We start from the raw sequence: 115343 nt of genomic DNA on the forward strand, positions 1-115343 counted from the left end.
CGCTATTCGTTGGCTTGGATTTGGAGATATTAATCGTATACCCAAACAGGTGAGAGATGCTGTCGATATTGCCACGTGTCCATGCTACCTCGATAGCATGGCGAATAGCGCGTTCCACGCGAGATGCCGTCGTTTTGAATTTTTCGGCGATTGCCGGATATAATGTTTTGGTGATGGCACCCAAAATTTCGATATTATTGTATACCATCGTAATGGCTTCGCGTAAATATTGATAGCCCTTAATATGAGCTGGCACACCGATTTCATGGATAATGGCCGTAATACTGGCATCCAGATTTTTCGTTTTACCCATTGGCACCACATTAGACCGCATGGAAGAAATGGTCACCGGACTGCTGCTAACTAACTGTGGTCCCACCAATTGGCGAACGCGGTTCGCAAGCACTTCCATATCAAACGGCTTCAAAATATAATAAGATGCCCCGAGCTGTACAGCCCTTTGCGTAATATTTTCTTGCCCAAATGCAGTCAGCATAATGATTTTCGGTTGTGGAGACAGGTTCATTTCTCTCAGGCGCTCCAGTACGCCGAGGCCGTCCAGATGAGGCATGATAATATCTAAAATAAGTACATCAGGTACGTTACGGGATTCTGCAATGTGTTGGAGCACTTCTTCACCATTATAGGCGATTCCTGTAACTTCCATATCCTCCTGATCGGAAATATATTCGGCAAGCAAATTCGTAAATTCCCGGTTGTCATCAGCCAACAATACCTCAATTTTTTGCAATGTACTTCCTCCTTATTGAGTGTTATTCAGTTGGGATATCAGTTTACAGCAAATAAATATTTCTTGTCGGAGTATATGATTTCGACATCGAATTATGAATTCCTTCTGTCGAAAATTATTTTTATTTATTTTTTTTATGGTTTCCATTATAATTAATTCTTTAACTTGCTATTACGAGTTTATTCTTTGCCTTTCGACAAAAAAATCTTAAGGCCACTAGCTGGCCTTAAGATTAGAGGATGATTTCAAGCTTACGTTATTCTTTATGATTCCTGCATCACGCAGCATCCATTCGATAAAGCAGCCGTAGCCTGATTTAGGATCGTTAACAAATACATGCGTCACAGCCCCGATGAGCTTGCCGTTCTGAATAATTGGGCTTCCGCTCATCCCTTGTACAATTCCCCCAGTCTTATCCAGCAACTTTGGATCTACGATACGAATAACAAGTCCTTTGGTTGCCGGTTTATCCTGTTGAGAAATGTGTACGACCTCTGCCTTAAACCGCTGAATCTGCTGACCTTCCAATACAGTCAAAATTTCTGCGGGTCCTTCTTTTACTTCATTCGCAAGTGCCACAGGAATTGGCTTGGAATACAAACCATATTGCGGCTCATCTGACATCTTCCCAAAAATCCCAAAGTTTGTGTTTCGTTCAATATTACCTAATACCCGATGATCCTTGAGAAAATGTGCGCGTTTTTCCCCTGGTTCACCACTTTGACTTTTCGCAATTGACGTCACATTGGATTGCACTATTTCCCCGCTCCCCACAACAATGGGGGTCTGGGTATTCATGTCGGTAATAACGTGCCCCAAGGCCCCATATACCCCCTGATCCGGTGCGTAAAAGGTCAAGGTGCCTACACCCGCAGCTGAGTCCCTAATATACAGTCCAAGCCGCCATGCCTTATCATCAAGATCATAAGCTGGTGTTAGCTTGGTGGAAATCGTCTGCTCCCCCCGGCAAAGCGTGATGTCGAGCGGCTTTTTGTTCTTGCCCGCTTCCTCTACAGCCTCCGCTACCCTTGTCAGGCTATCCAAAGGTTTGCCATTCATATGGGTGATCCGATCACCGAGACGAATCCCGGCAGCCTCTCCAGGTGACACCTTGCGATCCATACTTTCCTGAATGACATGATGACCAACAACAAGCACTCCTGAAGATTTTACTTTAACCCCGATCGTCTGACCCCCTGGATATACCCTCAAGTCGGGAATCATGTTCTCTTGAGGCGTCTTCACTGCATGGGAACCGAATAATTCCAGAGAAGCTTGTGAAGGTAGCGCTGCATGCACATGCTTGGCGTTACCGATACAACAAATAAGAAAAACAAGCAAAAGACCGAGCAATTTGATCCTGGAGTAAAAATTCAATGGCTGTCACGCTCCCTTTGCTTCTTTCGCTTGACGAGTAAAGGTGGTCGCCAATTGCGTACCTTTAAGGTAACCTTGCCCCCAGGCTTTTATAACTGTTAATCATTACGCCAGCCGCTCTTTTCAGGTTTTCTTTCCTTCCGCCAAATTCAGCATTTCCTGTGCGTGATGCAAAGTTTTTTCGGTAATTTCCACGCCGCCCAGCATACGTGCCAATTCCTTTATACGTCCGTCCTCATTTAACGCTTCAATTTGCGTCATTGTACGTTCGTCATGAACATTCTTCTCAATTAGGTACTGGTGATCCGCCATACATGCCACCTGCGGCAAATGAGTAATCGAGAACACCTGGCAGACAGAAGACAAACGATACAGTTTTTCGGCAATGGATTGAGCCGCGCGACCGCTTACCCCAGTATCCACCTCGTCAAAAATGAGTACCGGAATTTGATCATGACGTGCAAAAATACTTTTCATCGCCAACATGATACGGGACAGTTCACCACCCGAAGCAATCTTGCCCAGCGGACGAAGCGGCTCCCCCGGATTCGGGGAAATCAGAAATTCCGCATTATCGATGCCCTGCTTGGTTGGTCGTACCCGCCGACCTTTATATTCATATCCGCGTGGATCTTCAATCGGATCAATACGAACCTTGAGTGACGTTCTTTCCATTTGCAGATCCTTTAGCTCCTGCTCTACCTGCTCGGCCAGCTCTTCAGCACAAATTTCACGCGCTTCTGTAAGCTCTTCTGCAATCTGTAGCAAATCCGAAAGCAACTCATCCCGCCTTGCAATTAATTGCTCCAGCCGTTCATCCTTATTTTCCAGCATATCGGTTTCCTGCTCAATACGGCTATAGTATTCCAAAATCTGCTCAATACTATCACCATATTTTCGCTGTAACCCGGTAATTTGATTCAGACGTTGCTCCACTTCATGCAGCTTGCCCGGATTAAATTCAATATCCTCACGGTATGAACGTAATTGGAACGCCGCATCCTCCAGTTGGTAAAAAGCAGATTGAATCTGCTCCGCAATAGGCTGAAGGCTTTTGCTGTCGTAGCTTTGGACATCATTCAGTCTGGACAACACGTTATTGATCATATCCAGTCCACCTCTGCCGCTTAGCAGATCGTAGGCTCCTGATATCCCATCCATCATTTTCTCACTATGGGATAGCTTGACCCGTTCTTCTGCCAATAATTCATCCTCTCCCAATTTAAGCTCGGCAGCAGCAATTTCCTCCAACTGAAACCGATACATGTCCAATAACTGATAGGCCTTTTGGCTGGAACTTTGCAGCTCTCGTACTTCTTTTTCCGCTTTGACAAAAGCATTGTAGCGCTCTCTGTAAAGTGTTTTGACCGGACCGATGACCGAATCACCGAACGTATCCAGCAACGCCAAATGGCGGTCTGCACGTAGCAAACTTTGATGCTCATGCTGACCGTGAATATTGACGAGCTGCTCACCCACCTCACGCAGCATCGTTAAATTGACCATTTGACCATTAATCCGCGATGAACTTTTGCCTTGAACGGTCAGTTCCCTCCGAATCAATAGATGTTCTTCTGCATTTGCCTTGATTCCTTGCTCTTCTAACGTTACCCAAACCGGATGCTTAATCGGCAGTTCAAACAGTGCCTCCATCTCTGCTTTATCACACCCATAACGGACCAGATCGGCCGAACCTCTACCTCCAGCAATCAGACCGAGGGCATCAATAATGATGGATTTACCCGCGCCTGTTTCCCCGGTCAATACGTGGAACCCTTTATAAAAATGAACATCGACAGCCTCTACAACTGCCAAATTTCGTATAGATAAAGTGACCAGCATCGTTCTTTCACCTCTATGATGTACAAATTCAAACGTCTAAATGGGCTAAGAAATAATATTTAGGAAATGTAGCCCATAAGACGATTCACAATGGCCTCGCTGTTCTCTTCTGATCGGCAAATAATCAAAATGGTGTCATCCCCGCTTATGGTACCCATAATTTCAGGCCATTCAATATTGTCCAATAATGCAGCAATCGAGTTCGCCGTTCCCGGAAGGCACTTCATTACGATCAGATTGGTCGTATAGTCAATATGTAGAAAGTTGTCGACCAATGTACGTTTCAGTTTCTGCGCCGGATTATATCGCTGATCTGAAGGCATCGAATATTTGTACCTGCCATCATCCATCGGGACTTTAATAAGCAGCAGTTCCTTGATGTCCCGAGATACAGTGGCTTGAGTGACCTGAAAACCTGCCTTGCGTAAAGCTTCGACCAGATCGTCCTGCGTTTCAATTTCCCGTTGTGAAATAATTTCCCTGATTTTAATATGTCGTTGACCCTTCATAAAATCCTCCTATGGATTAATCCTTATATTCCTCTTCTTCAATGTCTTCCGCTAATGTAATAAGGCGGATATTCCGTTCGTCAATATCAACGTACAATACGCCCGCACAGCCCGGATAAAGCAGCAGATAAGGCATAAGCCTGTCCCGCAAATCAGGACCATTCCACTCCATCGGTCTCTTGCGGCGTGACGTTTTGACCATATATGTTGAACCATTTCGCACAGCCACGTAGTCTATAAACAAACGGCTATACACGGTATGTCCATTCACTTTAAAAGCAAGCGGTATTTTCATTTTTCCGCCCACCAGTTCATAACCCGCGTCTTCCAGCAAGTCCACAGCAGGCCCTTCGTCCAACTCTTCGTTAATTGGTATGGTCTTTAATACAAGCGGTCCCGGCTCCTTTAACCAGGTGCGTAAACCGTAAAAAGCCCATACCGCTAATATTACGCCGATCACAACAATGATAACCGTATCATATCGCGTGTCCATGAATCGATCACCTCATGGACATATTCTAGAACAGGAGGTGAAATCCCTTTTCTCCTGTATACCTCATTATAGGCGAACGTAAGTTCGTTAATCAATCCCTCACACCAAAAAGAGGTTCCCTTAAGTTCACAGAACTCTTGAGAACCCCTGAATGTTACTTACGCGACGGATCATTATTGAAGGTCTGCCCTGCTTCCTGAACAGTAAGGTCAATTAGCGAGCGGAAATCAACGTTTTCCTGTTGCAAGTCTGCATTAGCAGACTTATCCAAACGCCAATGCGCCAAAAATTCAATATTGCCTTCTCCACCGGTAATAGGAGAATAAGCCAATCCTTGCAGCGAAAGTCCAAGCTCGTGTGAGAACGTCAGGATGGTTTGCAATACTTCTTTGTGTGTTGCGGGATCGCGGACAACGCCGGATTTCCCCACCTTTTCACGTCCGGCTTCAAATTGCGGCTTAATCAGAGCCACAATGTCAGCAGGCTGATGCAGCAACGCAAGCAATGGCGGCAAAATAATGCGCAGCGAAATAAAAGAAACATCGATACTTGCGAAATTCGGTATAGGACCGTTTAAATCCGCAGGTGTCGTATACCTGAAATTCGTTTTCTCCATTACGCATACCCGTTCGTCATTACGAAGCGACCAGTCCAGCTGATTATATCCCACGTCAATGGCATATACATACTCCGCTCCATGCTGGAGGGCACAATCCGTAAAACCTCCGGTGGATGAGCCGATATCCAGCATCGTCTTGCCCTTCATGTCCAGCTCGAATTGACGGATAGCCTTTTCCAGCTTCAACCCTCCACGGCCTACATACGGATGCACTGCACCCTTTACTTTAAGCTCACTGTCGCGTGGTACCTTCATACCCGCCTTCTCGATCCGTTCACTGTCCGCCAGTACCAGCCCTGCCATAATTGCAGCTTTGGCTTTTTCACGGCTTTCAAAAAAGCCTTGCTCTACAAGTAATACATCAATGCGTTCCTTCGGAACAGACATGTTAATCTCCCTTTAAGGCAGCTACGCTGCTCTTGTCATACTTTTTCATTAATATCATCGTTGTCACAAATTCTACTATACCGATTGACCCATGCCATACACTGGCTCGGAAACCCATTTGCGAAGCTTCAGGCACACGGCTTCAACGGTAAGACCTACCTCGGCGCGTTGCTCCTTGATCGAGCCATGCTCGACGAACAGATCAGGAATCCCCATCAGACGCACCTGTGCATTTTGCATTTCTTCTTTGGCGTAAAATTCCAGCACGGCACTACCCAAGCTTCCCGCTTCAGAAGCTTCTTCCAAAATGATCAGCTTCGTATGCTGTTGGGCCAGCTCACGCAGCATATCTTCATCCAACGGCTTAAGGAAACGCGCATTGACGACACCCACCTGCAAACCTTCCCGCTTCATGGCCTCCGCAGCCTCTGTCGCCACCTGAAGCATCGGACCTGAAGCGATTACAGCGTAGCCCTCACCCTTGCGGAGAAGCTCCCAACTACCGATGGGTATGGCCTTCAGTTCTGTGTCCAACGGCACACCAACCACATTAACACGCGGATAGCGATAAGCAATCGGACCATCGTCGTAATCAAGCGCTGTTTTCATCATATGGCGCAGCTCGTTTTCATCCTTAGGCATCATAAGCACCAGATTGGGGATATGACGTAAAAATGCTACGTCGAACACGCCATGGTGCGTTTCTCCGTCGGCCCCGACAAAACCGGCACGGTCAATCGCAAACATCACATTCGCATTATGACGACATATATCATGTACAATTTGATCATAAGCACGCTGCATAAAAGTGGAGTAGACCGCAAATATCGGCTTCATCCCTTCCATTGCCAACGCAGCACACATAGTAGCAGCATGTTGCTCAGCAATACCAACGTCAATCATACGTGCAGGAAATTCCTTGCTGAACGGCACCAGTCCGGAACCACTAGGCATGGCAGGCGTAACCGCTATAATACGTTCGTCCTGTTCAGCCATCTCAATCAGGGTCCGTCCAAAAATTTCCGTATACATGGGGTTGCCCACTGCCTTGAGTACCTGACCGGATTCCATTTTGTACGGACTGATTCCGTGCCATTTGTGTGAATCTGCCTCCGCAGGCTTGTAACCCTTGCCCTTAGTGGTAACGACATGCACCAGCACAGGGCCAGTGACGTTATCAGCCTGCTTGAAGGTTTCGATCAGCTTCGGCAAATCATGTCCGTCGACCGGACCGAGATACGTAAGCCCCAACTCCTCAAACAGCACGCCCGGCACCATCATATATTTAAGACTGTCCTTAACACGGCCAGCCGATTTGGCAAGTTTACCGCCGATAGCAGGTATTTTTTTCAGCAAAACTTCCAGCTCATCCTTAGCCCGCAAATAATGACGGTCCGAGCGGATTTTGCTCAAATAATTATGCATGGCCCCTACATTCGGCGCTATGGACATTTCATTGTCATTCAGAATGACCATCAAGTTTTTACGTTCGTGTCCGATATGATTCAAGGCTTCGAAGGCCATGCCTCCAGTCAACGCTCCATCCCCGATCATAGCAATGACTTTATTGTCCTCGCCTTTCAAATCACGAGCCAAGGCCATCCCCATCGCAGCCGACAAAGAAGTGCTACTATGTCCAGCTTCCCAAACATCATGCTCGCTCTCGCTTCTTTTTACAAAACCGCAAAGTCCATCACGTTGGCGGAGGGTATCAAACCGGTCCATTCGCCCTGTCAATATTTTGTGCACGTAGGCCTGATGCCCAACGTCATAAATCATTTTGTCCTTCGGACTGTTATAGCAGTAATGCAGGGCGATTGTGAGCTCAACCACTCCCAGATTCGATGCCAGGTGCCCCCCAGTCACGGACAGCTTCTCAATCAAAAAGCTCCTGATTTCCTCGGCTAGAGAATCCAACTCCTCAACCGACAGTGATTTCAGATCGCCTGGTTGCTTTATGTGTGGAAGCAGCACGCATATCTCCCCGCTTTCCTTCAAGTTTGTGTGTAAAGTTAACAAATATTATATCACACTCTGTGACCTTGCTTAAACTCTAGACAAGCCAAAGATACTTTAACCGCACTAGTGATCACGCTTCATCAGGTAATCCGCAATCTCTAGCAAACGCGAAGAATCCGGTATATTGCCTTCTATTAACGCTTTTTTGGCAGATGCCGTGAGTTTCTCTACTTGCTGCTGGGATGCCTCCATACCGATAAAAAACGGATAAGTTACCTTTTCCTGTTCAACATCACTTTGCGTTTTTTTACCCATTTTGCTCTCATCGCCTATAAGATCCAGTATATCGTCCTGAATTTGAAAAGCCAAACCAAGGTCTCGTCCAAATTGGCGAAGCGCTTCTAATTGATTCTTGTCCGCTCCGCCAATCCGTCCACCTGCCAAGAGGGAGAAAATGATCAAATCTGCGGTTTTATGGAGATGGATGTACTCCAGTTCCTCGATCCCTGTCATCCCCTGCTCGCCGGACATATCCGCGACCTGACCGCCTACCATGCCCCGTGCCCCGCTCATTTCGGACAACTCCTCCACGATGGACAGTAGCGCATCGGAGGAAATCCCGTGCCGCCGACCTGTCTGTACGACACTGTAAAAAGCGTGGGTCAGCAATGCATCCCCTGCAAGTACAGCAACCGCCTCACCGTATACCTTATGATTCGTCAGTTTGCCCCGGCGATAATCATCATCATCCATGGCTGGTAAGTCGTCGTGAATCAGGGAGTACGTATGTACCATTTCTACCGCACATGCTACGGGTAACGCTGCCTCCCGGCTTCCGCCGAATGCTTCGGCAGCTGCGATCACAAGCAGAGGCCGCAGGCGTTTTCCACCTGCGGTGAGTGAATAATTCATGGATTCACGAAGAACGGCCGGAATACTCCAATGAGCTGGGAATTGCTCGGTCAATGCAGACGAAACCTCGTCCACCGTCCCGGTCAAATATTCCTTGAACGACGGTTTATTCAACGCCTTCACCACCGTTTTCATCCAATCCGCCGCCGAAAGGCTTCTTGCGCAAATCTCCGTCCTCTTCCACAATCATTTCAATTTTACGCTCAACTTGCTCCAGCTTCTGACTGCAAAGCTGAGACAGCTTCATACCACGCTGGAACAAATCAATGGCTTGCTCCAGAGGAACGTCTCCATGCTCCAGTTGTCCGACAATTTCTTCAAGAGCGGCCATAGCCGCTTCAAAATTCAATTCCGTTTCATTCGCCACCGTGCTTCGCGTCCTCCTTCATTCCCCATACTTGGCAGTCCAACTGCCCGTCACTCACTTTAATCTTGATGGAATCCCCCGGCTGTATGTCTTTTAACGACTTGATTAGCCGTTTCTCCTGCTCATCATACACAAGGCTGTAGCCTCGCGACATGACCTTAAGCGGGCTAAGCGCATCCAACTGACGAATACCCGCGTGCAACTGCTGGCGTCCCGTCTTGGTAACGGCACGCATCGCAGACTCCAACTGACGTTGTGCCACATCCGTCTGTTTGCGGGCCGAACGGATTTGTTCACGCGGGTTAAACCGCTCCAGTACCTGACGCATACGCGCGTTCTTTTCCGCGTTCAGACGCGAACGATTGCCTGCTGCACGGATGAGCCGTTGATGCAGCATGTCCATGCGCTCCGCATGCTGTAGCATATAGCGGCGCGGGTGCAGCAGCACCGGTGAGCGCCGAAGCCGGGTCAACCGCTCACGGCTGGTTTCCAGCCGCTGTCGGAGTGCGTTACGTAATCGCTTTTCCCGCTGGAGTAGCTGATCTCGCAACTCTTGCTGATGAGGCACAGCCAGCTCGGCGGCTGCAGTCGGCGTAGCCGCACGCAAATCGGCTACAAAATCGGCAATCGTAAAATCCGTTTCATGACCGACGGCTGAAATGACCGGAATCCCCGATGCAAAAATGGCACGCGCAACCGCTTCCTCGTTAAACGCCCATAACTCCTCAAGCGAGCCACCGCCCCGCCCGACGATCATCACCTGAACCTCCTGCATACGGTTCATAGCTTCAATCGCTTTAACGATAGCGGGCGCAGCACCTTTTCCCTGCACAAGCACAGGATATAGCACAATTCCAGCCTGAGGGTATCTCCGTTGAAGCGTCGTGATAATATCGCGTACGGCAGCTCCGGTTGGTGAAGTAATGACACCGATTGTCGACGGGTGAGCAGGCAATTTGCGCTTGCGGGCGCTGTCGAACAGCCCTTCAACATCCAGCTTTTGCTTGAGCTGCTCATATGCAAGATAGAGACTTCCGACGCCATCAGGCTGCATCTGGGTCGCATAAAATTGATACTGTCCATCTCTTTCGTACACAGATACGTTTCCCCGGGCAATAACACGCGTACCTTCCTTTGGCACAAAGGGGAGCCGCTGATTATGGGTCGCAAACATAATCGAACGGATGCGGCTACCCTCATCCTTGAGCGTAAAGTACATATGACCACTCGAATGATGCGTAAAGTTAGAAATTTCCCCGCGTATCCATACGTCGGACAGCACCTGATCCGATTCCAGCTTCATCCGGATATAGCGATTCAGGTCCTTAATAGAGTAAATACGCTGTTCAGCCACAGACAACCGCCCTTATGCCAAACCGTGCGACCGCTTGGCCGCTACGAGTGTATTTTGCATCAGCATGGTAATCGTCATTGGACCTACACCGCCGGGAACAGGGGTAATCGGACCGGATACTTGCTTCACGCTCTCAAAATCAACGTCACCCGCCAGTTTTCCGCTCTCCAGACGATTCATGCCTACATCAATGACCACCGCTCCGGGCTTCACGAAAGAAGCATCAATAAAGTTGGCTTTGCCAATGGCAACCACCAAAATATCCGCTTGCCGACTCAGCTCGGCGATATTCGCCGTACGAGAGTGGCACATGGTCACCGTAGCATTTTCGCGCTGCAACAACAGCGATACCGGCTTGCCCACGATATTACTGCGACCAATGACCACCGCATGCTTGCCTGCAATTTCTACCCCGGCACGCTTGATCAGCTCAATGACACCAGCAGGAGTACAGGGCAGTAGACTATCATCACCGATGACCAGATTCCCTACGTTCACCGGATGGAATCCATCCACATCCTTCTCGACTTCAATAGCGTCAATGACTGCTTTTTCATGAATGTGTTTTGGCAACGGAAGCTGTACCAGAATCCCGTGAATATTACTTTGGTGATTCAGTTTGTCCACCAGTTTCAGCAATGCTTCCTGCGAAGTATCCGCTGCCAGCCGATGTACCTCGGAATAATAACCGAGATCATGACATGCTTTTTCCTTGTTTCTAACATATACCTGAGAAGCAGGGTCTTCACCTACCAGTACGACAGCCAGTCCAGGCTGAAAGTTGTGCTCCTTCAGACGGACGACCTCCTGCTGAATGCTTGCTCGAATATCTTTAGAGATTTGTTTGCCATCAATGATCGGTGCTGACATATTCAACCACTCTCCAACCTGAGTAAAATAATCTCAACTTAAAACCGTGCTTTCAATTGCTCCAGCTCTTGTATAATTCGTCCCAGAACACCGTTGACAAATTTACCGGACTCCTCGGTGCCAAAATGCTTGGACAATTCAATCGCTTCATTGACTGCAACTTTAGCTGGAACATCCTCACGAAAAATCATTTCATATGCCGCCAGTCTCAAAATCTGGCGATCCACGCGTGAAAGTCTGCTGATCTGCCAACCTTTAAGATAATCCACCAGAAGTTTGTCAATCGCTTCCTTGTGCTCCCAGGTACCTCGCACATGCTCCAATACGTAAGTCCTTAATACTGCTGCATTTTTGATGACTACTTCCGCTTCGTTTTCCTCTGCGGCTTCCTGTAGCAGCATATCCACAGCTGCTGCCGCATCCACTTCATTCATTTCCATATGGTACATGCTTTGTACCGCTATTTCCCTCGCCAGACGTCTTTTCATGCCCTGCCTCCTACGCTTGCCTGTATCTATTTTTTCATTTTAACCAATTCCACAAAAAAACCTGTGAACGCATCCTCCAAAACGTTGGGCGCAAAGAAGCTACAGCTCTATTTTGGAGAAAGCGTATCACAGGGTTCATTTAAAAGGACGCCAACGCTGCGACAGCCAGTCGCTCCATTCCTTCCAAGGGAGGAGGGAACCAAGCGCTGCGTCGCTACGTCTTCCTAACGTATATCCGATGAACACCATCAATGCAAAGAACAACATATTCCAAAAGCCTGCCCACAAATAAATAAACCCGAAAAAAATGCCGGCCGTAATCCCCATGATCCGACCCTTGTAACTTCCCCATATTTCTTTCCAGGGCATCAGGGAAAATCACCTCTATTCCACACGACTCTTAAAGCTTGGTGACTGAGAAACATTGGCGATGTACACAGACACATTGGACACAGGAATTCCCGTAATTTCTTCCACATGGTCGTGTACCCCCTTTTGTACCTCGGAGGTTAACACCGGAATCGAACTTTCCCCGTCCACAACCGCCCGAATCGTAATATCAAGTCCCGATTCCAGCACGCGAATACGTGCTTTCAAATCCTGTATCCCACGAAATCTGGAGGCCGCTTTGAGACACAGATTTTCGATGGTATCCACTGAAATCTGAATGTCGCCGTACTCCGTTCGTTGATCTATAGAATGCTGTACCGTTTGGTTCCGGCGAATGGAGATATAGAAAACCCGGAGACTCAAAAGCAGCAGCACTCCTGCAATAATCAGGCTGGTAAACCACACAATCCGCTCATCCTGAATGCTTAAGGCATACGGAATGGCCCCGCTCAGGAGGAGGATGGCGAGAATGGAAATAATTCCAATACTTAAGCTGTACAAGAACAGCAGAAGTCTGTCCATAACTTTAGCCACGAAACGCACAGCCTCCTTAAATTAGAGTAAACCCTCGACCCTTAAGGGTCGGGGGTTTGTACAAAGTATCGCTCTATTTAACCCGTCCGGCGCCCAGAACTTCCGGCTCTTCTACTTTTTCGGCACTTTTGAATTGAACATCATGAATTTGCACGTTCACTTCAACAACATTAAGACCTGTCATAGTTTCAATGGAACGCTTAACATTGTGCTGAATAGCAGCAGCCACCTCAGGCAGACGGTTACCGTACTCGATAATGACGGAGACGTCTACAGCTGCTTCACGCTGTCCGACTTCCACTTTTACACCTTTGGACAAATTTTTGCGGCCCAGCAGTTCGGCAAACCCGCCTGCAAATCCCCCACTCATTCCCGCTACGCCCGGCACCTCAACGGTTGCCAGTCCGGCAATGACTTCAATAACCTCCGGGGCAATCTGAATCTCCCCAATTTCTGTACGCTCGAATTCGGTTGGCACTGTGCTCATACCTTCAACACCTTTCGGTCAAAATAAGTTTCACTTCAGCTTTGGATTTCAAAGCAGACATGCTCACTTATTATCCATACTATATCATTTGGCGTTCATTATGACAAACTGAGGAAATATACCGATTAAACTTCGTTTTCCTCCAAAAATTTAATATCAAAATCGCCCTTGACGAAGGTCGGATGCTCCAACAATCGTTGATGAAAAGAAATCGTTGTCGGTATGCCTTCAATAGCAAATTCAGACAGAGCCCGCTTCATTTTGGCAATCGCTTCCTGACGTGTAGGCGCCCACACAATCAATTTGGCGATCATGGAGTCATAATAAGGAGGAATGCTGTAACCCGGATAAGCTGCGCTGTCCACGCGTACCCCAGGACCGCCTGGAGGCAAATAAAATCCGATTTTACCGGGTGCAGGCATAAAATTGCGATCCGGGTCCTCGGCGTTAATACGACACTCCATCGCCCACCCATTGATGGTGACTTCTTCCTGTGTAAAAGAAAGCGGATGCCCTTCAGCGACCAAAATCATTTCCTTAATCAAATCCACACCGGTGATCATCTCTGTTACGGGATGTTCAACCTGTATACGTGTATTCATTTCCATAAAATAAAATTGATTATCCGGTCCAAGCAAAAATTCCAGCGTTCCTGCACCGGAGTATTGTACAGCCAAAGCAGCACGAACAGCTGCCTGCCCCATTTCTTCACGCACATCCTGCGAAAGCACAGGACACGGCGCTTCCTCCAGCAGCTTCTGACGACGACGCTGCACAGAACAGTCCCGTTCGCCCAGATGCGCAACATTGCCGTGCTTGTCCGCTATGATCTGAATTTCCACGTGCTTCATACCGGTCAAATATTTTTCAAGATACACACCTGCGTTGCCAAACGCTTTTTGCGCTTCCTGCTGGGCGGTTGTAATTTGTTGAATAAGATTATCCTCATCCTCAGCGATACGGATACCTTTACCGCCGCCACCTGCGGTGGCCTTGATGATTACCGGATAGCCAATATCGCGAGCTATGGTAATGGCATCCTGCAAATCCTCCACCAGCCCGTCCGAACCCGGAATGACCGGAACCCCGGCATCCTTCATCGTCTGCTTGGCGACAGCCTTATCCCCCATTTTGTTAATCGCTTCTGGAGAAGGACCAATAAACGTAATATTGCAAGATTCGCAAATTTCAGCGAAGTCGGCGTTTTCAGCCAAAAATCCGTAACCTGGATGGATCGCATCACATTCAGTCAATGTCGCAACGCTCATCAGGTTCGTAAAATTCAGGTAGCTGTCCTTGGACAGGGTCGGTCCGATACAGTAAGCCTCGTCTGCGAGACGCACATGTAACGAATCCTTGTCGGCTTCCGAATACACGGCAACCGTCGAAATATTCATTTCGCGGCAAGCGCGAATGATACGAACCGCAATTTCTCCACGATTCGCAATCAATACTTTTTGAAATGTCATGACTTTATCCTCCCTGGGAGCAGCCTTGCTGAACCCTCAAACAGAGGGTTCAAGCGAGCGTCTTACTCCGGTTTCACAAGGAACAATGGCTGGCCATACTCGACCAACTGTCCGTTTTCGGCCAAAATTTCCACAATTTCGCCCTTCACTTCAGCTTCCAGCTCGTTCATCAGCTTCATCGCTTCAATAATACATACCGTTGTTTTCTCGCCTACTTTACTGCCGATACTCACATACGGAGCCGTATCCGGGGATGAAGAACTATAGAAAGTCCCTACCATCGGAGATACGATTTTATGTAGATTGCTTGCATATTCCTTGGTTTCCCCAACTGATGCATGTCCTGCATCGGATTGTGCTTGTGGATTCGGAATAGCAGTTTGTGGTGCCGCTGTATAAACAGGTGCTGCCACAGGGGCCTGTACAGTAACGATCTCGCTTTTGCCCGGTTTACGGATCAACAGCCGAGTTCCTTCATTTTCAATTTCAAGCTCATGTACAGACGTTTCATCCACCAGCTTGATCAATTCCTTAATCTCGCTTAATTTGAACATCTCTATTAATCACTCCTTCAGCATTTTGCCGGTTGCTGATTACATTGTTGAAACAGCTTTATGTATTATATCACAATCATTAAAAATAGAAAGAGCCCGGAAATGTGCAGAAATCCGGGCTTTTTCTCGATTATTGTCTTATTGTGTAACATACTGGACACTGATCTTATCCTGTGTTACGTTCAATTCTTTCATGACTTTATCGACGATCGTTACCGCTTGTTTGGCATCCAGTTTTTCACTCAGAACTACTACCTTGTATTTATCAGCATCTTCTTCGCGGACCACCGCATTGGCGAACTGCTGCTGAAGCTCTTCCTCAATTCCGGTGATTTTCGCCTGTTTGTCTTCCAGTACATGTAGTTCTTTTTGTGCTTCAGCGGCTTTTTTGGCAGTGCTATCGTTCATTGCAGTCGTCAGCTCGTCATTTTTCTTTTGATTTGCCACATCCCGCTCCAGCAAGTAGTTGTCGATAACAGCAGCGGCCGTAGGCTTCGCGGCTTGTTCCGTTGCCACCTGATCGAGTACCTGCTGGTCTGTTTTCGCGGTGGACGCTGTTTTGTCCTCACTTTTTGCCGTCGTATCTGGCGTGGCAGCAGTAGTGTTTTGATCTGATTTAGCAGACTCAGTAGTCTGGGTGGCGGCCGTATCTTTATTTTCGCCTGTAGTAGATTCGGTAGCAGGATCCGTTGCAGCAGCCTTGTCTGTCTTTGCGGAAGAGACAGTTCCTTCTCCGGTCACCTCTCCATTAGTCACCACTTCATTTACTTTCAGCTCGTTCAGTTGCTCTTCTGCCTTGCCTGTCGCTTCCTGGGCGGTATCCTGCTTAACCTTGCTCACTTGCTCACTATCCGCCACAGGCGGGTTAGCCGGGCTGGAGTCCTCTGTAAACAGATAGTACGCAGACAACACGACCATTAAACTCAGCATGGACACCAGCCAAACGGTTTGTCTTTTATTATTCATGTTCCGTCCTCCAATATCATTAAATTAGGATTTTCATTTATCCCTGCTTATGATTTCAATTATCCCTGCTTGCGCGGGACGACTGAAATTTTATAGGAAGGCACATTGAGGCCTTTCTGTACGGCATCCACAATCAACTGCTTCACGGTGGGGTTTTCTGCTCCCATCGCTACCACCAGCACTCCCCTCACCTGCGGCTTTACTTTTTTTGTAACAATCGGGGTGTGTTGACCTCCTGACGATTCATAGGTGACAATCTCTCCATCGCGTGTATATTGAGTGGTATGTCGCTGGCCGCCATTGGCATCCGTCTCGTTATTTTCTTCCTGCATATCCTTCACATTACGCTGAACGATGACTTCCTCAGTGGAGTCAACCGTAACCATGACATCGACCGTCCCTACACCAACAATCTGCTCCAGCATCTGCTTCATATTATCTTCGAACACTTTCTCAATCCCGGCAAAGGAACTTTCCTCCCCCCCCGTTGTCTGAAGTGAAGGTTCATTTTTCATCACGCCAGGCGGCTCTCGCCCCACGTTTTCAGGATCCACCTTTTTCACATTCACGAACGAATTAAAAAGCATGATCGCGACCCCGATAAGACCGAGAATAAGCAGCCAGCGAAATGAATTGAACCTTTTGGGTCCGTCTGCCCCCCCGCCCATCCATTGCTCCAACTTTTTCATCCATTTGCCCATTTCTGCTCACCTCCTGTTACCATTCATGTGTACCGTCCTGTGAAGAAAGCACCTGCACATTTTTGCTGTCGATCCCCCATTTTTCGTACAACAGTCTCGTAATTAAGCCGAAAGTTTGCGTATCTGCTGTCTTTTCACCATCAGAGCCTTCCGCATGGTTGTTGGCACCCTCTAACGTCCCCTTCTCTTGGTCCGATGCTTTTACAGGTGTTGGCTCTATGCGGATATTTACTGCTTTTTCAGCGACAGGCTCTACCATAATCGGCTTGGAGTCCGAACCTGGCGGGATATTCGTGCTTTTCTCCTTACGCCCAGCCTGCTGCTCCGCCAACTTAACCACGACCGACTGAATCCCCGTTCCAGCCTCCAGATCGGATGCTCCCTGCTTCATCTGAGCAAGCGTAACCTGAACTGATTGAACCGCAAGCCCGGTACTCTGCTCCAGTTGTCCCTTCATTTCCTTGGCGACCTCTTGGCCAGCCCATTGCATGGAGCTTTGCTCCTGTTGCCGCTTCAGCTTGTTGCCTTTTGCCAATATTTCCTCCAATGTCGGTTCGCCCTTGCCCGTCTCTGCCTGACGTTGAAGATCAAACGCGCGCCCCAGAAGCTCAGAAGGATTAGTACTCAGCAAACGCACGACCGGAGAAAGCAGCGTCAGTAGAATAAGCAGGCTGAGTACGAGCTTGACATATCTTTCCATGGAACGGCTTGGCAAAATCATATCGATAAAAGAAGCCAGCAGCACAATCAGCACCAGTTCCTTAAGCCAGCCTCCCAGCCAGGTCACGTCACTCCCCTCCCCCCGTTTGATTTCCGATCATTTACTCACCTCATCATGACTGTCATATTGCCTGCCGCGAGCATGACCGTAATCGCAAGAAAGGACATTAAACCCACTGCCGCCAGCGCTGCGAAAACATAAATCATGCTTTTACCGATTGCGTCCAGGCATTCCACAATAGGCGTATCTCCCAAAGGCTGCATAATCGCTGCTGTAACTTTATAGATCAGGGCCAGCGTTAGAATCTTGAGGGCAGGAAAGGCGCAGAGGAACAGGATAATGATGACTCCCACCAGACCAATGGCATTTTTCACGAGCAACGAAGCCGAAATGACCGTATCTGTCGCATCTGCCAGCGCCTTGCCAACCACCGGAACAAAACTGCCTGTAACATACTTGGCCGTGCGGATCGTTAATCCGTCAGTTACAGACGATGTCAAGCCCTGTACGGAAATGACACCCAGAAAAATGGTCAGCAGCACCCCCAGCACCCCTACTCCGGCGTTACGCAGCAGATCGGCTAACTGGGTCAGCTTGTATTTGCCTGTCAGTGAGTTGACCAGATACAACACCGCCGAGAAGAACAGCAGCGGGAACACCAGCGTATGAATGACCGTCCCGACCGTGTTGATCATAAATACAATCAGCGGGTGGGTGACCGAAACGGTTACGACGTTACCCATCGAAGCCAACATGGTAAACAGCAGGGGCAGCATCGCCATCATAAACTGAATCATGCTGTCAATGGCTTCCTTTGCATAACCGATCGCTACACTAAAGCTGTTAATCGCCAGGATGATAATGACCATGTAGACAATGGCGTAGGCGACTTTGCTGACCTGATTACTTTCAAAAGCGCTTTGCAGAGTTTCCAGCACCATACTCATAATGCTGAGCATGACAATGGTGACGAGCAACTTGGCATTCACCCGAATTTCGTGGATGAAAAAATCGGCTATGGCGCTCAATACACCTTTAATGCTGAACCCTTCACCGCCCGGAAGCAGCATATCCATGAAGGAAGGCGTTTTTTGATCAGGGAAAAATCCGCCATATTGCTGCATCAGCCCGTCCCAATAATGCTCTACCTCATCTTTGGGCATCTGCTCCGCCTGTTGTCTGATCCATTCATTCGCAGGTGTATCTGCAAACATGACCACAGCCGAGGCACACCAGAGACATAGCAGCAAAATGGCAACCACTTTGAGATTCGGCATGCCCTCCAGCCTTTTCATGGCATCACCCCCTCAGGCGGGCATCAGCTTCAGAATCGTGTCAATGATAATGCTGATAATCGGGATGGCCAGCACCATAATGAGCACCTTTCCTGTAAGCTCAATTTTGGAGGCAATCCCGTCTTGTCCCGCATCCCGAACCACCTGCGCTCCAAATTCGGCAATATAAGCGATACCGATAATTTTCAGCACGGTTTTAAAATAAATCATATCCATGCCCGATGACCTTGCCAGACGCTCCAGCACAGCAACCACGGACCCAATCTTGCCAATCAACAGTAAAAAAATGACGATTCCCGCAGCTGTCGCAATCAGAAAAGCAAACATCGGCTTCTGTTCCTTAATGACCAAAATAAGAACTGTGGCAATCAGGGCGAAGCCGACCACCTGAATGATTTCCATGTGTCCACCTACTGAAAAAGAAAGATAGATTTGATCTCTTGCAGAAGGTCATCCAGCATTCGTACCACCATGAATAGCACCACCACAAAGCCAATGACCGTTACCCAGTGGGCCATGTCTTCTTTGCCCATTTGCTTGAGTACGGTATGAATCATGGCAATAATAATGCCAATTCCGGCAATCTGAAAAATAGCGTTCACTTCTAAATTCATTCGAGCACCCCGCTAATAGATCAAAATGACGATCAATGCTCCGATCAGCAGTCCCAGGCTTCTGCTCATGCGCTCGTATCTCACCTGATCCGCCTGCGCCTGCGCTTCCTCATGGGATAGCTGCTGGATGGTTAGCGCAATGTGCTTGATCTGGTCTTCACGGTCGCTGGTTCCGAGACTGTAAGCTAGCTGCCGCATCGCTTCTTTCTCGGCCTGCTGCATACTGGAGCGGCTCCACGAGGCTTCAATCGCTTTATGCAGGCTTTCTCTGGCGGTCAGCCCAAAGGAGGGGTGCATCCAGTGTGAGGCTTGCTTGAACAAGGTTCGCAGCGGCTCCCGCAACGGCTCTCCCGTCTTGGCAAAAGCATCCGGTAGCGGCGACACCCCGTAGGAAACCTCGGTGGTCAGCCTTTGCAGCGCGAGAATCAGCTCTCTGATCTGCCTCGGCCTCAGCGCAAACTGCCTTGCCCGCTGCCAGCCAGCCAGCGTAGCGGCGAGTATAACCAACGTGGCACCCAGTAGCTTAAGCATAGAATATGCCTCCGTTCTGCCCTTCCGCAGACAGTGTCAGCCTGCGCTGTTTGGCATCTGCCAGCCGGAAGGAGACGCCCCGGCTCGTCCGCTCCAGCATGACGTAGAGCTGAAACAGCTCCTGTCCTGTAGTCAATCCGGCAAAAGCAGGCCGGGTCGCCATTTCAGCCACATCACGTCCATGCGCGGAAGCAATGACTGCGATCCCCGCATGAAGCGCTTCACGCACCGCTTCGGCATCCTCAGGTCGGCCGATTTCATCGACGATCAGCACATCTGGCGACATGGAACGAATCATCATCATCATGCCTTCTGCTTTCGGACATCCATCCAATACGTCGGTTCGAGGTCCAACATCAAAACCGGGAATGCCCTTGTGACTGCCGGCAATCTCCGAACGTTCATCTATAATGCCTACCTTAAGCCCGCTTCGACGCCCCCCATTGCTTTCCATCCCCCCGTAGCTTAGTTGCCGGGCCAAGTCCCTAAGCAGTGTTGTTTTACCATGCTGAGGCGGGGACAAGATGAGGGTATGAAGGATTTTACCGGATTTTCGATCCGCTACATAAGGCAATATGCGATCAGCTATACCGGGAATCGCTCGGGCAATTCTTACATTAAAGCTGCTTATATCCCTCAAATGCTCCACTCGCCCTCTGCTCAGCACCGTTCTCCCCGCCAACCCGATCCGGTGACCCCCGGGAATGGTAATAAACCCTTTGCGAAGCTCCTCCTCCATGGTGTACAGGGAATGATTGCTGATAAAATCCAGCAAACGGTGGGCATCCTCCCGGTCCGGCTTATAGGCTTCCATATGGTTCACAGTCAGCCGACCGGCGGACGTTACAAAATGATGTTCACCATTTGTATTAATTTCCAGCGGTCTTCCTTCCCGGACCCGAATTTCCTCCAGTTGCTTGAATACCGTTTCCGGAAGCTTTCCGAGTATACCGTGCAACGGTTCGGGAAATAACTCCAGCCATTCCATACCGATGCCGCCCCCTCACAGTTGTCCTCTTTCTTTAAGACAAGTCTATGGCCGACTCTCGCTTTTTATGCCGAAAATATATCGAAAACCTAGTCGTTGATTTCAAAGCTCCTATCCGCCTTTAACAAACATATTTCACGCCACCTAAAGCTCCTTCATGGAATCTGCGAAAATTAAAAAAGGCACCCCGAAGCCTTGACGGCTAAGGGATACCCTGGAACAAAAACAATAGATTCACAATAAAAGAGGCTGCCCTTCAGCCCATCACTCGCTGAAAAACAACCTCTTAACCTACCGTTATATTCTATGATTATAAAACTATAAATAGGAGGCGTACAATGCATCTGCCGTTATACTTGATTGCTTTCGTTCAAGCAACTTCATATGCTGCATCTTAGTGGTGCACACTTTCGGTCAGTAAATTACCGACGGTCCTGCGGTCCACCTACAAATGCTTGCTCCTCAGTATCCAGATTGTACGCTGTATGCAACGCCTGAATAACCCCATGGAGTTTGCCAGCCTCGATCACACACGACACCTTGATTTCAGATGTGCTTACCATTTTAATGCTCACGCCTTGTTCTGCCAACACAGCAAACATTTGCGCTGCAACGCCTGGATGGCTGACCATGCCTGCACCTACGATGGATACTTTGACGAGGTTTTCTTCAGACGTCACTTCACGGTATGGAAGCTCTGTGCGAATGCCTTCCAACGTCTTCAAGGCTGCTTCGCGATCCGTTAGAGCCACTGTAAAGGAAAAGTCTGCTTTGCCAGCCTCAACACCACTTTGCACAATAATGTCTACATCAATTTTGGCTCCCGCCAGCGTTCCGAATACTTTCGCCAGTACACCAGGAGTATCGACTACGCCCAAAATACTGATTCTTGCTACATTTTTATCATATGCAATCCCACTGACTACTACGCCCTGCTCCATTACTGCATCCTCCTTTACGACCGTTCCTTCATTATGGTTAAAACTGGACCGCACAATCAGCGGTACCCGGTTATGTTTCGCATATTCTACCGCACGTGGATGCAACACTGCCGCACCCAGATTGGCTAATTCCAGCATTTCATCATAGGAAATTTCTTTCAGCTTGCGGGCAACCTTCACGATCCGTGGATCTGTAGAATATATGCCATCCACATCCGTGTAAATTTCACAAGCATCTGCCTGGATCGCCGCCGCCAGTGCAACCGCCGTCGTGTCAGAGCCACCACGTCCCAGCGTCGTAATATCTCCTTCAGCAGACATCCCCTGGAAACCCGCAACCACGACAATCTTATTGCTGCTTAGTGCATCCAGTACCCGCTGAGGCTGGATGTCCGTAATTCTCGCCCGACCATGCTCGGATTCCGTACGGAAACCAGCCTGCCATCCTGTAAACGATACCGCCTCATGTCCCAACTGCTGAATAGCCATCGACAACAATGCAATCGAAATTTGCTCGCCAGTCGTCATCAGCATATCCAACTCACGTGCAGGCAACTGCTCATTCAGCAATTTGGCCTGGTCGATCAGTTCGTCTGTTGTGTCCCCCATCGCAGAAACAACAACTACACATTGATGCCCTTCACTCTGTTTCTCAACAACGCGTTTTGCCACGCGTTTCATGCGCTCCGTATCACCGACGGAACTGCCTCCGAATTTCATGACATACAAAGACAACGATATTCACTCCCTCAGACTCAACAGTATGTAACCTTGAGATGGCACAACCGACTTTGAACGTGACATCCTACGGCATAACTTTAGTACAGTATAATACGAAAGTGCTATGCGGAGCCAATGTTTTTTAATAACAGTTATTCATAACAAATAATCCTCTGTCCTTGACAAGGACAGAGGATATGAAGAAGCTAGACCATTTTATGCGCGGGAAATATATTTACCATCGCGTGTATCAATCAGCAATACATCATCCTGGTTGATGAACAAAGGAACCTGAACGTTCAGTCCTGTTTCAACTTTAGCATTTTTGGTAGCACCTGTAGCCGTGTTGCCTTTAATACCCGGCTCCGTGTCAATAACCTTCAGTTCTACGCTGTTAGGAAGGTTAATCCCGAGAATTTCACCATTATAGCTAATGATGTTTACATTCATGTTTTCTTGCAGGAAGTTAAGTTCCCATTTCAGTTGATCACTGGAAAGGTTGAATTGATCGTATGTTTCGTTGTCCATAAATGTATGCTCGTCAGCGCTCGCATAGAGGTAAGACACACCACGGTTTTCAATTTGCGCACGACCAATCGTTTCACCTGCACGGAATGTACGTTCAACCGTGTTACCGTTACGCAGGTTTTTCAGCTTGGAGCGCACGAATGCCGCACCTTTACCTGGTTTTACGTGTTGGAAGTCCAGTACTGTAAAAATATCTCCGTCTACCTCGACGGTCAAGCCTGTTTTGAAATCATTTACGTTAATCACTAAAATACCCCTCCTACAGGACTGTTATCGTATTAAACGACTGTAAATTCTTTGCTTGAATGTGTTAATACCTTGATGCCGCTATCTGTAATAACGATATCATCCTCGATCCGTACGCCGCCCAATCCAGGTACATAAATACCTGGTTCAACCGTTACAACCATGCCAGGCTCCAGAATGTCATCACTTGCCTTCGACAGACGCGTGGATTCATGGACTTCCAGACCCAGACCATGACCTGTGCTGTGTCCGAAATTGTCTCCATAGCCATGGCTTGCAATAATATCACGTGTCAGCGCATCCGCTTCACGGCCTGTCATGCCTGGCTTAATATGTTCCAGCGCGTGAAGCTGCGCCTTGAGCACAATATCGTAGATCTCACGTAGCTGCGGCGACAAATCCCCTTGTGTAGCTACTGTGCGTGTTACATCGGAGCAGTAGCCATCCAGCAACGCACCGAAATCAAACGTAATCAGTTCGCCCGCTTGTACCAACTTGGAGCTAGCTACACCGTGAGGCAGTGCCGAACGAACCCCGGATGCCACAATCGTGTCAAAGGAGGAAGACGTAGCTCCCTGCTTGCGCATGAAGAATTCCATTTCCAGATCCAACTCACGCTCGCTGACACCCGGTTTGATGTAAGGCAAAATGTGTGCAAATGTAGCATCTGCCAAATCCGCCGCCCGCTGCATCACTTCCAGCTCTTCCGCATCCTTGTATACCCGTAGCTTTTCTACAATTCCCGATACCGGAATCAATGTAACAGGGGACAAATCTTCACTGTAAGCTTTATGCGTCGCAACAGATACATGATCCTGCTCAAAGCCTGTTTCGCCGATCTGATGGGAGGACAACAGCTCTTTCACCGTTTCCATGACTTGCGCAGCGTGCTGCACCACCGTAAAGCCTGCCGCTTGCTCGGTCGCCTGTGTCATATAACGAAAGTCGGTCAGCAGATAGCTGTGAGATTCCGTAATCAGCACATAACCCGACGAACCAGTGAATCCTGTCAAATATCGGCGGTTGACAGGGCTTGTAATCAATATAGCCCGCAGATCATGCTCGCCCAGCGCCTGCCGCAGCTTTAACACCCGGTCATTCTTCATCTTTCATCCCGCTCCCCTCTGTCAAATAACCAAATGCTATTTTAACACAGGCGATAGCCGCTTGAGAAGTTTTTGTTGCGCTCAGTCCCCAGCTTCCTCAGGCTCGCGCTTTCTCTCGTCCGTATACTCAACAGCAACGGTGTATCCGATAAATAACCCCCACAGTATAAACACACAAATTTCCGTATATATGGAATCCCAGGTCAAACGATGAAGCGGATTCATCATCCCGAGCTTGGGACCTGTCAACACGAATAAAATAACCCACCAGACCAGACCGTAAACGATGCCAGGCAAGGGACCCTTATACCTACGAAACATAAATGTGTACACTAGCGAAGCTACAACTGATAATGCTATAAAAAACAGTAGACCCACCAGATGCCCTGCCGTCGTTTTCATGAACGAATGCTTGAAAAAAGGCTCTGCCAAAAATCCCGGTGCGACTACCGTAAAATGCAATGTATAAAACAACCAGCGCAGCAATCCCCAGAGCAAGCCCGCAAAAAAGCCCAGTTCGAGTGCAAAAGGAATAAGGGGCGTATGTATTTTGCCCGACTGCTGCCTGCCTCTACGGGTGTTATTATTGTTATGGTCGCGTTGATCCTGAGATTCGCGAGTCTGGTCCTGATCATGGCCTGCCTTGGGTATGGAGTAGGTTTCACTCATGTGTTTGATCCCCTTTCAAGATCCAAAACTTTTTCCATGCTAATAAGGATGACTTTATTGGCGCATGAAGAAGGCGCATTGCCGATGATTCGTGCATATCCATTTTGCTAGTAGTATGCTCCGAAGGGGATTAGTTTAACACTGAACTTGATGAGTGGTGTTTAGATATGGGAAAATAGAAGTAAAAGCACACTTCAAACTAACTAATAATGTGCCTTTTTAGCATTTGAAGTCCAACTCCCCTCCCCCAACTAGATATTCCCTTCCAAATTCGATACAATATACAAAAAGCACGTGTAAAGAGAGGTGAGACGGTTGTCACAAGCATCCAAGCCTGTAAGCTACGGTGGTCAGGCTGTCATTGAAGGTGTCATGTTCGGCGGCAAGCGTGTCAATGTCACGGCAGTTCGCCGCAAAACTGGCGAAATCACATATTTGGAAGTACCGCGCAAGGAGCAATCCTGGGTGACCAAATTTCGCAGAATTCCGTTATTGCGGGGAATTGTAAGCATCATCGACTCCAGCGCCAAGGGTACAAAACATTTGAACTATTCAGCCGATGCGTATGCTGATGATGAAATTGACCCAGAAGAACGCGCTGAACAAAAGAAAAAAGAAGAATCCCGCTGGAGCCTGAGTATGATCATCGGTGTGGCCGCGGTCGGGATTTTATCCTTTTTATTCGGCAAAATTGTGTTAACCCTCGTTCCGGTTGTTGTAGAGGACTTCCTGTTTAAAAATTTATTTCACGAGCAGATTTTGCATAATCTGGCGGAAGGAGCAATTAAGCTGATTCTGCTGTTGGCCTATTTATGGGGAATTTCCCAAACTCCGTTGATCAAACGACTTTTCCAGTATCACGGAGCAGAACATAAGGTGATTACCGCATATGAAGCGGGTGAAGAACTAACCCCTGCTAATGTGCAAAAATACAGTCGTCTGCATTACCGTTGTGGTAGCAGCTTTATCATGCTCACAGTGATCATCGGGGTACTTGTATATTCCCTGTTTACGTATGATAATCTGTGGGAGCGTATGGGACAGCGGCTTTTGCTGCTTCCAATCGTGTTGGGGCTTTCTTTTGAATTTCTCAAGCTAACAAATGCCCTGCGGGAAATTCCGGTACTCCGTTATTTGGGATACCCCGGCCTGTGGCTGCAACTACTTACCACCAAAGAACCGACCGATGATCAAGTAGAGGTATCCATTGCTTCGTTCAAGCGTATGCTGGAATTGGATGCCGAGTTGGAAAATGTACCTGTAAAGGAGAACTTCAACAGCTCGGTCCTTGATCCTGTGAAAGGATGAGTGAAAGATGAACAGACATGCGGTTATTTTCTGGCTTACCCTTGCCTTGGGCGCATATGGGATTGTGGATATGGTATGGAGAGGAAGCTGGGGCTTTCTTATAAGTTTATTGATTCCTGTCCTTGTTTTTGCAGTTATATTTCTGCTGTACAAATACCTGCCAGGACGACGCACCCGTACGCCCAAGATTAAACCCTCTGCACGCACGATGGCCAAAACAGCCAGCACACGCAAGCAGCAGACTACAAGCAAGCGCAAAGCGTATCCTTTTCATGTTATTGAAGGTTCTAAGGGCAAAAACGAAGAAGAACAGCCTAAGTATCATTAGTCGATCACACTCTAACATGGTACGCAAAGGAGCCATCACCCGCGTAATGAAAAATCACCGGGAAATGGCTCCTTTTTTAACCTCTTGACTCCAGTTCCAACTAACAAATGATTATTTCATGGCGTACATCGTATCCTTCATTAATTGATACTTGTTATACTGCTGTTGATAAGAAGCGATGCTCCATTTGTGGAAAAAAGCGTCTCCTGCCTGCACACCAGATTCATACAACAAATTGCTTTGCTCAGGAGAAATGTTGAACTGTGCTGTGCGAATGCCCAGCGTCGGGATTTTAATCGTCCGATATCGATTCTCCTGCTCAATATAACGCTCATCATGCGCTGATAGCATCGTATCAAAAATAGCTTGCAGCATCGTCAATGGCCCCCGTATATACGAAACCTTCGTTTCGGCTCCCGTTTTGCCCACCATCTGAAAGCCTACTGTTGGAATGGTTTTGGCCTTTCGTTCATTTACAGGCTCATCAAAAAGCCATAAAGGCAGATTACTTAGCAATGCCCCATCGACAACAAACACAAATTGCTGTGAAAATTTTTTTCCTTTCGTGTGCAAAGGATCAAGTCTTAGCATAACGGGGTCGAAAAAATATGGGATGCTTGTGCTCATCCGAATGGCCTTGGCCACCTCCAGTGAAGAGGAGCTCATACCGAAACGTTTGATATCCTCAGGAAGCACCAGAATGCGTCCGTTCGTTATGTCTGAAGCAATAATGCGCAGCTTGCCTGGAGGCAGATCCGCGAACGTACGCACTCCCTTGGCAAGCAACAGCTCCCGCACCCAATGCTCCAATGCTTCTCCAGAGTACAGCCCTTTTTTAAGAAAAATACGAGCTGCCGGTCCAACCCATTTGATGTTAAACACCGGAGAACGCCGTAACAAGCTGACCAAGGGGGTTTTCTCGATCACGGCTTTCATTTCATCTGCTGAATATCCTGCCGCCAACAAAGCAGCTACAATAGCACCTGATGATGTACCCGCTACGCGGTTGAATACAATTTCATGCTCCTCCGCAGCCTTAACTGCACCCGCCAGCGATATACCCTTAACCCCTCCACCCTGGAACACAGCATTGATCAGCATAGATCAAAAAACCTCCGTTCTCTTGGGAGTAAGCAGTTCTACTGCTTATGTATGAGAACGGAGGTTTATTTAGAACCTATATGAACGAATTTACATCATTATTGATAATAATTTTGAAGAAGCTGAATAAGTCCGTTCGGATTTTTCCTTAAATGCTGGGCACTAAAGTAAATATCTCCTTTGATCTGGTTATAATTTTCGTTCAGCTTGAGTTGCTTAATCAACTCTTCGGCAGATTGCCAGCCCTTTTCAGGAGTGCCGATTTTATAAGGAGAATGTCCAATGTACAGCTTAACATCTGAATTTTTGACCTCATTGGACCACCATGCCACAAGCTTGTCATAGCCAGCGGCCGGGAAACCGATACTCCAATAAATCTGTGGAGCTACATAATCAATCCAGCCTTTGTTAATCCAGGTACGTACATCGGCAAATGTCGTATCATACGCTGTAACGCCTGCCTTCGTATCTGATCCGGTTAAGTCCTGAGACTTGTTGCGCCACACTCCAAAAGGACTAATACCGAATTGCACTTTGGACTTGCTTGCATGAATGCTTTTGCCCAAATCACGGACAAAGCTGTTCACATTATCTCTCCGCCAGTCGTCTTTGTTAGAAATTTTGTTGGCATTATAAGCTTGAAAAGTCGCATCATCATCAAAAGTACCGCTGTATGGATAGAAATAGTCATCCAAATGAACGCCGTCAATATCGTATCCGTCCACAACCTCCATAATCGCATCAATGACATGCTGGCGAGCGGCGGGAATACCCGGATTGATGTAAAGCTGGCTGCCATTCTTAACAATCCAATCCGGATGTTGGTTAGCGACATGGTTTGCAGCTAAACCATTGGTGGTCCCTGTAGAATTGGCGCGGAAAGGGTTAAACCAGGCATGGAACTCCATCCCCCGCTTGTGCGATTCACTAATCATAAATTTTAAAGGATCATAGCCCGGATTTTTACCTTGGGTATTCGTCAGGTACTTGCTCCATGGCACAAGATTGGACGGATACAGCGCATCCCCACTGGCCCGGACCTGAACAAAAACCGCATTAATACCCATCCCCTGCAAATCATCAAGCATTTTGGTAAATTCCTGCTTTTGCTTCTCGGTGCTGCTTCGGGCGGCGGAAGAAGGCCAATCCCCGTTAATCGTAGAAATCCAAGCCCCACGCATGGAAGTAGAAGCTTTCACTTGCACGACCTGTCCCTGCGAAGAATTGGAGCTGCCCTCATTGGTTGATGTAGACGGTGAAGTGACACTCGCCTGCTCGTCATCATTAATTCCCTGATTCGTATCTACACTTCCCGGATTGTCAGATGTAGACATATTGGAGCTGGAGCCGCCACCGGAGGATGTTGTTCCGCCTGTGGCGGCACCCACTTTACCACTATTTAACGTAATGACTCGCTCTGAAGCTCGCCAGTCCACTTTTAATCCCAACTCTTCCCCAACAAAACGCAGCGGCACCATGACTCTTCCGCTCGTCATACGCGCAGATGCGTCCAATCGAACTGACTTGCCATTCACTATAGCACTCTGTCCGCCGTTTTCCATAGAAATGTTCTTGTCTTGTGCTGCAATGGTTACCGTACCGGACGATGCTGACCAGTTAACCTGAGCGCCTAATCCCTCACTGATCACCCGCAAGGGTACCATCGTTACGTTGGCTCCCTGTACAATGTATGGCGAAGCATCACTTTTCAGTGGTTGCCCGTCCAATATAATTTCAATCTCTCCGTTTGGAGCCGCTTGCACTCCTGGCACAACTGCCGTCTGCACCGCCAGCAGTAAACCCGCAGCCAGTGCCCATGTTTTCTTCCAATTCATATGATTACAATCCCCCGCTAACCCCGTTAATTTTTAACCCTGTCTTGTCCTGCTATATAATGGATAGACGCTAATACCCGGGTATTTGTTGCGGTAGGGACAAATAAAAAAAGCATCTGTCCTTACGGACGATGCCTGTCAGGAATCACCACTCAATTCCTTGTGTATATCGTGAAGCTGGCGCAAACGATCTTCATCCTGGCGGAAATATTCGACCAATGTCTCAATGCGGGTGATGGAATCCCAGCTTAAATGGTGCTCAATACCTTCCACATCTTTATAGATCAGGTCCTTGTCGACCCCAATCATATCCAGAAATTGCTCTAGTAACTGGTGGCGATCAACCAGCCGTTTGCCGACCTTTTTCCCTTTGGGTGTTAAAATTAATCCCCGATATTTCTCATATACGAGATAGTCGTCCTTATCCAGCTTCTGGATCATCTTGGTAACGGACGAAGGATGGACCTCCAGACCCTCAGCGATATCCGAGACACGGGCGTATCCCTTCTCATCAATCAGCTGGTAAATGCGCTCCAAATAATCTTCCATGCTTGGCGTTGGCACTTGTTTCCCTCTTTTCTGTTATTGAACGGGCGCTTACCGCCTTCATTTCCTGCGTTGAACCTACATATGTAATGATACATGTTATCATTGCCTATTGGCAAGTCTCATCCCTCTGCTCACAGCTATTGCCACGATTTGTTCAATTTAAGCAGGGTACACTAATAACGTCCCTGTATCATTCTCCTATGGCATGAGTTAGAGTTGGACATCCAAGCTACTACTGGATATTTATTCCTGAAAGGAGCGTTACCCATGTCCACGCTTGAGCGTACTCCTGTCAAAACCAAAGGAACCAAACCGTTCGTGCCTGATCTGGTGTTTTTCGAGCCAGACGCACTGAATTATCCTAAGGGTCAGCGTATTATGGATTGGGTCAAAGCAAAAGGCATTCCGTATCGTATGACCACATCTCATAACCGGATTACCAATTTACCGGGCGAAACCGAAGTTGAAAAGTATCGAATGGCGAAAAAGACGTTGGTCGTCGGTATTCGCAAAACGCTAACTTTCGACCAGTCGAAGCCCTCTGCTGAATACGCCATTCCCATTTCGACCGGATGCATGGGACACTGCCACTATTGTTATTTGCAAACGACATTAGGGGCAAAGCCGTATATACGTGTCTATGTCAATACGGACGATATCTTATCGGCAGCGAAAGGCTATATCGAGGAACGTGCGCCCGAAATTACTCGTTTTGAAGCAGCCTGTACCTCCGATCCTGTTGGTTTGGAGCATATCACCGGATCGCTCGGGGAATTGATTCGTTTTATGGCAGATGAAGAATTTGGTCGTCTGCGTTTTGTTACCAAATATCATCATGTCGATCCACTGCTGGATATTCAGCATAATGGCCATACCCGCATTCGTTTTAGCATTAATTCCGATTATGTTATTAAACAGTTTGAGCCTGCGACTTCACGCTTCGAAGAACGTATTGAAGCAGCGGGTAAAATCGCCCGAGCCGGTTATCCGCTAGGCTTTATTATCGCCCCGATCATCTGGTATGACGGTTGGGAAGAAGGATACGGTGAACTGCTGCGCAAACTGGGGGAAACCTTGCCTCATGATGCCACAAAAGATCTGACGTTCGAATTGATCCAGCATCGTTTTACCAAAACGTCCAAGGCTGTAATTGAGAAGCGTTATCCCAAAACCAAGCTGGAAATGGACATGGAGAAACGCAAGAAAAAATGGGGCCGTTGGGGACAAAATAAATACGTTTACCCTGATGAACAGCAAAACGCCCTGCGAGAATTTATCACTGAGCGCATTTTTGAACATTTTCCATTAAGTCGTATTGAGTATTTCACATAACCAGCATCCAATCCGGGGTAATCCGTTGTAAAAACAATGTTACATCTGTCATATGATCGGTTACCAGCAAAATACCGGTGATAACAAGCAGTATACCGCCTGTTTTAACGATAATCGACGTGTAACGCGAGGATAAACGAACAGAGCCAGCCAGTAAAGCCAATGCAAAAAATGGAATCGCAAAACCAAGCGCGTAGCCTGTGACCAGCTTGAACCAGGTATGATGCTCTACTGCCGCTAAAGCGATAATAGCCGTCAGCATGGGACCGATACAGGGAGACCAGCCTGCCGCAAATCCAATTCCGATCACAAAGGAACCGGCATAACCGGCAGGCTTCCATGTCCAGCGAAGCTTATGCTCCCGCATTAAAATCAAAGGCCGTATCACACCAATAGATACCAGCCCCATCGCCAAGATCAGTATCCCCGCAACCACTCTTAGCGTATCCTTATAATTGCCAAACCATTCTCCCAGCAACCCTACGCTTGCACCCAAGGAATAAAACACAAGGGAAAAGCCCAGTACAAAAGCTAGGGTATGTCCCATCGTACGGTAACGCACCTCAGCCTTATGCCGTCCTTCGGCCAGTTCACGTGCCGACATCCCCGTCATATAAGATAAATAAGAGGGGTACAGTGGCAAACAGCAAGGTGAGAAAAAAGAAACCATTCCTGCTATGATCGCCAACCCGGCGTTAACATCCGTCATCATCATTTCCTCCCGCCTGTCTTAAGTAAACGCGAGCAAAACAAGCTCTATTACTAAAACATACGTGAGGAAGCAGCCAAATATGTTGCAACCCAAAAAGCGTATGCCCTGGCATGTGAGCCGAAAGACATACGCTATTACAACCTTTATTTATTTCACAATCGCGCCGTTAGGCATGCTTTCCGGTACTGTAGCCAGCGTGAGCTGATCCCCGTGCGATGCTGCCAAAATCATTCCTTGTGACAACTCACCACGCAGCTTCACAGGCTTAAGATTGGTCACACAAATCACCTTGCGTCCAACCATATCCTCCGGCGTGTAAAACTTGGCAATGCCCGATACCACCTGACGCTGCTCATAACCAAGATCAAGTTGGAGCTTCAACAGCTTATCGGCCTTCTTCACAGGCTCACAGGCGATAACCTGAGCGACGCGCAGTTCTACCTTGGCAAAATCCTCAATACCAATCTCTTCCTTTGCCTCTGGCGCCTTCTGGCCTTCCTCAGCCGCATTTTGTGGTTGAACTTGAGCCTCAGCTTCCTCCGGCTTCTTGCCCCCCGTCATCGCTTCCACGATGAAAGCAACCTCCTGCTCAGAATCCAGACGTGGGAAGATAGGATTGCCTTTGATCAGTTGCGTTCCTTCCGACATGCGACCAAACTGCTTACCGCTATCCCATGTCGTCAATTCACCTTCTTTAATGCCAAGTTGTTCCCAAATTTTATGCGGAGCGCGGGTCAAGAACGGTTGGAGCAAAATGGACGCGATGCGCAAGCTTTCTACCAAATGCACCATAACAGATGCCAGCTCACGGCGTTTGTCCTCATCCTTGGCCAGGTTCCATGGTTGTGTTTCGTCAATATACTTGTTGCTACGGCTAATAAATTGACTGATCGCCGTCAAAGCCACAGAAAACTCCATATTTTCCATCGCTTCTTCTACTTTACTGTAAGTCGCTGTTGCCATTTCCTCCACAGCCCCGTCGAATGCTGTTACATTCGCTTCATAAGCCGGAACCTTACCTTCAAAGTATTTGTCTACCATTGCTACGGTACGGTTCAACAAATTGCCTAGATCATTCGCCAAATCAGAATTGACCCGATCAACGAAGCTTTCCGGTGTAAAAGTTCCATCAGCGCCGAAAGGCACCTCACGCAGCAAGTAATACCGAAGTTGATCCAGACCATAGCGGTCAATCAGTGTTACAGGGTCAACGACGTTGCCTTTGGATTTGGACATTTTACCGTCCTTCATGAGCAGCCAGCCGTGCGCAAATACTTTTTTAGGCAGCGGAAGATCCAGCGCCATTAGCATGATCGGCCAATATATCGTATGGAATCGTACAATTTCCTTCCCAACGATATGCACATTTGCAGGCCAAAATTTATCATACAGCTCGGTATTGGAGGAACCATAGCCCAGGGCTGTAATATAGTTGGAGAGCGCATCAATCCACACATATACGACATGCTTCGGATCACCTTTCACCTTAACGCCCCAGTCAAAGGTTGTGCGGGATACAGCCAAATCCTCCAGACCCGGCTTGATAAAATTGTTAATCATCTCTTTTTTACGGGATTCCGGCTGGATAAACTGCGGGTTCTCCTCATAAAATTTCAACAAACGATCAGCATACTTGCTCATACGGAAAAAGTAACACTCTTCCTTGACTAATTCTACAGGGTGCCCACTGTCCGGGCTTTTACCTCCAGCCACATTGCCTTCTGCATCCTTCACCACGTCAACCAATTGAGTCTCCGTGTAATAAGTTTCGTCAGGTATGCTGTACCAGCCTTCGTATTCGCCCTTATAAATGTCTCCTTGCTTTAGCAAACGATCAAAAATTTCCTGCACAACGCTCTTGTGGCGTTCTTCCGTTGTACGAATAAAATCGTCATTGGAAATGTCGAGCTTCCGCCATAAATCCTGAATCCCTGCCACAATATCGTCAACGAAACGTTGCGGTGTTTTGCCAGCCGCACTCGCCTTCTGCTCAATCTTCTGTCCATGCTCATCCGTTCCTGTCAAATAGCGCACCTCGTAGCCGCGCAGCCGCTTGTAGCGCGCCATCGCATCTCCGGCTACCGTAGTGTACGCATGACCAATATGTAGCTTGTCGCTTGGATAATAAATCGGTGTCGTAATGTAAAATGTTTTCTCATTGGACATGTGTATTGCCTCCTGTTTTGTTCATGGCAGCAAAATAAGGCATGCTCCCCTGAATTCGGTACTCCAATTCATGTTTTTCACACCAATTGGGCACAAAAAAGACCCCCGTCCCTATGGGACGAGAGTCACCTCACGCGTTACCACCCAAATTCCCCGTATCCTCGCAGACTACAGGCTTCACCAGTCATTTCTGACCGCCCATTAACGCTGGATCACGCCTTTCCCTTACGGTCGCCCCTATAAAACATTGAACGGTGGCAAGCACGCTCGAAAAAGGTTCCTCCAGGACCATATTCAGGCTTCGTCCAGACCGGTTTGCAGCTAACCCCGGCTCTCTGTACTGGACGGTTGACCCTACTCATCCCTTCGCAGGAAAACATTATTATCCAAAATATAACCAAACCCGCATAGCTATGTCAAGTCAAGCCCTTCCCAGTACGGTCAGCAAAACGATCTTCATCGGATCTATTCGCCCGCTTTTTAGCAGGAGGCACCAAATCTACACCGCCCGGATGAAAGGGATGGCACTTTGCTATACGTTTGGCGGACAGCCAGGAGCCCTTGAACGCACCATGCACTTCCACCGCTTCCAGCGCGTACTGGGAGCACGTCGGATAGAAGCGGCAGGTCGGTGGCTTTAATGGTGAAATATAGGATCGGTATAACTTAATCGGAGCTTGAACCACTCTGCGTGTGGTAATCTTCATTTCAGTAGCCTCCGTGGCTGTGAGTGTGACCGCTCGCCTGTTTGTATCCCCCATTAGAATTGGCCTCTGCTTGCCCGTTCTTCTTCTGGCACTTCTTGCAATAACCAAAAATCTCAAACTTGTGTTCAACAATTTGGAACTGATCTGTCGTATCTGTCATTTGCATCGGGCAGAAAGAGATCGGTAAAGTTTTCTGACAGCTCAGGCAAATCATATGGTGGTGGTGATGATGCTCATTGCAGCTTACCTTGAATTTCATCCCATCCTCAAAAGATACCTGCTCCAGCACACCCAATTCCTGCATCACACGCAAATTACGGTAAACAGTGTCAAAGCTGAGTCCGCTGTATTTTTTACCCATATATTCATAAACGTCTTTTGGGGACAGATACCCTTCGTTCTCGGAAAATAACGTGGCCAGCGTCTTGCGCTGATCCGTAATACGCAGCCCCTGAGTGGACATTGTTGCGATAATCTCATCCTTTGTCAGCATGCGTTTCACCCTCCCCTGTCTGTAGTTTCAGGTTATCTGATGCAGGCTTAGGCTTGCATCTGCTTATTATACCACGATTAAAGTCAAAGTTATAAGAGATATTCGCGCTCTTGATAAAGAAAAAGACGTTCTTCCTGTGCTTGAACCGAATCCGCAGCAGGAGAACGCCTTTATTCTGTAAGTGATCTGACTTTAAACGGTGAATGATGAGACCCTTCGGTCTAAACCAATAAACAATACCGGATGCACATATTAATTTTTAATAGCTGGTAATGGCATAACTACCACCGAAACTGGCAAGTTACTACCCGCCGCAGCAGTGAAATACATCTCTACACTTTCCTCGATATGACCTGTACGATACAGTACACTCATCTCATTCGGAGCCCACACGGAGCCGTTCGTCGGGATACCCACGACCTGATTATTCACCATAGCATAGCCAGAGTATTCACCACCACGCGGGTTAAATGTAATCAGGGAATATGGCGCTACGCGATCCAGTTTAACCTTATACACAACACCAAAATTACCCGCATTGGAGGAAGAAGAACCGTCCAGACCGTCTGAACCAAGCAGGTTCGGGTCTACTTTATTGTCGCCAAGAACGATACGCTGAGCTGTTTTACCAACCTCTTCTGTATATTCCAGCGTAATATCCGAATTCGCATACGTTCCACGGTTATGAATTCCGTCCTTAGGCAGTTTTGCCAGAGTAGGCATAGCAATCAATGGATCTGCATTTGCATCTAACACAACAACTGTGTATTGAATAGGTTGATCCGTATACAAGTCAGATAAGAGAGAAATGACCTGTTTTTGCTTAATTTTTTGCGCATTCAAATCCTGTAAAATAACGCGGCTTTCGCCTGGATTCAGAACCGTGCTGGAACGTTTGCTTCCATCCTGCATGGATTGAAAGTACCGCTGAATCGAAACCTTACCCGCAGCCGTCGCAAACTCAGATGGGCCGGCGAAGCCGGAATTTTCGACGTTCAGATTAGCAGCAGTAATATTATTGTTGGTTGCGATAACGTACATTTTTACATCTCTGCCCGTTTCATTCACATGATGGACGAGTATACGTGTGCTGCCTGATCCCATTTCCTGATACACAATACCATCCTGGAATACACGTTCCGGGCTGTTAGCACGGATCAGAAGGCGTGGTGAAGATGTGCTGGTTAACGGAATGGTAGCCATAGTAGGCACCTGACTGCCGTCTACACTATACTTATCACCATAAGGCGTGAAGATTTTGTTGAAATCATCTTCGTTGTATAGCAGCTCATTCGTAATCTTAATCGTTTGACTTACTGTACCTGTTGCACCATGCTTGTCAGTCACAGTCAGCGTTATGGTCACATCACCCGGCTCGAAAAACGCCAGTTTCTTATTCACCCAATCACGTTTAGTAATCGCATTTTCATCATCCGTACTCAGATCCGTAATCGTGATTTTTTCACCCATTTTGTATTCTTTTTTATCTGTTGTAAACAGAGCCACTGGCGGCTGATTCGGCGGTCTTACCGTAATCGTAACTGAGTATGGATCACTCCAGTTCCCTGCGGAGTCAAGAACGGAATAGGTAACTACATATGTACCTGGCTCTTGAAATACGTCCTGCTTGCCTTCCCAACGTTGATTCACAATCGGAAGACCTGTAGGAGAAGATTCCTTCGTCAAATACGTAACTTGGGTTTCGCCCGCATAGATATCTTTTTGCTGAACCGTGAAGGAAGCTTTAGGCTTTTGATTCAAATCCATAATAACCTGTTTTGTTGTATTATTTACAGTATAAGGAATATTTAAAGCCTGTGTAATAGAGGTCAACGGCACCATAAATACGTTCTTTTGCTGGAATGCCGGTCCCTTCATTTGTCTAGCTTCACCGTTAACAGTATAAATTTTGCTGTCTGTCTTGAAGCGCAGCACGTTTGTACCTTGGGTGATAACGGTTTCCTTGGTAGCAGTATCATAACTAAACTGTAAGCCGACGCGGCTGACTAGCGAGCGGATAGCTACATAAGAAACACCGTCCTTGACTGTCATCGGCTGAGTCGCCGTATACACCTGTCCGTTTTGTTCCATTTTTGCGCTGTTCAAATACAAAATCAGTTGATTTGCACTCATGGATGTTGGAGAACCACCAGGGTTGGTGATTGTTCCGTCTCCACTGTATACATCATTGGATACGCTCGATCCGTTGGTTGTATCCGTCGGCAAGCCGGACAAAGGATCATTGGATACGCCTGTGTTATCAGGTGTCACTGTATCATTTTGTGCTCCAGTGCTACCTTGTCCCCCGATACTATTATCAACGCCGGAATTTGTGACATTGGCCTGAGCCTGCTGTCCGCTAACCGAATCGGTGGATTGAACAGTGGATACTGCTTCTGCTCCTACAGGGGCTACTGCAGCCACCTGAGCTACCGCAAGCGCGGTGAGCATGGTCCATTTCTTGAAATTCATTGTTTGTCTCCTTCTATTACCAAATTATTATCATCCCCGTAAAAAGTCATACTATTAGACGCGGCTGTTGACCAAAAGTTGCTGGGAATTTTGCTGAACATGAAAAAAAGGGAACTTTCTCCTGTGGCTGCAAGAAATACTACAACAAAAAAACGCCGCCCCATCTGACCTGATGGGGCGGCGGCTTCATAAATAGAAAGTATTTTAAAGGCCATTCAACATTATGACGGACGGACAGCGGCATTTGTCCCTGCGGTCTCCAGACGACCTTCTTCAATGAGACGATAAGCACGTTGAACCTCTTCATCTGTGGGGGACGGAACCCCTTCCAGCGGATACGCCTTGCCGAGCATTTCCCACTTGTATACACCCATTTGGTGGTAGGGTAAAATTTCGAACTTTTCGACTCCGTTTAATGTTCCGATAAACCGCCCCAAATTCAGCAGATCCTGCTCATCATCATGAATACCCGGCACAAACACGTGTCTAATCCACATCTTGCGCCCTTGTTCAGACAACCATCGTGCCGTACTTAGCATACGGTCATTGGATTTGCCAGTTAGCTTAATATGCTTGTCATTGTCAATATGCTTTATATCCAGCAACACCAAGTCTGTTACGTCCAGCAGTTCATGGATACGGCCTGCGTCATTAAAACCGTTACTGTCCAGCGTTGTGTGCAAATTCCAGCGTTGCTTCACTTCTTTGAATAGCTCTGCCACAAAATGAGCTTGCAGTGTTGGTTCTCCACCGGATACAGTCAATCCGCCTCCCGAAGAACGATAGTAGGCTAAATATGGCTCAATTTCAGCCAATACCTCCTTCAGGGTCATTGGATTGCCTTCATTTAGAGCCCAGGTGTCCGGGTTGTGACAATATTGGCATTTTAACAAGCATCCTTGCATAAAAAGCACGAAGCGGATGCCGGGACCATCGACGGTCCCGAAGGTTTCCAATGAGTGTATATGGCCTTTCAGCATGTTGCATCATCCTTCCCGCATCCGCTATGCGTGCGTCGTTGTAATATATGATACGTAAAGCTTTGTTACATTGTACCGTGGAAAGTACGGTTAATGACATCCAGCTGTTGTTCACGAGTCAGCTTGATGAAGTTAACGGCATAGCCTGATACGCGAATCGTAAGCTGTGGATAGTTTTCTGGGTGATCCATCGCATCCAGCAATTGCTCACGAGCAAATACGTTGACGTTCAGATGATGTGCATGACTTCCGAAATAGCCGTCCATCATGGAAACAAGATTCGTTTTGCGTGTTTCTTCTTCTTTACCCAGTGCTTTAGGCACGATGGAGAAGGTATTCGAGATGCCATCCAGGCTGTGCTCGTAAGGCAATTTAGCTACGGAACTCAGGGAAGCCAAAGCACCTTTTTTGTCGCGTCCATGCATTGGATTTGCACCTGGTGCAAACGGTTCGCCTGCTTTACGTCCATCCGGTGTTGTACCTGTTTTCTTACCGTATACCACGTTGGAAGTAATGGTCAGTACAGATTGAGTAGGAATCGCATTCCGGTAAGCCTTATGCTTGCGGATCATGCCCATGAAGGACTCTACCAGTTCTACTGCGATGTTATCTACACGATCATCGTTATTACCGTAGCAAGGATATTCGCCTTCAATTTCAAAGTCAATGGCGATGCCTTTTTCGTTACGGATTGGTTTCACCTTTGCATGTTTAATGGCGCTCAGGGAATCGGCAGCAACGGACAGACCGGCAATACCACAAGCCATTGTACGAATAATATCACGGTCATGCAGCGCCATTTCAATCCGTTCGTAGCTGTATTTATCGTGCATGTAGTGAATAACGTTCAAAGTGTTCATGTACAATTTTGCCAACCATTCCATCATTGGCTTAAAGCGGCCCAGCACTTCCTCGTAATCCAGCACTTCACTAGTAATTGCAGGATATTCAGGACCTACTTGAGCACCTGATTTTTCATCCACACCGCCGTTAATAGCATACAACAGAGCTTTAGCCAAATTGGCACGAGCACCAAAGAATTGCATTTGTTTACCGATTTTCATAGCCGATACGCAACATGCAATACCATAATCATCGCCATAAATCGGACGCATCAGATCATCATTTTCGTATTGAATGGAGCTGGTTTCAATGGATACTTTGGCACAATATTTTTTGAAACCTTCAGGCAATTTTTCTGACCACAGTACAGTCAGGTTCGGTTCCGGTGCAGGTCCCAGATTGTACAGGGTGTGCAGGAAACGGAAGCTGTTTTTAGTAACCCGAGTTTCTCCAGTAATGGACATACCGCCAATGGATTCAGTTACCCATGTTGGGTCTCCGCTGAACAGTTCGTTATAATCAGGTGTACGCAGGAATTTAACAATACGCAGTTTCATAACAAAATGATCGACCAGTTCTTGTGCTTGTTCTTCTGTCATTGCGCCTTCTTCCAAATCACGTTGAGTATAAATATCAAGGAAGGAAGACACACGTCCCAAGGACATTGCTGCACCATTTTGTTCTTTGATCGCTGCAAGATAGCCAAAATACACCCATTGGAAAGCTTCTTTTGCGTTGTTAGCAGGCTTTGAGATGTCGAAACCATGATCAGCAGCCATTTGTTTCAGCTCGTTCAAAGCGCGAATTTGCTCGGAAATTTCTTCACGCAGACGAATTACGTCTTCTTCCATGGAATCTACTTCAAGGCTTTTCAGTTGAGCTTTTTTGTCTTTAATCAGGAAGTCTGCACCATACAGTGCTACACGACGGTAGTCACCGATAATGCGACCACGACCATATGCGTCTGGCAAACCAGTGATAATACCCGCTTTACGAGCTGCTCTCATATCATCGGTATAAGCGTCGAATACACCCTGATTATGCGTTTTGCGAATATGAGTGAAGATATCAACAATGCTTTGCGGTACTTCAAAGCCATAGGCTTTGCAAGCGTCAATCATCATCCGGATACCACCAAACGGCTGCAAAGAGCGTTTGAATGGAGCGTCTGTTTGTACACCGACAACTTGTTCTTTATCCCGGTCTAGATAGCCCGGCTTATGTGAAATAATGGTGGATGGCGTATTCACGTCTACATCAAGCACACCGCCGTTTGCCAGCTCTTTTTTGGTAAGATCGGATACAATATCCCACAGTGCAGTTGTGTTGGCGGTAGGGCCAACTAGAAATTCTTCGTTACCGACATAAGGTAAGATATTGGTTTCGATAAAATCGTTGACGTTGACTTCTTTAGTCCATTTACCTTTTTTGAAACCTCTCCAGCCAGATTGTTGCTCTTGTAATTCTCTCTCAATCACCGACATGTAAATCCCTCCAAATTGTTTGGTTTTCCGGACTTGTGATTTTTTTCACATTTAAATAGTCTCGAGTCCGGCCTTTTCACCGATGCCTTACGCTCAGTGTCGGGACCTTTCTTACACCCTTATTGTAGAATAATGATAGAGTGTAGTATGTGATAAAAATCACAATACAGGTGATATTTATCACTTTATTTTCTTTAGCTTCACGCCCGTACCTTTATCCTTGCCGTTCACCTCCCTTCCCAAACCAACAGGCCCTCTATATAGAGAGCCTGCGTTGGTATTGAACGGGAAAATGCTTAGTCACAAATTCTATTCGTACCTATATATTATTGGTCAAAACGTCCGTAGAAGGCATTGCGGTATACATCAGCTAATTCGGTAACCAGCGGCAGCTTCGGATTCGCAGTTGTACATTGATCCTCAAAAGCGCGGTCAGCCAGATAATCTACACGCGATTCAAAATCCTTCGCATCGAAGCCGATTTGCTGGAACGATTCCTCGATACCGAGTGTTTTGTTCAGCTTGCGGATCGCTTCGATCAGGCTATTAACCCCTTCTTCCGTGGTACGGGCAGGCAGTCCCAGTATGCGTGCAATTTCTGCATAGCGCTCATCCGCAACAAAGTGCGAATATTTAGGGAACGAAGCAAACTTCGTCGGTTTTTTCGCATTATAACGAATGACGTGTGGTAACAAAATGGCATTTGTGCGACCATGTGCTGTGTGGTATTGTCCACCCCATTTGTGCGCAAGACTGTGGTTAATACCCAGGAATGCATTGGCAAACGCCATTCCTGCCAGCGTGGAAGCATTATGCATTTTTTCACGAGCCAGCTTGTCGCCACTCAGAGCCGATTGCTCTAGGTATTGGAATACCAGTTGAATAGCTTTAATTGCCAGACCGTCTGTGTAGTCACTAGCCATTACAGACACGTAGGCCTCGATGGCATGTGTCAGTACGTCCATACCTGTATCCGCTACAGCTGTTTTAGGCAGCGAATATACAAACTCAGGGTCAATAATTGCCACATCAGGAGTCAGCTCATAGTCAGCCAGCGGATACTTCGTGTTGCCCTGATTTTTGTCTGTAATAACTGCGAACGATGTAACTTCCGAACCTGTACCCGAGGTTGTAGGAATGGCTACAAATTGTGCTTTCTGACCAAGACGCGGGTACTTGTAGATGCGTTTGCGAATATCCATAAATTTTTGTTTCAAGTTGTTGAAATCAGTATCTGGGTATTCATAGAACATCCACATGCCTTTAGCCGCATCCATCGGCGAACCTCCGCCCAATGCAATAATGCAATCCGGTTGGAAACGTCTCATCATTTCAGTACCACGTTCTACCGTAACTGTCGATGGATCTGGCTCTACTTCCGAGAACACTTCGATAGCTACTGGTGTTTGGCGTTGGTGCAAATAATGGATGACACGATCCACATATCCAAGTTTTACCATCATAGGGTCTGTGATAATGGCTACACGTGTGATATCAGGCATTTTAGCAAGATACTGAGTCGAATTTTTTTCAAAATAAATTTTGGAAGGTACTTTGAACCATTGCATATTCACCGTACGTTTCGCCACCCTTTTCACATTAATCAAGTTGACTGCCGATACGTTCGACGAAGTCGAGTTACGTCCGTACGAACCACAACCGAGTGTCAGCGATGGAAGGTTGGTGTTGTAGATGTCACCGATCGCACCATGTGTGGAAGGTGCATTTACAATGATACGGCCTGTTTGCAAACGGTTCGCGAACCGAGCGATAACGTCCTCATCGTTCGAATGAATAGCAGACGAGTGACCCATGCCCCCAAATTCCACGACTTCAGCAGCGCGTTGAATACCTTGTTCAGCATTTTTTACTTTATAGCAAGCCAATACAGGACTCAATTTTTCCGCAGACAATGGGAATTTTGTTCCTACCCCTTCAATCTCAGCAACCAAAATTTTAGTTCCTGCTGGTACTGTGATGCCACTCATTTCAGCAATTTTTACAGCAGACTGTCCGACGATTGCTGGGTTCACTGCACATTTCTCGACATTCATAGCTCCTTGAGTGAGCTTAGCTGCTTCTTCTTTGTTTACAAAATAGCAACCGTTAGCGATCATCAATTTTTTCACTTGTTCGAAGATGGGCTCTTCGATAATAACCGCTTGCTCGGAAGCACAGATCATACCGTTATCAAAAGATTTTGAGAGGATCAGATCGGTCACAGCTTGCTTGATGTCCGCTGTCTTTTCAATGAAGCAAGGCACGTTACCAGGACCTACGCCCAGAGCAGGTTTACCGCAGCTATATGCCGCCTTAACCATGCCTGATCCACCAGTTGCCAGAATCAGCGCCACATCCGGGTGATTCATAAGTGAATTTGTCTTATCCATCGATGGAGCTTCAATCCATTGAATACAATCGGCTGGAGCACCATGCTTGACGGCTGCTTCAAGCAAGACGCGAGCTGCTTCCGCACTACACGATTGAGCGGATGGATGGAAACCGAAAATGATCGGGTTACGTGTTTTAATAGCAATCAACGCTTTGAACATTGTAGTTGAAGTCGGATTAGTCACTGGAGTGATCCCCATTATGATGCCGACAGGTTCTGCTATTTTTTGAAAACTGTCAAAGTCATTATCTTCAATGACACCGACGGTTTTTTCATTTTTGATACTATGATAGACATATTCTGTTGCAAACATGTTTTTGGTGATTTTGTCCTCGTACACACCGCGTCCTGTTTCTTCAACAGCCAGCTTCGCCAGATGCATGTGCTTATCCATCCCTGCGAGTGCCATAGCTTGTACGATTTCGTCAATCTGCTCCTGATTCATACTCATGAAAGCCTGCTGTGCCCGGTTCCCCCGGTCAATCAGTGTTTGAATATACTGCTCAGCGCTTTGCTCTTTTTGGATAACCTCGTTTTTAACAGCCATTTCCCTCATCCTCCTGTTATCTCGTGTACTATCTCTTGTTCACGCACTGATCGTAACACAGCTTTTCAAGATATATTGTGATTTTTTTCACAATATATCTAAAATTTTATTTTATTTTATGAAGTGAAGTGAAGTGAAGTGAAGTGAAGTGAAGTGAAGTGAAGTGAATTAAATCACAAAGTTTGGAATTCTGCCACTTTTACCCCCTCTTCTTGCCCCAAAAACGCATAGCACAGGTATATAATGAATTTGAATTGATCAAGTTGCAGATAAAAAAACAAAGGAAACAAAGGGGAAATGGACGATGAGAAACCCTGCAAACGTAATGGAAGCCCGCGGCAATACCTGTTGCTTCTCAGAGGCCAGCTTCAACCGGCTGCAAGTGATGATGAAGGATCGGATCATGCCAGAAAGCTCACACCTGTTCTGGGAAGGAGACACAGCGGATAAGCTGTTTTATATCAAGCGCGGACGCGTGAAAGTAACGAAAACAACGGATGAGGGTAAGGAACTTATACTATATATGTACCAAAGCGGCGATCTGATTGGTCAAGCTGATCCATTTTTTGGTACCAAGCACTCCTTTTCTGCCGAAGTTCTGGAGGACAGTGATATCGGTGTTGTCGATCATACGGATTTGGAGCTGCTTATTTGCCAGCACTGTGATTTTGCCATTGACTTTATGAAATGGATGGGGTCCCACCACCGTATTACTCAGACCAAATTTCGCGATCTAATGATGTACGGGAAGCCCGGTGCTCTGTGCTCCACGCTAATCCGCCTGTGTAACACCTATGGAGAGCCTCATGGGGAACATATCCTTATTCATAAAAAAATCACTCATACCGACCTCTCCAATATGATCGGTGCCACCCGCGAAAGTGTAAACCGGATGCTGAGTGATTTGCGTAAAAAAAATGCAGTCGAATATGATAATGGCATGATCGTCGTAAAGGATTTGGAAATGCTGCAAGGCGTATGTCATTGTGAACTGTGCCCGCGTGAGATTTGCCGGATCTAATAAATAGTTTTAATATAAAGGGGAGTGTTTTGAGCCATTTTGGCTATAAAGCACTCCCTTAATCTTTTTTGCTCCCCCTTAGAGGCAGGCAGTAGCGGAACAGCCCATTTGTATCTGAACAGCGATCGTAAGATCATGTGAATCCCAAAGCGTCTAACACCCCGCCAACATCCTTCTTCACACTTTTAGAACTGGAAGCACAGATAACTTAAATTCCCCATCTCATAGCTCCTGTGGATGACCTTGGCCTTATTCGACGGATCTCCACTCCCCATGGCAATAAACAACGGTACAAAATGTTCAGCTCTCGGTACCGCTTGACCAGCATATGGGGCTTCTCTTTCATAGCGATCCAAAGCCTCTACATCTCCACTCTGTACATTTTCAATAATCCAGTCATCAAAATCAAGTGCCCAAGGCTCTGTTTTCGTTTCTCCCCATTTGACGATGCGCAGATTATGAACAGTTACACCACTGCCAATGACCAAAATATCCTGCTCACCCAACCCCCGCAGCACTTCACCGATAGCATATTGTGCTTTCGGCGATAGAAACGGATTCACGGAAATCTGGACTACCGGAATATCCGCCTCAGGATACATACGATGCAAAAGTGTCCAGGACCCATGATCCAGCCCTCGCACCCGGTCCGTTTGTACGTCAATACCCTTTTGCTCATATAATTCTTTCAACTTAGCCGCCAGCTCCACCGAACCATACGCTGGATATTTAACCGCATACAGCTCCGGCGGGAAACCGCCAAAATCATAAATCGTATCGTAAACGTCGTCTATCGAACTAATTGTCAATGCCTGCGTCTCCCAATGGGCGGTAAAGATAACAATAGACTTCGGGCGAATACTCTTTCCAAGCTGCTCCAGAAAAGCAGTATATTCTGTCTGTTCAATAGCAAGCATAGGTGATCCGTGGGCTAAAAACAAAGATGGCATCATGTGAAAATCCCCTTATCATTTATCAATTTATTTTTCTCAATAAGTAACTTTATGTAAGCAATGATACATAAGTAACAAAGTTATGTCAATGCAGATTTTAGCATACACTTAAAAAACGTCGCTTCCTTAAATAAAGATTGATATAGGTATAAAGTCATAGTAATATATAACTAATAAATATAAATAGTCACTATAACTCGATATAAAGGACTGGTTTCTATGGAGATACATACTGCTAATTGCCCAAAGTGTGGTTCCGTTTTCCGCTATAATCTTAGAAACCTGTGCAATACTTGTATTCAAGAAGAAAATTTATTTTATGACCGCTGTTCTAACTATTTGTGGAAACATCCCACTACCCATACTCGCCAGCTTAGTGAAGCAACCGATACACCTATGAATTTGCTCACAGACTGGGTGAGAGCAGGTAAGTTTCCCTCCACCTATAGTCAGCTTGATTATCCTTGCGAGTCTTGCCATTCCCCGATTTATGCGGGAAGGCTTTGCCATTCCTGCCTTGGTACGTTCCGTACAGCAGCACTCGATATTCAAACCCGTGTACCCCGTCGTACTGCGACCGGATTGTTTTCAATCGCAGGCCGCGCCAAAGGCTATTAAGTATTACAAAAAAAACAGCCTTTTTCCTAGGAAAAGGCTGTTTTGCTATGAAAAACGTTTATTCGGCTTGATACTCATCTAATCCATTCCTCGGCCCAATATTGAATCTGTTCCATGACCGGCTGAAGTGCACGGCCTTTGGTTGTCAGCTCATATTCAATGCGGACAGGAGTTTCCGGGTATACATGACGTATAAGAATTCCTTCATTCTCCAGATCCTTCATCCGCTCAGATAGCATTTTATCGCTCATTGTGGGAATCAGATTGGAAATATCCTTAAAACGCTTGGGACCGCTCATCATGGATTGAATAATGAGTCCGTTCCAACGCTTACCCAGACATGAAAAGGCACTTTCAAAACGCGGACACATTTTTGTAAGTTGCGGTTGAACCTCCATATTTTTCACCTTCTTTAGCATTTCGGCTTGATAAAGCTTTCCTTTTGTTAGTATATATCATTTTAGCATACTTTATCCCGAAAGAAAACACTTTCTTCTTAATTTAATACCTGATCCGATAAAGTTGCCATGACCAAAGCTGATTATACAACAAACCAGCATAAGAGGTATATGGCAAATGCGTTAAATCAAAAACAGACGGAATCTCAAGAGATTTCGCCTGTCAGTTTGTTCAATATCAAGCTTGTCGGAATCAATAAATGGAAATTATACCAATACACCGCCGAGAGGCCTGAAAGGTTCGCTTTTTCCATAAACTGGTTGAACAATACTTGTCGGATGAGCCCAGCGAATACTGTTAGCAATGACCTTCAGAATATCAGGCTGGTAATAGGTTGGATACGTTTCATGACCCGGGCGGAAATAAAATATTTTACCACTGCCACGATGAAAGGTACAACCCGTTCTGAACACCTCTCCACCTTCAAAATTGCTGATAAGGACCAATTCATCCGGTGCCGGGATATCAAAAAACTCACCGTACATCTCTTCGTGCTCCAACAGAATTTTAGCGTCAATGCCCTCCGCAATAGGGTGTGACGGATTTACGGACCAAATAATTTCCTGTTCGCCTGCCACTCTCCATTTCAGATTACAGCTTGTGCCCATCAGGGCTTTAAACGGCTTGGAAAAATGTCCCGAATGCAGCACGATCAAGCCCATGCCTTCCTGTACCCGCTTTACAACACGGGCTGTAACTTCATCACTCACCTGATCGTGTGCTTTATGCCCCCACCACAGCAGCACATCTGTGGAATTCAGGACTTCTTCTCCCAAACCATGCTGGGCATCGTCACGCAACGTAGCCGTTCGAATAGCGAATCCTTCGCTTGACAGCCCATCAGCCAATGCCCTGTGTATCCCATCAGGATATACCCGTTTGGCTTCATCATTCAGCTTCTCGTTCAAAAACTCATTCCAAATGGTGACGTTAATCATCAATACTTCCCCCTATTAGGTTAGACCCACCACATCTCGCTCAGCGGTTCTTCAATAAGGACCTGGCGAAGATTGTGAACGGCTTTAGTAAAGCCTTCCTCGACGGACATCAGACCATCCTCGTGCTCAATACTCACTACATAATCGTAACCCACAAGACGGAGAGCACTAATAATATCCGCCCAGGTTTTGATATCATGTCCATAGCCGACGGTACGGAACTGCCAAGCACGATCCAGCATATTCGTATAATCCTGCATATCGGTCAAACCGTATTTATTCACATTAATCGGGTCAATCGTCGTATCCTTGGCATGGAAATGATGAATGGCTCTCTCCCGGCCCAAAATTTGAACCGCCTGTACCGGATCAATCCCCTGCCACCACATGTGGCTCGGATCCAGATTGGCACCAATGACCTCCCCCACAGCTTCACGCAGACGAAGCAAGGTCGCTGGCGTATGAACGGAAAAGCCACCATGCAGCTCCAGCCCGATTTTGACGTGATGATCCGCTGCAAATTTTCCAGCTTCGGTCCAGTAAGGGATAATTTTATTCTCCCATTGCCATTTCAGCACTTCCTGAAAATCATTCGGCCACGGCGCAACAGGCCAGTTCGGGTACTTCGCATCCTCATGATCACCCGGACAGCCGGAAAAGGTGTTTACAACAGGAACTTCCAGCTTTTCCGCCAAACGAACTGTTTTAAGAAACGCCTCATGATCGGCCTGTGCCAAATGCTTTTGCGGATGGAGCGGGTTGCCGTGACAGCTGAGTGCACTAATAGTCAGTCCACGGGACTCTACTGCTTTTTTGAAGTTTTTGAGAGCTGTTTCGTTGTCCAGCAGTTCATCCGGCTTACAGTGCTTATCGCCCGGGTTACCGCCTGTGCCGATTTCTACTGCATTCAGTCCTTGAGATGCTACATAGTCCAAAGCCTCTTCCAGTGAACGTCCGCCGAACAATACCATAAATACTCCAAGTTTCAAACCTAATCCCTCCCTGTATTATATGTGAAAGAAGCTGCTTATCTTATAATGATGGCCTATCCGGTTGCTTACAGGCTTAATCTTAATCGAAATAGACAGCTTTTCCTGTACGAGCCGATTCATAGATAGCTTCCAAAATTTCAGTAACCACCAACGCCTGTTCGGGCTTCACAAGCGGCTCTTTATCGTCCAGAATGGCTTCGATCCACAGACGGGCTTCGCGATCCGCTTCGTTTTCCGTTTCTCCAGAGTAAAAGGCTACACCGCCCGCATCCAGATCAATTTTCGTATCAAACAAGCGGCTGTTCTTCTCCCCGTTAATACGCAGACCGTCCTGCATATCGGCTCCGCCCTCAGTCCCACATAACAGCGTCTTGGCTTCGCCAAATTCTACAACATTCAGTGCCCAACTGGATTCCAATACAATAGTGGCTCCATTTTGCATGGTAATAAAGCCAAAGGCAGAATCCTCCACTTTAAATTCCTCAGGGTTCCACGGTCCAAAGGCATTCGCCGCGTTTTTACGATCTCCAAGTTTATGGAAGGTAGAGCCCAGCACGCTTTTAGGCTTGTAATTATCCATCAGCCAGAGGGTCAGGTCGAGCGCATGCGTCCCGATATCAATCAGCGGACCGCCGCCCTGCTTCTCTTCATCCAAAAACACTCCCCACGTCGGAACCGCGCGGCGACGCAGAGCAATGGCTTTGCCCAGGTAAATCTCACCAAGCTCTCCCTGTTCGACCAATTGCTTCAGGTACAGGCTGTCATTGCGATAACGGTTTTGATACGCAATGGACAGCTTTTTACCTGTACGGTTCGCAGCATCTAGCATTTCTCGAGCCTGCTCGGCGGTTTTGGCCATCGGCTTCTCGCACAGCACATGCTTACCTGCCTCAAGCGCAGCTACCGTAATTTCCGAGTGCGAGTCGTTGGGTGTACATACATGTACGACTTCAATATCTTTATTTTCAAGCAGCTTGCGATAATCGCTATAAACTTGTGAACCTTCAACACCAAATTTTGCTGCCGCTTCCTCAGCCCGTTCTTGAATAATGTCACAGAAAGCGACGATCTCTGCACGTTTTTGCTTGGCAAGACTAGGCAAATGCTTGCCGTTGGCAATCCCCCCACAACCAATAATTCCGATTTTGAGTGTTTTAGACATGAATATTTCCTCCCTGAGCTGCGTATTGTTGGAGCCACTTAAAGCTGGTTTCAATGCTTTCGATTGGAGGATTTGAGCTGAAATCCTGTTCCACAACAACCCAATCCACGCCTGCCTCAATAGCCGCTTCTGTAATGGCCTGAAGCTGCACCTCTCCTTTGCCAAGCTCTACGGTAACTGCTTTTTGCTGCTCGTCACGTGCCATATCCTTTAAGTGAATGATAGGCAGGCGTCCACGATAACGTCCGATGTATTCCACAGGATCATAGCCTCCGTAGTATACCCAACAAGTATCCATTTCGACCTGCAACAAATCAGCCGAAACCGCATCATATAACGCATCAAAAACCGGACGATCACCGACTTTTTCCGTCAGTTCAAAATCATGATTATGGTAAGCCAATACCAAGCCCTGTTCCTTCACTTTTTCACCAATTCGGTTCAGGTTTGCAAAAAGCTCATCCCACTGACGCTGCTCCTCGGTTAAATAAGGAACGATCAGGTACTTATTCCCTAATTCTTTGTGATAAGCAATCTCCTCATCCAAATGGTCCAACAGACGGGTGTATTGAACATGGGTTCCGACAACTTCCAAACCTAGCTCATCCAAAAGTGCCTTTACATCCTTGGCACTGCGTCCGAAAAAGGCATGAAATTCAACCCCTTTATAGCCCAGCTCAGCTACCTTGCGCAACGTACCTTCAAAATCCTGTTCAAGTTCTTCCCTTACTGTGTACAATTGCAATCCTACTTTAGCCATTGCCCTTCACCTCTTCAATTAGGATGGATGAATCGTTATATCTGTTCCATGATACAAATCCTCGTCTGGCTCAAATGTACTTTCCAACGTAATATGTTTACCTTCCAATGAAGAGCGCTGAAAAGCGTGCATAGCCTCTAATACATGATAGGCCAGTTCCACGTTAGCACGATGGTTCTTTTCACTGCGAATGGCTCTTACCATCTCACCCGCACCTATTCCGCGTTCGTTCTTCCCACACTCAAATAAAGGTTCCACGAGCTCTGCGGTTTCCTCTCCAGATCGACGAAGCTTGACATCTCCGTTAAAAAAGTTCGGATCAGGCAGGATTAAGGTTCCTTCCGTACCATAAATTTCAATACGCGGCAGATCCGACGCCCCCTGAATGTCAAAGCTGGTAATGAGCGTTACAATGGCTCCGTTATGGAAATCCATCGTTCCGGCCAAATGCGTTGGTGTCTGTACCCGCAGCGGTGTACCGCTTTTGGGACCGGAATGTATGTAACGATCAGGAATCTGACTGCCCACTGAACTGCTGATTCGCCGGACCGGACCCAGCACATGGATCAGCGACGTCAAATAGTAAGGTCCCATGTCAAACATCGGACCGCCTCCAGCGGCATAGAAAAATTCCGGATCAGTATGCCGCCATTCGGGACCTCTACCCATAAAGAAAGCAGTAGCGGCTACGGGCTGCCCAATCATTCCATTTTGTATGGCATAGCGTGCAGTCTGAATACCTGCGCCAAGAAATGTATCCGGGGCACAGCCGACACGCAGGTTTTTTGCCTTGGCTAGATCCAGAACGCGTTTGCCATCCTCCAAGGAAACCGCCAAAGGCTTTTCACTGTACACATGCTTGCCTGCCTCCAGTATCGCCATATCCGTCAGTGCATGGCTGCCAGGCACGGTCAGATTAAAAACAAGCTCAATCTCGGGCTGACGAAGTAATTCATCTACCTTGTATGCGTTTTCAATGTTAAATTCATTGGCCCTCGCTTTGGCCCTTTCCTCCAATAAATCAGCCACGGCCACCACTTCGATAAGCGGACTGTTTTGGAGATTTTCAAGGTATACCGCACTAATGTTACCGCAGCCTATAATGCCGGCCTTCATTCGTTTCACTTCGTCACCCCCCTGGCCTCCAACATGTTCTGTATTCTGCTATAAGCCTTACAGACACAATAGTATTCTATTTCCGTTTCGTTTAAAATGAATAATATGATTAAAACATGAACAATCTGGTCAATATTTGAAGCAGCCATATGCCCAAAGGAGTCATCATCATGTCTATCGTCGAGCCTTGTCAGGTTCTTACCGCAGGCTATTCCTTCCATCGCAAGCCCTTTTATTCGAACCAGCCTGAAGGGATCAAAAATTATTTGTTTCGTCTACAAACAGACGGACGCTGCCAGGCCCGCATTAACGGGGAAATGACACGGATTGAGGCGGGTGACCTGCTGCTGTTCAATCCGACCGAGCCTTACGAGCTGGACATTCACAGTGAGTTAAATCCCATGGGGGAACAGGTCGTGGAGAGCGGAGATTATCACATTTTTTTTGGAGGCTCCTGGGTAGATGAGTGGTGGCACCATCACAAACGGCCCAACCGCATCAAGGTCCAGCTTACCGAAGCACTGCTTGGCCTATTTCGGCAGCTTGTGATGGAGCAGCGGCGTATTTCTAATCCTTATCCGGAAATATCAAGCTATTACATGCGTATTCTTTGCCTGGAGTTTGACCGTATGCTGTCCGAGCATCCGACTTCCACCCATCATAGTTATCTCGCTTATCAAATTAAAAACTATATTGAAGAAAATGCTTCTTCCAATTTTAAGCTGGATGACGTGTCCTCACACATCGGCATCAGCGTATCCAGAGCTGTACATCTGTTCAAAGAAACATTTAATACGAGTATTATGCAGTACACACTGGATATCAGGCTCAACATGGCGAGGGAGCGCATTATTTTCAGTCCCATGTCTTTGGAACAGGCAGCCGAATCGTCCGGTTTTGCAAACTATACGTATTTTCACCGCGTATTTCGTTCCCGCTTCGGCATGTCGCCCAAGGAATTCAGAGGGATTCACCGCGAGCAATTGTAGTATTGGTAAAACTAAAACCTTGAGAGAGCCTTCCTTAGCTCCATCAAGGTTTTGTTTTGTTCCGACTTTCAAAATCATACTTCTTCTGAGTTCACAAAATATTTACGGTGCAATCGTCAGCATCACTACCGACATCGGTGGCAGTGTAACATCCAAGCTCTGACCTTTCTGCTGGAAGGACGTGAAGTTTTCCGTTTTTACACGCTCCGGCTGGTCAAAGGTATTGTGTGCCTGCATATCGTCACTGGCGAGCACAACGCCGCTAATTTGCTTAACGTTTTCCAGCCCTCTCAGCTCCATATTCAAGGAAGCCACCTCGCCCGGATGGACATTGCACAAACTCACATGAATAGTTCCGTCCTGCACCTTGGAAGCGGACACACTCACCTGTGGAATGGAATCACCATCATATTCATAATTGCCTACGGTTACATGGGTAGCCAGCGCTTGTGCATCCTGATGCACCTTGAACATTTCAAATACATGGTAGGTCGGCGTCAGTAACATAGCAGGTCCTTCGGTCAGAACCATAGCCTGCAAAACGTTGACCATTTGAGCAATATTCGTCATTTGTACACGGTCATGATGATCGTGGAAAATGTGCAGGTGCAGTCCGGCTACCAGCGCATCGCGCATCGTATTTTGCTGATACAGGAAGCCCGGATTGGTACCCGGCTCGGTCATGAACCAGGTCCCCCATTCATCTACAATCATTCCTACCCGTTTACCAGGATCATATTGGTCCATAATAGCAGAATGGCGTGTAATCAATTCATCCATACGTAATGATTTTTTCATCGTCTCAAACCATTCCGTTTCATCAAAACCGAGTGCTTGCCCTTTCGCTTCCCAGGTACCCGGGACCGTGTAGTTATGCAGACTCAAGCCATCCATAAGATGCCCGGCTTCACGCATCAGCACTTCGGTCCAACGATAATCGTCCACATTGGCCCCGCCCGCAATCCGGTAGATACGGTTATCACCATAGTTGCGGACATATGTCTGATAACGACGATACAGATCGGCATAATATTCCGGACGCATATTGCCGCCACAGCCCCAGTTTTCGTTACCTACGCCAAAATATTTAAGCTTCCATGGCTGCTCACGTCCGTTTTCCTGCCGCCATGCAGCCATTGGGGACTCTCCATCAAAGGTCATGTATTCTACCCACTCCGACATTTCCTGCACCGTGCCACTGCCAACATTCCCGCAAATATAAGGCTCAGCCTCTAACAGCTCGCACAATTGGAAAAACTCATGGGTGCCAAAATGATTATTTTCAACCACACCGCCCCAATGCGTGTTGACCATTCTTTTGCGATTTTCCTTTGGACCGATGCCGTCCTTCCAATGATATTCATCGGCAAAACAGCCACCTGGCCAGCGCAGTACAGGAATGTTCAGCTTTTTGAGCGCTTCTACCACATCATCGCGAATCCCGTCCGTATTTGGAATCGGAGAATCCTGTCCAACCCACAAACCTTCGTAAATACATCGTCCAAGATGCTCGGCAAATTGTCCGTAAATATTTTTATTAATAACGCCTTGCTCCCAGTCTGTATGCACAACAATAGAACCCTTCATGACAAGCCCTCCTTAAAAATAGTAAAGTTCATCAGACTATACACTCCAATGATTGCGCTTTCATAGATTAAAAAAATGGCTTCTACCTGTTCTCTTTTCCATCTGAACGTTTACAATGATCCAAAGTAACAGCTTGGATAGATAATAAAAATATTAATAATTAAATAAAAACGTTTTACATTTTTAATATATTTTATTAACTTCTATTTGTCAAACGTTAAGCCATATCTCCACCCAAACCAAAAAGTCTGCCCTCAAGGCAGACCATAGTAAGACCATTTTAACTCGTGATCCCGGGCTTTAGATGAACAAAGAAAGCCTCAAATAAAAATATCACATAATGAAGTAACTAGCCAGATTAGCTTTAATTATTGAAACAGCCGCATGTTTAGTGGACTCTGAGCCTATTTATTTCAAGGATGTCCCTTGCCAGCGAGAGCCACTATGGCCGGGACAATTTTGATTGACTGCCAGTGCGCGTACACGGACAATACTTCCGCTGATCCTGCACGTATGTCCACCCAATAACTCATCACATTGCGAGCAGGCTAACAGTCTGGCCTCGTACACATCATTGGTCACACATTCCATTCCGGGCCTCAAGTTGTTTATAATTCTGGTAATTTGCTCTTCCGAAATAGCGATGTCCCTTTCACACCCTTTACAGGTGTTTGGTGCGGTTATACCTTCCATCATCGGCTTACCCTCTCTTTCAAACAACGTCCTGAGTACATGCAGCTGGAGACCTTATTTCCGTTCCGTCGGAAGCTTGGCAGCCGCTTCAGATACGACCATCGCCAAGTCCTCATTTCCGAACATGGACAGCACTCCCAACACTGTGTCCAGCGGAATATTCCCCGCTTCTTCACGCGATACAGTCAGCTTGCGTACTCGCAGCAGACGCTCATTGCTATCCTGCTGCGGATAAGCTACACGATACAGTTCCTCTGGCTCCAGCCCGTGATTGATGCACCATTGCGCAAACACAAGGATCATCATATCCTCTTCCTGCTTATAATTTTCAATGATAGCCTCTTCTAGTTGTTTACCGCGGTTGTGCTCTTCCATTCGCTCATTTCTCCTTCAATCTATTTCTCGATGTCTGGACTGCCTTGATGGCTGTCTTTCCTTCTATATTTAGTCATTCAAACGGCTAATGAGCTCGTCCGCCAACATATGGCTTTCCAGCACTCCACCAGCACGGACACTGCACTCCTCTGGACGATAAATATGCTCCAGAAAATGATTCACCACTCCAGTGAATCCCCGTCTTTCCAGGGTTGTGTCCCAACTTCCGTATGGTTGTGACAATGGCGGTTTATTTTTTTGCATAAAAATAGCCTGTTCCATGTTGGTCACCTCGACGGAACGACCTGCCCCATGCATCTCCAGTCTCTCCATGTCAGCCCCTGCCTGTCTGTTCATACTGTAGCTTCCAGAGGCACTTCCCAAACGTACCGACCCGATAGCAACGTTCATATATCCTTCACTCGTCGTGTCCAAACTGCTATGCATCAGCTCATAATCATCGCCTCCCAGCCACAAAAGCAGATCGAGCATATGAATCAAATCATCATAAACCGTCTGTGCCGCAGGTCTCCGATCATATCCAGTCCGATGCTTGATCGCCGCGCATTGGCTGAAACCGCCTGCTTCCTCCAGCCACGCTTTAGCAGCTACATAATGCGGGGCAAAACGTCGGTTAAAGCCGACCGCCAGCAACACAGCCTGTGCCTCCGCAAACGCGGTCATTTCCAGATTTTGACGCACATCATAGGACAGCGGTTTATCCACATACACCGCAACACCTTTTTCAATACACGCCATAACCAGATCAAAATGGGCTTCGGTCGCAGCATGTATGAATACAGCCTCCGGCTCCCATGCCAGCATTTCCTTCACATCCGTCGTTCCTCTTGGCAGCCTGTACTGCTCCATAATGGAACTAACCGGCTCCTGCGAACGGTTCATGACACCTACAATATCTACACCTTCGTGCGCAGTCAACAGCGGCAAATACACTTTGCGGGCAATACCGCCCAGACCTGCAATAGCCACTCTTGTTTTCGTTTGCTTATTCATATCATACCCACCTCTGATGACTCATTTCTTCTGTTGTCTAGTTTACATGGAAGTCCGCTGACAAGCAAAGAAAAGAGGCTGCCCCCGATCCAGTTAGACCTGACGGAACAGCCTCTATGCATGAGCGTCCAAGCTTCAGCTACGATGATTTCAGTGTGCTTAGCTTAGGCGTGCAGCGCTTGTTTTCTTGTTTTTTCACTTTTTATTTTTTTAACACGCATTCCAATGGCTACAATCAGAACAACGACTAGAGCTTCAAATCCGTATTTGACTACCCCATTCGTAAACCAATGTGCAATCAGCGGCTCGGCCACTACCATTTTGGCAGCAGTATAGGCCAGTACAGCAGCTCCAATTGTAATGACTATCGGGAAGCGTTCGGTCAGCTTCAAAATAATTGTACTGCCCCACACCATAATCGGAACGGAAATCGCCAGTCCCAAAATAACAAGCAGCATATTTCCATGAGCTGCTCCCGCAACGGCAAGTACATTGTCGAGCCCCATCATGGTGTCGGCAATAATAATGGTACGAATCGCGGCCCACATTTGATTGGTTGCAGAGATTTCATGCTTTTTCTCCTCAATTAGCAGCTTGTAAGCAATGTAGATGAGCGCGAGCCCCCCGATTAAACGCAAGCCGTAAATTTGCAGTAAGTATGTGACCAGCACCGTAGCAATAACACGAATGACGACCGCGCCGACCGTCCCCCAAATAATGACCTTTTTTTGATTGGCCTTCTCTACATTGCGAGCTGCAAGACCAATCACAATCGCATTGTCACCAGCCAGCACCAAATCAATGATAATGATTGACAATAGTGCGGTTAAAAACTCAATTGACAAAAAATCCATACGTTTCTCCCACCTTCTTTATTTATTTGTTATACTGTACTTAGTTCTGCGCTTTATACTAAAAAAGCGCCATTTCACGGAATCCGGAAACGGCGCTTGACCCAAATTTAGCATCAAAAAAAGACCATTACCCGGATTCCAAAAATCCTGGCAAAGGTCTCGCTTACAACATTACGTTGCCAATAAAGCCGGGGATTTTAAAATCCCGTAATGACGACTTTACTCGTTGAGCTACTCCCCTTTGGGAACTATTCTATTAGTGGCAGTATAGCACACATTATTGGGAATGTGAACCCTATTTTTTTCTGTATAAGCGACAAGCCGAACAGGGATATTGAAAGAGGTATGTAAATGAAAAAATGGCTACTCGCTGCGGCTTATGTTTCGCTGCTCTGCATCGCGTTTATCTACAAAAATGATTGGCTCGCCTGGGCGAACAAGCAAACCTCTTTTCCGGCTCTGCTGCTGCTCGCGTTTCTGTTCGCGTTAATTCCATTTGTACCTTACAAGCTGATTATCGCTTCCATTGCTTATGCAGCAGGTGCCTGGCAAGGCGCTCTGATCTGCTGGCTTGGCACTACATTCGCTGCGCTGGCCGTTTACAGCGCGGTCCGTATTCTCTTCCGTGACAAAGGACGGGCTTATCTGGAACGAATTCAAGCGTTGGAGCGCTTGAACCGGGTCATGGAGCAAGAACCTTTTGCTGCTGTGCTGTTGGCCCGCCTGATTCCGATCATCCCGCAGGCAGCGGTGAATGTATATGCCGGGGTCGCAGGCTTTCCGTTCTGGAGCTTTATGCTGGGTACGGCCATTGGCAAGCTTCCTGCAATTGCGGTATACGCTTATGCAGGCGGGACTATTGCAGAACATCCTGTGACTGGATTGCTCATTTTGCTGCTGTATACAGCACTGGTGGGCGGAGGCTTTGTGCTTTATCGCAAAAGAATTCAACGTGTCCATAAATCATAGCTTCTGTTGAGCCTTTCCGCTGGATCTGTAAGGATGTAGGTTGGTGATGGCTTTTAGTTCAGAGAAATTTGCAAAGCTGGTTTGTTTCTGTCGTTCCATTGGATTTTGCGAACATGTCGTATATAATTTAATTGTAAGCTATTTAAATAACAACTAATTGAAACTTTCTCAGAATGGAGTGACAAATAATGAGCACCAACAATCCAAACACCGTGGAGAAGGCAACTTTTGCAGGCGGCTGCTTCTGGTGCATGGTTTCCCCCTTCGAGGAACTGCCCGGCATTGTAAAGGTAAGATCCGGTTACACAGGAGGACATACGGAAAACCCGACCTATGAAGAGGTATGTTCCGAAACAACGGGACATGTAGAAGCCGTACAGATTACATTTGATACGCAAATCTTCCCATATGAAAAATTATTAGAGCTGTTCTGGCAACAGATTGATCCGACGGATGAAGATGGACAATTCCACGATAGAGGCTCATCCTACCAAACAGCTATTTTCTATCATAACGAAGAACAAAGAATCAAGGCAGAGGCTTCCAAAAAAGCGCTGGGTGAAAGCGGCCGTTTTGACAAGCCTATTGCTACACCGATTCTGCCTGCGGCAACCTTTTATGAAGCGGAAGAATATCATCAGGACTATCATAAGAAGAATCCCTCCCATTACAAGCGCTACCGCAAAGGCTCCGGACGTGAAGATTTTATTGAGCAAAATTGGTCGGGCAAAATCGATAAATCTAATTTGAAAGAGCGACTGACACCTATTCAATATGAAGTAACACAAAAAAACGCGACTGAGCGCCCTTTTCAAAATGAGTTTTGGGACCATGAGGGTGAAGGCATTTATGTGGACATTGTTTCGGGAGAGCCTTTGTTCAGCTCGCTCGACAAATATGATGCAGGGTGTGGGTGGCCCAGCTTCACTCGTCCGTTACGCAGCTATAATGTCAAAGAAAAAACAGACCTCAGCCACTTTATGATTCGTACCGAGGTCCGCAGTCGCGAAGCCGACTCCCATTTGGGACACGTATTTGATGATGGTCCGGGTCCAGATGGCCTGCGCTATTGTATTAATTCCGCCGCTCTCCGTTTTGTACCTCAGGAAGACTTGGAACGTGAAGGCTATGGAGCCTATAAGTCACTATTTGAAAAGTAAATAGACTTCAAAAAAATTTTAGGCTGGCCCGGAAATCATCTTTCGCAGATGACCTCGGGTCAGCCTTTTTGGAATTAAAATCAGTATATGTATTTCCCGTCAGCCCATAATCCACCCAAGCCAGAATGCGAGCGGCACCAACAGCAACTGTGCAAGCAACGTGCCTCCCAAACGCGAGATGATCATCCAGCCGTACATGCTATTCATACGGTTCAAGGGCAGCTCCCCACGCAGCGTTTTTTCAGACAATACTGCCAATCTGGGATCAATTAGCAGGGTCAGCAGCACCGTTGCCATACCATTGATTAGACCTGATGACATCGACATTGCCGTCCCTTGAGCGGGCCACAGGAAAGATGCGTATAAAGCAGACACCACTCCAGTCGTATATATCGCGGTCACAGTCATATTCAGGGTAATCAGGCGCTTGGGGATCGCTCCCCTGAACAGCGAGGTGAGCATGGACCCGGTTGGACGCTTCATGTAGTAGCCTGCATGCTTCCAGCGGTTGTGCACCATTAAATGACGCACCAGTGCAGGAATAGAGCCAGTATGCTCCAGATGCACAATCCATCTGGCCGACATGCGTACCACGGTCGGATACAAAATAATAGCGATCATGGTCCCCACGGTTGCTGCCAGTAGAACCCCGTGCATGTACAGCTCCAGCCTAACATTAGCCCCACCCGCTCGTATGGCAGCCTTCGCCTGATCGACCATACCTCCCAGTAAAGGTCCCTGCGCCATATTGGAGGTGCGCGAAACCAACAGCAGCATGCCCGCTACGGTTAAAGCCAATCCAATTCGACGTGCTCGCAAACCGCCAAGACGGAGGGCATAGGTCAAACTGTCTGTAGTATGTATAATGATGGTTAGCATAAAGACGAAACTCCAGGCAAGCAATTGCTCCACTCCTTTTCAGGTATTCTGCACACCATTATACGCTTTTTCTCCAAATACATTTTACAATATATTCATTTCTTTGATTTCCGTTTGTTTAAGCGGACAGCGGGTAATACATACTACATCATCTGCTATAAGGAGTGTTGGGTATGCCTTGGACCAAACATGATTCCCCCCCCATCTATGAAAAATCTGGAGCCGCGTGTGCGAGAAACAGCCGTTGATATTGCTAACGCACTACTTCGTGACTGCTACGAAGAAGGACGTTCCATTGCGATTGCAACCTCTCAAGCCGAGGAATGGGACGATAACCACCCCACTGGACGAGACGGGAAACAGAAAAAACATGAGCAACAACATTCAAGCAGAAACGGGAAAAACAAGCATTCTGCTTCTTCGGAGCCTCAGGAGCCTATTCATGTCGTGCCACATGAGTATGGCTGGGCTATTAAGGAAGAAGGGCATGATAAACCTGCTTCCACTTTCCGGCTCAAAAATGAAGCGGTGAACGAGGCTCAAAAATTAGTAAACCAACAGTAGATTTCGGCGATTATTCATGACCAAAACGGACGCATTCATTCTACTTTAAAGCCCTCCTGCTGAAGCCTGGATACAGCGAAAGGATGTCACGCAGGAAGATTTCTCTTCTAACGTAACACCCTTTCCTTATTGACGAAGGCTGTGGACGACCGGCACTGTATTGGCAACTACCTTTTGGGCTGGAATAGCCGCAGGCAGTACCTTTTTCACAGGTCGGTGTAGTTGGAACGTTGTCGTCCATGTAATTATTTTTCCGGCGAGCCACACAGCCAGTATGGTAAACATTGTTTCCTTCACAGGCAGATACAACAGCGATAATCCCAATACAATGATGTCACTGACGATAAACACGTTACCGATTTTCCATCCGCGCCACTCGCTGAGCAGCAGGGACAAAATATCATCGCCCCCGGTTGCTCCACCAAATCGCAATACGATTCCGGCACCCAAGCCTGTAAGCACTCCGCAAAGCAGAGCCGCTACCAGCAAGTTGCCGTGCAGATCTATAACCAGCGTCGAATACTTTTCAAATCCTGCATAAAACAGGGAAAAGGCGACCGCCCCGATCAATGCCAGCAGCATGAATCTTCTGCCCTTCAGTACCCAGGCCAGCAATATGACAGGGATATCGAGCAGTAGCATACTCCAAGCCGGAGACACGCCAAATGCGTAATGTCCCAGCAGGGCCAAGCCTGCAAATCCGCCTTCTGACAAATGATTTTGAGCATTGATGTGATAATACGTAAAAGCTAAAATGCATGTTCCGAGCAGCATGACAGCAATCTGCCTTAATGCTCCATTGTTCACGATAGATTCGTAAGTTTTCCTCATACAGGCTCCCTCGGTTTCTCGTAAGTTTGATGTGGATGAACCCACTCTTACGGAAGCTACCGGGTAAGATGTGCCTGGAGGACTTGGTCCTTCGCATGTACAATCCCCTCTTCCGCAGAGTTGGCTTTCGCAACTTGACGTTACTCCGCGGAAAAGCTAAGTATAAGACAGATCAAATCGTTTCCAAATCGTCCTTTGGGGAAGTATCCTTCGGGGACACATGGTATCCTGATCCTTTCTTTTGTGGAATAAAACTCCGACATTTCTGTGGTACATGTAATTCTATTATTTATTATACCACACCTTACCACCTGCTAAACAGCTTGCTTTTTATGCCGCACCATATTTTTATTTTATGCGTGAGCATGCTTTATTGTATGTGCGAATAACCGCATTATACCGAAGGTTTGGCGGATGCACATACAATGTGCTTATGGCATGGTTTATGCAGGTTGTTCAGTGATACTCCCCGGCTAATTTGGCTGTTCTGCGTTGGTTGGCCATAAACACCCCTCCGAGTATAAGGAGCAGCCCGGTCAGAACGTTCCAGCCGATGTGTTCATTCAGAAGCAAAAAGCCCCATACAATAGCGCTCACCGGTACAAAATAAGTCACCGAGGAGGCAAATTCCGGACTTCCCCGCAAAATCATATAATTGAACAAAATATACGCTACTCCCGATCCCAAAACCCCCAGCCCTATAAGGGAACCCAACACACCAGGGCTGAAGACGACCGACAGATCAGGTCGATCCACCATTGCCGTCATGATGCCGCCCCCTGCCATCGCACCCAATAGTGTCGCAAAGGTTGCCTGATACATCGACAGATTGGATAAAAACCGCTTGGACAACTGCGTTCCGAAGCCATAGCAGAGAGTCGCAAGCAGCATACATCCAAAGCCGACGGGGTCGACAGAAATAATGGATACAGGATTAATACCCAGTAAAATAACGATTCCTACAAAAGCGAGTCCCATTCCAAACCACTGCATTCGATGAAAGTTAGCTCCGAACAAGACAAGTCCAACCAACATGGTCCAGATTGGCGTGGTGGCATTCAATACGGAAGCCATGCTGCTAGCAATTCTGGTCTCGCTAAAACTAATCAAGGCCCATGGCAAAACCATGTTCACCAGAGCTACGAGAATAACCGATTTCCATGGAATACTTCTGAATTTAAATGGCTTGCGCATGAGCAGCATCAACAAAACAATAAAAATGAGGCCAAAGCTGGAACGAAGAAATACAATAGTCCAAGGCCCTACGTGATGAAGCAATAATACCTTGATAAACAAAAACGATCCACCCCAAATGAGGCTTAGCAGCAATAGCGCCGCATATAAAGAGCGTGACAATATGTATACCTTCTTTCTTTCCAATAATTGATGATTGCTTTGGCAAAGGAATAATTTCTATGATGAGGTATAAAAAGAACATTTGTTCTGTATGCTGATTATAATTGTATTCCTGCTATGAGTAAAGGAGATTTCTTATGAAAAAGATACTGGACAACAAGAATAAGGCCCCACTGCCTTCCGAGGAAGACGCAAGGCTGATCAAAACTTGTGTACTTCTGACCCTCGTGCTGGATGTGCTGGAACGGGACATTCGCATTCTGAATGCCTCTGCCTTAAAAATGCCCGATCTATACGTTCGCAGTCTGACCGGGGTGCAACAGCGTGTAGCTGTTCAATTGGCGGAGACAAAGGCGCGAATGAAAAGGCAGGGAGTTAAAATATACAAGGAAACCCGGAATCACGAAGGCGTGGAGGTTCTGTATGTATGCCGTGGCTACCAAAAGCGGTTTTTCATGCTTTCCTCCTTTGCACGTAGCGAGGTTCGACGAGAATTGGGACATTATTTAGGAATTGATGTGACACAAAGCCACTCGACTGTGTAATCTCGTTTACAATCCTTGTACGATGCGGTTTCCGCGTACCGTTGCTTGTGTGAGCACCTCTTTCTCGTCTATCGTTAACAAATGTCTTCCTCGCATTAATACACGTCCATTCACAATAGTCGTATCGACATCTGCACCGTTTACACTGTAAGCAAGCAGTGACTCTATCTGGTGTATTGACTGTAAATGCGGCTTTTGCATATCTATCAGAATGATATCTGCCTTTTTCCCCACCTCAAGCGTGCCGGTTTCGTACTCAAGGTTTAGCAGCTTGGCTCCATTGACTGTAGCCATTTGCAGCGCCTGCGCAGCAGTAAAAGCAGCTGGATTGCCTGTGCTTAGCTTTTGCAGCCATGTTTTTTGTTCATCTGTCAGATGATGCAGGGCATAACTGCTGACTACAAAGTCAAAGGTCCGTCCATATAAGGAATCGACATCAGATTTCCCAGCCTCATCTCCACCTGCGGGAATTTACTCCAGCAGCGCTTGACCATTTCATTCGATTGACGTGAGGTGAAACATGATGCGGGATATGGATAGGTCGCCAGATCATGGATAAATCCAATCCATTTGGCACACATTATGCTTATCTCATCCAAAAAGAAGGTGTTTTCTTGACTGAACATAACCCAGCTTCCTTTGAACTGAACAAGAATATTTCCTTTATCGAGCAAGCCCTTTTTTATACGGATGATTTAAAAAAACAGTCTATTTCTGTTGACGGGAAAGATGGCATTCTTCTCTATATAGACTCACTCGTGGATCAGGAGATCATTCAGACGCATATTCTGGCCACATTATATAATAAAACCGATTCTGGCCCTCACCAAATGTTTACCACCCTGAACAGCCAAAAGGACACCGACCTCCGAAATGCCGCTGATTCGCTTATTGAGGGATACTCCATTTTAATGGTGGATGGCGCAGAAGAATTTTATATCCTTTCCTCGGAAAAAACATACGCCCGTAGTACGGATGAGCCGGAGAACGAGGGAATTATCCGCGGGCCGCACAATGGATTTATTGAGCAGTTGTCCGTCAATCTGAATCTTATTCGCAAACAAATCATCAGCACATCGCTGATTGTGCGCTACTTTTATGTCGGATCTAAAACCCGGACCAAAGTCGCTATCATGTATATGCAAGACTTGGCCAATCCTGAGCTAGTGGAGGAAGTGGAAAAAAGAATACAAGCCATCTCCTCCGATCTGGTACTACCTCCCGGTTTTATTCAGGAATTCACGGAGGACAATCCCTTTTCCCTGTTCCCTCAGCAACTCAGCACAGAACGTCCAGATCGGGTAGCCGCTAATTTAATGGAAGGACGAGTAACTATTTTGGCCGAAGGCAGTCCTACTGCCTTAATCGCTCCCGTCTCCTTTTTTGCATTTTATCAAAGCCCAGATGATTATAACGGTCGCTGGATTATTAGTTCCTTTCTGAGAATGATCCGAATGATGAGCTTTCTGATTGCTTTTACACTGCCCGCTATTTACATTGCAACGATTTCCTTTCACTCAGCCATTCTGCCACTGGAGCTGGCACATACGATCAAAAAATCGTTGGAAAATGTTCCATTTCCCGCCATTGTGGAGGCGATGTTGCTTGAAGTGATTTTTGAGGTGCTACGGGAAGCCGGGATTCGTCTGCCCAGCCGAGTGGGCCAAACAATAGGCATCGTTGGCGGTCTGGTTATCGGGGATGCTATCGTTCGAGCAGGTCTCGTGTCATACACCATGATTATTGTCGTTTCGTTAACAGCTATCTCTTCTTTTTTGGTACCTTCCCATGAAATGAGCTCAGCTGTCCGCATTCTCCGTTTTCCAATGATGATTGCTGCAGCCTTGTTCGGATATATTGGCATTGCCTTCGGGATGCTTATTCTCCTTATTCACCTTTGCAAGCTGGAAACATTTGGTTCACCTTATTTTGCTCCTCTGGCACCTTTCCGGCTTGGCGATATGAAGGATGTTTTTATTCGCTTTCCCATTTGGACACTACAACAGCGGCCGCATGATTCCCGCCCCAAAAAAATGAAGCAGCAGAACTACTCTAGGAGCTGGAAACGTCGTGAATAAAGAAAGTACAATTACACAGGGTCAATTGTTTTTTTTGATTATCAAGTTTGAGATTGGCGTGGATATTCTATCACTTCCTTATCAGATGCATTTGTCATCCAAGGGAGGGGGCTGGATATCCGTCATTATTGGAGGCATTTTGATCCAGCTTATCATTTTAATGTGCTGGCTCCTGTTAAGACGTTTTCCCTCCTCCTCCATTTACCAAATCCTCACTCGGATTACTGGTTCCTGGATGGGTAAAATTTTGACGGTAGCTTACATTATATACTACTTACTTATGGGAACTTCGGTTCTTGTGAGCGCCTATGACGTCATTAATCGCTGGATGCTGCAAAAAACCCCACGTTGGGCTATATTGGCTCTGATTCTGTTCAGCAGCATCTATTTAGTTCGCGAAAATTTGAGGACAATTGCCCGAGTGCTTGTTTTAATCTCCTTCCTGATCGTACCGATGATGTTTTTAATCAGTTATGGAATAAAACAGGCCAATCTGCTCTATCTGCTGCCTTTGACTGAGGCTGGATGGCCTCATATTATTATAGGCTCCAAAGAAACGCTTCTAGCCATGTTCGGCTTTGAATTCATCCTCGTGGTCTTTCCCATGGTCGAGGGCAAAAGTAAAGGGAAGCTCAAGTCGCTCCTGCTAGCTAACGGGGTCGTGGTTCTGTTGTATGGTTTTACCATATTAACCTGTACAAGTGTATTTAGCCCCCAGCAGCTTGATTTGATGCCGGAGCCTGTCATTTACCTGCTCAGATCTATTCCGCTGGGAACGATGGACCGGGTTGATTTTATTTTCCTGCCCATCTGGTTAATTTCAATCTTTGGCTCCATAAGCGGTTATTATTATGCAGCGTCCTATGGACTAGGCTATTTGTTCAAGAAGAAAAACCACAAACAAGCCGTTCCTTTCGTAGTATTCGTCTCATGCATTATTGCCTGCATCCCTCAAAAAAGAGAGGATTTTGACCTCGTCGGTACAATTGCCAACAATTCGGCTTATTTTTTCCTGATTGCACTACCTCTGCTGTTGCTGATTCTATCGTATATATTCAACAAAAAGGAGGAGCCCGGAACATGAAAAAAAAGAGGAGAGCACTTGGTATGCTGGCTCTACTCATTTTTATGACTGGCTGCTGGGATCAGGACAGCTTGAAGGATGCCCGGCTGGCAAATGCTTCGGCCTACGATCTTACTCCAGAAGGCATATTGCTGCAAACACTCGAAATTGTAGACGACTCTGGAAATAACCAAGGGAAAAGCACCAATGAAATTCATTCAGGCACCGGAAATTCCGTCCGGCAAAGTACAGACAAAATCCGAGCCAAAGTAACAGGAGATATCCGTTACTTTAAATATGGGGTTACTTTGTATGGCACAAGCTTGGCCCAAAAAGATTTGTATCCATATCTGGATGTCCTGTATCGGGAGCCGGATCATCCAACCTCACATGTAAAGGTAGCTATAGTAGAAGGATCTGCTGGAGAATTAATGAACAAGAAAAGTGTAGGCAGTCTCTTAATCGGCGAATTTATAACGAAAAAAATCCGAAGCCTGGAGGAAATGTGCGTATTTCCCGAAGTGACGCTAGAAACACTGCTTCCCCCTATGCTTGATCCAGGACAGGACTTTGTTCTCCCCTATCTCTCCAAAGATGGAGAAGACATCGTAGCACGAGGGCTTGCCTTGTTTCACGGACAAAGATTTACAGGAACCCTTAACGACGAGCAAGGGGTGCTTTATGTCCTGATGACCGGGAAATGGAAGGATACAGCGCGCTTTGTAAAAAGGGTTCACTCGGGACCTGCGAGTGATTTGCAAAACTTTATTACCTATCAGGCTCATATTCGAAACATCAAACGCCAGCTTATAGTGAAAGTTGGACGCGATGGTCAAATTGATGTGTACCTCAACCTGAAGCTCCCTGTAGATGTTGTTGAATACGCGCGGGATCATACTCAGGATAAGGATAATATCATGCGCCTGAACCGCCAGCTTTCGGAAATCATGACCCAGGATGCGGAGGAAATTATCCATACGCTTCAAAAAAGCGGTTGTGATGCCTTTGGCATCGGCAGACAATTGATTGCCCATCACCCGACCTTGTGGAAAAGTCTGGAGTGGAATAACGAGTACCCTAATGTTCGTTTTCACCCACAGGTCACCGTCAATATTGTCGGGAACGGCATTTTGAATTAGGCCGCTCCCTTTGGTTTAGTTTTTCGGCTGATCAGGTGTTTCGTTATGAATAGCTTCGCTGGGTTTATTTTCTGGAGCTTCATTCTGGGTTTCTGGTTCAGAAGGAGGCTCCTGCCTATTTTCAACAGATGGCTGCGAACTATCTGCTGGTGGCAAATCATTACTCTCACCATTCGTATCAAATTCTGTGCCAAAATCAGAAGGTACTGTTTCTTCTGGTATAATTCCCCTCTGATCCGTTACAGGTTCTTGTTTCTCCGGAGTTGCTTTATCCTTTGTATCCGATTTGGAAGGTACGGCAGGTATCGACGAACGTGTTCGTTGCTCCCTCCCAACTTCCGTTGGCACGTATTTTTGGTTAAACCAGTCTGTCACAAGTTGACCGGATTGGCGGGAATAACTTCCCGGCAGCTTACCTGTAAGGCTGGAGACCGTAACTTTTACAACACCTTCCGGCTGTTTAAAATGCTTATTTTTGAAAAGCTGGGGCTGATCCTTGACCGCCTCATTCATGATAAGCGCCCACACCGATTGTGCTCTGGAGTGCCCTTCTTGAGATAGCGTGTTAGCCTGTTGACGGTGACCTGCCCAGACGCCGAGTGTAACATCCGGGGTATAGCCCATGAACCATACATCGCCAAAGTTTTGTGTCGTACCGGTCTTGCCAGCAATATCAATGGTACCATAGCTTTTAAAAGCATTTTGCATACGTTTGCCTGTACCCCTAGGGTCCGATATAACCGTTTTGAGCATATCTGTCATCAAAAACGCGGTTTGCTGGGAATATACACGCTTCGCCTGCGGTTTGAATTCATATACGATCTTGCCGTCGGCATCCGTAATTTTACTGATCAAATGGGGTTCAGTGTATACGCCCATATTGGGAATCGTACCATATGCCGCTGTCAGTTCCTTGACAGATACTCCCTTACTCAGCCCACCCAGAACGCCTGTCTGAGCATGTTCATCCTGCGGCTGAATCGTTGTAATCCCAAGGGAACGCACAAAATTCCAGGCATTTGGAATTTTAACTTCATATAAAAACAATCTCAGCGCAGGAATGTTGATCGACCGATTGAGTGCTTCGCGGGCTGTCATCAGTCCTTCGTACCGTTTGTTATAATTTTTAGGGATATGATAGCCTTTACGTCCGTCTTTCAATACAATTTGAGAATCATCAATAAGACCAGCAGGCTGAGTGTAGCCTTTTTCCAAAGCAGGCAAATAAGCTGCAATAGGCTTCATGGCGGAACCGGGCTGACGCGTCATCTGGGTTGCATAGTTCATTTGCTCAGTATTAAAGTCCCTGCCCTCGATCATACCGAGTATAGACCCCGTTTTATGATCAATCATGATGGCAGCAATCTGTTCCAGTCCCTTCTGCTTACTGTATGGAGAAAAGTTTTGCGGATTGGCTGCAATCTGTCTCATATTGTTATAAACTTTCTTATTTATCGTTGTATAAATCCGATAACCGGACCGTTGCAGCTCTTCCCGTGTATTTTGAAGGAGTTCAGCATGCTCAGGTTTGGAAATCTCAGCTGTTGTAATATCCGGATTTTCCTGGAGCGCCAACAACCGAGTGGCCTCCCGTTCCGTCTCCAGCATCAAATAAGGGAATGTGTTGTAGCTTTTCTCGCGATGTGGTGCAAGAGTAGCTTTAATATCAAATTGAAGTCCCTCGTTATATTCCATTAGTGTGATTTTACCTGTTGCCAGCATTCTTCCCAGCACGACATGCTGGCGCTCGATAGCTTTGTTGAAGCCTTCTTCATCAAACTTCCCTTTACCGTCAAAAGCTGAATAAACAGATGGCAATTGTGGAAGACCGGCCAAATAAGCCGCTTGAGCAATATGAAGCTTATGTAGATCACTTACATTAAAAATCCCTAACGAAGCCGACTTGATCCCATACAAATTGTAGCCTGCGGAGCCATTGCCAAACGGCATTTTGTTCAAGTATGCCGTTAATATTTTATCCTTACTCATAAAACGCTCCATACGCAGTGCGAGCAGCATCTCCTTTACCTTGCGGCTGTCCGTCTTATCCAGACTGAGGAAAACTCGCCGGGCTACCTGCTGTGTCAGTGTGCTGCCGCCTGTTTGGCGATTCTCGTTCAGAAGCTTCTGTTTGACGGCGCGAGCCGTCCCTTTTAGATCAACACCCTGATGCTCATAAAATTGGCTGTCTTCTGTTGAAATAAGGGCATCTACAATGGATTGGGGAACATCCTTCAAATCCACGAGCTGCCGATCCTCCTCCATGCGCATTCGTCCAACCGGGGTTACCTGGTCATTAAAAAATACAAAGCTGGTCAGAGCGTTCTCGTTTACCTTTTCATATATCAACTGGCGTGATCGCACAGGCTCATCATGAACCAGCGCTGCCACATAACCGGATATAAGACCTCCGGCAAATAGGACCCCAAGTACGCCCGCTAGCGAGAACCACTTGATATTAATCAGCAAAACTCTGCCAAAAATACGCCACCTGCTGCGTTTTTGAGATGATGGTCGACGTTTTGGGTTCATAAAAATGGTTTTCTCCCCTCAATATGCATTCATTACCACATGCTTTCGTTCAAGATAATATGATACGCCATGTTAGGTTTTCCGTAAACTATAACGTTCCAGAAAATACATTTGGATTAAGAACACTTGTTCTGTGTATAATACTACTATATGAATTTACATTCAAGAATATTTTGGAAAGACGATCAGCATACATCTGGAGAGGAGGTTGTGATATTGAACAAACGCGGAAAAAAAACTATATTTTTAGCAGACTGCCAAAGCTTTTATACCAGTATTGAGAAGGCCGACAATCCCGCATACCAGCATAAGCCGCTAGTCGTTGCTGGTGACCCTTCGCTGCGTTCAGGCATTATCTTGGCTGCGTGTCCGCTTGCTAAAAAATACGGTATATCTACAGCAGAGCGTCTGGGGGAAGCTATAAAAAAATGTCCTGACCTTACCATTGTACGCCCGCGCATGCAACATTATATCGACGTCTCATTAAAAATAACAGAAATTTATAACGAGTATACGGATTTGGTTGAGGTTTTCAGTATTGATGAGCAGTTTTTGGACATAACCGGAAGCCTCTCCCTGTTCGGAGATCCGGTGAGTATCGCAAGTGAAATTCAACAAAAAGTAATGGCACAGACAGGGGTATGGATTCGGATCGGCATCAGTTCCAATAAAATGCTCGCTAAAATGGCGACAGATATATGGGCCAAGAAGAACGAAAGCGGCATTTTTGCCCTTCCTCCATCCGATATTGCAGCGCTACTGTGGTCTCAGCCGATTCGCTGTATGTTCGGTGTTGGCTCGCGTATGGAACGACATTTGGAGAGGCTTGGGCTGCACACCATTGGAGACGTCGCTCGCACTCCCTTGCCCCGGCTTCAGGACAAATTCCGGTCTCACTTCGGCAAGCAGTCAGATATTCAGGCGGAGGTTTTATGGCGAACTGCTAACGGTCTGGATCACAGTCCCGTCAAGCCGGAAACATTGGATACGCCCCCAAAATCCATCGGCCATATGATGACCCTGCCCCGGGATTATGTCCAGTCTGCGGAGGTGGAAACTATCCTGCTTGAGTTGACAGAAGAGGTATGCCGAGACTCCCGTCGCAAAGGATATATGGGCTCGGTTGTGACCGTTCATTGTATATGCAGTCCATACGAGGCACCGACCGGATTTTCCCGCCAGATGAAGCTGCCCGATCCTACAAACCGTACCGAAAAGATATATGAAACCGTGAAAAAAATCTTTTATACTTTTTGGAACCATATGCCTGTGAAGCGCGTGGGTGTCACCTTAAGTGGCCTGATGGATGATCAGTTGTACCAGCTGGACTTTTTTGAAGATCAGGAACGATCCCGAGCTTTGGAAAAAGTTACAGACACTTTAAAGGATCGATATGGTCAGGCGATCATCATGCGTGCATCATCGTTAACAAACGCCGGGCAGGCTCTGGGGCGATCCATCAAAATTGGCGGTCATTACAAATAAAATCTTTCTATTAACACGCAGTCTATTACCCGGGGAATTAAATACGAGCGAAGGCTACGGAATACTATGCTGAACAGAGAACAATTGGGAAGTAGAGATGCAAGCAAAAAAGGACCGCCTGACATCAGGCAATCCTTTTTCCAGCTTGGATGAGCATCGAGCATTCAAAGAGATTTTAGAGACATCCTACGTATGTGCGGTTAACGAAACATCCCCCACAGCTTAATCAGATGGAACGTATTAGACGGATCGATTTTTTGCGCCAGTACGAATGCCGTCAATTGTTCTTCCTGTGCAGCCGTCAGCCGCTCGTTCAAAATAGCGGAAGTGGACTTCACAAGTTGACGTACCTTGGCTTTGTTTTGCAGGTCCGCCTTGGTCACGCCTTCGATCTGCTGCTTAACCCGCTCCTTAAGCGCACGATTTTTCATTTTCAATTTAATCCGCTCCACCAGTTGTGGACTAATTCCATATTGCTGATAGCTCAATGTTACCGCACCTCCCATATCATTCGGTCATTCCCAAATATATGACGGCCAGCCTGTCCATTGTGCCTACTGTTTAAAACTATAAAAACAACCTTATGATTCGAGGTGTATTAGTCGATAAGATCACCCTGGAAAATCTGCTCTTTTTGCAAATAGCCACGTAATGCTGCATACTGCGGAGATGTCCAAAAGGACGAATCCGCGATCAAACCAGTCGCATCCTCACGTGCCTTTTCCAGCACCTCAAAATCCGCTACCATATCTGCTAACCGAAACTCGGGCAGCCCACTTTGCTTGGTACCGAAAAAGTCACCCGGCCCTCTCAAATCCAAGTCACGTCTAGCCACCTCAAAACCATCGTCCGTATCGGTCATAACCTTCATCCGCTCCCGACCCACCTCAGACTTGGGATCAGCGACCAGCACACAGTACGAGGCATGTGCCCCCCGTCCGACACGTCCACGCAACTGATGCAACTGGGACAAGCCAAAGCGGTCGGCATCCATAATGATCATTAGCGTCGCGTTCGGCACATCTACACCCACCTCTACAACTGTCGTTGAAATGAGTAACTGGACTTCATTGCCATAAAAAGAACGCATAACCTCTTCCTTTTCAGCAGGAGTCATTCGTCCATGCAGCAGACCGACGCGGTAACGTGGGAAAGCCTGCTGCATTTGAATATGCAGATCGATGGCATTCTGTACATCCAGTTTCTCGGACTCCTCAATTAACGGACAAATCAGATAAGCCTGTCGTCCCTGATCCACCTCACGGGAAATAAATCCGAGCACACGATCCATCAGCTCATGCTTTACCCAATACGTAGAAATGGGAATACGCCCCTTTGGCCGCTCTGACAACGTAGAGACATCCATATCGCCAAAAGCAGTGATGGCCAGCGTACGCGGAATCGGTGTTGCCGTCATTGTAAGAACATCGGGATTATAGCCCTTGCGACGCAATATACTACGCTGATTTACACCAAATCTGTGCTGCTCATCCGTTACAACCAGCCCAAGCTGGCGGAAATACACATCTTCCTGAATAAGGGCGTGCGTGCCCACCACAATATCCAGCAGACCCATCTGGAGCGATGCCAGCAGTTCCTTACGCTTCTTCCCGGTTGTACTGCCCGTCAACAACCCCACACCAATCCCAAACGGTTCAAATAGCTTGTGAAGCGATCGCATATGCTGCTCAGCCAAAATTTCTGTTGGTACCATCAACGCCCCTTGAAAACCGGAACGCACCGTAGCAAACAAGCCGATGGCCGCAACCACGGTTTTCCCTGACCCAACATCCCCTTGAAGCAGACGGTTCATACAATAGGGCGACCGCAGATCACGCAGTATTTCAAGCTCGACTTTCTTCTGAGCATCCGTCAGCTCAAACGGCAAGGCCCTCACAAATTCGCGTACCGTGGCATTATCCACCGTATGTACGACCCCGTCTGCCCGGCCGCGATTCAACGCACGGAATGCCTGCATTTTTAGCTGAAATAAAAACAGCTCTTCATATACCATCCGACGCCGGGCCTCTTGCCCCTCTCGATTGTCCTGAGGCTGGTGTATACCTGCAATTGCCTGCTTACGCGGCATCATACTGTAATTACGCACAAGCGACTCCGGCAAAATTTCGGGAATCATTTCACCAAACTGCTGGAGTGTCTGGTTCATCGTCTTACGCATCCAGGTCTGCGTAATCTTGCCACCTATGGAGTACACAGGCTGAATCGTTCCCGAACGAGCGACTCCTTTATCGGGAAACTCGGAATCCGAAACGGTCATCTGCATCCGTTTCAGATCCCATTTGCCAGTCACTACAATTTCACGGCCTGACGTTAACTGCTCCTTCAAAAAATGACGATTGAACCACGTAGCTGTAAACATCCAGTCCTCAGCCATCAATTTACAAGTCAATCTGGATTTGCGCCCATAGCGCTGAAGCACCGGAATGCCCAGAATTTTAGCCTGCACCGTAATTTTATCTCCGTCCTTCACTTCGCTCAGCGAACGCAGACGGTAATCCTCATACCGGAACGGATAATATTCCAGCATGTCCTGCACGTTAGAAATGCCAAAAGCGTGAAGCTCTCCTTCTTTGAGAGCGCTCACGCCGTGTATTTGTTTCAAAGGTATTTGATCCAGCTGTAACATATTACCTCTCATCTCCGGCCGGCCATGCAAAAATGGCAATCGTTCCGGGCCCCACATGGGCTCCGATCGCAGCGCCAACTTCCGTATATATTCGCTCTCCCAGCTCAAAGTGTTCTGCCAACTGTGCCTCGAACGCTTCTGCTGCCGTACGATCTGCCGTATGGCCCACAGCAATATTAATTTTTTGGCCCTTTAAATCCCGCTCCAGCAATTCAATGATTCGTGCTGTTGCTTTTTTATGTCCTCTTGCCTTGTCTGCCGAATAAATGATGCCTTCCTTGTCCATCGAGAGAATCGGCTTAATATTGAGCAGGGTGCCAATCATGGCTGCTGCTTTGCCGATACGCCCCCCTTTTTGCAAGTATTCCAACGTATCCACCAGAAAATACAAGCAAAGACGTTCCTGACGATGCTCTAAAGCTTGAACGATATCAGCCGGGGAATGCCCAGAAGCCGCCAGCTCTGCCGCATAGACCACAAGCATACCATATCCGTACGAGGCCAATTTGGAATCTAGCACGGTTATTCTGTCTTCATGCTTCTCCAGCATGGATTTACCCAGCAGAGCGGACTGATACGTTCCACTCACGCCGGAAGACAAATGGATGGAAACGATCTGGTTGTCGGGATGTTGCTCCAACAGCGTCGTAAATGTCTCCAAAAAGCGGGCTGGTGAAGGCTGTGACGTCGTAGGTAGCCCATCAGCCCGTACCAGTTCGCTGTAAAATTGCGCGGCAGACATCTCAATGCCGTCAAGGTAAGTCGTGTTTCCGAACATCACCGTCAGCGGCACAATGACTATCCCGAGACGGTCTACCAGTTCCTGTGGAATATCAGCCGTGCTATCGGTCACAATGATGGTTTTGCTCATCGGTCAGACCTCCTTTTGTGGTGAACTTTTATGACGCTCTACAGCCCATTAAGTTTCCACCGAGAACAGGTAAGGATAAATCGGCTGACCGCCTTCATGAACTTCCACTTCAGCATCCGAATAATTTTCTTCAAGCCATGCGACGAGCTGCTCTGTATCTTCTTGCTGCGCATCCGAACCTGTGAGAATCGTAACAATCTCATCACCATTCACCAACATTTTGGTCAGCAAAAGACGAGCAGTTGCGATTAATTGTTCATCGGTCGCTACAATTTTGGAATCCTGAATACCGATATAATGGCCGGCCGTAATGTGCAGGTCATCAAGCGTCGTATCCCGTACTGCATAGGTTACCTGCCCTGATTTCACGCGGCTGACCGCGTCCCGCATGCTGTCCTGATTGGCCTCAAAGGCTTCCTCCTCCTGAAAAGCGAATGCCGCAGCAATACCCTGAGGAATCGTTTTGCTCGGAATAACCGACACTAGGCGCTCCATCTCCAGCAGTTCACGGGCCTGCTCTGCCGCTAGAATAATATTGGAATTATTCGGCAGGATAAAAATGTGCTGAGCCGCAATCGAGCGAGCCGCATTAACGAAGTCTTCCGTACTCGGATTCATCGTTTGACCACCGGAAAGGACAACATCCACACCTAAGCTTCTAAAAATATCAGCAATCCCTTCTCCTGAAGCCACTGCTATGAAGCCATAGGGTGCCAGCTCATGAGCCGGTGGCTCAGACGGCTCCTCCTCACGTGCAGGCTCTGCTGGTATTTCAGCAAACCACTCAGGCTCAGGAGCGCCATCCATACCCGCAGACAACAAATCACGATGCTGCTCGCGCATATTCAGAATACGGATCTGTGTAATTTCCCCGTAACGTAGCGCCAGATTCAACACTTCGCCCGGAGCCTTGGAATGAACATGAACCTTAATAACATCATCGTCAGAAATAACAATGATAGAGTCTCCATCCACAGATAACGCTTTCCGGAAGGCTTCCTCATCAAAGTCCGTACCTTGGGCTTCTCCCAATTGTCGATTAATAAAAAATTCCATATCATATAAAAATTCAATATTTTCCGTTTCAAGCTTCGCCTGCGCCGAAATCGGTGCATCCGGTGAAGGAACAATCGCTTGCGCTGTCGGTCTCTCGGATACATGAGGAGCATAAGCAGTGCGTACATTCTCCCCTTTTACACTTGGAGCTGTCACCAAACCGCTTCCAAGATGCTGCATGAACCCTTCATAAATATACACAAGTCCTTGTCCACCCGAGTCCACAACCCCAACTTGCTTCAGTACCGGAAGCATGTCCTGCGTCATGGCAAGCGTTTCCTTCGCTTTGGTAAGCACTTCTTCCATCAGTTCAGTAATGTCATTCGTTCGGCGTGAAAAAAACACAGCATGTTTGGCCGCTTCCTTCGCCACGGTAAGAATTGTACCCTCCACCGGCTTAACTACCGCCTTGTAGGCCGCATCCACCCCGCTCTGCAATGCCGATGCGAACTGAAGGGTATTCAATTCCTCGTATGGGGCAGCGTAACGGCTAAAGCCACGAAACAACTGAGACAGGATAACCCCTGAATTGCCGCGGGCTCCCATCAGCAAACCTTTGGATAATATGCCGGACATGACACCGATGGAGGAAGAATCCCCCCTCTTTAATTCTGTTACGCCCGCGCTCATCGTCAAATTCATGTTAGTTCCTGTGTCACCGTCCGGCACCGGAAATACATTAAGTGAATTGACGTGTTCCGCATGCTGCTGTAATTGTTCCGCCCCGGCTAAAACCATTGCGGTAAAATCTGTACCATTCAAAGAACGATTACTCAAGAGAATTCCCCTTCCTAGCTTAATACACTTGTTTTGCCATCAGCCTTCCGCATCGTCATGTTCATCTGCGGACAGGTTCAATTGAATTATACTAAAGCCAGACAACGAATACGAATGTCACACTTTCGTAAGCTTTTCGTACTCACGGCCTGATCAGCCTTCTACAGGTCATATATATGAAAAACCAGTCAACCACCCGACACTGAAACATCGGCTGGAATGATAAATATGGTTCCGCCTCTGATCTGTCCGGCATGACTGGAATAAGAATTCACATTCCAACTATTACAAGAATAATCACAGCAATAGCTATCCCATATTGTACTATAATGCGTAAGAGAAATAAATAAAGTTTTTGAATCGGTTGACGGAGCTTTTTTGACTATGATATTATATATAAGTATTGTTTTGTTCAGGTTAGTGACTTACAAAGTCCGACTGACCCAGTCGGCCTGAAGAGCGACCCGTTCCATACGGAACTTGGTTATTTTCAGAATAGGAGGTGGAATCATGTCTCGTAAATGTTCTGTAACAGGCAAAAAGCCTGGCACCGGTAACCACGTATCTCACGCTAACAACCGTAATCGCCGTACTTGGGGCGTCAACGTACAGAAAGTTCGTATTCTCGTTAACGGTAAACCGAAACGCGTTTATGTCAGCACTCGTGCATTGAAAGCCGGTAAAGTAACTCGCGTGTAGTCGCAAAAAAATAATGTTATAAACAAAAGGCACCTCGTTTTAAACGGGTGCTTTTTTGGTTATTCAAAATGTTACGTCCATTTGGTCCTTGATGTCAAAATGTCAGGCATCTTCCCGCGCGTTCCTGCCATTTGCTGCCGAGCTATCTCTTTGTTGCTGTGCCCGGGAAGCATGCCCTGCGTACCTTGCTCTTCATTTTGCATCCTGTGTGCGTTACGTGAAATTCAGCTTTTCTGGAATGTATTCAGAATGGCTTTGACGAATCCACCCAGAAATCTTGGCAGCTTGATTGTATAAAACTTCATGCTTCACCCTCCCCATCATCCTCATGCATCCGTTCTCTGTAGTTTATGCAACCTGTCAAGGGTTGTTGCCATACAAAAAAAGGCTACATGAGAATCCCGCTCATGTAACCATATTTATGCACATCTATCCCACGCTATACCATTAGACAAGTCCACGAACATACAGATATGCTGAGAGTATGAAAATAAATAGGATATAATAAAGCACGCTGCTTATTACAAAGCCGATACGCAAACCGCGCCGTTCATTTTTACGAAAATAAAACAGCACAATCAGAACGGCAACGAGTGAAAGAAGGGCATTCCAAGGAGCCTTCACCAGTGAGAAGCAACTTAGGATCACACCTGTCGCCATACTCGCTACCGTCATCCACAGCGCTTCGGTCAGCTTCACTTGGACAAATGAGCTGCACTGTCCCGAATAGCCGCAATAGCCGCTCCACGGTCCACTCTGCCAAATACTGCACTACCAGCTACCAGAACGTCAGCTCCTGCTTCAAATACGGCTGGTGCCGTCTCCTCGGCGATGCCACCGTCTACCTCGATATGTACATCCGGACGGCCGATTTCATTCAACCATGTGCGAATCTGTCTGATTTTATCCAGTGTCTCCGGAATAAAAGACTGTCCCCCAAACCCAGGGTTAACTGTCATAACCAGAATCATATCTACATTTGGCAGCACTTCCTTGATCGCATATGGTGAAGTGCCCGGATTGAGGGCCACACCCGCAAGAGCACCTTGCTGCTTGATCAAATGAATGACCCCGTGCAGATGAACACAAGCTTCGGCATGAACGGTGACGATATTAGCTCCTGCCTTCACAAAATCGCCGATGTAACGTTCAGGATGCTCAATCATCAGATGAACGTCCAGAGGAAGGCTCGTATGCGGACGAATAGCCTGAACGATAGGAGGCCCTAAGGTAATGTTGGATACAAAATGACCATCCATAACATCCACATGAATCCAGTCAGCTCCTCCTGCTTCAGCTTCCGCAACTTCACTGCCCAAACGAGCAAAATCAGCGGATAAAATCGACGGTGCTATTTTTAACATATGCTCAGTACCTCCGCTTTTTTTCTTTTAATTCCTGATAAAACTGTAAATAGCTATCATATCGGCCCTGCGAAATATGTCCTTCTGACAAGGCCTTTCTCACTTTACAGCCAGGTTCGTGAATATGGGTACAGCCACGGAATTTGCATCCTTCTGCGTACTCCTGAAATTCACGAAAACATGGGGATAATTCATCCACGCCCAGCTCCAGAAAATCCAGTTGGCTGAAACCTGGTGTATCTGCTACAAAACCGCCATTGTCGAGTGGAATTAATTCTACATGACGAGTCGTGTGCCGTCCTCGGCCCAACTTATTACTAATGGCACTCGTCTCCAGCGTTAGGCCAGGTTCCAGCGCATTCAGCATGGAAGACTTCCCAACACCCGACTGTCCAGAAAAAACGCTGATTTGACCAGCCAATAGCTTCTTAAGCTCAGCCGTACCTTCCCCGGTACGCGCACTGGTCACCAGCACCTCATAACCAATCTTCCGGTACATTTCCTGAACAGCCAAAACCGTCTCATCCTCCGAAGAGCTGCCCTCATACAAATCGCGCTTTGTCAGACAGATAATTGTATCCAGCCCGGCGTGCTCAATATGCACCAAAAACTTGTCCAGCAGCGGCAGATTTAAATCCGGCTCACGCAAGGAAAACAACAGTACGGCAAGCGTAGTGTTAGCCACTGGCGGGCGAATGAGCTCCGTCGTGCGCTTCCGAATCTCATTAACCATACCTTCCCCGTTTTCCGTCAGTTCGTAAACGACCCGGTCGCCGACAAGCGGCGTAATCTCTTTTTTCTTAAAAATTCCGCGTGCTCTGCATTGTACTGTAGCTTCGCCGGATACCGGCCTCCCATTCTGATCCAGACTGGAGACATAATAATATCCGCTGAGCGCCTTGACGATCAGACCTTCAGGCATGTGTAAGCTGTCCTCCTTTAAGTGTTAAGCTTCCCAAATTGGAATAGTGAACGCTAACAACGGATAGTATACTGACCTCCGGCAAGATTACTGATGCTTTACAGCCTCAATGACTTCACCCTGTTTTTTGTGGAGGCCCTTTTCCTTACCTGAATGGTTTGTGTGTTTAACAGCAAACTCACCACGCGCTAGGCCCGTGGAGCCCGTTTCGGGGGCAAGAGCGGACGGTTCACCGTTACTATTCGTACCATCCTGATTGCTTGGGTCACCCCCGGTATTACCATCATTTGAAGTATCCCCGCTATTCCCTTGTTCGCCACTGCCATTCTGTGAAGAAGTACCTTCTGGCGTATCTATCGGTGTAGCTCCAGCAGGCGGAGCGATTTGAGGCATCGTCACCGTTCCATTCTTCGCGTCAATATAAGAAACGGGATACGTATCAACAAATTGTCCATCTCTGTATACAGAGACAACACTGTCCTTGTTCGGAGCCAGCAACAGATTAATAGTGAACACTTGTGTCGTATTAATCGTACGGCTTCCCCATTCCTGGTTTTCTCCGCGTGCATCCGTATAAGTAATACGAATCTTGCTGTTTTTACCCTCTTCCTTCGGCGCAACTGGCACATTAAATGGCAGTGTAATCGCTTCTGGCGGATAACCAGTGCTTACATAAAACGTAATTTCCGTATTTGGAGGCAAATCAGTGCCAGCCTCTGACGGCCACTGCTTGGTTACTTTGCCTTTTTCCTGCTCATAGCTGAATTCCTCTTTGACTGAGCCAACCTTCAACCCAGCACTTTTGACCTCATTTTCCGCTTCTTTCTGCGTCTTGCCTACCAGATTTGGCATTTTCACTGTAGCTGCACCCTTGCTGACCGTCAGCACCACCTGTACCGTATCTTTATCAAAGGATTCATTCGCCGCTGGTGTCTGACTTAGGACGGTTCCTACGGGCTTATCACTAAACTGCTCACTCCGCTGAATCTGTGTCTCCTTAATTTGCTGGGAGGTCAACAGCTTGACAGCATCATCATAGCTCTGCCCTTTGACATCCGGCATCGGAGTAAGCGGCTTGGCAATCCCTACTTTCAGCTCAATTTCTGTTCCCTTCTTAACCACAGATTTCTCTGGATAACTCTGATAGAAAACAACTCCGGGCGCAATCCCGTCCTTATATTCATGCTTAATCGGGTCCTTAACGGTCAACCCGGACTGACTGATCAACAGCTTGGCCTGATCCTCGGTCTTGGTCACTACATTCGGCACTTCAACGTCAGGGACAACGAGCAGATTTTGTACATAGTACACCACGCCACCCATACAAAGAAGCAACACGAGCACCAGAGTTACCCACAAAATCGGCTTCTTCTTACTTTTTTTAGCTGTTTGCTTGCTCGGAAGCTTTTCCAAATCACCAGATTGGGCGGGTACATCGTCTCCACTGGAGGACACTCCCATCTGCTGAGGCTTAATAGCCGGAATAACCCGCGTTTGATCCTCATCATCCATATGTGTGAATTCCAGTTTCGATTCATTACGTCGTCCTGGCAACAGGCATGTCTCCAAATCTTTTAGCATTTCATCCGCTGATTGATAACGCTCCTCTGGATTCTTGCGCATGGATTTTAAAATGACGTTTTCCACACTTTGCGGAATCAGTGGATTAATTTTGCGCGGTTCCTCAAACTCCTCTTGCAAATGCTTGAGTGCTACACTGATCGGGCTTTCCCCCAGAAAAGGGAGCTGCGCCGTCAGCATTTGGTATAAAACAATCCCAAGAGAATATAAGTCCGATTTCTCGCCGGTGACGACTCCCTTCGCATGCTCAGGTGAAAAGTAATGGACAGAGCCCACAACAGAGCCTGTCTGGGTAATCGTCGTTGACGTGACGGCTCTAGCAATCCCAAAATCGGTTACCTTGACCCGTCCGTTGCGCCCGATCAATATGTTATGCGGCTTAATATCCCGGTGAATAATCTGATTTTGGTGAGCGTGCTCCAGCGCATCACAAATTTGAGAAGCGATTCGTACCGCTTCATCCACTTGCAGCGGAGCACGTTCCTTAATGATTTCGTTCAGATTTTTGCCCTCCACGCACTCCATTACGATATAATGGATTTCATCCTCTTGGCCGACATCATAAATACTGACCACATTCGGATGGGAGAGCGAGGCCGCAGACTGCGCCTCACGCCGAAACCGGCGAATAAATTCATCATCATGAACAAATTGCTGACGCAGCACCTTGACCGCCACATTACGATTCAGCAAAATGTCTTGAGCCTTGTACACCAGCGCCATACCGCCGCCGCCGATGCGCTCAATAATTTCGTATCTTCCCCCAAGCAGGTGCCCGATCATGCGTCACACCCCTTTTCACTCAATGAAACTGTGTCGTCGGGCAATTCAAACAAAGCTACCGTGATGTTGTCGTCGCCTCCGGCAAGCAGCGCCAGATGCAGCAGACGATCCGCCCGTTCCTCCAGAGGATTCTCGGCGGCACCTACTACTTTACTAATTTGATCCTCTGTCACCAGATTGCTCAGCCCGTCGCTGCACAGTAACAGCACATCGCCTTTTTCCAGGGAAATGGAGTCCATATCCACTTGCACCTCGGAATCAGTACCCAGCGCCCGTGTTAACACATTGCGGCGAGGATGGTTCTCCCGCTCCTCCTTGCTAATCTGGCCGTTTTTGAATAACTCATTGACCAACGTGTGGTCTTCTGTAATCTGACGTACCGCCCCTTTAGAAATCACATAGGCACGGCTGTCCCCAATATGTCCAATAATCCCGGAGGCATCGTTTAGCAAAACGGCTACAACCGTTGTTCCCATATTATGGTACTTTTCATCGTGGGCAGCCGTCTGGAAAATGACTTCATTAGCATGCAAAATAGCGTCGCTAAGCGCCGCTTTCAAAGAATGTGCGGATAAACCGCTCTCCAGCGTCGCCAAATCAGCGGCAAGCGTCTCTACCGCAAGGCGGCTGGCCGTATCACCGGCCAAATGCCCCCCCATGCCATCGGCAACAATTCCCAGAATATATCCCTGCTCCAAGTGCCTGATCCAGGCAGAATCCTCATTCACCGAACGTACACGTCCGACGTGGCTGACATGAACTGTTTTGATCAAATGGTCTCACCCCAACTCCATATGCTTTGCACGCAACTGGCCGCACGCAGCGGCGATATCATGACCCTGCTCACGCCGGATCGTCACATTGACGCCTTTCTCGGCAAGAATGCGCTGGAAATTAAAAATATCGCTGCGCGATGTGCGCACATACTTGCGCTCAGGCACATGGTTAACCGGAATCAGGTTGACGTGGCACAGCATGTCCTTCAGCACGTCCGCCAGTTCTTCAGCATGTTCCGCCTGATCATTCACTCCGCCAATCAAGGCATATTCAAACGAAATTCTCCGGCCTGTTTTAGCAAGATAGTAGCGAAGCGATTCCATAACATCCTGAAAAGGATAACGCCGATTTACAGGCATCAGCTTGGAACGAAGCGCATCATTAGGCGCATGAATGGATATTGCCAGATTAATCTGGGTATCCTCGTCCGCGAATTTGTAGATATTCGGCACGATACCGCTGGTCGACACCGTGATGTGACGCTGACCAATATTCAGACCCTTTTCATGAATCATCGTACGCAAAAATGTCATGGTCGCTTCATAGTTTTCAAAAGGCTCACCCGAACCCATAATCACGATGCTGCTCACACGCTCATTCGTCTTATCCAAAATTTTCTGTGCCTGAACGACCTGCGCGGTAATTTCACCAGCGGTCAGGTTACGTTTGAGTCCGCCAAGCGTCGAAGCGCAGAATGTACAGCCGATCCGGCAGCCCACTTGAGTCGTTACACAAATACTGTTTCCGTAATTGTGTCTCATAATAACAGTCTCGATAGCATGATCATCATGCAGACCAAACAGGAATTTTACCGTACCGTCCTTCGACTCCAGCTTTGTAATTTCATGAAGCGTCACAAAGCTGAACTGGTCCTCAAGCTTCTCTCTCAGCGACTTGGACAAATTCGTCATCTCGCTGAAATCATTGACCCGCTTTACATACAGCCAATCAAAAATTTGACCTCCGCGAAAAGGAGGCTCGCCATTGCGCTTGGCCCAATCCTGCAACTCCTCCAGAGTTAAATCATATATAAAAGGTTTCATCAATGTTTACACCCGTTCCTTCTTCATTAAATTCTGTTTCATTCTCACAGACAGTGTTTTTCATTCTTCCTATTTTAGCACAAATCCCTGAGAGGGTAAAAATTTTTCATCCCAATGCAAAAACCGCCGGATGATATCCGGCGGAATGTGGAAATGTTGGTGGTGGACTGCCTGCGGGATTCTTACGAACTACTTCACCCGGCGCAGACGTGCGATATAAAATCCGTCACTGTGAAAATGCTGTGGCAACAGCTGTATCGAGCCGCGCTGTGCATAGTCCATACCATCAGTTACGTCTGATAAGAAGTGTCCCTCTGCCAGCTCATATTCGGGATGCTCACTTAAAAAGCGGGTGATTTGCCCCTCATTTTCATCCGGTTCAATCGTGCATGTACTGTACACCAGAATACCGCCCGGCTTCAAAAGCCCGGCTACGCTGTCCAACAATTCATGCTGGAGCTGTGTGATGTCGCGGACATCCCGTGAAGTTTTACTCCAGCGCAAATCAGGCTTACGGCGGATCACTCCAAATCCGGAGCATGGCGCGTCGAGCAAGACGCGATCAAATGATGCCGGAGCATAACGATTTTTCAACTCAAGTGCGTCCCCGGTGACCGTTTCCACGGCATCCAGCCCTAACCGGTCCGCCTGTTCCTGGATTAGCCGATGTTTGTGAGCATGCAGATCGTTGGCGATAATCCGGCCCTGATCCTTCATCAACTCAGCCATATGAGCTGTTTTGCCGCCTGGAGCAGCGCAGCAATCCAGTACCAGCATATCCGGCTCAGGTGCAACCGCCTCGGCAACGAGCATAGAGCTTTCATCCTGCACGGACAGCAAGCCGTCCGTATACCAAGAAGTGAGGGCCATATTTCCGCCGCTGCGAACGACAATTCCGTAAGGGCTAACCGCCGATGGAACAGCATCCAACCCCTTCGCAACCATCTCGTTCAAGAGCTGACCACGACTAGTCATTGTCGTGTTCACCCGAACGCTGACCGCAGGTGGCTCATTATTAGCGCGGCAGATGGCTTCCGCAATATCCACACCGTATTGCTTGATCCAGCGCTTGACCAGCCACTGTGGATGGGAATACTCCAATGCAATCCGTTCCTCGGCTGACAGCCCGTCAGGAATGCGAAGCTTGTCCGGCTCACGCAGCATGCTGCGCAGCACGCCGTTGACCATACCCGAAATCCCCTGGTGTCCACGCCGCTTGGCAATAGTCACTGCTTCACTAACGACTGCATGATCCGGAATGCGATCCAGATATACGATCTGATACACACTCATTCGCAGCAACGAACGTACCCAAGCTTGGAGCTTGGCCGTTCCTTTCTGAACAAACTTGTTCAAAAAATAATCCAGCGTATTCCGGCGTGCAACCGTACCGTATACAAGTTCCGTAGCCAAGCCAGCGTCACTCGCGGACAAGCCCGCCTGTTGAAGCCGACGGTTCAGCTCAAGGTTGCTATATGCACCCTCCTGCTCAACCCCTGTCAGCACGTCCAACGCAACTTCCCTAGCCGTCTGGTTACGGGTCTTGCCTGCTCTTGCACCAGCGTCCCTGCCTTGGCCTCCCTGACGGGAGTGACCGCCGCTCACCCGAGCACCGTGCCCGGCTTCATCTGGCCGCCACGAGCAAAGTTCCCGGCTTCCATAACCTTCTTGCCTGCCGGCTGTACCTGTGTCAGCCAGAGCGTACCCTTGCCCGTCTGCACCTCAATACCACGGGCAGTCAATTGCAGAACTGTCCCGGGTGCCGGAGCATTCGCATCAGCCGCTTCACTATGGATGGAAGGATGCTCGGCCGCCCATATTTTAAAAACATTTTCTTCCCACAGCGTAAACGCACCGGAAAACGGGACCAGCCCGCGAATCCGGTTGTATATTTGCTGCGCACTATCATTCCAAGGAATACGCTCATCGTCGCGGTTCAGGTTCGGGGCATAGGTTGCCTCATCATCGTTTTGCGGTGTACGACCCGATTTCCCTGCCAGCAGCTTGGGCAGCTCATCCTGTAAAAGCTTCGATCCAGCTATGCTCAGCTTCTCAAAAATCGTACCGGATGTATCCTCCGGTTCAATAGCAACCTCAACCCGCGATATCATATCGCCGGTATCCAGTCCTTCCGCCATGTACATCAGTGTCACGCCCGTAACGGTTTCGCCATTAATAATGGCACGCTGAATTGGCGCCCCTCCCCGATAACGGGGAAGCAGCGAACCATGCACATTCAGGCAGCCGAAACGGGGCAAGTCCAATACGGATTTAGGCAAAATCTGCCCATAGGCCGCTGTCACGATCAGATCAGGATGCAGCTCCGCTACCTGAGCCACCGCTTCCGGCTGGCGCAGGCGGGTCGGTTGAAGCACGGGCAACCCGCGCTTCTCTGCTGCTTCCTTGACTGGCGTAGGCGTCAATATTTTTTTTCGTCCCTGCGGCTTATCCGGCTGCGTAATGACACCGACTACGTTGTAGCCATTGTCCAGCAGCATGTTCAACGAAGGCACAGCAAAATCCGGCGTGCCCATAAAGACGATACGAATGTCTTGACTCATCGAACCTCACTCTCCTGTCTGACGGTTCGGTCCTGGCTGTTCCGGAGCAACCTCATATACTTTTTCCGCAATATCCGTGAACAAAACTCCGTTCAAATGGTCAATTTCATGTTGAAAAGCACGAGAAAGCAATCCGGTCGCTGTCACTGTAATGGCCTTACCATCGCGGTCCAGCCCTTTGACAGTTACCTTCTCGGCACGACGCACATCACCATTTAAGCCAGGAATGCTCAAACAGCCCTCCGCACCAAATTGCTCGCCTTCTTCGGACACAATTTCAGGATTAATCATTTTAATTAAACCGTGCTCATCTCCAGCATCTACAACGATTAGTCGCTTCAAAATACCTACCTGCGGAGCCGCAAGACCCACTCCCTCCGCTTCATACATGGTATCTGCCATATCGTCGAGCAGCTTTTGCACGTTAGGCGTAATTTTAGTAACTTCCTTTGCTACTTTGTGCAGCACATCATCCGGTTCCAACACTATAATTCTAATTGACATGACAATAGAACACCTTCCTCTTTATCCTTCATTTGAGCTTCGTCGTATTCACAACAAGTGCGACTGCTACATTATCCTATGTACGGACGGCTTGTCCGCATTAACTGTGCCGAAAACTTTTGCGCATACGCTACATAAGCATTTGCGGATCGACATCCAGACTGATCAGCAGCTTTTGGGCCTGTGCGGATTCCGCCATTTCATCAGCTACCTGCCGGGCCAAATCAATTGCATCTATATTTCCACGCCATTTTATCATACATTGAAATCGGTATCTATTCTTGATTCTCGAAATCGGTGAAGCTACGGGCCCCAAAATGTCAAGTACATCCGATGTAAGCCGATCCATATTGCCTAACCACCCCATTTGTCTTGCCCTCCCCTGTAGAGTGGCTGAATAGTTCTCAGCCAGTCGAACCAGTACCGGGAGCTGCTCGTGAGAAAAAGTCACCAAAATGAGACGGCAATACGGTGGGTAATGCAGATTACGGCGGTGTTTTAATTCTTCCCTGACAAAAGAACCGTAGTCGTGCCGACTCGCGTGAATAACCGAGTAATGTTCCGGTGTATAGGTTTGCACGAACACTTCCCCAGGCAATTGATGCCTCCCAGCGCGTCCGGCTACCTGTGTTAACAACTGGAATGTCTTTTCCGCAGCCCGAAAATCCGGTAAATTAAGCGCCGAATCCGCAGTGATAACACCTACCAGCGTTACATCGGGAAAGTCCAGCCCTTTGGCAACCATTTGGGTGCCGAGCAGTACATCCGCTTTTTTATCACGAAATTGCTTGAGCAGCTTTTCATGGGCATTTTTCTCCGTCGTTGTATCGACGTCCATCCGCACGACACGTATACCGGGAAACAGCTTTGCCAGTTCCTCTTCCACTCGCTGAGTACCAGTGCCAAAGTAGCGAATATGCTCACTACCGCATTCCGGGCAAACCTGAGGTACGGGCTCAGAATAACCGCAGTAATGGCAACGCAAATTGTTCGAACGCTGATGATATGTGAGCGAAATATCACAATGCGGGCAACCCGCCACATAGCCGCAGCTACGGCACATGACGAACGTGGAATGTCCGCGCCGATTCAGCAGCAATACGGTCTGTTCCTTACGCTCCAGTCGCTCTGCGATTCCGTTATGCAATGCGCGGCTGAACATGGAACGGTTGCCAGCATGCAGTTCCTCGCGCATATCCATGATATGCACCTCGGGTAATGAGTTCCCTAGTGCGCGAGTCTGCATTTCAAGCAGCAGCGGCGCAAACTCATCATTGCTTTGCGAGCGGGCCGCGTAATAGCTTTCCAGCGACGGCGTAGCCGAGCCAAGAATAACCACAGCCCCATGCTGATGGGCTCTGCGTACAGCCACGTCACGCGCGTGGTATTTGGGTGTCTCCTCCTGCTTATAGGAGGTTTCATGCTCCTCATCCATAATAATAAGACCAAGTTCACGAAAAGGCGCAAATACAGCCGAACGGGCGCCAATCGCCACTTTCACACGGCCTTCGCGTATTTTGCGCCACTCGTCGTAACGTTCGCCACCAGACAGTCTGCTATGCATCACCGCGACCTGATCGCCAAAGCGACCTTTAAAACGCTCTACCATTTGCGGTGTCAACGATATTTCCGGAACCAGCACAATCGCCTGACGATTCTGCTCAATACAGCGTTGAATCGTCTGGAGATAAATTTCCGTCTTACCACTGCCCGTAACTCCATGCAGCAAATAAGCTCCTTGCTCACGTGTATCCAACTGCTGGATGATCCGTTCATACACGTATTGCTGCTCTTCGGTGAGCGGCAACGGCTTCGTAGGCTTGAAGTTTCTACCCCGATAAGGATCGCGGAACACCTCTACATCCTCAAGCACCGCATAGCCCTTATCCTCCAGCGCCTTGACCGTTGCAGCTGATACACTAAGCGAGGTCATGACTTCCTTCAGCGGCAGGGGCAGGAACTCGCTGCGTTCCAGTAAAAAAGCAAGTACCTCCCGCTGACGCTGCGCTTTGGTGGAAAACTGTTCCAGCGCCGCTGATGCCTCTTCTATGCCGATAGCCAAATCCACAGCCTTCATGGTCTTCTTGCCAAGCTTGTCCTTTATAACCTGACTCTCCTGAAGCACCCCCCGGCGCAACAGCGATTTAATAATCTCTGCTTCTTCGGGGAAACGGCGGCTTAGCTGCTGAAGCGGGACTTGCTCCTTCTCCTGAATAAAGCTGACAATCTGGCGTTCAGCCGGGTCGCTCATACCATCGTCGGTCAGAAGAGCCCATTCGGGTTCTCTCCTCATATCCGGTCGCATGGCTCGATGTGTATCCGCTTCTGAACCGTAATTGAAAACGTCAGCAGCAGACAGATGATCTGTGAACTCCTGCTGCTCAGCGATAGAAATATAACGTTCGGCCTTGCCCTTTAACGCTGTAGGAATCATCACTTGCAGCGCCATAATTTGATTACAGGCATAGCGTTCGCTTATCCATTTACCCAGTTCTACCAGATCCGGAGACAGGGGCGGTACCAAATCCAGCAGCTCCTGTATCGCCCTCATCCGATATTTCGGCGGCTCCTCGGCCGGTACTACCGAAATGACAAAAGCCTGCACCGTCCGTTTGCCGAACGGCACTGCAACCCGGCTACCCGGCTCAATCCATGGCCGCATCGACTCAGGAATCAGATAATCGAAAGTACGATCCGTATCCTTGGCGGGCACATCTACAATAACTTTGGCAACTAAATTGCCCATTTCCATTAATGCAACACCCCACCCATACGTCCAGCCGCTATCGTAAGGAGCTTACGCGCTACTTCTTCCTTTGACTGCACAGGAATACGTTCTACCATTCCGCCACGGTCATAAATTTGTACAGCGTTCGTATCGACACCAAAGCCTGCTCCATCAACAGTTACGTCGTTGGCTGCCAGAAGGTCACAATTTTTTCGCTCCAGCTTATCCATAGCATACGTCTCCAGGTTCCCCGTCTCCGCAGCAAAGCCGATTAAAAATTGATGCTTTTTGATTCGTCCGAGCGACTCCAGAATATCGATATTCTTCACTAACTCCAGTGTAAATGTACTATCCTTCTTCTTGATCTTGGTCAGTGCCGCCTCACGCGGTCGATAGTCTGCAACCGCAGCAGCCATCACGACCAAATTGCTCACTTCCCACTGTCTGAGCACAGCGCTATACATGTCGTCAGCGGACAGAACTTTTTCAATCGAAATGCCCACAGGAGGCTCTGCACTTGTATTTGCAGCAATCAAATGCACATCAGCACCCAACTCCTGAGCCACTTTTGCGATAGCAAAGCCCATTTTACCGGAAGAGTCGTTCGTAATATAACGTACCGGATCAATTCTCTCGATCGTGCCTCCAGCGGTTACAATCACTTTTTTGCCTGACAGAAACCGTTCATTGCCATTCAGCAGCGAACCTTGCGATTGTCCACCCGAATCCACAGCTTCTCCGCCAAACCAACGTGGTTCCGGCTTGTTGGTGACGGCCTTACCTTCCTGTTCTTGCTGTTCAAAAAACCGTTCTACCGTTTGTACGATGGTTTCCGGCTCTTCCAACCGTCCTTTGCCAACATAACCACAAGCCAGCAATCCTTCACCCGGCTCAATCATCATGACACCCCGGGATACGAGCGTCTCCATGTTTTGCATTACTGCGGGATGAGTGTACATATGCACGTTCATAGCAGGTGCTACCATAATAGGTGCTGTCGTAGCCAGCAGCGTTGTGGATAGCATATCATCAGCAAGCCCATGCGCCATTTTCCCGATGATATTTGCGGTTGCAGGTGCAACCAGCACCAGATCGGCCTTGTCCGCCAGATGAATATGGGATACGACGGACGGTTCTCTTTCATCAAACGTGTCACTGTATACCGGATTACGAGAGAGCGACTGAAGTGTAAGCTCGGTAATAAACTCCTTCGCGGATGCCGTCATAATGACATGAACCTCGGCTCCCTTTTGCGTTAGCTTACTACACAGCGCAGCCCCTTTATAAGCGGCAATTCCGCCGGTAATACCAAGAATAATAACTTTCCCCTTCAACATCGTTAACTCCCCCTGACCGAAAAAAATAACAACCTTGCGGTTGTCAAAGAAATTGGCATTGCGCCCGGTTATAATAATTGTCTACAATTCTTATTCGTCTTCGCCGCTTTCAAGACGCAAATGATCCGCGTAGATCTCTTCCAATGCCACTCCAACCTGCTTGTGGGATTTAGGATTCTTGAGAGTCGTCTTCTCACCCTCGCGCAACTGTCTGGCACGGCGTGAAGCCGCTACAACCAACGAATACTTACTATCTGCCTTTTTCATCATTTCATCAATGGAAGGATACAGCACGAATAGACACCTCTTCATGTAGTTTTGGGACTATACAGGCTGAATTCCAGTGTACATTTCCGAGTTCAGCTTGTATAGTAATTTTCTCTTTAAGTACGCTTGGCATATATAGTCCTCGTTTATGGATGGACCTTACAATGTTCGGCGATAATAATGGATTCTATTCGTTTACAAGCGAAATCAATCTCATCATTGACAACCGCATAATCATAGTGACGCAACAGATTCATTTCATCCACAGCTACCGACATGCGGTGATCAATGGTTGCCTGAGTTTCTGTACCCCGCCCCCGAATCCGGTCCTTCAATTCATCCAGCGAAGGCGGAAGCAAGAAAATGAAAATGCCATCAGGAAATTTTTCCTTCACTTTGAGCGCTCCCTGAACCTCAATCTCCAGAAAAATATCTTTTCCCTGCGCAAGCGTCTGATCTACAAAATCACGCGGAGTGCCGTAATAGTTACCTACGTACTCCGCATGCTCCAGCAGCTCATCCCGTTCAATCATGCCCAAAAACTGTTCACGCGACTTAAAAAAATAGTTAACTCCGTCCTGTTCACCCATGCGGGGCGTGCGGGTTGTCGCGGAAACCGAGTATGTCAATTCCGGCAGTTTTTCACGCAGTGCGTTGCCTACTGTTCCTTTGCCGACACCCGAAGGTCCGGATAATACAAATAATAATCCCTTAGCCATAGTACACTCCATTTTTATTCGTCATTGTCATCATCTTTAGTGGATAGTCGATGAGCGACCGTTTCCGGCTGCACCGCAGACAAGATCACATGATCACTGTCCGTTATAATAACAGCTCGTGTCCGGCGGCCATAGGTAGCGTCAATCAACATATGACGGTCCCTAGCTTCTTGTATAATCCGCTTGATCGGAGCAGACTCCGGACTGACGATGGAGATAATTCGGTTGGCCGACACGATATTGCCGAAACCAATATTGATCAATTTGATTGCCATATTCAGGTCTTTCCCCCTATACATGTGACTATTGCAGCCGTGCCGCTACCAGGTAGCTACTCGATGTTTGCAGCCTGCTCACGAATTTTTTCCAGCTCCGCCTTCATCTCGACGACTAAATTAACTAGCGCAAGATGATTGGCCTTGGAGCCGATCGTGTTGACTTCCCTGTTCATTTCCTGGATTAAAAAATCTAATTTGCGACCGGCTGGCTCGTCCGACAGCAGCAATCCCCTGCATTGCCCAAAGTGACTTTGAAGCCGGGTAAGCTCCTCATCAATACTGCTGCGATCCGCGAATAAAGCAATCTCCATTCCGAACTTATGCTCATCAAGCGTAAATGAACCATCCTGAAGCTCAGTAAGTCTGTGTTTTAGCCTGTTGCGGTAGTCGCTCACAACATGAGGAGCCAGCACAGTCATTTCATGATGCAGGGACTCCAAACGGGAAATACGGGATTCCACATCCTGCGCCAAATGCCCGCCTTCTCGTCTTCTCATGTCCAGCAGTCCCTGCAATGCTTCATTCAGAGCTTGCTGAAGCTGCACTCCCCAGCCCTCTTCGTCTCCATTGCAAGCCTCACCAGGCTCACCCAGAACGTCAGGCAGCGCAAGAATGTCACTCATACCCAACGTTCCCTTCACGCCGTACCGATCCGCCAGCTGCTCCGCTGCATGCATATAAGCCTGCACTACAGTGTCATTCAACCGTGCGGCGGGTATCTGTTCTTCATCACGTTCCCTGTGAATGAAGACGTCGACACGGCCGCGCTTAATTTGCTGTTGAACCGTTCTTCTCAAGCCATCTTCATAACGAGTCCATTCGCGCGGAATCCTCATCATCACTTCGCAATAGCGGTGATTCACCGATTTCAGCTCCAAGCGCACTTTATAGCCTTCATAATGAAGGATGGCTTGACCGTATCCGGTCATACTCAATGACATCGGCATCACATCCATTATACTATTGTAATTGATTATTATAGTCGAAACAAGGGGGCCTGCACGCGGCCGGATTTTTGCCATACATAAGAAGTCAGCTCCGCCGTCATTTCATAGAACATAAATGGAGTCATTAAATAGATACCGTTAAAATGCTCCATCGCCGTATCCAGCAGTTCCTTTGCAATGGTCACGCCCATAGCGCGGCCTTCCTCGCCCTCCAGACCAGACATACGCGCACGAACCTCATCGGACAACTGAATGCCGGGTACCTCGTTGTGCAAATATTCTGCATTGCGCCCGCTGGCCAGCGGCATAATACCGATAAAAATCGGCACCTCCAAATGACGAGTCTGTTCCCCCATGGCTATAATCAGTTCGCGATCGTAAACGGGTTGGGTCATAATGTAATCTGCCCCGGAAGCAATTTTCTTCTCCAGCCGCTGCACAGCTTTGTCCAAATGCTTGACATTGGGATTAAAAGCGGCACCCACCACAAAATTAGCTTTTTGCTTGAGTGGCTTGCCGGAAAAAGCAACACCGTCATTCAACTGCTTGATCATACGTATAATTTCAAAAGAAGTCATATCATACACCGAGCTGGCACCCGGCAAATCACCGAACCTCGCCGGATCTCCTGTAACGGCCAATACATGATCAATGCCCAGCGCATCAAAGCCCATCATATGGGACTGGGTACCAATCAGGTTACGGTCACGACAGGCAATATGAATTAACGGGCGCAAGCCCGTTTCAAGGCTCACCAGATGTCCAAGCGCCATGTTGCTCATGCGAGTAACTGCAAGTGAATTGTCTGCCAGCGTAAGCGCGTCGGCCCCGGCCGCTTTCAGTGCCTGTGCCCCCTGCATGAACCGTGTAATGTCCAGATCACGCGGAGGATCAAGCTCCACAATCACCGTATGTCGTTCCTTGACCAATTCCACAATGTTGGGTTCGCTGGCGTTTCTACCGTTGCCCCGTTCCCCTTTGCGTGTAATCTGTTCCGGCTCAGCCACAATGACTGGCGCATCTGTCCGTACCTCTCTTGGAGCAAGCGGAGGAGGCTGCAAACCATTCAAAGCTTTAGAAATCGCTGCGATATGCTCTGGTGTGGTGCCGCAGCAGCCACCGATGATTCTCGTACCCAGTTCTACGAAGGAAGCAGCGCATTCCCCAAAATATTCAGGCGATGCACCATACACATAGTGACCATCCACATAATCCGCCAGACCCGCATTAGGATATACGGACAGCGGTACAGACAGCGGACCGTCCAGCTGCTCCATCACACTCATAATCCCCTGTGGGCCAGAGTGACAGTTAAATCCGAGAATATCCGCTCCTTCATTACGCAGCACCGTAAAAGCCTCCGCCACCGAAAATCCATCCTGTGTACGCCCTACCTGATCGACCGCAAACTGACAAATCACCGGGATATTACTGTATTTACGTACACCCCGAAGCGCAATGCGCACTTCATCCAGCGAATAGAACGTTTCGCACAAAATGCCGTCCACCCCTTCGGACAGAAGTGCATCAATCTGCTGATCATAGTTACGAGCCAGCTCTACCTTTGATATATTAAGCCGTTTGCCACCGCATATGGAGCCTACCGCACCCACTACATAATGCTCCGGGCCAGCCGCTGCTCTTGCAATTCTCACCCCGGCACGGTTGATTTCTTCCACCTTGGATTCCAGTCCGAATCGGGCCAGCTTATAATCGTTTGCAGAAAACGTATTGGTCTCCAGCAACCGTGCTCCCGCTTGTACATATTGACGATGCACGTCTGATATGACGTCAGGCGACGTAATATTCAGCTCTTCGTAAGACGTATTTACCGGAAATCCAAGCTGATATAAAAAAGTCCCCATTGCGCCGTCTCCGACAATAATTTCACGATCCAGCACAGTACGCAAATCCGGTTTCATACCCTCTTCTCCACCCCGCTCTTTATTTTCATACTAATGTAACATAAAGAGACTGCAAACATAAGCCAAAAACAAAAAAAAGCAGCCCCACTCCCCATCATTATGCGATCAGGAGCGAAGCAACTTGACTCATCATTGCTATATTCTATTACCTTTATTGCAACTTCCCATCAGAAGAATGAAGAGAGAAAGCGTAAAAAGCTCCTTTTTTATTCACTTTACCCACAACAGAGGGCGTCCCCTTTTGTTTTTTGGAAAATGTATATGCATTTTCCTGGATTTCAACATTATAATCGGATAAATTGATGTTAAATAACAATTGGACCTTGGGCCTGGCTAGCTTTAAAGCTTCAGAGGCCGTATATTTCGGGCTGGCAAACGATTTTTTGAAATCCGTGTCATCGTTCCAGTCCACCCCAAAGGTGGATACAGTGAGCACTTTGCCTGTTACTGCGCCAATTTTGACCTCACTCGCCTCGTTTGCATCCTCAAACGCCCAATAAGAAAGCCCCTTGGCCTCGTCCTTGTAACGTGAAGCATGCTGCACCGTGATACGTTGTCCGCTAATGCGCTTGAAGCTGTTCACCGCACGATTTAGCAACACAGGGTCCACCTGTTTCAGCGGGTAGTCGGCATTAATGGTGATGCTGTTGCCGCGATCCACATCAACGTACAGCGAGGAAGCCTTTTCCCCGGCCCCCCAGAACACCCAATAATTCGAAGGCTTGTTAGACTGGTAAGGGGATTTGACCCGCCAGAATGCCTCAAATTGCAGGGGACGCTTGCTGTCAAACGCTTTGGCGCTGTTCAGCACTTTAGTTTTGAGGGGCGTGTCCATCGCCTTTGCCAAGCTGCTTATTTTATATCGAACGGTTGTGGAATCCACTCTGTTTTTTTCCTTATTATATTCCGTCTGAAACGTAGCTGTTCCATCCTCCAGGTCGCCCTCGACAATCCAGGTTTTACCCATATCCGTCACATCGTCAAATTGAAACGGCGTCTTCGTACCGATGAGTTCTTGTACTGCCTTTTCCAAACGATTCACGACAGTAGGGGTTAGTGAGCCAACCTGCTTATCAGTCGTTTTTTCCGCAGTAGCAGGAACGGCCGCGGCCTGAGCCGGAAGCGCGGCGACTACAAATATAAGAGCTGAAAACGCTGAAATCCAACGAAATTTCCGCACCATGAATGGCCTCCTTATCGTTTTCTCATTTTCTATATTATACATGGTTCAGACGTCAAAAAAAGACAGAATGTTGCTTCGTGCCACGCATTTTCTTCATTTTATATGAAAAAATGCAAAAAAAAGAAGACCGACCAAGGTCTTCTTCACACTTATACCAATCTTGCTCTATCACATGCTGCATTCGCTTATTTCAGGACAAACGACCATCGTACACAATCTCAGCCGGCCCCGTCATATATACATGATTATCATTCTCGTTCCATTCGATATCCAGATTTCCGCCCTTCAGGCTGACAATCGCACGGCGGTCGCTGTAGCCGTTCAATACAGACGCCACAAGCGTAGCACAGGCTCCGGTTCCACATGCCAACGTAGGCCCGGCTCCCCGTTCCCATACTCTCATGTCAATGTGGTCCCGGCTTCGTATTGTAGCGAACTCGACATTTGTTTTTTTAGGGAACAGCGGGTGGCATTCCAGCTTAGGCCCCCAGGCTTCCAGATCAAAGCCAGGTGCATCCTCAACATAAATGACACAGTGCGGATTGCCCATGGATACAGCTGTAAAACGAAAGCCGCTGCCTCCAACTTCGATGGACTGGTTGATGACACTAGCCAGATCCAGCGTTGTTGGAATTTTCAAACCCTCCAGAATCGGTTCTCCCATATCCACCTTCACTTGACGTACAAGTCCGCCCGCTACGGTCAATTCAACCTGCTGCACACCTGCACCCAGCGTCTCAATCGTAATCTGCTCACGACTGATATGCTTGCGGTCATACACATATTTTGCTGCACAACGAATGGCATTTCCGCATTGCTCGGCCTCCGAGCCGTCTGAATTAATGATGCGCATGCAGAAATCCGCTTTTTCAGAAGGCAATATATATACCAGACCGTCAGCGCCGACTCCAAAATGTCGGTCACACAGCCGAACAGCCAATTCCGAAGCGTCAGACGGCAATTCCTGATGCCCAAACCAAACGATAAAATCATTACCCAATCCGTGCATTTTTGTGAATTCCATAGCTTCCCCCCGCCGTTGCTGCTAATCTCATGCTCCTTATGAAGCTTTGGTTCCATGATAGCATACGGGGCAAAAAGGGAAAAGTGATGAAGTATGTCTGTCCCGTGCCGGAGGCTTAAGCCGAAAACTTAGTGCGTCCCGAAGCAAAGCGGGTATGTCCGTCCCGACGACGGTTGCGTCTGCCACCCCATACGCTTCCCGCCCCCATCAGGAAGGTCGGAATACCGGCAGCGACAATGGAAAGCGCCCATTCGCGGAACCCGAGCGGTACCGTTTTGAAAATAGGTTGCAGTACAGGTACATACATAACCACCAGCATCAGTACTACCGAAGACAGCACGGCAAGTACGAGATAGCTATTTTGAAATGGATTACGGTGGAAAATAGAACGGGAGCTGCGGCAATCGAACACATGAATGAGCTGTGCCAGCACCAATGTGGCGAAGGCGACCGACTGTGCCTTGATCAGTTGTCCTGCATCATCAGGCGCAATACGCAGCGTCAGCCAGAACGCCGCAAGCGTACATAAGCCGATCAGTAGGCCGCGACTAATGATTTTCCAGCCGAGACGACGGGCAAAAATATTTTCCTTAGCGCCGCGTGGTTTGTGCTCCATGAGATCCTTTTCAGGCTGATCCACACCCAGAGCCATCGCCGGAAGCCCGTCGGTCACCAGGTTCACCCATAAAATCTGAATCGGAAGCAGCGGCAATGGCAGACCGGCCATCATTGCGAAAAACATCGTCAAAATTTCACCGACATTGGAGGCAAGCAGATAACGGATAAATTTACGAATATTTTCGTAAATATTTCGCCCTTCCTCAATAGCTGCTACAATCGTCGAGAAATTATCGTCGCTGAGCACGAGCGCAGCCGCTTCCTTGGTCACATCCGTTCCTGTTATACCCATCGCAATACCGATGTCCGATGCCTTGATCGCTGGCGCGTCATTCACGCCGTCTCCAGTCATGGCTACGACATGCCCGCGTCTTTGAAGCGATTTGACAATCCGCAGCTTATGCTCCGGGGATACCCGCGCATATACGGAGACCATGTCTACTGCTTTGTCCAGCGCCGCATCATCCATCACAGATAGCTGCTGTCCGGTCAGCACATGCGAGCCGCGCTGAAAAATGCCTAGCTGCTGCGCAATGGCCTCGGCTGTTGTACCGTGATCGCCCGTAATCATCACGGTGCGGATGCCAGCGCGTCGGCACTTGCCAATAGCTTCGCGGGCCTCGCGGCGCGGCGGATCAATCATGCCTGTGAGGCCGATGAAGATGAGCTGATTCTCAGCCTCTTCCACCGAGACGACACGCTCATGCGAGCGGATATCCCGGTAAGCGACACCCAGTACACGCAGCGCCTCCGAGGCCATTCCTTCGTTGGCTGCCAGCACCTTTTGGCGCAGCGTGCCCGTCAGTGGAACGACATTTCCTTCCCACAAAATGTAGGAGCACTGACCCAACAACACATCCGGTGCGCCTTTGGCAAATATGATATGCCCTCCTTGATGCCGTACAAGTACAGACATCCGTTTCCGCTCCGAATCAAAAGGAAATTCGCGTTCCCGTGTATATAGCTCATACAGGCCTTGGCGCGTAACCCCGCCCTTGGCGGCTAACGTGACAAGCGCCCCCTCTGTCGGGTCGCCTTTCAGCTCCCAAACAGCGGACGGCGTCGGCTCCTTGGTTTTCTTTTTCGAGCGTAGCTCATCCATGTCGGCTTGAACAATTTCCGCGTTATTGCACAGCACACTGGCTTGCAGCAGTCTGCGAAGTGATTGTCCGTTTTTGAGATCCGCAGGAGCATCCCTGTCCATAATATGTCCGTGCGGGTCATAGCCTTCTCCCGTCACTTCCCAGAAGCGACCATCCACCCATAGCTTGGTGACCGTCATTTTGTTCTGGGTCAGCGTACCGGTTTTGTCAGAGCAAATGACAGACGCACATCCGAGCGTTTCAACCGAAGGCAGTTTTCGCACAATCGCCTTGCGTTTGATCATACGCTGCACGCCCAAGGCGAGCGCAATCGTCACAATGGCAGGCAAACCTTCCGGTATAGCTGCTACAGCCAAGCTCACCCCGGCCAGGAACATACTCATCGCTGGCTGTCCATGCAGGATACCTGCTACGACAACAAGCACCGTTAACGCCAGTGCTACAATGATCAGAATTTTACCCAGTTGCTCCAGTCTGTGCTGCAACGGGGTCTCCTGAGACTCTGTATTTTGGATCAAGTCTGCGATTTTGCCCATTTCCGTATTCATACCTGTACGAATAACGACCCCCTGAGCTGTTCCTCTGGTCATCATTGTGCCCATAAAGCCGATGTTCTTTTGATCGCCCAGCGGTACCTCAGCGGCATGAATAGGACGGCAATGCTTGCTCACTGGAACCGATTCGCCAGTCAGGGCGGATTCCTCCACATTGCAGCCATTCGTGCTCAGCCATCTTATATCTGCGGGAATACGATCGCCGCTTTCCAATAGCACGATATCACCCGGTACCAGCTCTCTGGCCTGAATCTGAATCCGTTTGCCTCCCCGCAGTACTTTGGCGGTTGGAGCGGACAGTTGTTTCAAGGCTCGAAGCGAACGTTCCGCTCTAAACTCTTGCACAAAACCAAGAACTCCATTCAGTACAACAATAGCAATAATAGTAATAGCATCCAGATATTCGCCGAGCAAGCCGGATATCAGTGTGGCTCCCATCAGTACGAGCATCATAAAATCCTTGAACTGGTTCAGCAGCAGCAGGATCGGCGAAACACGCTTTCCCTCGCTCAGCTCATTCCATCCTGACCTTTCTCTTCTTTCCGTAAGCTGTTCCTCCGAAAGACCCTGCTTCGGGTCGACTTCCAGGCTTGTTGAAAGCTGTTCATTGCTTAATTGGTGCCAGTGTGCTTGTTCCATTCTCCCCAATTCCCTCCCGGTCAGATAGTCCGTTTCCGTCGGTAGTGCGTAGGATGGCTGCCCGTTATTGCGTTTTTGTGCCACGAATGCTGATAAGCTGGACAGACTTTCTAGATTCAATCTATTCGGACAGGACCTGAAATATCACAATGCCGCTTAAGTTTTGTCCCAAAGTTATGTATCATAGAAGGAAGGCAAAAATATTTGCTTCAAAGGAGAACAGACATTATGGCATTGGACGGAATCGTAACCCGCGCTATCGTACACGAGCTGCAAGGCATACGGGGCGGGCGCATCAATAAAATACATCAGCCGAACGATCACGATATCTTACTGAATTTGCGGGCTCAAGGCGGGAGCGTCAAGCTGCTGCTGTCGGTCAACCCGACATTCCCACGTGTACATTTTACAGAACAAAGCTTTCTCAATCCAACGGAGGCCCCTATGTTCTGTATGCTGCTTCGCAAGCACTGCGAAGGTGGTATCATCGAAAAAATTAGTCAGGTGGGCATGGAGCGTATTATTCACATGGATGTGCGTCAGCGTGATGAACTGGGGGATATTTCACTCAAGCGGATTATCATTGAGCTGATGGGCAGACACAGCAACATTATCTTGCTTGACCCGGAGACAGGCGTTATGCTGGACGGCATCCATCATGTCACACCGTCCATCAGCAGCTATCGGGTCATCATGCCCGGCTTCCAATACACGGAGCCTCCTGAACAAAATAAACTGAATCCGCTGGAAACGGAAGTAACGGCTTTTGCATCCTCATATCAGACAGCGATCGAAGCCGAAGAAGCTCCCAAACGCTGGATTGTGAATACCTTTACTGGACTGAGCCCCCTCATTGCCGAGGAGATGCTGACCCGAGTTTCCAACGAAGCACCCGCTGACGATTATCGTCCGCTGTGGAATACCTTTAGTCACATCATGGATGACGTGCGGAATCATCGTTTTCAGCCGGTATCCGGTCTGAACGTGCAGGAAAAAGTAATATTTTCAGCCATTCCCCTCACGTTGATTCAAGGAGAGCTCAAACAATACACTACGATCAGTGAGTGTATGGAGGACTTTTTCGGTGAAAAAGCAGAACGGGATACGGTCAAGCAAAAGGTCAGCGACCTGCTGCGTTTCCTGCAAAACGAACGGAGCAAAAACGTAAAAAAACTCGACCATCTGCATCAGGATTTAGCTGAGGCGGAGGATGCCGATCAATTTCGCATTTATGGGGAGCTGCTGTTCGCTTCGCTACATGAAGTGAAGAAGGGCGACAAGGAAGTGACGCTCACCAACTTTTATGATGAAGAACAGCGTCCGATGACCATTCCGCTGGACCCGTTGCTGGGCCCATCAGATAATGCGCAACGGTACTTTAAAAAGTACAATAAATATAAAAACAGCCTGGCTGTCATTGATGAACAACTGGAGAAGACACACGAAGAAATTCGGTATATGGACAATCTACTACAGCAACTGGCTCATGCCTCCATGAACGATATTGAGGAAATACGTGAAGAACTGGTTCAGCAAGGCTATCTCCGGGACAGAGTCAAAAAAGGGAAGAAAAAGAAGAAAACGGACCGTCCAACCTTACACGTATATACGTCATCCGAAGGCATCGAGCTGTTGGTCGGCAAAAACAACTTGCAGAACGAATATGTAACGAACCGTCTGGCCGGACCTAATGACACGTGGCTGCATACGAAGGATATTCCTGGGTCACACGTCGTTATTCGCGCCGAGCAATTCGGAGACACAACGCTCGAGGAAGCAGCTCAGCTCGCTGCCTATTTCAGCCAGGCCAAACAGTCCAGCAGCGTGCCCGTAGATGCCACCTTGATCCGGCATGTGCGTAAGCCTAGCGGAGCCAAGCCCGGCTTTGTTATATACGATCATCAGCGCACGCTCTTCATCACACCCGACGAGGACCTGGTCAAAAAGCTGCCGAATCGCATCAAAAACGGCTGAGCCGCACCAGCATAATCTTGTAAACAAGTATGCATTCAGGAACACCCGCTGCGAAGCACACATAGCGGACAAGTCCCTTGAATCCACTTAAAGCCCCTTATCTTGTGCAAAGAACACTTCATGAGTGCAGGCACAAAACAAGGGGCTATTTGTGTTCCCTATTGCTGTTTCCTATCGAGATTCTGTGCTTCATTTTCATATATGTGCAATAACGGCTCATCTTTGCGTAAAAGCCCTGTACTCCTTACTTTTGTCCACCAACAGCCCTTCTCAATTCATCCACGACCTGACTGTCCACACTGCGGCTGCCCAAATCACCGTGAAAAATAACGCCTTGGCGGGCACCATGGAAATCCGAGCCACCTGTCGGGATCAGCCCGTAGTGTGCAGCCATCGCGGCGTATCGACTCTCAGCCTCATCATTATGGTCTGAATGTCGCACCTCCAAGCCCGCAGGCTTCGCCTTCTCTACAATGGAGCGAACCAGCTCATCATTGCCATACAATCCAGGGTGGGCCACCACAGGTACCCCTCCTGCTTCCCGAATCCAGCTTATGGCCTCCGCAGGCCCCACTCGGGGCACAGACACATAACCGGGCGATCCCTCTGCCAAATAATGGTCAAACGCATCCCTCATATCCTTCGCATAGCCTTTTTGTACCAGCGTATCCGCCATATGCGGACGTCCAATGCTTTCATCCGGCGCCAGCGGTCTGCCCAACGTAGCTACCACCTCATCCAGTGTGATTTCCACACCCAGGCTACGTAGCCGACTCAAAATCAGATCATTGCGGGTATCCCGCGCCTGACGTAGCTTTTCCAACCGTTCCAAAAAAACTTCATTACGGTAATCCATAAAATACCCAAGTATATGAATATCCTTACCGCCTGCCCGTGTGCTAATTTCCACACCCGGCACCACTGTAATGCCCAATCGCCGCCCTTCCTCAAGCGCTTCCTCCAGCCCCGCTACCGTATCGTGATCCGTAATTGCAACCCCTGCCAGTCCTTTTTCCTTGGCCCAACGCACATTGTCCGCTGGTGGCTGCATACCATCAGATGCCTGAGTGTGAGTGTGCAAATCGTATCGTCCCAAATTCGTCTGCTCCCCCATTACACATTCTCCTCCTCTTTCATCTCTGCAAGCTCATTCACCGTATCCCCGGACACATCCGTTCCCTGATCATGACGGCGCAAGAATGACAGAAAGGTTACCACCGGAATCGGCAGCAGTGCTGATTTCAGATGGATGGCATAAAACTCGCGTTTGAAGGTGATATCGGAAATATTTACGATTTTCAGCAATCCGAGTGCAACCTCATGCTTCACCGAAGAAGGCGATAGCATCGTAATGCCTAATCCAGCCTCAACCGCCGATTTGACCGCTCCAGTGCTGCCCATCTCCATAACGATGGAAAGCCGGGACGCATCAACACCGCGGCTTCTCAACTCGTCCTCTATCACTTGCCTTGTACCTGACCCCTTTTCTCTTGCTACAAAAGGATGCTTAAACACATCCTCCAGAACTACCTTTTTGGCCTTCGCCAGTGCATGTCCCGAAGGAACAATCAGCTTCAGCTCATCCTGCATCACAGGCTCCACCACGATATCCGGGTGCTGAATCGGTGCTTCAATCAGCCCTAAATTCAATTGATGCTTTAAAATATCATCCATAATTTGAGTCGTATTCATTACGTTCATTGCCATGCGTATATGAGGGTACTCCTGACCAAACGGCCCCAACATTCTCGGTACAATGTACTCGCCGATCGTAAGACTTGCGCCAATATGTAATCTCCCCTCCAGCATGTGAGTAAAAGCAGACATCGCCTCATCAGCTTCACGGATTAGCTCCATGCTTTTTTTCGCAAAAGGCAGCAGTGTCGCTCCTGCCTCCGACAGCTCGATTTTTTTGGTAGATCGATGCAGTAGCTTCGTACCAAAATAATCTTCCAAAGACTGAATTTGCATCGTCACGGCAGGTTGCGTCATATGCAGCGCTTGCGCCGCTGCCGAGAAGCTTCCCCGCTCCGCTACCGTGTAAAAAATATGCAGCTGATGAAAGTTCATACTGACAGCCCTCTCCCCTCTCTGATCTCCTTATTTTAGCATAAGAAAAACATCTGTCGAAGCATTTCCAAGAAAGCAGACTGAAATTAGGGGCTTTTATTATAGAATTTATAAATGAGCATTTTGTATAAATCCCAAGAGCGATTTCAAATCAGCGATATATAGATCAAAACGGTCTAGTTTGTCTATATATTGTACTTTAAAGCGTTGGGAATCGAATGATGCAAAATGCTGAAATAAAAAAAGTATGCAGATTATTCCTGCATACTTCTACTAGATAAGGTACTTGACGATAATCCCTTCCGCGAATCAACGTCTATTTCCGTTTACGGGTGCTTTTCATCAGTGTCATACGCCGTGAATGGCGCAACCAGGAATAGTACGACTTCAAATCCCGCAGTTCAATGGTCTCTGACATCCGCCCCAAAAAGGTGATCACAATCATTTTGTGGAGCGGGTTACCCGCAATATCCATTTCGCCAGGCAACTCCCCAAACTCGGCCACGACGACCAGGTCACCGTCAATTAAATATACATCCTCTTCGTTGTGATAGTAGGATTCCATCCTGTTTTGCTTCAGACATTCCCAAAGCCAGGCGGCGATATGATTCGTTTCGGACTGTTTCTGTTCTATACGGTCTAAGTAGCGTGTTTTCGCATGATTAGTAATCACAATATCGGCGACCTTCTTGTCGCCCATCTCTACGTAGAACGGCTCGTATGTACTCCAACGCTGCATCGCCTTGTCACGCACGGGATCACTCTCCCCACCAGATAGGTCTTTATATCTACCAATATATTCATATGTTACCTCAACAGACCCGGGACTACAAGTTACAAAATTGAAGTTTATCGCTAATTTTAAAGATTATTTTAGGTCTATCAGCATGAAGACCATTATGCAAAAGTCCTGGATTTATAAAAAAAAGCCAGCCCAAGGGCCGACTTTTTAATAAAACTTGAAACAAAAACCATTTAAAGATTATATTTCATACTCTTTTAATTTTTCCTTATCGTCGTTATACTCCGTCCTGATCTCATTTCGGAAAGAGCGTTCGACCTTGCGCACATAGGAAAGCCTGCGAATATTCTTAACGGTATCCTCTGCCCGATCCGCATTCATGTATATGACAACATAATGCATACGCCTCGAAATATAGTGGACATTCCCGTATTTCTCCAAATTGCGGGCAGCCTTGATATCGCTTACCCAAATGATGTACCCTGTCCGCTCGGCAAACATTCGCTTCATCTCCCCTCCACTCGATATCATCCCTATGGCCTATCCGCAGGAGCACTTGCCTCCGCTACCGCAGCCACCCTTTTTCACATTCGGATCATTGCTTGGCACCTTAATGGTGTCAGACACAGAATAAGCAATCGTTTCAGACATGGCATGGAGCATATCATCCAACGCCCTTTCTGCCCGTTTGAACTCCTGAACCTCCTGAAATTGTTCCAGCTCCAGTTCAACGACCTGCACTGCATCCTTCGCTTCATGAAAATTTGGGTGAAAATGCCCAAAGCGTTCCGTTTCGGCGAACAGCTCCTTTTTGGCATCCAGCTTGCGCACACACGCCTGAATCGACGGATTCCATTCCACACGCTGTTTCCAATATAAATAATCCGATACCTCAAAGGACCGGTTGACCATATCGCCCAATTCATAGGCGTTAATAAGCACTTCTGCCATATTGACCGTGTTCAATTCGGCTACGCTCATGAATGTTCATCTCACTTTATATAAAGTTCTACTGGTAAAGTAGACTCATTTATCATAACACATCCTTCTTTTGAGAAGAAGGAGTTTCATGCACATCCTGGCTGTTCTATGTAAAAGGAACCAGCAGGCGCATATCAGACCATTCCCCCGGCTGTAAAGTCGTGCGGGGAAACGTCTCACCGTCCAAGCCGGTAGCATACCAGCCAGTCACACTCCACGGCTCACCGGGAGCCACCGCTTCCGGTATCCATTTGACCTCTTTTTCACCGATTCTCAGTCCCACCGCCGCTTGCCAGCGAATCGCCTGTTCCATGAGCTCCCGGGCGGTGGAGGCATGGTAGCTTCTCCATTCTTTTGTCCATGACGCGGGTACTGCCGATTTCTCTGGAAAATAATCGGATGGGTCAGGTAGCGTATGCTCCCGTTCATAAAAGTGCAACGTCCGCCCCGTGTAAACCAAACCTGCCCTTCCCTCTTGTGAAAACATCGGCCATTCCTGAGTTGAGTTGGTTAACGTTTCGCCAACTGTCGTTTCTGTATCATCCGCATCAAATGGACTGTTGGAGCAAACGGGACAAACTTCCTCCGTTTTCGCCACCAGCGGATAACGGTGAACCGGCTCATCCACCCCCTCCATCTCCCGGCGCGGACTCAGCCCAATCGTAGCAAGTGTCCTGCGGATTTTGGCAGCCGAACGTGCCGGAATAATAAAGTCCCTTTCGCCAATCCGTTCAAGCAATCCAGCCAGTCCGGGGTGACGTGCAGCACTGTCTGCGTCCTCTCGGGTACCACAACGCAGAAGTGTTACCGTTGCAAACGCTGTCCGTCCCACATCGCCTGCCCACTGCTCCACTGCCACGCGTACATGGTCAGGCACGCCTGTCCGGCTATACCTATCCAGAAGTGCTGAAATAGCTTTAGCCTCCATCCCTAGCTCGATCGCCTCTGTAACACTTTCTCGGGTGATTCGGTATACCACCATCCGGTCCCCCGTCACACGTTCACAAAAGCATTCCAGCTTCCAACGTACATCATAAGCTACATCCGGCGGCACCAATATTTCAAAATCCGGCTGTACATAAAAGGTACCTCGCTCCTGAACCCCATCCATCTCATCATCGGAACGAAGCATATCCAACGCTTGTACGTTCCAGCGAAAACACAGTTCTCCCGACGCGGTCAGACCCCAATCACCCATTCCAAAGGCGGTCAGCGCTGTCACCCAGCCCCTAACCATATCCATGTATTGTCCGTTAAGGCTGGAATGAGATGACGTGTTGTCCTCAATCCTTACGTGGCTTGCATGTATAGCAGATAAATCCAGAGGATCACCGCTTTTACGGTCCAATCCGCTCACACTCTCCTGCGAAATCAGTCCTGTCTGAGTCATCCATTGGAGCAACGGCCCGATATGAATCCAGCCTTCAGGTCCCACATGGCTGGAGGCAACGCACAGCATATAACGAAAATGCTGCATAGATGCCTCAGCCTTTCCATACCTTTCCATCAGTGTGACAAGAATATGCTTGCGCATTTGCCAAGCAGACAAGCGAATCCACACTGCCAGCCCGGCTTCCTGTACATGAAAAGTAGCAGCTTCCTTTACCAGCAGACCCAAGCTGAGCAGCAAGTCCATCATCACCACCGTTTGCACCGGATACAGCTCGGCGTACGCATATTGTAGCCCAAGTCCAGTCAAATCTTCCGGTTGAAAGGGAGTCAACTCATTTAGCTTTTGCAGTGACCGTTTATGAATGATCCCTTTCGCTGTCAAAGGAACTCCCTGCACGGCAATACGGGACAACGCGTGCAGCAGCTCCGCTTCAAGCCCCGTCAACGCTTCATGCACCGTCAGCGGTTGATCCGTATCCATCGTTTTCATCGTACTTTGGCTTTGCTCCAACAGCATTTCGTACAGATCCGGCAACCGATGAACTGGAATATATAACATTCGTTCGCCCCACGATTTGGTAACCGCCTCCAGCCAGCCCCGGTCGCGCAGTCTGTGCAGTGCCAGTTTCGTTTCGGCTCCACTCAGCGCTCCCCGGGTAAGACTTAATGGCTCTTCTTCCCTCATGGGCTGTCCCGCGTGCCGGATAAAGCATCGACGTAGCACTAACAGCTCATCCGATGCAAGCTCCTTCCAGCCGCCTTCCCTGTTCGTTACGCCCATTCTTTGATCACGCCTCTCTTTTCTTTCCGCCAGCTTCAGCCTCATCATTCAGGTTCCCGATAGCCTCCCCCGAGCTAAATCTGCGAATCGCATATTCATAGCCCTGCTCAATCAGAAACAGCTGACGGCGGGCTGCAAAATCCGTCTCCTTACTGTTCTCCGTCACTAGCGCATAAAAATAAGCCTTATTTTTACCAGACTTCGGTCGCAAAATGCGGCCAAGCCGCTGTGCCTCCTCCTGACGGGAACCGAAGCTGCCCGATACCTCTATAGCTACGGCCGCATCCGGCAAATCCACAGCAAAGTTCGCCACCTTGGACACCAGCAGGGTCCGAATTGTACCTTTGCGGAACGCATCGAACCACCGCACCCGCTCAGTCTGGCTCATTGACCCGGTTATCAACGGCACGCTCAGCTCCTGCGCCAATAAACGCAATTGATCCAAATATTGCCCGATAATAAGCGTGGGCAGGCCCTGGTGGTGCTGCATCAGGCTGCGCACCGCTTCCAGCTTGGCCGGATTTTCAGCGGCAATCCGGTACTGCTGCCTGCCTTCAGCACGCATGCTGCGTTCCAGAAGCGCAGCCGACATGGGAAGCCGAAGCTCCACACAATCGACCTGGGCGATCCAGCCCTGTCGCTCCAGCTCCTTCCACGGCATGTCGTACCGCTTCGGTCCAATCAAGGAGAACACATCCCGCTCGCATCCGTCCTCCCGAACAAGCGTCGCGGTCAATCCCAAACGACGGGTGGCCTGAATATCCGCCGTTGCTCGAAATACCGGCGCAGGCAGCAAATGCACCTCATCATATACAATTAGCCCCCATTTGCGCTCGCTTAGCAGCTTCAAATGCTCAAATTCTCCGTCTTTGGTACGGCGATGCGTCAAAATCTGATAGGTCGCTGCCGTAATCGGACGCACTTCTTTTTTCTGACCACTGTATTCCCCAATGGAATCGGCAGGAATATCCGTCTTTTGCTTCAATTCCTCAATCCATTGCCGAACCGATGTGGTATTGGAGGTTAAAATAAGCACCTCGCACTGAAGCCGCTCCATCACCGCCATACCAATCACGGTTTTTCCCGCTCCACACGGAAGCACCAGCACACCGCTGCCACCCAGGCCGTCCGCCCCCTCAAACGCATCAGCCGCCTCCACCTGATAATCACGAAGCTTCAGTTCCGTTTGTCCCTGACCTAGAGAAAAACGAAGCTGATTCCCCTCCAGGTAGCCTGCCGTATCCATAACCGGAAATCCAAGTCGGGTCAGTTCCTGCTTGACCAGGCCCCGATTTTCTGAAGGAACCGACACGGTCACTTCACTGTCACGAAGCAAACCAAGCTGCTCAAGATCCTGCTTGAGCAGCAGTTCATCCAATAAAGCCGGGCTGTCGGCCGTCAATATCAAGCGGTCAGCCGCTGTACGGCTATGAGCTGTATCCATCTCCATGCCTATAGTTGCTTCCTGCTCAATACTATTCAGATCAGCAGTATGCATGCTGTAACTGCCCTTTTCTTCCACTCTCGCCCGTGACAGCGTCAGCGTCCCGTAACGGGAGACGAGTCGTTCAATATCCTTTAACAAATCACGGGGAATATCCCAACGGGACATGGAATGCAGACTATGTTGAACATCCGCGGCACTCCACCCGAGGGCGGCCGCATTCCACAGGGACAATGGAGTGATATGATATGTATGAAAAGCGGACGGGCTTTTAACCAACTCCGCATAAACCTGCAACTGTGAACGTGCATGCTCCGAAGCGGGCAGGCCCATTTCCAGCAAAACGGTAAAATCACGTTGTACAATACAAGGGTGATCCGGATTCATAATTACCTCCCGTCAATCTATAACACATCATCTTAAGTTCTATATAACAAACAGTTTGTCCGTTTATTCGCAGATCAACCGGAATAGCAAGAAGTCCAACCCATATACGGGTTGAACTCTTTGTCATCCAGGTCTATGCTCTCTCTTTTACCTAGTGTACCTGCTCGGAAATATGGCTAAGCGCCTCTCCAGCGTTGTCTGCAAAAATATTACGTACAGCCAGATCGCCAATCGAAACAATCCCGATCAAACGATCCCCTTCCGTTACCGGCAGACGGCGAATTTGCTGCTCTGCCATCAGTTCGGCTGCCTGATCCACCGACATGTCGGCTTGAGCTGTACGGATGCCTGTTGTCATCACTGTGTCGACTGAACTAGAGCCGGAATGCTTTGCAGCATAACCACGAACGACAAGGTCACGGTCCGTTACCACACCGATAAGCTTGTCACTACCTTCGCTTTCCACAACCGGGATAAAACCGGTGTCGTTATCCTTCATTTTGAGCGCAATCTCATAAATATTGTCTTGCGGGGTAACCGTCACACATTTTTCAGTCATAACTTCCTGAACCTTTTTCATGGGTACTCCCTCCTTTTCAAGAGTAGGGTACCCCATTTCATTCTGCTCATACACCGAATCAGCTCGTACAGTTTCAGCTCACGGTAGCTGTCAGCGGCTGGTATTTACTGTTTTTCGCTCCGCAGCATATCCGGTAGACATCGCAATAAACAAACGAACCGCCTTAATCATCGCATCCTCGTCAAAATCAAACTTAGGGTGGTGATGCGGATAAACGGCTCCTTTAGCAGGGTTACCCGCTCCCACGAACATGAAGCAGCCCGGCACACGTTCCAGATAATAAGCAAAATCTTCGGCAGGCATCAGCTTTGACGCTTCCTGAACCTTTCCCTCACCAAAAACGGGTCCTGCTTCCTTAAAAAAACGCGAAGCTTCGTGCGCATCATTTACAACAGGCGGGTATCCCATAAGATAGCGAATATTGGCTGTTGCTCCGTAAGTTGCCGCCGTAAGCTCCGTAACCGCATGTAGCCGATCCTTCATCACCGTCCGGGTTTCCTCGTCAAACGTACGGATCGTCCCACTCAGACGGCATGTTTCCGCGATCACATTTTGCGCAGCCCCCCCTTGAATCGTTCCCACCGTCAGCACAGCGGGCCGCAAAGGGTCTACTGAACGGCTCACGATGCTTTGCAGTTGCATAACAAGAGCTGAACCCGCTACCACACTATCATGGGTAGACTGAGGCATACCGCCATGACCACCCTTACCCGTAATTTCAATATAAAAATCGTCCGCCGCCGCCATCAACGGCCCTGCGCAACTCGCAGTCGTCCCGATCGGAAACGGTGTCCACAGATGGATGCCGTAAATAACGTCCACTCCTTCCAGCACGCCATCCTTTAGTACATTGACCGCGCCACCAGGCAACAATTCCTCCGCAGGCTGGAACAAGAATCGTATTTCTCCTTCCAGCTCATCCCGATGGAGACTAAAATAGTAAGCCGTTCCGAGCAAAACGGACGTATGCCCGTCATGTCCGCAAGCATGCATGGCTCCGTCTACGCTGGAACGATATTCGCATTCTTTCTCATCCTGAATAGGAAGAGCATCCATATCGGCGCGCAGCATCACAACAGGCCCCGGCTTGGAACCACGAATGATACCGACAACACCGTGCCCCCCTACATGTCGGCGAACCTCAATACCCCAGCTCTCCAGCTTGTTCGCTACAAAGGCTGCAGTCTGGCTTTCCTGAAAAGAGATTTCGGGATTTTTATGTAAATATCTGCGCCACTCCACCATTTGTTCCTGTAGCTGGTCAAACCAGCTCTTGTCTGTCGCATGTTGTGTCATATTGCTCCACCTCTCCTTTTAAAACACTGGGCTGCTTCCCGATAAATCTTGCAGATTCACAACGTATGTGCCACTGCTCTCAAACCCTTATTTTGTATTCTATTGTAGCAGATATGGAATTGTAGCGATATCCGTTGCTGTATAGAGGTTGCAGAAGCCCTCCAAAAATACTATGATTAAATGGATAAACCATAAAATAATAATGATAAACGTCTGCGAGGCATAACTTGCGGCGAATACCGGGGGAAGCTGATATGAGAAATACGAAGCCGGAGACTCGAAGAAGAGGCACACCGGATTTCCAATTGCTGATCCTCACCTTGTTGCTGGTTGGATTCGGGGTAATCATGGTATTTAGCGCCAGCTCCAGCGTAGCTCTGCTGAATAAAGATTATAATTTTGACTCTTTGTATTTTGTGAAGCGTCAAGCTGCGTTTGCTATACTTGGACTTTTCATCATGTTCGTAGCTATGAATATTAAGATGGAAAAATATAAAAAGCTGTTTGTACCTTTATTTTTCATTACAGTTTTACTGCTGGTCATCGTTCTTTTTACAGGCTCTCTTAACGGCGCAAAAAGCTGGCTCAGATTTGGTAGTATTGGTTTCCAGCCAACCGAGCTTGCGAAAATATCCATTATCCTGTACTTATCCGCGCTGATTGTCAAAAAAGGGGATCGCTTTAGAGATTTACGAACCGGCTACATACCCGTAACCGTCATTGTAGGCTTTGTTGCGGGACTCATTATGCTTCAACCGGATTTTGGATCCTGCTTCATCCTCGTAGCAACCAGTGGCCTGATTATTTATGCCGGGGGAGCCAGTGTCAAGCATATTACGGCTTCGATTGGTCTCCTGCTACTGGGCGCCGCCCTCGTTTTTGGTATCGGCTCGTTGTTTGGAGGAGATTCTGGAGCATCAGATGGCCAAGCCACAGCCAAGCAAGATTACAAAATCGGACGTTTTCAAGCCTTTCTTGATCCTATGGAATATAAGCTTGGAACTGGATATAATCTGGTACAATCCTTGCAAGCTATAGGGGAAGGCGGAATAACTGGGGCTGGATTTGGCAAGGGCATTATCAAGCTTCACTATTTGCCTAACTCTTTTAATGACTTTATTTTTTCCGTAATTGGTGAAGAATTTGGATTCATCGGAACAGCCATATTTCTGATGCTGTACCTGTATTTCATTTGGCGAGGGATGATTATCGCCTTGCGTTGCCATGATCCGTTTGGGACGTTGGTGGGTACAGGTATTATGGGCCTGATAGCCATTCAGGCGTTCATTAATATCGGTGGTGTAACCCAGACCATTCCGATCACCGGGGTTACGCTTCCCTTTATCAGTTTTGGTGGATCATCCCTTCTCGTCACGATGTTCTCCATCGGAATCATGCTCAGCATCTCCCGCGAAAACACCAAACAGGCAGTACAGGAACGTACTACAGGAGTAGCAGTTCGGACCCAAGTACCTAACCGTTTTCAAACTCGTAGAGCTAACCGTTCCCGTTAAGAAAAGAACTTCCACGATCGCCGACAATGGTGGTTTTGGAAGCTCTTTTGTATATGTATTACGCTCAATCTGGCGATATACGATGCTGCTTATCTGCAAACAAAAACTGGCGATCCTGAAACCGCCAGTTTTTGTGTTTTATTTGTATCCTCGCGGGGAAAATCCCTGCATGTATAAAGCTGGCGGAAAACGTCAATGTACCCGCCTTGTCTTTTTTACACTGCGTCGTCCTTAAAAGCGACACCCTCTACTTTTACGTTGACTTCCACAACACGCAGACCTGTCATGCTTTCGACAGCTTCTCGCACATTTTGCTGAAGAATCCGGGACACCTCATGGATTGGTGTTTCGTAGAGCACAAAAATACGAAGATCAATGGCAGCTTCCAACTGTCCAACCTCCACTGATACGCCTTTTTGCACATTTTTACCACTCAGTCTTTTGGCCCAGCCTTCAGATAAGCCACCTGACATTGCAGCAATGCCGGGCGTCTCCAGTGCAGCCAT

110 protein-coding genes (1 of these 110 running past the window's edge) are annotated in these 115343 nt (G+C 48.0%); 17 read left to right on the top strand and 93 right to left on the bottom strand.

Going from position 1 to position 115343, the window contains the following annotated elements; translation table 11 throughout:
• From spo0A to C1I60_RS21675, 29 genes are all read right to left on the bottom strand, one after another.
• Positions 1–751 (bottom strand): sporulation transcription factor Spo0A (gene spo0A / locus C1I60_RS21535; protein WP_137063881.1); only part of this gene is annotated, 751 nt, incomplete at its 3' end.
• A 216-nt stretch (positions 752–967) separates the two neighbouring features.
• Positions 968–2128, bottom strand: a complete 1161-nt coding sequence (gene spoIVB / locus C1I60_RS21540) for a SpoIVB peptidase (protein WP_137063547.1) — start codon at positions 2126–2128, stop codon at positions 968–970.
• A 123-nt stretch (positions 2129–2251) separates the two neighbouring features.
• Positions 2252–3970, bottom strand: coding sequence for a DNA repair protein RecN (gene recN, locus C1I60_RS21545; protein ID WP_137063548.1), 1719 nt, complete (start codon positions 3968–3970; stop codon positions 2252–2254).
• 59 nt (positions 3971–4029) lie between these two features.
• The gene (gene ahrC, locus C1I60_RS21550) at positions 4030–4479 is read right to left on the bottom strand and encodes a transcriptional regulator AhrC/ArgR (protein WP_014282217.1); all 450 of its coding nucleotides are present in this window, start codon (positions 4477–4479) and stop codon (positions 4030–4032) included.
• Positions 4480–4495: 16 nt separating this feature from the next.
• Positions 4496–4972, bottom strand: a complete 477-nt coding sequence (locus C1I60_RS21555) for a hypothetical protein (RefSeq protein ID WP_137063549.1) — start codon at positions 4970–4972, stop codon at positions 4496–4498.
• 154 nt (positions 4973–5126) lie between these two features.
• Positions 5127–5978: a TlyA family RNA methyltransferase gene (locus C1I60_RS21560; RefSeq protein ID WP_137063550.1), complete on the bottom strand. Its 852-nt coding sequence runs from the start codon at positions 5976–5978 to the stop codon at positions 5127–5129.
• A gap of 75 nt (positions 5979–6053) precedes the next feature.
• On the bottom strand, positions 6054–7952 hold the full coding sequence (dxs, locus tag C1I60_RS21565; protein WP_137063551.1) for a 1-deoxy-D-xylulose-5-phosphate synthase: 1899 nt from the start codon (positions 7950–7952) through the stop codon (positions 6054–6056).
• A 108-nt stretch (positions 7953–8060) separates the two neighbouring features.
• Positions 8061–8984, bottom strand: a complete 924-nt coding sequence (locus C1I60_RS21570) for a polyprenyl synthetase family protein (protein WP_137063552.1) — start codon at positions 8982–8984, stop codon at positions 8061–8063.
• The gene (xseB, locus tag C1I60_RS21575) at positions 8956–9216 is read right to left on the bottom strand and encodes an exodeoxyribonuclease VII small subunit (RefSeq protein ID WP_007430920.1); all 261 of its coding nucleotides are present in this window, start codon (positions 9214–9216) and stop codon (positions 8956–8958) included. The genes C1I60_RS21570 and xseB overlap by 29 nt, the downstream gene beginning before the upstream one ends.
• Complete coding sequence (xseA, locus tag C1I60_RS21580; RefSeq protein WP_137063553.1) at positions 9206–10570, bottom strand: exodeoxyribonuclease VII large subunit; 1365 nt, start codon at positions 10568–10570, stop codon at positions 9206–9208. Before xseA ends, xseB begins: the two co-directional genes overlap by 11 nt.
• A gap of 12 nt (positions 10571–10582) precedes the next feature.
• Positions 10583–11440 (bottom strand): bifunctional methylenetetrahydrofolate dehydrogenase/methenyltetrahydrofolate cyclohydrolase FolD, encoded by an 858-nt coding sequence (gene folD / locus C1I60_RS21585; protein WP_137063554.1) that lies wholly within the window; start codon positions 11438–11440, stop codon positions 10583–10585.
• Between the two features lie 38 nt (positions 11441–11478).
• The gene (gene nusB / locus C1I60_RS21590; protein WP_137063555.1) at positions 11479–11928 is read right to left on the bottom strand and encodes a transcription antitermination factor NusB; all 450 of its coding nucleotides are present in this window, start codon (positions 11926–11928) and stop codon (positions 11479–11481) included.
• Between the two features lie 135 nt (positions 11929–12063).
• Positions 12064–12297: a DUF2273 domain-containing protein gene (locus tag C1I60_RS21595; protein WP_137063556.1), complete on the bottom strand. Its 234-nt coding sequence runs from the start codon at positions 12295–12297 to the stop codon at positions 12064–12066.
• Between the two features lie 15 nt (positions 12298–12312).
• Positions 12313–12852 (bottom strand): alkaline shock response membrane anchor protein AmaP, encoded by a 540-nt coding sequence (gene amaP, locus C1I60_RS21600; RefSeq protein ID WP_025683329.1) that lies wholly within the window; start codon positions 12850–12852, stop codon positions 12313–12315.
• A 73-nt stretch (positions 12853–12925) separates the two neighbouring features.
• The gene (locus C1I60_RS21605) at positions 12926–13339 is read right to left on the bottom strand and encodes an Asp23/Gls24 family envelope stress response protein (RefSeq protein ID WP_007430927.1); all 414 of its coding nucleotides are present in this window, start codon (positions 13337–13339) and stop codon (positions 12926–12928) included.
• Between the two features lie 125 nt (positions 13340–13464).
• On the bottom strand, positions 13465–14808 hold the full coding sequence (accC, locus tag C1I60_RS21610; protein WP_137063557.1) for an acetyl-CoA carboxylase biotin carboxylase subunit: 1344 nt from the start codon (positions 14806–14808) through the stop codon (positions 13465–13467).
• 62 nt (positions 14809–14870) lie between these two features.
• A complete protein-coding gene (gene accB / locus C1I60_RS21615; RefSeq protein WP_137063558.1) occupies positions 14871–15362 on the bottom strand; it encodes an acetyl-CoA carboxylase biotin carboxyl carrier protein in 492 nt (163 codons plus the stop codon).
• A gap of 138 nt (positions 15363–15500) precedes the next feature.
• Positions 15501–16328, bottom strand: a complete 828-nt coding sequence (locus C1I60_RS21620) for a SpoIIIAH-like family protein (RefSeq protein ID WP_137063559.1) — start codon at positions 16326–16328, stop codon at positions 15501–15503.
• A 59-nt stretch (positions 16329–16387) separates the two neighbouring features.
• Positions 16388–17029 (bottom strand): stage III sporulation protein AG, encoded by a 642-nt coding sequence (spoIIIAG, locus tag C1I60_RS21625; RefSeq protein WP_137063560.1) that lies wholly within the window; start codon positions 17027–17029, stop codon positions 16388–16390.
• A gap of 16 nt (positions 17030–17045) precedes the next feature.
• Positions 17046–17816 carry a stage III sporulation protein AF gene (gene spoIIIAF, locus C1I60_RS21630; RefSeq protein WP_137063561.1) on the bottom strand — a complete coding sequence of 257 codons (771 nt, stop codon included), beginning with the start codon at positions 17814–17816 and terminating at the stop codon, positions 17046–17048.
• 38 nt (positions 17817–17854) lie between these two features.
• Positions 17855–19045 carry a stage III sporulation protein AE gene (gene spoIIIAE, locus C1I60_RS21635; RefSeq protein ID WP_137063562.1) on the bottom strand — a complete coding sequence of 397 codons (1191 nt, stop codon included), beginning with the start codon at positions 19043–19045 and terminating at the stop codon, positions 17855–17857.
• A 12-nt stretch (positions 19046–19057) separates the two neighbouring features.
• Entirely contained in the window at positions 19058–19447 is a 390-nt protein-coding gene (gene spoIIIAD / locus C1I60_RS21640; protein WP_025683336.1) for a stage III sporulation protein AD, read from the bottom strand.
• A gap of 8 nt (positions 19448–19455) precedes the next feature.
• Complete coding sequence (gene spoIIIAC, locus C1I60_RS21645) at positions 19456–19659, bottom strand: stage III sporulation protein AC (protein WP_137063563.1); 204 nt, start codon at positions 19657–19659, stop codon at positions 19456–19458.
• Positions 19660–19671: 12 nt separating this feature from the next.
• A complete protein-coding gene (gene spoIIIAB, locus C1I60_RS21650) occupies positions 19672–20190 on the bottom strand; it encodes a stage III sporulation protein SpoIIIAB (protein WP_137063564.1) in 519 nt (172 codons plus the stop codon).
• Positions 20183–21178, bottom strand: coding sequence for a stage III sporulation protein AA (spoIIIAA, locus tag C1I60_RS21655; protein WP_137063565.1), 996 nt, complete (start codon positions 21176–21178; stop codon positions 20183–20185). The genes spoIIIAB and spoIIIAA overlap by 8 nt, the downstream gene beginning before the upstream one ends.
• Before the next feature lie 422 nt (positions 21179–21600).
• The gene (locus C1I60_RS21660; RefSeq protein WP_044647662.1) at positions 21601–22854 is read right to left on the bottom strand and encodes an aspartate kinase; all 1254 of its coding nucleotides are present in this window, start codon (positions 22852–22854) and stop codon (positions 21601–21603) included.
• Positions 22855–23055: 201 nt separating this feature from the next.
• The gene (efp, locus tag C1I60_RS21665; RefSeq protein WP_044647663.1) at positions 23056–23613 is read right to left on the bottom strand and encodes an elongation factor P; all 558 of its coding nucleotides are present in this window, start codon (positions 23611–23613) and stop codon (positions 23056–23058) included.
• Between the two features lie 32 nt (positions 23614–23645).
• Positions 23646–24719 carry a M24 family metallopeptidase gene (locus C1I60_RS21670; protein ID WP_137063566.1) on the bottom strand — a complete coding sequence of 358 codons (1074 nt, stop codon included), beginning with the start codon at positions 24717–24719 and terminating at the stop codon, positions 23646–23648.
• An 81-nt stretch (positions 24720–24800) separates the two neighbouring features.
• Positions 24801–25388 carry a YqhR family membrane protein gene (locus C1I60_RS21675; RefSeq protein WP_137063567.1) on the bottom strand — a complete coding sequence of 196 codons (588 nt, stop codon included), beginning with the start codon at positions 25386–25388 and terminating at the stop codon, positions 24801–24803.
• Between the two features lie 315 nt (positions 25389–25703).
• Between C1I60_RS21675 and C1I60_RS21680 the strand changes: the two genes are divergently transcribed.
• Positions 25704–26696, top strand: a complete 993-nt coding sequence (locus C1I60_RS21680; RefSeq protein ID WP_137063568.1) for a DUF1385 domain-containing protein — start codon at positions 25704–25706, stop codon at positions 26694–26696.
• A 7-nt stretch (positions 26697–26703) separates the two neighbouring features.
• Entirely contained in the window at positions 26704–27024 is a 321-nt protein-coding gene (locus C1I60_RS21685) for a DUF2339 domain-containing protein (protein WP_137063569.1), read from the top strand.
• Positions 27025–27135: 111 nt separating this feature from the next.
• On the opposite strand, the gene C1I60_RS21690 is transcribed toward C1I60_RS21685, so the two are convergent.
• The 3 genes from C1I60_RS21690 to mntR form a co-directional block, all read right to left on the bottom strand.
• Positions 27136–28125, bottom strand: coding sequence for a patatin-like phospholipase family protein (locus tag C1I60_RS21690; protein ID WP_137063570.1), 990 nt, complete (start codon positions 28123–28125; stop codon positions 27136–27138).
• Positions 28126–28223: 98 nt separating this feature from the next.
• Positions 28224–29960: a family 10 glycosylhydrolase gene (locus C1I60_RS21695; protein ID WP_137063571.1), complete on the bottom strand. Its 1737-nt coding sequence runs from the start codon at positions 29958–29960 to the stop codon at positions 28224–28226.
• Positions 29961–30098: 138 nt separating this feature from the next.
• Entirely contained in the window at positions 30099–30524 is a 426-nt protein-coding gene (gene mntR, locus C1I60_RS21700) for a transcriptional regulator MntR (protein ID WP_137063572.1), read from the bottom strand.
• Between the two features lie 252 nt (positions 30525–30776).
• Here mntR and splB point away from each other — a divergent pair, with 252 nt between their 5' ends.
• The gene (gene splB, locus C1I60_RS21705; RefSeq protein WP_137063573.1) at positions 30777–31841 is read left to right on the top strand and encodes a spore photoproduct lyase; all 1065 of its coding nucleotides are present in this window, start codon (positions 30777–30779) and stop codon (positions 31839–31841) included.
• Here the strand turns inward: splB and C1I60_RS21710 are convergent.
• The 9 genes from C1I60_RS21710 to adhE all read right to left on the bottom strand — a co-directional run bounded on the left by C1I60_RS21710 (position 31834) and on the right by adhE (position 44637).
• Complete coding sequence (locus C1I60_RS21710) at positions 31834–32550, bottom strand: cytochrome c biogenesis CcdA family protein (RefSeq protein ID WP_170970868.1); 717 nt, start codon at positions 32548–32550, stop codon at positions 31834–31836. The two genes, splB and C1I60_RS21710, sit on opposite strands and share 8 nt — an antisense overlap.
• Before the next feature lie 150 nt (positions 32551–32700).
• Positions 32701–34719, bottom strand: a complete 2019-nt coding sequence (gene metG, locus C1I60_RS21715) for a methionine--tRNA ligase (protein ID WP_137063575.1) — start codon at positions 34717–34719, stop codon at positions 32701–32703.
• Positions 34720–35135: 416 nt separating this feature from the next.
• Positions 35136–35426 (bottom strand): membrane protein insertion efficiency factor YidD, encoded by a 291-nt coding sequence (yidD, locus tag C1I60_RS21720; protein ID WP_137063576.1) that lies wholly within the window; start codon positions 35424–35426, stop codon positions 35136–35138.
• Between the two features lies 1 nt (position 35427).
• Positions 35428–35919 (bottom strand): Fur family transcriptional regulator, encoded by a 492-nt coding sequence (locus C1I60_RS21725; protein ID WP_137063577.1) that lies wholly within the window; start codon positions 35917–35919, stop codon positions 35428–35430.
• Between the two features lie 252 nt (positions 35920–36171).
• Positions 36172–38391, bottom strand: coding sequence for a copper amine oxidase N-terminal domain-containing protein (locus C1I60_RS21730; RefSeq protein ID WP_137063578.1), 2220 nt, complete (start codon positions 38389–38391; stop codon positions 36172–36174).
• Positions 38388–38606, bottom strand: coding sequence for a hypothetical protein (locus C1I60_RS24995; protein WP_137063579.1), 219 nt, complete (start codon positions 38604–38606; stop codon positions 38388–38390). The genes C1I60_RS21730 and C1I60_RS24995 overlap by 4 nt, the downstream gene beginning before the upstream one ends.
• 6 nt (positions 38607–38612) lie before the next feature.
• Positions 38613–39371: a pyruvate formate-lyase-activating protein gene (pflA, locus tag C1I60_RS21740; protein WP_137063580.1), complete on the bottom strand. Its 759-nt coding sequence runs from the start codon at positions 39369–39371 to the stop codon at positions 38613–38615.
• A gap of 65 nt (positions 39372–39436) precedes the next feature.
• Entirely contained in the window at positions 39437–41698 is a 2262-nt protein-coding gene (pflB, locus tag C1I60_RS21745) for a formate C-acetyltransferase (protein WP_137063581.1), read from the bottom strand.
• 326 nt (positions 41699–42024) lie between these two features.
• The gene (gene adhE, locus C1I60_RS21750; protein ID WP_137063582.1) at positions 42025–44637 is read right to left on the bottom strand and encodes a bifunctional acetaldehyde-CoA/alcohol dehydrogenase; all 2613 of its coding nucleotides are present in this window, start codon (positions 44635–44637) and stop codon (positions 42025–42027) included.
• 304 nt (positions 44638–44941) lie between these two features.
• Here adhE and C1I60_RS21760 point away from each other — a divergent pair, with 304 nt between their 5' ends.
• A complete protein-coding gene (locus tag C1I60_RS21760; protein WP_137063583.1) occupies positions 44942–45658 on the top strand; it encodes a Crp/Fnr family transcriptional regulator in 717 nt (238 codons plus the stop codon).
• Between the two features lie 185 nt (positions 45659–45843).
• Here the strand turns inward: C1I60_RS21760 and C1I60_RS21765 are convergent, their stop codons facing one another.
• A complete protein-coding gene (locus C1I60_RS21765) occupies positions 45844–46611 on the bottom strand; it encodes a DODA-type extradiol aromatic ring-opening family dioxygenase (RefSeq protein WP_137063584.1) in 768 nt (255 codons plus the stop codon).
• Positions 46612–46950: 339 nt separating this feature from the next.
• On the opposite strand from C1I60_RS21765, the gene C1I60_RS25000 reads away from it, so the two are divergent.
• Positions 46951–47229: a hypothetical protein gene (locus C1I60_RS25000; RefSeq protein WP_252361822.1), complete on the top strand. Its 279-nt coding sequence runs from the start codon at positions 46951–46953 to the stop codon at positions 47227–47229.
• 74 nt (positions 47230–47303) lie between these two features.
• On the opposite strand, the gene C1I60_RS21775 is transcribed toward C1I60_RS25000, so the two are convergent.
• From C1I60_RS21775 to C1I60_RS21800, 6 genes are all read right to left on the bottom strand, one after another.
• Positions 47304–47627: a winged helix-turn-helix transcriptional regulator gene (locus tag C1I60_RS21775; protein WP_137063586.1), complete on the bottom strand. Its 324-nt coding sequence runs from the start codon at positions 47625–47627 to the stop codon at positions 47304–47306.
• Positions 47628–47894: 267 nt separating this feature from the next.
• Positions 47895–48626 (bottom strand): ThuA domain-containing protein, encoded by a 732-nt coding sequence (locus C1I60_RS21780; protein WP_137063587.1) that lies wholly within the window; start codon positions 48624–48626, stop codon positions 47895–47897.
• A 20-nt stretch (positions 48627–48646) separates the two neighbouring features.
• Positions 48647–49615 (bottom strand): sugar phosphate isomerase/epimerase family protein, encoded by a 969-nt coding sequence (locus tag C1I60_RS21785; RefSeq protein ID WP_137063588.1) that lies wholly within the window; start codon positions 49613–49615, stop codon positions 48647–48649.
• 82 nt (positions 49616–49697) lie between these two features.
• Positions 49698–50780, bottom strand: coding sequence for a Gfo/Idh/MocA family protein (locus tag C1I60_RS21790; protein ID WP_137063589.1), 1083 nt, complete (start codon positions 50778–50780; stop codon positions 49698–49700).
• Positions 50773–51540 carry a sugar phosphate isomerase/epimerase family protein gene (locus tag C1I60_RS21795; protein ID WP_137063590.1) on the bottom strand — a complete coding sequence of 256 codons (768 nt, stop codon included), beginning with the start codon at positions 51538–51540 and terminating at the stop codon, positions 50773–50775. The genes C1I60_RS21790 and C1I60_RS21795 overlap by 8 nt, the downstream gene beginning before the upstream one ends.
• An 18-nt stretch (positions 51541–51558) precedes the next feature.
• The gene (locus C1I60_RS21800) at positions 51559–52665 is read right to left on the bottom strand and encodes a Gfo/Idh/MocA family protein (protein WP_137063591.1); all 1107 of its coding nucleotides are present in this window, start codon (positions 52663–52665) and stop codon (positions 51559–51561) included.
• 161 nt (positions 52666–52826) lie between these two features.
• Here C1I60_RS21800 and C1I60_RS21810 point away from each other — a divergent pair, with 161 nt between their 5' ends.
• Positions 52827–53645: an AraC family transcriptional regulator gene (locus C1I60_RS21810; protein ID WP_137063593.1), complete on the top strand. Its 819-nt coding sequence runs from the start codon at positions 52827–52829 to the stop codon at positions 53643–53645.
• A 102-nt stretch (positions 53646–53747) separates the two neighbouring features.
• Here C1I60_RS21810 and C1I60_RS21815 read toward each other — a convergent pair whose 3' ends face one another.
• From C1I60_RS21815 to C1I60_RS21835, 5 genes are all read right to left on the bottom strand, one after another.
• Complete coding sequence (locus C1I60_RS21815; RefSeq protein WP_137063594.1) at positions 53748–55232, bottom strand: alpha-N-arabinofuranosidase; 1485 nt, start codon at positions 55230–55232, stop codon at positions 53748–53750.
• Positions 55233–55640: 408 nt separating this feature from the next.
• Complete coding sequence (locus C1I60_RS21820; RefSeq protein ID WP_137063882.1) at positions 55641–55925, bottom strand: DUF6171 family protein; 285 nt, start codon at positions 55923–55925, stop codon at positions 55641–55643.
• Positions 55926–55979: 54 nt separating this feature from the next.
• Positions 55980–56300: a protein YxiS gene (yxiS, locus tag C1I60_RS21825; RefSeq protein ID WP_137063595.1), complete on the bottom strand. Its 321-nt coding sequence runs from the start codon at positions 56298–56300 to the stop codon at positions 55980–55982.
• A 69-nt stretch (positions 56301–56369) separates the two neighbouring features.
• Complete coding sequence (locus C1I60_RS21830) at positions 56370–57314, bottom strand: Gfo/Idh/MocA family protein (protein WP_137063596.1); 945 nt, start codon at positions 57312–57314, stop codon at positions 56370–56372.
• Between the two features lie 164 nt (positions 57315–57478).
• Complete coding sequence (locus tag C1I60_RS21835) at positions 57479–58168, bottom strand: TerC family protein (RefSeq protein ID WP_137063597.1); 690 nt, start codon at positions 58166–58168, stop codon at positions 57479–57481.
• 351 nt (positions 58169–58519) lie between these two features.
• Between C1I60_RS21835 and C1I60_RS21840 the strand changes: the two genes are divergently transcribed.
• Positions 58520–59137 (top strand): TVP38/TMEM64 family protein, encoded by a 618-nt coding sequence (locus tag C1I60_RS21840; protein ID WP_137063598.1) that lies wholly within the window; start codon positions 58520–58522, stop codon positions 59135–59137.
• A 188-nt stretch (positions 59138–59325) separates the two neighbouring features.
• Complete coding sequence (gene msrA, locus C1I60_RS21845; RefSeq protein ID WP_137063599.1) at positions 59326–60297, top strand: peptide-methionine (S)-S-oxide reductase MsrA; 972 nt, start codon at positions 59326–59328, stop codon at positions 60295–60297.
• Between the two features lie 99 nt (positions 60298–60396).
• Here msrA and C1I60_RS21850 read toward each other — a convergent pair whose 3' ends face one another.
• On the bottom strand, positions 60397–61200 hold the full coding sequence (locus C1I60_RS21850) for a lipid II flippase Amj family protein (RefSeq protein ID WP_137063600.1): 804 nt from the start codon (positions 61198–61200) through the stop codon (positions 60397–60399).
• 183 nt (positions 61201–61383) lie between these two features.
• Between C1I60_RS21850 and C1I60_RS21855 the strand changes: the two genes are divergently transcribed.
• Positions 61384–61740 carry a DUF2188 domain-containing protein gene (locus C1I60_RS21855; protein ID WP_252361823.1) on the top strand — a complete coding sequence of 119 codons (357 nt, stop codon included), beginning with the start codon at positions 61384–61386 and terminating at the stop codon, positions 61738–61740.
• A 126-nt stretch (positions 61741–61866) separates the two neighbouring features.
• Here the strand turns inward: C1I60_RS21855 and C1I60_RS21860 are convergent, their stop codons facing one another.
• Complete coding sequence (locus tag C1I60_RS21860; protein WP_137063601.1) at positions 61867–62571, bottom strand: YitT family protein; 705 nt, start codon at positions 62569–62571, stop codon at positions 61867–61869.
• Positions 62572–63027: 456 nt separating this feature from the next.
• Positions 63028–63927 (bottom strand): DMT family transporter, encoded by a 900-nt coding sequence (locus tag C1I60_RS21865; RefSeq protein ID WP_137063602.1) that lies wholly within the window; start codon positions 63925–63927, stop codon positions 63028–63030.
• Positions 63928–64064: 137 nt separating this feature from the next.
• Here C1I60_RS21865 and C1I60_RS21870 point away from each other — a divergent pair, with 137 nt between their 5' ends.
• On the top strand, positions 64065–64472 hold the full coding sequence (locus tag C1I60_RS21870) for a YhjD family protein (RefSeq protein ID WP_137063603.1): 408 nt from the start codon (positions 64065–64067) through the stop codon (positions 64470–64472).
• A gap of 6 nt (positions 64473–64478) precedes the next feature.
• Here the strand turns inward: C1I60_RS21870 and C1I60_RS21875 are convergent, their stop codons facing one another.
• Together C1I60_RS21875 and C1I60_RS26480 are read right to left on the bottom strand one after the other, a co-directional pair.
• Positions 64479–64943, bottom strand: a complete 465-nt coding sequence (locus tag C1I60_RS21875) for an amidohydrolase family protein (RefSeq protein WP_434784428.1) — start codon at positions 64941–64943, stop codon at positions 64479–64481.
• The gene (locus C1I60_RS26480) at positions 64871–65098 is read right to left on the bottom strand and encodes a hypothetical protein (protein ID WP_212734497.1); all 228 of its coding nucleotides are present in this window, start codon (positions 65096–65098) and stop codon (positions 64871–64873) included. Before C1I60_RS26480 ends, C1I60_RS21875 begins: the two co-directional genes overlap by 73 nt.
• Here C1I60_RS26480 and C1I60_RS21885 point away from each other — a divergent pair.
• From C1I60_RS21885 to C1I60_RS21895, 3 genes are read left to right on the top strand one after another with little or no spacing between them, the layout of a single operon-like run.
• Positions 65087–66550, top strand: coding sequence for a spore germination protein (locus tag C1I60_RS21885; protein ID WP_137063604.1), 1464 nt, complete (start codon positions 65087–65089; stop codon positions 66548–66550). The genes C1I60_RS26480 and C1I60_RS21885 overlap by 12 nt on opposite strands.
• Entirely contained in the window at positions 66543–67634 is a 1092-nt protein-coding gene (locus tag C1I60_RS21890; RefSeq protein WP_137063605.1) for a GerAB/ArcD/ProY family transporter, read from the top strand. Before C1I60_RS21885 ends, C1I60_RS21890 begins: the two co-directional genes overlap by 8 nt.
• Positions 67631–68752, top strand: coding sequence for a Ger(x)C family spore germination protein (locus C1I60_RS21895; RefSeq protein ID WP_137063606.1), 1122 nt, complete (start codon positions 67631–67633; stop codon positions 68750–68752). Before C1I60_RS21890 ends, C1I60_RS21895 begins: the two co-directional genes overlap by 4 nt.
• Before the next feature lie 15 nt (positions 68753–68767).
• Here the strand turns inward: C1I60_RS21895 and C1I60_RS21900 are convergent, their stop codons facing one another.
• Positions 68768–71284, bottom strand: a complete 2517-nt coding sequence (locus C1I60_RS21900; protein ID WP_137063607.1) for a transglycosylase domain-containing protein — start codon at positions 71282–71284, stop codon at positions 68768–68770.
• A 216-nt stretch (positions 71285–71500) separates the two neighbouring features.
• Between C1I60_RS21900 and C1I60_RS21905 the strand changes: the two genes are divergently transcribed.
• Positions 71501–72769 (top strand): DNA polymerase IV, encoded by a 1269-nt coding sequence (locus C1I60_RS21905; RefSeq protein ID WP_137063608.1) that lies wholly within the window; start codon positions 71501–71503, stop codon positions 72767–72769.
• 200 nt (positions 72770–72969) lie between these two features.
• On the opposite strand, the gene C1I60_RS21910 is transcribed toward C1I60_RS21905, so the two are convergent.
• The 4 genes from C1I60_RS21910 to C1I60_RS21925 form a co-directional block, all read right to left on the bottom strand.
• Complete coding sequence (locus C1I60_RS21910; protein ID WP_014282284.1) at positions 72970–73257, bottom strand: stage VI sporulation protein F; 288 nt, start codon at positions 73255–73257, stop codon at positions 72970–72972.
• 110 nt (positions 73258–73367) lie between these two features.
• Positions 73368–75416: an ATP-dependent DNA helicase RecG gene (recG, locus tag C1I60_RS21915; protein WP_137063609.1), complete on the bottom strand. Its 2049-nt coding sequence runs from the start codon at positions 75414–75416 to the stop codon at positions 73368–73370.
• A 1-nt stretch (position 75417) separates the two neighbouring features.
• A complete protein-coding gene (locus C1I60_RS21920; RefSeq protein WP_137063610.1) occupies positions 75418–76287 on the bottom strand; it encodes a DegV family protein in 870 nt (289 codons plus the stop codon).
• A gap of 48 nt (positions 76288–76335) precedes the next feature.
• Complete coding sequence (locus C1I60_RS21925) at positions 76336–78120, bottom strand: DAK2 domain-containing protein (protein WP_137063611.1); 1785 nt, start codon at positions 78118–78120, stop codon at positions 76336–76338.
• Between the two features lie 510 nt (positions 78121–78630).
• Between C1I60_RS21925 and rpmB the strand changes: the two genes are divergently transcribed.
• On the top strand, positions 78631–78819 hold the full coding sequence (gene rpmB, locus C1I60_RS21930) for a 50S ribosomal protein L28 (protein WP_014282288.1): 189 nt from the start codon (positions 78631–78633) through the stop codon (positions 78817–78819).
• A 224-nt stretch (positions 78820–79043) separates the two neighbouring features.
• Here the strand turns inward: rpmB and spoVM are convergent, their stop codons facing one another.
• The 20 genes from spoVM to C1I60_RS22030 form a co-directional block, all read right to left on the bottom strand.
• Positions 79044–79124, bottom strand: coding sequence for a stage V sporulation protein SpoVM (gene spoVM / locus C1I60_RS21935; RefSeq protein WP_014282289.1), 81 nt, complete (start codon positions 79122–79124; stop codon positions 79044–79046).
• A 142-nt stretch (positions 79125–79266) separates the two neighbouring features.
• Positions 79267–79518 carry a hypothetical protein gene (locus C1I60_RS21940; RefSeq protein WP_044649370.1) on the bottom strand — a complete coding sequence of 84 codons (252 nt, stop codon included), beginning with the start codon at positions 79516–79518 and terminating at the stop codon, positions 79267–79269.
• A complete protein-coding gene (gene rpe / locus C1I60_RS21945; protein ID WP_137063612.1) occupies positions 79515–80183 on the bottom strand; it encodes a ribulose-phosphate 3-epimerase in 669 nt (222 codons plus the stop codon). The genes C1I60_RS21940 and rpe overlap by 4 nt, the downstream gene beginning before the upstream one ends.
• A 4-nt stretch (positions 80184–80187) precedes the next feature.
• A complete protein-coding gene (rsgA, locus tag C1I60_RS21950; RefSeq protein ID WP_137063613.1) occupies positions 80188–81105 on the bottom strand; it encodes a ribosome small subunit-dependent GTPase A in 918 nt (305 codons plus the stop codon).
• Positions 81106–81192: 87 nt separating this feature from the next.
• Positions 81193–83469 (bottom strand): Stk1 family PASTA domain-containing Ser/Thr kinase, encoded by a 2277-nt coding sequence (pknB, locus tag C1I60_RS21955; RefSeq protein ID WP_137063614.1) that lies wholly within the window; start codon positions 83467–83469, stop codon positions 81193–81195.
• A complete protein-coding gene (locus C1I60_RS21960) occupies positions 83466–84242 on the bottom strand; it encodes a Stp1/IreP family PP2C-type Ser/Thr phosphatase (protein ID WP_137063615.1) in 777 nt (258 codons plus the stop codon). Before C1I60_RS21960 ends, pknB begins: the two co-directional genes overlap by 4 nt.
• A 6-nt stretch (positions 84243–84248) precedes the next feature.
• The gene (rlmN, locus tag C1I60_RS21965; RefSeq protein ID WP_137063616.1) at positions 84249–85289 is read right to left on the bottom strand and encodes a dual-specificity RNA methyltransferase RlmN; all 1041 of its coding nucleotides are present in this window, start codon (positions 85287–85289) and stop codon (positions 84249–84251) included.
• 189 nt (positions 85290–85478) lie between these two features.
• Positions 85479–86894: a 16S rRNA (cytosine(967)-C(5))-methyltransferase RsmB gene (gene rsmB / locus C1I60_RS21970; protein ID WP_137063617.1), complete on the bottom strand. Its 1416-nt coding sequence runs from the start codon at positions 86892–86894 to the stop codon at positions 85479–85481.
• On the bottom strand, positions 86891–87850 hold the full coding sequence (gene fmt / locus C1I60_RS21975; RefSeq protein WP_137063618.1) for a methionyl-tRNA formyltransferase: 960 nt from the start codon (positions 87848–87850) through the stop codon (positions 86891–86893). Before fmt ends, rsmB begins: the two co-directional genes overlap by 4 nt.
• 6 nt (positions 87851–87856) lie before the next feature.
• Entirely contained in the window at positions 87857–88354 is a 498-nt protein-coding gene (gene def, locus C1I60_RS21980; protein ID WP_014282297.1) for a peptide deformylase, read from the bottom strand.
• A gap of 130 nt (positions 88355–88484) precedes the next feature.
• Positions 88485–91106: a primosomal protein N' gene (priA, locus tag C1I60_RS21985; protein ID WP_137063619.1), complete on the bottom strand. Its 2622-nt coding sequence runs from the start codon at positions 91104–91106 to the stop codon at positions 88485–88487.
• On the bottom strand, positions 91106–92419 hold the full coding sequence (coaBC, locus tag C1I60_RS21990) for a bifunctional phosphopantothenoylcysteine decarboxylase/phosphopantothenate--cysteine ligase CoaBC (protein WP_137063620.1): 1314 nt from the start codon (positions 92417–92419) through the stop codon (positions 91106–91108). Before coaBC ends, priA begins: the two co-directional genes overlap by 1 nt.
• Positions 92420–92509: 90 nt before the next feature.
• Positions 92510–92713, bottom strand: coding sequence for a DNA-directed RNA polymerase subunit omega (gene rpoZ / locus C1I60_RS21995; protein WP_013310893.1), 204 nt, complete (start codon positions 92711–92713; stop codon positions 92510–92512).
• Between the two features lie 119 nt (positions 92714–92832).
• Positions 92833–93405 (bottom strand): guanylate kinase, encoded by a 573-nt coding sequence (gmk, locus tag C1I60_RS22000; RefSeq protein WP_137063621.1) that lies wholly within the window; start codon positions 93403–93405, stop codon positions 92833–92835.
• A gap of 14 nt (positions 93406–93419) precedes the next feature.
• A complete protein-coding gene (gene remA, locus C1I60_RS22005; protein WP_005548256.1) occupies positions 93420–93680 on the bottom strand; it encodes an extracellular matrix/biofilm regulator RemA in 261 nt (86 codons plus the stop codon).
• A gap of 56 nt (positions 93681–93736) precedes the next feature.
• Positions 93737–94624, bottom strand: a complete 888-nt coding sequence (locus tag C1I60_RS22010) for a YicC/YloC family endoribonuclease (RefSeq protein ID WP_137063622.1) — start codon at positions 94622–94624, stop codon at positions 93737–93739.
• A 35-nt stretch (positions 94625–94659) separates the two neighbouring features.
• Complete coding sequence (locus tag C1I60_RS22015; RefSeq protein WP_137063623.1) at positions 94660–96552, bottom strand: bifunctional homocysteine S-methyltransferase/methylenetetrahydrofolate reductase; 1893 nt, start codon at positions 96550–96552, stop codon at positions 94660–94662.
• A 154-nt stretch (positions 96553–96706) separates the two neighbouring features.
• The gene (locus C1I60_RS22020; protein WP_137063883.1) at positions 96707–97735 is read right to left on the bottom strand and encodes a hypothetical protein; all 1029 of its coding nucleotides are present in this window, start codon (positions 97733–97735) and stop codon (positions 96707–96709) included.
• 193 nt (positions 97736–97928) lie between these two features.
• Positions 97929–98762 carry a diaminopimelate epimerase gene (gene dapF, locus C1I60_RS22025; protein ID WP_137063624.1) on the bottom strand — a complete coding sequence of 278 codons (834 nt, stop codon included), beginning with the start codon at positions 98760–98762 and terminating at the stop codon, positions 97929–97931.
• Between the two features lie 115 nt (positions 98763–98877).
• Positions 98878–101676 (bottom strand): calcium-translocating P-type ATPase, SERCA-type, encoded by a 2799-nt coding sequence (locus tag C1I60_RS22030; RefSeq protein WP_137063884.1) that lies wholly within the window; start codon positions 101674–101676, stop codon positions 98878–98880.
• 228 nt (positions 101677–101904) lie between these two features.
• Here C1I60_RS22030 and C1I60_RS22035 point away from each other — a divergent pair, with 228 nt between their 5' ends.
• Entirely contained in the window at positions 101905–103650 is a 1746-nt protein-coding gene (locus C1I60_RS22035; RefSeq protein ID WP_137063625.1) for an Rqc2 family fibronectin-binding protein, read from the top strand.
• Positions 103651–103894: 244 nt separating this feature from the next.
• Here C1I60_RS22035 and C1I60_RS22040 read toward each other — a convergent pair whose 3' ends face one another.
• The 9 genes from C1I60_RS22040 to C1I60_RS22080 all read right to left on the bottom strand — a co-directional run bounded on the left by C1I60_RS22040 (position 103895) and on the right by C1I60_RS22080 (position 113323).
• Positions 103895–104764, bottom strand: coding sequence for a PHP domain-containing protein (locus C1I60_RS22040; RefSeq protein WP_137063626.1), 870 nt, complete (start codon positions 104762–104764; stop codon positions 103895–103897).
• Positions 104764–105720 (bottom strand): selenium metabolism-associated LysR family transcriptional regulator, encoded by a 957-nt coding sequence (locus C1I60_RS22045; RefSeq protein ID WP_137063627.1) that lies wholly within the window; start codon positions 105718–105720, stop codon positions 104764–104766. Before C1I60_RS22045 ends, C1I60_RS22040 begins: the two co-directional genes overlap by 1 nt.
• 316 nt (positions 105721–106036) lie before the next feature.
• Positions 106037–106474: a hypothetical protein gene (locus C1I60_RS22050; protein ID WP_025684234.1), complete on the bottom strand. Its 438-nt coding sequence runs from the start codon at positions 106472–106474 to the stop codon at positions 106037–106039.
• Positions 106475–106702: 228 nt separating this feature from the next.
• Positions 106703–106963 carry a YlbG family protein gene (locus tag C1I60_RS22055; RefSeq protein ID WP_014282311.1) on the bottom strand — a complete coding sequence of 87 codons (261 nt, stop codon included), beginning with the start codon at positions 106961–106963 and terminating at the stop codon, positions 106703–106705.
• A 39-nt stretch (positions 106964–107002) separates the two neighbouring features.
• Positions 107003–107443, bottom strand: a complete 441-nt coding sequence (locus tag C1I60_RS22060; protein ID WP_137063628.1) for a YlbF/YmcA family competence regulator — start codon at positions 107441–107443, stop codon at positions 107003–107005.
• Between the two features lie 106 nt (positions 107444–107549).
• Entirely contained in the window at positions 107550–109616 is a 2067-nt protein-coding gene (locus C1I60_RS22065; protein ID WP_137063629.1) for a helicase-associated domain-containing protein, read from the bottom strand.
• A 7-nt stretch (positions 109617–109623) separates the two neighbouring features.
• Positions 109624–111447, bottom strand: coding sequence for a DNA repair helicase XPB (locus C1I60_RS22070; protein ID WP_137063630.1), 1824 nt, complete (start codon positions 111445–111447; stop codon positions 109624–109626).
• A 151-nt stretch (positions 111448–111598) separates the two neighbouring features.
• Positions 111599–112027: a CBS domain-containing protein gene (locus tag C1I60_RS22075; RefSeq protein WP_014282315.1), complete on the bottom strand. Its 429-nt coding sequence runs from the start codon at positions 112025–112027 to the stop codon at positions 111599–111601.
• Positions 112028–112117: 90 nt separating this feature from the next.
• On the bottom strand, positions 112118–113323 hold the full coding sequence (locus tag C1I60_RS22080; RefSeq protein WP_137063631.1) for a M20 family metallopeptidase: 1206 nt from the start codon (positions 113321–113323) through the stop codon (positions 112118–112120).
• 254 nt (positions 113324–113577) lie between these two features.
• Here C1I60_RS22080 and ftsW point away from each other — a divergent pair, with 254 nt between their 5' ends.
• A complete protein-coding gene (gene ftsW / locus C1I60_RS22085) occupies positions 113578–114837 on the top strand; it encodes a putative lipid II flippase FtsW (protein ID WP_137063632.1) in 1260 nt (419 codons plus the stop codon).
• A 215-nt stretch (positions 114838–115052) separates the two neighbouring features.
• On the opposite strand, the gene C1I60_RS22090 is transcribed toward ftsW, so the two are convergent.
• Positions 115053–115343, bottom strand: the 3' portion of a protein-coding gene (locus C1I60_RS22090; RefSeq protein WP_137063633.1) for an Asp23/Gls24 family envelope stress response protein. 75 nt of this gene lie beyond the right edge of the window; 291 of the gene's 366 nt are visible here — the last part of the coding sequence; its start codon lies beyond the right edge, outside the window — the gene reads right to left on this strand; the stop codon is at positions 115053–115055.

Source organism: Paenibacillus terrae (genome assembly GCF_005217525.1).
Classification (GTDB): domain Bacteria; phylum Bacillota; class Bacilli; order Paenibacillales; family Paenibacillaceae; genus Paenibacillus; species Paenibacillus terrae_C.

Bases quoted from the DNA above. Each gene is read 5' to 3' on its own strand.
- recN (WP_137063548.1), bottom strand. From the start codon at position 3,970: ATGCTGGTCACTTTATCTATACGAAATTTGGCAGTTGTAGAGGCTGTC.
- ahrC (WP_014282217.1), bottom strand. From the start codon at position 4,479: ATGAAGGGTCAACGACATATTAAAATCAGGGAAATTATTTCACAACGG.
- C1I60_RS21555 (WP_137063549.1), bottom strand. From the start codon at position 4,972: ATGGACACGCGATATGATACGGTTATCATTGTTGTGATCGGCGTAATA.
- C1I60_RS21560 (WP_137063550.1), bottom strand. From the start codon at position 5,978: ATGTCTGTTCCGAAGGAACGCATTGATGTATTACTTGTAGAGCAAGGC.
- C1I60_RS21570 (WP_137063552.1), bottom strand. From the start codon at position 8,984: ATGAAAACGGTGGTGAAGGCGTTGAATAAACCGTCGTTCAAGGAATAT.
- folD (WP_137063554.1), bottom strand. From the start codon at position 11,440: ATGTCAGCACCGATCATTGATGGCAAACAAATCTCTAAAGATATTCGA.
- nusB (WP_137063555.1), bottom strand. From the start codon at position 11,928: ATGAAAAGACGTCTGGCGAGGGAAATAGCGGTACAAAGCATGTACCAT.
- C1I60_RS21595 (WP_137063556.1), bottom strand. From the start codon at position 12,297: ATGCCCTGGAAAGAAATATGGGGAAGTTACAAGGGTCGGATCATGGGG.
- C1I60_RS21605 (WP_007430927.1), bottom strand. From the start codon at position 13,339: ATGAGCACAGTGCCAACCGAATTCGAGCGTACAGAAATTGGGGAGATT.
- accC (WP_137063557.1), bottom strand. From the start codon at position 14,808: ATGACATTTCAAAAAGTATTGATTGCGAATCGTGGAGAAATTGCGGTT.
- accB (WP_137063558.1), bottom strand. From the start codon at position 15,362: ATGTTCAAATTAAGCGAGATTAAGGAATTGATCAAGCTGGTGGATGAA.
- C1I60_RS21620 (WP_137063559.1), bottom strand. From the start codon at position 16,328: ATGAATAATAAAAGACAAACCGTTTGGCTGGTGTCCATGCTGAGTTTA.
- spoIIIAG (WP_137063560.1), bottom strand. From the start codon at position 17,029: ATGGGCAAATGGATGAAAAAGTTGGAGCAATGGATGGGCGGGGGGGCA.
- spoIIIAE (WP_137063562.1), bottom strand. From the start codon at position 19,045: ATGAAAAGGCTGGAGGGCATGCCGAATCTCAAAGTGGTTGCCATTTTG.
- spoIIIAD (WP_025683336.1), bottom strand. From the start codon at position 19,447: ATGGAAATCATTCAGGTGGTCGGCTTCGCCCTGATTGCCACAGTTCTT.
- spoIIIAC (WP_137063563.1), bottom strand. From the start codon at position 19,659: ATGAATTTAGAAGTGAACGCTATTTTTCAGATTGCCGGAATTGGCATT.
- spoIIIAB (WP_137063564.1), bottom strand. From the start codon at position 20,190: ATGCTTAAGCTACTGGGTGCCACGTTGGTTATACTCGCCGCTACGCTG.
- spoIIIAA (WP_137063565.1), bottom strand. From the start codon at position 21,178: ATGGAATGGCTGGAGTTATTTCCCGAACCGTTGCACGGTATACTCGGA.
- C1I60_RS21670 (WP_137063566.1), bottom strand. From the start codon at position 24,719: ATGAAGAATGACCGGGTGTTAAAGCTGCGGCAGGCGCTGGGCGAGCAT.
- C1I60_RS21675 (WP_137063567.1), bottom strand. From the start codon at position 25,388: ATGAGTGAAACCTACTCCATACCCAAGGCAGGCCATGATCAGGACCAG.
- C1I60_RS21685 (WP_137063569.1), top strand. From the start codon at position 26,704: ATGAACAGACATGCGGTTATTTTCTGGCTTACCCTTGCCTTGGGCGCA.
- C1I60_RS21690 (WP_137063570.1), bottom strand. From the start codon at position 28,125: ATGCTGATCAATGCTGTGTTCCAGGGTGGAGGGGTTAAGGGTATATCG.
- C1I60_RS21695 (WP_137063571.1), bottom strand. From the start codon at position 29,960: ATGAATTGGAAGAAAACATGGGCACTGGCTGCGGGTTTACTGCTGGCG.
- splB (WP_137063573.1), top strand. From the start codon at position 30,777: ATGTCCACGCTTGAGCGTACTCCTGTCAAAACCAAAGGAACCAAACCG.
- C1I60_RS21710 (WP_170970868.1), bottom strand. From the start codon at position 32,550: ATGACGGATGTTAACGCCGGGTTGGCGATCATAGCAGGAATGGTTTCT.
- metG (WP_137063575.1), bottom strand. From the start codon at position 34,719: ATGTCCAATGAGAAAACATTTTACATTACGACACCGATTTATTATCCA.
- yidD (WP_137063576.1), bottom strand. From the start codon at position 35,426: ATGAAGATTACCACACGCAGAGTGGTTCAAGCTCCGATTAAGTTATAC.
- C1I60_RS21725 (WP_137063577.1), bottom strand. From the start codon at position 35,919: ATGCTGACAAAGGATGAGATTATCGCAACAATGTCCACTCAGGGGCTG.
- C1I60_RS21730 (WP_137063578.1), bottom strand. From the start codon at position 38,391: ATGAATTTCAAGAAATGGACCATGCTCACCGCGCTTGCGGTAGCTCAG.
- C1I60_RS24995 (WP_137063579.1), bottom strand. From the start codon at position 38,606: ATGGCCTTTAAAATACTTTCTATTTATGAAGCCGCCGCCCCATCAGGT.
- pflA (WP_137063580.1), bottom strand. From the start codon at position 39,371: ATGCTGAAAGGCCATATACACTCATTGGAAACCTTCGGGACCGTCGAT.
- pflB (WP_137063581.1), bottom strand. From the start codon at position 41,698: ATGTCGGTGATTGAGAGAGAATTACAAGAGCAACAATCTGGCTGGAGA.
- adhE (WP_137063582.1), bottom strand. From the start codon at position 44,637: ATGGCTGTTAAAAACGAGGTTATCCAAAAAGAGCAAAGCGCTGAGCAG.
- C1I60_RS21760 (WP_137063583.1), top strand. From the start codon at position 44,942: ATGAGAAACCCTGCAAACGTAATGGAAGCCCGCGGCAATACCTGTTGC.
- C1I60_RS21765 (WP_137063584.1), bottom strand. From the start codon at position 46,611: ATGATGCCATCTTTGTTTTTAGCCCACGGATCACCTATGCTTGCTATT.
- C1I60_RS21775 (WP_137063586.1), bottom strand. From the start codon at position 47,627: ATGGAGGTTCAACCGCAACTTACAAAAATGTGTCCGCGTTTTGAAAGT.
- C1I60_RS21780 (WP_137063587.1), bottom strand. From the start codon at position 48,626: ATGATTAACGTCACCATTTGGAATGAGTTTTTGAACGAGAAGCTGAAT.
- C1I60_RS21790 (WP_137063589.1), bottom strand. From the start codon at position 50,780: ATGTCTAAAACACTCAAAATCGGAATTATTGGTTGTGGGGGGATTGCC.
- C1I60_RS21795 (WP_137063590.1), bottom strand. From the start codon at position 51,540: ATGGCTAAAGTAGGATTGCAATTGTACACAGTAAGGGAAGAACTTGAA.
- C1I60_RS21810 (WP_137063593.1), top strand. From the start codon at position 52,827: ATGTCTATCGTCGAGCCTTGTCAGGTTCTTACCGCAGGCTATTCCTTC.
- C1I60_RS21815 (WP_137063594.1), bottom strand. From the start codon at position 55,232: ATGAAGGGTTCTATTGTTGTGCATACAGACTGGGAGCAAGGCGTTATT.
- C1I60_RS21820 (WP_137063882.1), bottom strand. From the start codon at position 55,925: ATGGAAGGTATAACCGCACCAAACACCTGTAAAGGGTGTGAAAGGGAC.
- yxiS (WP_137063595.1), bottom strand. From the start codon at position 56,300: ATGGAAGAGCACAACCGCGGTAAACAACTAGAAGAGGCTATCATTGAA.
- C1I60_RS21830 (WP_137063596.1), bottom strand. From the start codon at position 57,314: ATGAATAAGCAAACGAAAACAAGAGTGGCTATTGCAGGTCTGGGCGGT.
- C1I60_RS21835 (WP_137063597.1), bottom strand. From the start codon at position 58,168: ATGGATTTTTTGTCAATTGAGTTTTTAACCGCACTATTGTCAATCATT.
- C1I60_RS21840 (WP_137063598.1), top strand. From the start codon at position 58,520: ATGAAAAAATGGCTACTCGCTGCGGCTTATGTTTCGCTGCTCTGCATC.
- msrA (WP_137063599.1), top strand. From the start codon at position 59,326: ATGAGCACCAACAATCCAAACACCGTGGAGAAGGCAACTTTTGCAGGC.
- C1I60_RS21855 (WP_252361823.1), top strand. From the start codon at position 61,384: ATGAAAAATCTGGAGCCGCGTGTGCGAGAAACAGCCGTTGATATTGCT.
- C1I60_RS21860 (WP_137063601.1), bottom strand. From the start codon at position 62,571: ATGAGGAAAACTTACGAATCTATCGTGAACAATGGAGCATTAAGGCAG.
- C1I60_RS21870 (WP_137063603.1), top strand. From the start codon at position 64,065: ATGAAAAAGATACTGGACAACAAGAATAAGGCCCCACTGCCTTCCGAG.
- C1I60_RS26480 (WP_212734497.1), bottom strand. From the start codon at position 65,098: ATGTTCAGTCAAGAAAACACCTTCTTTTTGGATGAGATAAGCATAATG.
- C1I60_RS21895 (WP_137063606.1), top strand. From the start codon at position 67,631: ATGAAAAAAAAGAGGAGAGCACTTGGTATGCTGGCTCTACTCATTTTT.
- C1I60_RS21900 (WP_137063607.1), bottom strand. From the start codon at position 71,284: ATGAACCCAAAACGTCGACCATCATCTCAAAAACGCAGCAGGTGGCGT.
- recG (WP_137063609.1), bottom strand. From the start codon at position 75,416: ATGTTACAGCTGGATCAAATACCTTTGAAACAAATACACGGCGTGAGC.
- C1I60_RS21920 (WP_137063610.1), bottom strand. From the start codon at position 76,287: ATGAGCAAAACCATCATTGTGACCGATAGCACGGCTGATATTCCACAG.
- rpmB (WP_014282288.1), top strand. From the start codon at position 78,631: ATGTCTCGTAAATGTTCTGTAACAGGCAAAAAGCCTGGCACCGGTAAC.
- spoVM (WP_014282289.1), bottom strand. From the start codon at position 79,124: ATGAAGTTTTATACAATCAAGCTGCCAAGATTTCTGGGTGGATTCGTC.
- rpe (WP_137063612.1), bottom strand. From the start codon at position 80,183: ATGTTAAAAATAGCACCGTCGATTTTATCCGCTGATTTTGCTCGTTTG.
- rsgA (WP_137063613.1), bottom strand. From the start codon at position 81,105: ATGCCTGAAGGTCTGATCGTCAAGGCGCTCAGCGGATATTATTATGTC.
- pknB (WP_137063614.1), bottom strand. From the start codon at position 83,469: ATGATCGGGCACCTGCTTGGGGGAAGATACGAAATTATTGAGCGCATC.
- rlmN (WP_137063616.1), bottom strand. From the start codon at position 85,289: ATGAAACCTTTTATATATGATTTAACTCTGGAGGAGTTGCAGGATTGG.
- fmt (WP_137063618.1), bottom strand. From the start codon at position 87,850: ATGAGTCAAGACATTCGTATCGTCTTTATGGGCACGCCGGATTTTGCT.
- def (WP_014282297.1), bottom strand. From the start codon at position 88,354: ATGTCAATTAGAATTATAGTGTTGGAACCGGATGATGTGCTGCACAAA.
- priA (WP_137063619.1), bottom strand. From the start codon at position 91,106: ATGGAAATGGGCAATTTAGTTGCCAAAGTTATTGTAGATGTGCCCGCC.
- coaBC (WP_137063620.1), bottom strand. From the start codon at position 92,419: ATGTTGAAGGGGAAAGTTATTATTCTTGGTATTACCGGCGGAATTGCC.
- gmk (WP_137063621.1), bottom strand. From the start codon at position 93,405: ATGGCTAAGGGATTATTATTTGTATTATCCGGACCTTCGGGTGTCGGC.
- remA (WP_005548256.1), bottom strand. From the start codon at position 93,680: ATGGCAATCAAATTGATCAATATTGGTTTCGGCAATATCGTGTCGGCC.
- C1I60_RS22010 (WP_137063622.1), bottom strand. From the start codon at position 94,624: ATGTCATTGAGTATGACCGGATACGGTCAAGCCATCCTTCATTATGAA.
- C1I60_RS22015 (WP_137063623.1), bottom strand. From the start codon at position 96,552: ATGAAACCGGATTTGCGTACTGTGCTGGATCGTGAAATTATTGTCGGA.
- dapF (WP_137063624.1), bottom strand. From the start codon at position 98,762: ATGGAATTCACAAAAATGCACGGATTGGGTAATGATTTTATCGTTTGG.
- C1I60_RS22030 (WP_137063884.1), bottom strand. From the start codon at position 101,676: ATGGAACAAGCACACTGGCACCAATTAAGCAATGAACAGCTTTCAACA.
- C1I60_RS22035 (WP_137063625.1), top strand. From the start codon at position 101,905: ATGGCATTGGACGGAATCGTAACCCGCGCTATCGTACACGAGCTGCAA.
- C1I60_RS22040 (WP_137063626.1), bottom strand. From the start codon at position 104,764: ATGGGGGAGCAGACGAATTTGGGACGATACGATTTGCACACTCACACT.
- C1I60_RS22045 (WP_137063627.1), bottom strand. From the start codon at position 105,720: ATGAACTTTCATCAGCTGCATATTTTTTACACGGTAGCGGAGCGGGGA.
- C1I60_RS22055 (WP_014282311.1), bottom strand. From the start codon at position 106,963: ATGTTTGCCGAGCGGACAGGGTACATCATTTGGGTAAGCGATATCAAG.
- C1I60_RS22060 (WP_137063628.1), bottom strand. From the start codon at position 107,443: ATGAGCGTAGCCGAATTGAACACGGTCAATATGGCAGAAGTGCTTATT.
- C1I60_RS22065 (WP_137063629.1), bottom strand. From the start codon at position 109,616: ATGGGCGTAACGAACAGGGAAGGCGGCTGGAAGGAGCTTGCATCGGAT.
- C1I60_RS22070 (WP_137063630.1), bottom strand. From the start codon at position 111,447: ATGAATCCGGATCACCCTTGTATTGTACAACGTGATTTTACCGTTTTG.
- C1I60_RS22075 (WP_014282315.1), bottom strand. From the start codon at position 112,027: ATGAAAAAGGTTCAGGAAGTTATGACTGAAAAATGTGTGACGGTTACC.
- C1I60_RS22080 (WP_137063631.1), bottom strand. From the start codon at position 113,323: ATGACACAACATGCGACAGACAAGAGCTGGTTTGACCAGCTACAGGAA.
- ftsW (WP_137063632.1), top strand. From the start codon at position 113,578: ATGAGAAATACGAAGCCGGAGACTCGAAGAAGAGGCACACCGGATTTC.